The following is a 91240-nucleotide window of genomic DNA, read 5'->3' on the forward strand; positions in this document are numbered from 1 at the left end:
ATGCATCGCCGATGGTAGTGTGGGGCTTCCCCATGTGAGAGTAGGTCATCGTCAAGATTCATTTCGCAAAACCCCTATCTGCGCGAGCAGGTAGGGGTTTTGTCTTTCTGGTCCTCGAAAGAATCGCGCCTCCTCCTGTAGGAGCGGCCTTGTGCCGCGAAGCGGGCGCGCAGCGGCCGTAAGCCCAGGCGACGCGGTGCACCAGGGTTATCGGGGTGGCAGGGTTGGTGGCCGCTGCGCGGCACAAGGCCTCTTCTAGAAGACGCATCGAAAAAAATCATCTTCATCCCTATGGCTCCCGGATTGCCGCCTTTTCCTATGCAAGCCCCCTGACGCGTCGCTATCATGCCAGCCTTATTCCTGGTCGAGACTGGCATGCTGAAGTTGTTGAATCTCCTCAAGGATGGCCGGTTCCATTCGGGCCAGGCCTTGGGGGAAGCACTGGGGGTGAGTCGCAGCGCCGTGTGGAAACAGCTGCAACACCTGGAAAGCGAATTAAACCTTGTTATTCACAAGGTGCGCGGTCGTGGCTATCAGTTGGCTGCACCGCTTACCCTGCTCAACTCGCAATCGATCGCCGAATATGCGCACGGAGAAGCTTGGCCGCTCGCGATCCATGACACCATCGATTCGACCAACGCTGAAGCCTTGCGCTTGATCGGCGAAGGACGATCTGCGCCGTTCGTGGTGTTGGCCGAGCGTCAGAGCGCTGGCCGGGGGAGGCGAGGTCGCCAGTGGATAAGTCCGTTCGCTGAAAATCTCTATTACAGCCTGGTGCTGCGAGTGGATGGCGGCATGCGTCAGCTCGAAGGCCTGAGTTTGGTTGTTGGCCTGGCTGTCATGCGCACCCTCCAGGGGTTTGGCTTGGTAGGGGTCGGGTTGAAGTGGCCCAATGACCTATTGGTTGGTCAGCAAAAGATCGCGGGTATCCTCTTGGAGCTCGTCGGAGATCCTGCAGATGTCTGCCACGTCGTGCTGGGTATAGGCATCAACGTGAATATGCAGGTCAATGACCAGGTTGATCAGCAATGGACGTCAATGAGGCGTGAGGCCGGGATGATGGTCGATCGTAATCGTCTCGTCGCACAGCTCAACCAGCAACTGCAGCATGAGCTGGCTCGCCATCGTCGCTACGGTTTCGCGGCATTCCAGGAAGAATGGGAGCAGGCGAACCTTTGGCAGGGGCGAGCGGTATCGCTTGTTGCGGGTAACAACCGTATCGATGGTGTGGTGCTTGGGGTTGACGGGCAGGGCGCCCTGCGCCTTGAGGTCGATGGCGTGGAAAAGAGCTTCAGTGCAGGAGAGCTCAGTTTGAGGTTGCGTGATGATTCTTGAGCTCGATTGCGGTAACAGCTTTATCAAGTGGCGGGTGATCCACGCCAGCGATGCAACCATCGTCGGCGGTGGCATTGTCGACTCAGACCAGGCATTGTTGGTCCAGGTCGCTGGACTGCCCGGCCAGCGGCTGATTGGCTGCCGCATGGTGAGCGTGCGCAGCGAAGATGAAACCGATGTGCTTTGCGCGCTACTGGAGCAGCGTTTCGGTGTGCGGGTGCAGGTTGCTCATCCCGCCCAGGAAATGGCTGGCGTGCGTAACGGGTATGACGACTACCAGCGCCTGGGCATGGATCGTTGGCTTGCCGCATTGGGTGCTTACCACCTGGCGAAAGGCGCCTGCCTTGTGATCGATCTGGGAACGGCGGCCAAGGCGGACTTCGTGGCTGCTGACGGTCAGCACCTCGGTGGGTACATCTGCCCAGGCATGCCGCTGATGCGCAGCCAACTGCGTACGCATACCCGCAGGATCCGTTACGACGATGCGTCAGCGGAACGCGCCTTGAGCAGCCTGGCTCCTGGGCATTCGACTGTTGAGGCGGTCGAGCGAGGTTGCGTATTGATGTTACAAGGCTTTGCTCGTACGCAGATCGAGCAGGCGCGTGCGTTGTGGGGGGATGCGTTCTCCGTATTCCTTACCGGCGGTGATGCGCCCCTGGTGCAGGAGTCGGTCCCGCAGGCTCGGGTGATACCCGACCTGGTCTTCGTCGGCCTGGCCATGGCCTGTCCATTGGATTGAGGTGCCTATGCGTTGGTTGTTTCTGCTGTTGGTGGTGCTCAATGTCGTCTATTACGTCTGGCATCAGCAGGAAGCGCCGCTGAAGGCCAAGGAAGTGGCCCCTCTTTCTCTCTATAAAGGTAACCAGCAGGAGATTCGTCTGTTGCGTGAGACCGGAGCCTCTGCGCCGGCCAGGCGTCGTGAGGAGTGCCTGGTGGTAGGTGGGCTGGCGACCCAGGAACAGCTTGGAGCTCTGCGTCAGCGCCTGGTGAGCCTGGATATCGCTACAGTGCCGGTGGCGGGGCAGCTGCCCGGGGCAGAGGGGCGCTGGTTGAAGGTGGCCGCTGAAAGCGAGCGTTTGCTGGACTCTGCAGTCCTTTCCAGTCTTTCCAAGGATTTCAAAGACTTAAAACACAAAATTATTTTGTGCGAGGGTATTGCAACTGCCGAATAGCTTGATAGAATGGCGCCCGCTTCGCAGGGAACACCACTGAGGTGGTAGAACCGGAAGCTGTTGTCAAAGTAGCTAACCTCAAGATTTTAATGAGAAAAAGCTTGACAGCAGGACGGCAAGAGTTGAAAATGCCGCCCACACTTAGGAGGGGTTCCCGAGTGGCCAAAGGGATCAGACTGTAAATCTGACGTCTACGACTTCGAAGGTTCGAATCCTTCCCCCTCCACCAGTTTAGCGAGAGCCGCAAGCTCCGCGGGTATAGTTTAGTGGTAGAACCTCAGCCTTCCAAGCTGATGATGCGGGTTCGATTCCCGCTACCCGCTCCAAGTTTGCTGTTATTGCAAAAAGCGTTTCGCTCTTGTAGCTCAGTTGGTAGAGCACACCCTTGGTAAGGGTGAGGTCAGCGGTTCAAGTCCGCTCAAGAGCTCCATATAAACAAGGCAGATATGAAAATATCTGCCTTTGTTTTATCAGTAGCAATGACTATTTCTTCTGCGGAGGACTGTATCGATGGCTAAGGAAAAGTTTGATCGTTCCCTTCCCCACGTTAACGTCGGCACCATCGGCCACGTTGACCACGGTAAGACCACTCTGACCGCAGCTCTGACTCGCGTCTGCTCCGAAGTTTTCGGTTCGGCAGTCGTTGAGTTCGACAAGATCGACTCGGCTCCGGAAGAAAAAGCGCGCGGTATCACCATCAACACCGCTCACGTCGAGTACAACTCGAACATTCGTCACTACGCTCACGTTGACTGCCCAGGTCACGCTGACTACGTGAAGAACATGATCACCGGTGCTGCCCAGATGGACGGCGCGATCCTGGTTTGCTCGGCCGCCGATGGTCCGATGCCACAAACCCGTGAGCACATCCTGCTGTCCCGTCAGGTAGGCGTTCCTTACATCGTGGTCTTCCTGAACAAGGCTGACCTGGTAGACGACGCTGAGCTGCTGGAACTGGTCGAGATGGAAGTTCGCGACCTGCTGTCCACCTACGACTTCCCAGGCGACGACACCCCGATCATCATCGGTTCGGCTCGTATGGCGCTGGAAGGCAAAGACGACAACGAAATGGGTACCAGCGCTGTCAAGAAGCTGGTTGAAACTCTGGATGCCTACATCCCTGAGCCAGTTCGTGCCGTTGACCAGCCGTTCCTGATGCCGATCGAAGACGTGTTCTCGATCTCGGGTCGTGGTACCGTAGTTACCGGTCGTATCGAGCGTGGTATCGTCCGCGTTCAGGATCCGCTGGAAATCGTTGGTCTGCGTCCGACCACCACCACCACCTGCACCGGCGTTGAGATGTTCCGCAAGCTGCTGGACGAAGGTCGTGCTGGCGAGAACTGCGGCGTGCTGCTGCGCGGCACCAAGCGTGACGAAGTCGAGCGTGGTCAGGTTCTGGTCAAGCCGGGTTCGGTCAAGCCGCACACCAAGTTCACCGCAGAAGTCTACGTTCTGTCGAAGGAAGAAGGCGGCCGTCACACTCCGTTCTTCAAAGGCTACCGTCCTCAGTTCTACTTCCGTACCACTGACGTGACCGGTAACTGCGAACTGCCGGAAGGCGTTGAAATGGTAATGCCAGGTGACAACATCCAGATGACTGTCACCCTGATCAAGACCATCGCAATGGAAGACGGTCTGCGCTTCGCTATCCGTGAAGGCGGTCGTACCGTCGGCGCCGGCGTCGTAGCAAAAATTATTGAATAAGTAGTTGATTTCTCATGATCAGGCCGGCATAATGGCCGGCCTGATACAGCGTTAAAGGTCAGTAGCTCAATTGGCAGAGCGACGGTCTCCAAAACCGTAGGTTGGGGGTTCGATTCCCTCCTGACCTGCCATTCACCTCGGTGTGATGGCTTTCTTCTCACAGGATCCTCCTCGATGACTCCCAAAACTGAAGCCCAAGAATCGCGTTTTGATCTGTTCAAGTGGCTGGCTGTTGTAGTATTGGTGGTCGTTGGTGTTGTGGGTAATCAGTATTATTCCGCAGCTCCAATCCTGTATCGCGTCCTTGCACTTCTCGCCCTGGCTGCCGTTGCAGGCTTCGTTGCCTTGCAGACTGCGAAGGGTAAGTCGTTCTTTGCGTTGGCGAAGGAAGCTCGTGCCGAGATCCGTAAAGTCGTGTGGCCGACCCGCCAGGAAACCACTCAGACCACGCTTATCGTAGTGGTTGTTGTGCTGGTTATGGCGCTGCTGCTGTGGGGTCTTGATTCCCTGCTCGGCTGGGCGGTCTCCTTGATTGTTGGCTAAGGGTGTCCCGTGGCTAAGCGTTGGTACGTCGTGCATGCTTACTCGGGTTACGAGAAGCATGTCATGCGCTCTCTGATCGAGCGCGTCAAGCTGGCTGGCATGGAAGATGAATTCGGCGAGATCCTGGTCCCGACCGAAGAAGTCGTCGAAATGCGTAACGGCCAGAAGCGCAAGAGCGAGCGCAAGTTCTTCCCTGGCTATGTATTGGTCCAGATGGAGATGAACGAAGGGACTTGGCACCTTGTCAAGGACACCCCTCGTGTCATGGGTTTCATTGGTGGTACCGCAGACAAGCCTGCGCCGATCACCGATAAAGAAGCTGAAGCTATCCTGCGTCGCGTCGCTGACGGCAGTGACAAGCCGAAGCCGAAGACGCTGTTTGAGCCGGGTGAAGTGGTTCGCGTCATTGACGGTCCCTTCGCTGATTTCAACGGCAGTGTCGAAGAAGTTAACTACGAAAAGAGCCGGCTGCAGGTTGCAGTGCTCATTTTCGGTCGCTCTACTCCGGTAGAGCTCGAGTTCAGCCAGGTCGAGAAGGTCTAGGCGAACGACGCATCCCATACCCCGCAGCCCTATGTGCTGCGGGGTTTTGTCGTCACTGGGATAAAACGCAAGTCATACGGGGAGCCATCTGGCGTTCGTACCCGATTTTGGAGTAGCTCATGGCTAAGAAGATTCAGGCTTACATCAAGCTGCAAGTTAAGGCCGGCCAGGCCAACCCAAGCCCACCCGTCGGTCCAGCACTGGGTCAGCACGGCGTGAACATCATGGAATTCTGCAAGGCCTTCAACGCCCGTACTCAGGGTCAAGAGCCAGGTCTGCCGACTCCCGTGATCATCACTGTCTACAGTGACCGTAGCTTCACCTTCGAAACCAAGAGCACCCCTGCCTCGGTTCTGCTGAAGAAAGCTGCTGGCCTGGCTAGCGGTTCGGCTCGTCCGAACACCGTCAAGGTCGGTACCGTTACCCGTGCTCAGCTGGAAGAGATCGCCAAGACCAAGCAGACTGATCTGACTGCCGCTGACCTGGATGCAGCTGTGCGCACCATCGCCGGCTCTGCCCGCAGCATGGGCCTGAACGTGGAGGGTGTGTAATGGCTAAGCTGACTAAGCGCCAAAAGGCTATCGCCGAGAAAATCGAAGCAGGCAAGGCCTACAACTTCGAAGAGGCCGCAAACCTGCTGGCTTCGCTGCCGGCTGCCAAGTTTGTCGAGTCTTACGACATCGCCGTCAACCTCGGTGTTGACCCGCGTAAATCCGACCAGGTCGTTCGCAGCGCTACCGTGCTGCCGCACGGCACCGGCAAGACCGTTCGCGTTGCCGTCTTCACCCAGGGCCCAGCTGCTGAAGCTGCTCTGGCTGCCGGCGCTGATCGCGTAGGTATGGACGATCTGGCTGCCGAAATGAAAGGCGGCGACCTGAACTATGACGTCGTCATCGCATCGCCTGATGCCATGCGCGTTGTGGGTCAACTGGGCCAGGTCCTGGGTCCTCGTGGCCTGATGCCAAACCCGAAAGTAGGTACTGTAACTCCAGACGTAGCCGGCGCCGTCAAGAACGCCAAGGCTGGTCAGGTTCGCTACCGTACCGACAAGAACGGTATCATCCACACCTCCGTTGGCAAGGTCGGCTTCGAAGCTGGCAAGCTGAAGGAAAACGTTGAAGCCCTGATCGCCGATCTGAAGCGTATCAAGCCGGCTTCCTCGAAAGGTATCTACGTCAAGCGCGTAACCCTGAGCACCACCATGGGCCCAGGTCTGATCATCGATCAGAGCTCGCTGAACGTGTAATGCTCGGCCGGTGTGGCCCTGTCCGCACCGGCTGCTGAAAATTGGGGTCCCTGCCTGGCGGGGGCTGTCCAAGACCGTAGGCGGCGCAAGCCTTAAACCACAAGCCTACGCAGATGGTGCTCCCGATTCGTTACCGAATCAGACACCAAAACGACATCCGGCCTCGGCTGGATGAAACGGTAAAAACCAGGAGTAAACCCGTGGCAATTAAACTCGAAGACAAGAAGGCCATCGTCGCTGAAGTCAACGAGGCTGCCAAAGTCGCTCTGTCCGCTGTCGTGGCCGATGCCCGTGGTGTGACTGTAGGCGCAATGACCGGACTCCGTAAAGAGGCCCGCGAAGCTGGCGTTTACGTACGTGTCGTACGTAACACCCTGCTCAAGCGCGCTGTTGAAGGCACCGAGTACTCGGTCCTCAACGACGCGTTCAAAGGCCCGACCCTGATCGCTTTCTCCAATGAACACCCGGGCGCTGCTGCTCGTCTGTTCAAAGAGTTTGCCAAGGGTCAGGACAAGTTCGAGATCAAGGCAGCTGCGTTCGACGGCAAGTTCCTTGCCGCTAACCAGATCGACGTGCTGGCAACTCTGCCAACTCGCGACGAGGCTATCGCACAGCTGATGAGCGTGATCCAAGGTGCAACCAGCAAGCTGGCTCGTACCCTGGCTGCTCTGCGCGACCAGAAAGAAGCCGCTGCAGCCTAAGGCTGCGTAGTCTCTTTCGAAATCAAACGTTTAATTTGATGGCCGCGTAGGCTGTCACCCCAATACAGGAATTCATAGTCATGTCTCTGACTAACGAGCAAATCATCGAAGCGATCGGCCAGAAAACCGTTCTGGAAATTGTTGAACTGATCAAAGCGATGGAAGAAACCTTCGGCGTTACCGCTGCTGCCGCCGTTGCTGCTGCCCCTGCTGGTGGCGCTGCTGCCGCTGCTGAAGAGCAGACCGAGTTCAACGTCGTTCTGGCCGAAGCTGGCGACAAGAAGGTCAACGTGATCAAGGCCGTTCGTGAACTGACCGGTCTGGGCCTGAAAGAAGCCAAAGAGAAAGTTGACGGCGCTCCTGCTGTGATCGCTGAAGGCGTTTCGAAAGAAGCTGCTGAAGACGCCAAGAAGAAGCTGGAAGAAGCAGGCGCTAAAGTCGAGCTGAAGTAATTTCGACTTTGCGACTCCAGCCCAAGCGTTGAGCGAAAGGCTGACGGCTGGTGGCTTATGCCACCGGCCTTTTTCCGTTATTGGTGGCCGATCAGGTCGGCCCCGATAACGTGCTGCAAGAACACCCAAGAGGGTGTGCAAACCATGGGGTTTGCAGATTTTCTGGCTGCTCCCGCTCGGGGGGAGCCAAACAAGCAGGTGACCAAGCTGGGGAACGCTGATGGCTTACTCATACACTGAGAAAAAACGTATCCGCAAGGACTTTAGCAAGTTGCCGGACGTCATGGATGTGCCTTACCTCCTGGCCATCCAGCTGGATTCGTATCGCGAATTCCTGCAGGCGGGAGCATCCAAGGATCAGTTCCGCGACGTCGGCCTGCACGCGGCCTTCAAATCGGTATTCCCGATCATCAGCTACTCCGGCAATGCTGCCCTGGAGTACGTCGGCTATCGCCTGGGCGAGCCGGCCTTCGATGTGAAGGAATGTGTCCTGCGTGGCGTGACGTTCGCTGTCCCGCTGCGTGTGAAGGTGCGCCTGATCATCTTCGACAAGGAATCGTCGAACAAAGCGATCAAGGACATCAAAGAGCAAGAAGTCTACATGGGTGAAATCCCCCTGATGACTGAAAACGGTACCTTCGTTATCAACGGTACCGAGCGTGTTATCGTTTCCCAGCTGCACCGCTCGCCAGGTGTGTTCTTCGACCACGACCGTGGCAAGACCCACAGCTCCGGCAAGCTGCTGTACTCCGCCCGTATCATTCCTTACCGCGGTTCCTGGCTGGACTTCGAGTTCGACCCGAAGGACTGCGTGTTCGTGCGTATCGACCGTCGCCGCAAGCTGCCGGCTTCGGTGCTGCTGCGTGCCCTGGGCTACAGCACCGAGGAAATCCTCAACACCTTCTACACCACCAACGTGTTCCACGTTTCCGGCGAAAAACTGAGCCTGGAGCTGGTTCCTCAGCGTCTGCGTGGTGAAGTCGCGGTCATGGACATCCATGACGGCAGCGGCAAGGTCATCGTCGAGCAGGGTCGCCGTATTACCGCGCGCCACATCAACCAGCTCGAGAAGGCCGGCGTCAAGCAGCTGGACGTTCCAATGGAATACGTCCTGGGCCGTACCACCGCCAAGGCCATCGTGCATCCAGCCACCGGCGAGATCCTGGCCGAGTGCAACACCGAGCTGACCACCGAGCTGCTGATCAAGGTCGCCAAGGCTCAGGTCGTGCGCATCGAGACCCTGTACACCAACGACATCGACTGCGGTCCGTTCATCTCCGATACCCTGAAGATCGACACCACCAGCAACCAGCTGGAGGCCCTGGTCGAAATCTACCGCATGATGCGCCCAGGCGAGCCGCCAACCAAGGATGCCGCCGAGACCCTGTTCAACAACCTGTTCTTCAGCGCCGAGCGTTACGACCTGTCCGCCGTGGGCCGCATGAAGTTCAACCGTCGTATCGGTCGTACCGAGATCGAAGGTTCGGGCGTGCTGAGCAAGGAAGACATCGTCGACGTATTGAAGACCTTGGTCGACATCCGTAACGGCAAGGGCATCGTCGATGACATCGACCACCTGGGTAACCGTCGCGTCCGTTGTGTCGGCGAGATGGCCGAGAACCAGTTCCGCGTTGGCCTGGTGCGCGTAGAGCGTGCGGTCAAGGAACGCCTCTCGATGGCTGAAAGCGAAGGCCTGATGCCGCAGGACCTGATCAACGCCAAGCCGGTTGCGGCGGCGGTGAAGGAGTTCTTCGGTTCCAGCCAGCTCTCGCAGTTCATGGACCAGAACAACCCGCTCTCCGAGATCACCCACAAGCGTCGTGTCTCCGCACTCGGCCCAGGCGGTCTGACCCGTGAGCGTGCTGGCTTCGAGGTTCGTGACGTACACCCGACCCACTATGGCCGCGTGTGCCCGATCGAAACCCCTGAAGGTCCGAACATCGGTCTGATCAACTCCCTGGCGGCCTACGCCCGCACCAACCAGTACGGCTTCCTGGAAAGCCCGTACCGCGTGGTGAAAGAAGGTGTGGTCACCGACGAGATCGTCTTCCTGTCCGCCATCGAAGAAGCCGATCACGTGATCGCCCAGGCCTCGGCCGCGATGAACGAGAAGAAGCAGCTTGTCGATGAGCTGGTAGCGGTCCGTCACCTGAACGAATTCACCGTCAAGGCGCCGGAAGACGTCACCCTGATGGACGTTTCGCCGAAGCAGGTTGTCTCCGTCGCTGCCTCGCTGATCCCGTTCCTCGAGCACGACGACGCCAACCGTGCCTTGATGGGTTCGAACATGCAGCGTCAGGCCGTTCCGACCCTGCGCGCCGACAAGCCGCTGGTAGGTACCGGCATGGAGCGCAACGTCGCCCGTGACTCCGGCGTCTGCGTCGTGGCCCGTCGTGGCGGCGTGATCGACTCGGTCGACGCCAGCCGTATCGTGGTTCGCGTGGCCGACGATGAAGTCGAGACCGGCGAAGCAGGTGTGGATATCTACAACCTGACCAAGTACACCCGTTCGAACCAGAACACCTGCATCAACCAGCGTCCGCTGGTGAGCAAGGGTGATGTGGTCGCGCGTGGCGACATCATGGCCGACGGCCCGTCCACCGACATGGGTGAACTGGCGCTGGGTCAGAACATGCGCATCGCGTTCATGGCGTGGAACGGCTTCAACTTCGAAGACTCCATCTGCCTGTCCGAGCGTGTGGTCCAGGAAGATCGCTTCACCACTATCCACATCCAGGAACTGACCTGTGTGGCGCGTGACACCAAGCTTGGCCCAGAGGAAATCACCGCGGACATCCCGAACGTGGGTGAGGCTGCGCTGAACAAGCTGGACGAAGCCGGTATCGTCTACGTAGGTGCCGAAGTCGGCGCTGGCGACATCCTGGTCGGCAAGGTCACTCCGAAAGGCGAGACCCAGTTGACGCCGGAAGAAAAACTGCTGCGCGCCATCTTCGGTGAGAAGGCCAGCGACGTTAAGGACACCTCCCTGCGCGTGCCGACCGGCACCAAGGGCACCGTCATCGACGTCCAGGTCTTCACCCGTGACGGCGTCGAGCGCGACAGCCGCGCCCTGGCCATCGAGAAGATGCAGCTGGACGAGATCCGCAAGGACCTCAACGAAGAGTTCCGCATCGTCGAGGGCGCGACCTTCGAACGTCTGCGTGCAGCCCTGAACGGCCAGGTTGTCGACGGTGGTGCGGGCCTGAAGAAAGGCACCGTTATCACTGACGAAGTCCTGAACGGTCTGGAGCACGGCCAGTGGTTCAAGCTGCGCATGGCTGAAGATGCACTGAACGAGCAGTTGGAAAAGGCTCAGCAGTACATCGTCGATCGCCGTCGCCTGCTGGACGACAAGTTCGAAGACAAGAAGCGCAAGCTGCAGCAAGGCGATGACCTGGCTCCAGGCGTACTGAAGATCGTCAAGGTCTACCTGGCTATCCGCCGTCGCATCCAGCCGGGTGACAAGATGGCCGGTCGTCACGGTAACAAGGGTGTGGTCTCGGTGATCATGCCGGTTGAAGACATGCCGCACGATGCCAACGGTACTCCGGTCGACGTCGTTCTGAACCCGCTGGGCGTACCTTCGCGTATGAACGTCGGTCAGATCCTTGAAACCCACCTCGGCCTCGCGGCCAAGGGCCTGGGCGAGAAGATCGACCGCATGATCGAAGAGCAGCGCAAGGCCGCTGAGCTGCGCAGCTTCCTGACCGAGGTCTACAACGAGATCGGCGGTCGCCAGGAAAACCTGGACGAGTTCTCGGACGAAGAGATCCTCGCCCTGGCCAACAACCTGAAGAAAGGCGTGCCGATGGCTACCCCGGTCTTCGATGGTGCCAAGGAGCGCGAGATCAAGGCCATGCTGAAGCTGGCCGATATGCCTGAGAGCGGCCAGATGGTCCTGTTCGACGGCCGTACCGGCAACAAGTTCGAGCGTCCTGTAACCGTGGGTTACATGTACATGCTCAAGCTGAACCACTTGGTGGACGACAAGATGCACGCGCGTTCCACTGGTTCGTACAGCCTGGTTACCCAGCAGCCGCTGGGTGGTAAGGCGCAGTTCGGTGGTCAGCGTTTCGGGGAGATGGAAGTGTGGGCGCTGGAAGCATACGGCGCGGCATACACCCTGCAAGAAATGCTCACAGTGAAGTCGGACGACGTGAACGGCCGTACCAAGATGTACAAGAACATCGTGGATGGCGATCACCGTATGGAGCCGGGCATGCCCGAGTCCTTCAACGTGTTGATCAAAGAGATCCGTTCGCTCGGTATCGATATCGATCTGGAAACCGAATAACACGTGACGCGAAGGGGAGCGGGGCAGGTAATGCCCGCTTCCTGCTCCGCCAGGAGGAAAGGCCTTGAAAGACCTACTGAATTTGCTGAAAAACCAGGGTCAAGTCGAAGAGTTCGACGCTATCCGCATCGGTCTGGCGTCGCCTGAGATGATCCGTTCGTGGTCGTTCGGTGAAGTTAAGAAGCCGGAAACCATCAACTACCGTACGTTCAAACCTGAGCGTGACGGCCTGTTCTGCGCCAAGATCTTTGGCCCAGTCAAGGATTACGAGTGCCTGTGCGGTAAGTACAAGCGCCTCAAGCACCGCGGTGTGATCTGTGAGAAGTGCGGCGTTGAAGTCGCCCTGGCCAAGGTTCGTCGTGAGCGCATGGCGCACATCGAGCTGGCTTCGCCGGTTGCCCACATCTGGTTCCTGAAGTCGCTGCCGTCCCGTATCGGCCTGCTGATGGACATGACCCTGCGTGACATCGAGCGCGTGCTCTACTTCGAGAGCTATGTCGTTATCGATCCGGGCATGACTACCCTGGAAAAGGGCCAGCTGCTGAACGACGAGCAGTATTTCGAAGCGCTGGAAGAGTTCGGTGACGACTTCGACGCCCGCATGGGTGCCGAGGCTGTCCGCGAGCTGCTGCATGCTATCGACTTGGAGCACGAGATTGGCCGCCTGCGCGAAGAGATTCCGCAGACCAACTCGGAAACCAAGATCAAGAAGCTGTCCAAGCGCCTGAAGCTGATGGAAGCTTTCCAGGGCTCGGGCAACCTGCCTGAGTGGATGGTCCTGACCGTTCTGCCGGTTCTGCCGCCAGACCTGCGTCCGCTGGTTCCGCTGGATGGTGGTCGCTTCGCGACTTCCGACCTGAACGACCTGTACCGCCGGGTGATCAACCGTAACAACCGTCTGAAGCGCCTGCTGGACCTGTCGGCGCCGGACATCATCGTGCGCAACGAAAAGCGCATGCTGCAGGAAGCGGTCGACGCCCTGCTGGACAACGGCCGACGCGGTCGCGCCATCACCGGCTCGAACAAGCGTCCGCTGAAGTCCCTGGCCGACATGATCAAAGGTAAGCAGGGTCGCTTCCGTCAGAACCTGCTCGGTAAGCGCGTGGACTACTCCGGTCGTTCGGTTATTACCGTAGGCCCGACCCTGCGCCTGCACCAGTGCGGTCTGCCGAAGAAGATGGCCCTGGAGCTGTTCAAGCCGTTCATTTTCGGCAAGCTGGAAATGCGTGGTCTGGCGACCACCATCAAGGCCGCCAAGAAGATGGTCGAGCGCGAGCTGCCTGAGGTCTGGGACGTCCTGGCCGAGGTGATCCGCGAACACCCCGTACTGCTCAACCGTGCGCCGACCCTCCACCGTCTGGGTATCCAGGCGTTCGAGCCGGTGTTGATCGAAGGCAAGGCAATCCAGCTGCACCCATTGGTGTGTGCTGCGTACAACGCCGACTTCGACGGTGACCAGATGGCCGTTCACGTGCCGCTGACGCTGGAAGCCCAGCTCGAAGCGCGCGCGTTGATGATGTCGACCAACAACATCCTGTCGCCTGCCAACGGCGAGCCGATCATCGTTCCTTCGCAGGACGTGGTTCTGGGTCTGTACTACATGACCCGTGAAGCCATCAACGCCAAGGGCGAAGGTCGTGTGTTCGCTGACCTGCAGGAAGTCGACCGCGTATTCCGCGCCGGCGAGGCTGCCCTGCACGCGAAGATCAAGGTCCGTATCAACGAGACCGTGAAGGAGCGTGACGGCAGCATCACCAAGAACACCCGTATCGTCGACACCACCGTCGGCCGTGCGCTGCTGTTCCAGGTCGTGCCTGCTGGCCTGCCGTTCGACGTCGTCAACCAGTCGATGAAGAAAAAGGCGATCTCCAAACTGATCAACCAGTGCTATCGCGTGGTGGGTCTGAAGGAAACCGTCATCTTCGCCGACCAGCTGATGTACACCGGCTTTGCCTATTCGACCATTTCCGGCGTATCGATCGGTGTTAACGACTTCGTTATCCCGGACGAGAAGGCCCGCATCATCGGTACCGCTACCGACGAAGTGAAGGAAATCGAGAGCCAGTACGCCTCCGGCCTGGTAACCCAGGGCGAGAAGTACAACAAGGTCATCGACTTGTGGTCCAAGGCGAACGACGAAGTGTCCAAGGCGATGATGGCCAACCTCTCGAAAGAGAAGGTCATCGACCGCGAAGGCAATGAAGTCGAGCAGGAATCCTTCAACTCGATGTACATGATGGCTGACTCCGGTGCGCGGGGTTCCGCGGCCCAGATCCGTCAGCTGGCCGGTATGCGTGGCCTGATGGCCAAGCCGGACGGCTCCATCATCGAGACGCCGATCACTGCGAACTTCCGTGAAGGCTTGAGCGTTCTGCAGTACTTCATCTCGACCCACGGTGCTCGTAAAGGTCTGGCGGATACCGCACTGAAGACCGCGAACTCCGGTTACCTGACCCGTCGTCTGGTCGACGTGGCCCAGGATCTGGTGGTGACCGAGATCGACTGCGGCACCGACCAGGGTCTGGTCATGACCCCGCACATCGAAGGCGGCGACGTTGTCGAGCCGCTGGGTGAGCGCGTATTGGGTCGTGTCATCGCCCGTGACGTGTTCAAGCCGGGTACCGAAGACGTCATCGTTCCGGCCGGTACCCTGGTCGACGAGAAGTGGGTCGAGTTCATCGAACTGAACAGCATCGACGAAGTGGTCGTGCGTTCGCCGATCAGCTGCGAAACCCGCTACGGCATCTGCGCCAAGTGCTACGGTCGTGACCTGGCTCGCGGTCACCAGGTGAACATCGGTGAGGCTGTCGGCGTTATCGCTGCCCAGTCGATCGGTGAGCCGGGTACCCAGCTGACCATGCGTACCTTCCACATCGGTGGTGCTGCAAGCCGTACCTCGGCTGCCGACAGCGTCCAGGTGAAGAACGGCGGCATGGTGCGTCTGCACAACCTCAAGCAGGTCGAGCGCGCCGATGGCAACCTGGTTGCCGTATCGCGTTCTGGCGAGCTGGCCATTGCCGACGAGTTCGGCCGTGAGCGTGAGCGCTACAAGCTGCCGTACGGTGCGGTCATTTCGGTCAAGGAAGGTGAGAAGGTCGAAGCTGGCGCCATCGTCGCCAAGTGGGATCCGCACACCCACCCGATCGTGACCGAGCTGAAAGGTACCGTGACCTTCGTGGGCATGGAAGAAGGCATCACCATCAAGCGTCAGACCGACGAGTTGACCGGCCTGACCAACATCGAAGTGATGGACGTCAAGGATCGCCCTGCCGCAGGCAAGGAAATCCGTCCGGCGATCAAGATGGTCGACGCCGCTGGCAAGGACCTGTACCTGCCAGGTACCGACGTACCTGCCCAGTACTTCCTGCCGGCCAACGCCCTCGTCGGTGTGGCTGACGGTGCACAAATCGGCGTGGGTGACGTTATCGCGCGTATTCCGCAGGAAACGTCCAAGACCCGTGACATCACCGGTGGTCTGCCGCGCGTTGCCGACCTGTTCGAAGCGCGTCGTCCGAAGGAAGCGTCGATCCTGGCTGAAGTCAGCGGCACCATTGCCTTCGGTAAAGAGACCAAGGGCAAGCGTCGCCTGGTCATCACCCCGACCGATGGCAGCGACCCGTATGAAGAGCTGATTCCGAAGTGGCGCCACCTGAACGTCTTCGAAGGCGAACAGGTAAACCGCGGCGAAGTCATCTCCGACGGCCCGAGCGATCCGCACGACATCCTGCGCCTGCTGGGTGTGAGCGCGCTGGCCAAGTACATCGTCAACGAGATCCAGGACGTTTACCGCCTGCAGGGCGTGAAGATCAACGACAAGCACATCGAGACCATCCTGCGTCAGATGCTGCGTAAGGTTGAGATCACCGAGTCCGGCGATTCCAGCTTCATCAAGGGCGACCAGATGGAGCTGACCCAGGTGCTGGTCGAGAACGAGCGTCTCGCCGCCGAGGACAAGTTCGTTGCGAAGTTCTCGCGCGTGCTGCTGGGTATCACCAAGGCCTCGCTGTCGACCGAGTCGTTCATCTCCGCGGCTTCCTTCCAGGAAACCACCCGCGTACTGACCGAAGCGGCGGTCACCGGCAAGCGCGACTACCTGCGCGGCCTGAAGGAAAACGTGGTCGTGGGTCGTCTGATCCCGGCCGGTACCGGTCTGGCCTACCACAGCGAGCGTAAGCGTCGCCGTGATGCCGACAAGCCGCTGCGTGTGAGCGCCAGTGAGGTGGAAGCCGCACTGACCGAAGCGCTGAACTCCAGCGGTAACTAAGAACAGGGCAGGGCCCCGGTTCATCCTGCAGGGCATCGGTGACATGAATTGTTGCCGATGACCGGGCGAGGAGGGCCGGGGCCTCGTCTTGACTGGGTGCAAGATCCTCTTTAGACTTTTGTACCCTTAAATTTGGTGAGGCTCCGTCTCGCCAATTTTTGGCTTTCTTGCAAGACAATAGCGTCGCAAGACAATCAGTGGAGCTAGTAGATGGCAACTATCAACCAGCTGGTACGTCAGCCGCGTAAGCGTACCGTCGAGAAATCCGACGTACCTGCGCTGCAGAACTGCCCGCAGCGTCGTGGCGTGTGCACCCGCGTGTACACCACCACGCCGAAAAAACCTAACTCGGCACTGCGTAAAGTATGCCGTGTGCGTCTGACCAACGGTTTCGAGGTTTCCTCGTACATCGGTGGTGAAGGCCACAACCTGCAAGAGCACAGCGTCGTCCTGATCCGTGGCGGCCGTGTAAAAGACTTGCCAGGTGTTCGTTACCACACCGTTCGCGGTTCTCTGGATACTTCGGGCGTCAAAGGCCGTAACCAGGGTCGTTCCAAGTACGGTACCAAGCGTCCGAAGTAATCGGCCGTTTGCAGACATCCAATTTTTTGAGTCGATAAGAGTAAGGTCGGGCAGGGGTCGAAGACCCGCGTCCCGGGCTAACCTGAAGACCGTTTGAGGGCTTATCATGCCAAGACGTCGTGTAGCAGCAAAACGTGAGATCCTGGACGATCCGAAATACGGATCCCAGATCCTCGCCAAGTTCATGAACCACGTGATGGAAAGCGGCAAGAAGGCCGTAGCCGAGCGCATCGTTTACGGTGCCCTGGATACCGTCAAAGCACGCAAGAACAGCGACCCCCTGGAAATCTTCGAGAAAGCTCTCGACGCCATCGCTCCGCTGGTCGAAGTAAAGTCCCGCCGTGTCGGCGGTGCCACTTACCAGGTTCCGGTTGAAGTTCGTCCGTCCCGTCGTAACGCTCTGGCAATGCGCTGGCTCGTAGACTACGCCCGCAAGCGCGGCGAGAAGTCCATGGCCCTGCGCCTGGCTGGTGAACTGCTGGATGCTGCTGAAGGCAAGGGTGCTGCAGTCAAGAAGCGTGAAGACGTGCACCGTATGGCCGAAGCCAACAAGGCGTTCTCGCACTACCGCTTCTAATTCAAGCATCAATTTTTTTGCGAGGGCTTTATGGCTCGTACTACAGCTATTAACCGCTACCGTAACATCGGTATCTGCGCGCACGTCGATGCGGGCAAGACTACCACTACCGAGCGGATCCTGTTCTACACAGGTCTGAGCCACAAGATGGGCGAGGTGCATGATGGCGCCGCGACCACCGACTGGATGGTGCAGGAGCAGGAGCGCGGTATCACCATTACCTCCGCTGCCGTTACCACCTTCTGGAAAGGCTCCCGTGGTCAGTACGACAACTACCGCGTAAACGTCATCGATACCCCCGGCCACGTTGACTTCACCATTGAAGTAGAGCGTTCGCTGCGTGTACTCGACGGCGCGGTCGTCGTATTCTGCGGTACCTCCGGCGTTGAGCCGCAGTCCGAAACCGTATGGCGTCAGGCCAACAAGTACGGCGTTCCACGTGTTGTCTACGTGAACAAGATGGACCGTGCCGGTGCCAACTTCCTGCGCGTTGTCGGCCAGATCAAGAACCGCCTGGGTCACACCCCGGTTCCAATCCAGCTGGCTATCGGCGCCGAGGACAACTTCCAGGGTCAGGTCGACCTGATCAAGATGAAAGCCATCTACTGGAACGAAGACGACAAAGGCACCACCTATCGTGAGGAAGAAATTCCTGCCGATATGCTGGAGCTGGCTGAAGAGTGGCGCGCCAACATGGTCGAGTCCGCTGCCGAAGCCAACGAAGAGCTGATGAACAAGTACCTTGAAGAAGGTGACCTGTCCGTCGAAGAGATCAAGGCCGGTCTGCGCGCCCGTACCCTGGCGAGCGAGATCGTTCCTGCCGTCTGCGGCTCCTCGTTCAAGAACAAGGGTGTTCCCCTGGTTCTCGACGCCGTCATCGACTTCCTGCCTGCGCCGACCGAAATTCCTGCTATCCAGGGTATCAACCCGGATGACAAGGATCTGGCCAAGGACGATCCTGCCGTTCGTCACGACGAGCGTCATGCCGACGACAACGAGCCGTTCTCGGCCCTGGCGTTCAAGATCGCTACCGACCCGTTCGTAGGTACCCTGACCTTCGTTCGCGTGTACTCGGGCGTTCTGAGCTCCGGTGACTCGGTCATCAACTCGGTCAAAGGCAAGAAAGAGCGCGTTGGTCGTATGGTGCAGATGCACGCCAACCAGCGTGAAGAGATCAAGGAAGTGCGCGCTGGCGACATCGCGGCCCTGATCGGCATGAAGGACGTCACCACCGGTGAAACCCTGTGCGACGCCGACAAGCCAATCATCCTCGAGCGTATGGATTTCCCAGAGCCAGTGATCTCGCTGTCTGTCGAGCCGAAGACCAAGCAAGACCAGGAAAAGATGGGTATCGCGCTGGGCAAGCTGGCCCAGGAAGACCCGTCGTTCCGCGTCAAGACCGACGAAGAAACCGGCCAGACCATCATCTCCGGTATGGGTGAGCTGCACCTGGACATCATCGTTGACCGCATGAAGCGCGAATTCAACGTTGAGGCCAACATCGGCAAGCCGCAGGTTTCGTACCGCGAGAAGATCACCAAGTCCAACGTCGAGATCGAAGGCAAGTTCGTTCGTCAGTCGGGTGGTCGTGGTCAGTTCGGTCACTGCTGGATCCGCTTCTCCGAGCCGGACCAGGATGACAAGGGCAACATCACCGAAGGCCTGGTCTTCACCAACGAAGTCGTTGGCGGTGTGGTTCCGAAGGAATACATCCCGGCGATCCAGAAGGGTATCGAAGAGCAGATGAAGAACGGCGTTGTTGCCGGCTATCCTCTGATCGGCCTGAAGGCTACCGTGTTCGACGGTTCGTACCACGACGTCGACTCCAACGAGATGGCGTTCAAGATCGCGGCCTCCATGGCGACCAAGCAGCTGGCTCAGAAGGGCGGCGGTGTTGTGCTTGAACCGATCATGAAGGTTGAGGTAGTAACCCCTGAGGATTACATGGGTGACGTGATGGGTGACCTGAACCGTCGTCGTGGTCTGATCCAGGGTATGGATGACTCGGTCTCCGGCAAGGTTATCCGTGCAGAAGTCCCGCTGGGAGAAATGTTCGGTTATGCGACCGACGTCCGTTCCATGTCTCAGGGTCGCGCAAGCTACTCCATGGAATTCTCCAAGTACTCCGAAGCTCCGTCGAACATCGTCGAAGCACTCGTTAAAAAACAAGGCTAATCCAGCCCTTTAGGCAAGAGGTTCACTGTCGTGGCTAAAGAAAAATTTGATCGTTCCCTTCCCCACGTTAACGTCGGCACCATCGGCCACGTTGACCACGGTAAGACCACTCTGACCGCAGCTCTGACTCGCGTCTGCTCCGAAGTTTTCGGTTCGGCAGTCGTTGAGTTCGACAAGATCGACTCGGCTCCGGAAGAAAAAGCGCGCGGTATCACCATCAACACCGCTCACGTCGAGTACAACTCGAACATTCGTCACTACGCTCACGTTGACTGCCCAGGTCACGCTGACTACGTGAAGAACATGATCACCGGTGCTGCCCAGATGGACGGCGCGATCCTGGTTTGCTCGGCCGCCGATGGTCCGATGCCACAAACCCGTGAGCACATCCTGCTGTCCCGTCAGGTTGGCGTTCCTTACATCGTGGTCTTCCTGAACAAGGCTGACCTGGTAGACGACGCTGAACTGCTGGAACTGGTCGAGATGGAAGTTCGCGACCTGCTGTCCACCTACGACTTCCCAGGCGACGACACTCCGATCATCATCGGTTCGGCTCGTATGGCCCTGGAAGGCAAAGACGACAACGAAATGGGTACTACCGCTGTCAAGAAGCTGGTAGAAACTCTGGATGCCTACATCCCTGAGCCAGTTCGTGCCGTTGACCAGCCGTTCCTGATGCCGATCGAAGACGTCTTCTCGATCTCGGGTCGTGGTACCGTTGTTACCGGTCGTATCGAGCGTGGTATCGTCCGCGTTCAGGATCCGCTGGAAATCGTTGGTCTGCGTGAAACCTCCACCACCACCTGCACCGGTGTTGAGATGTTCCGCAAGCTGCTGGACGAAGGTCGTGCTGGCGAGAACTGCGGCGTTCTGCTGCGTGGTACCAAGCGTGACGACGTTGAGCGTGGCCAAGTTCTGGTCAAGCCGGGTTCGGTCAAGCCGCACACCAAGTTCACCGCAGAAGTCTACGTTCTGTCGAAGGAAGAAGGCGGCCGTCACACTCCGTTCTTCAAAGGCTACCGTCCTCAGTTCTACTTCCGTACCACTGACGTGACCGGTAACTGCGAACTGCCGGAAGGCGTTGAAATGGTAATGCCAGGTGACAACATCCAGATGACTGTCACCCTGATCAAGACCATCGCAATGGAAGACGGTCTGCGCTTCGCTATCCGTGAAGGCGGTCGTACCGTCGGCGCCGGCGTCGTAGCCAAAATCATCGAGTAATCACTCGGTCGATTGAAAAAGCCCCCGCTCAGCGGGGGCTTTTTTTATTGGGTTGACACTAAATGGGGGCGTCTATAGAATCACGCCTCCTTTTAACGGGCGTAGTGCGCCCGATGGGAACAGCCTGGAGTCTGAAATCCAATGCAAAATCAGCAAATCCGTATCAGGTTGAAGGCTTTTGACCATCGCCTGATCGACCAATCCACCCAGGAAATCGTGGAAACCGCGAAACGTACTGGTGCACAAGTGCGTGGTCCAATTCCACTGCCAACCCGCAAAGAGCGTTTCACCGTTCTGGTTTCCCCGCACGTCAACAAAGACGCGCGTGACCAGTACGAGATTCGCACTCATAAGCGTGTTCTGGACATCGTCCAGCCGACGGATAAAACCGTTGACGCGCTGATGAAGCTTGATCTCGCGGCAGGCGTGGAAGTACAGATCAGCCTCGGCTAAGACTTCGGTCTGGTCGTGTAACGCTCTGAAATGGGCGGCCATAGCGGGTGAAAGCCCCGTACACTCATGAGGTTTACAACATGACTATTGGTGTAGTCGGTCGTAAGTGCGGCATGACCCGCATTTTCACCGAAGAAGGTGTCTCCATTCCGGTCACGGTCATCGAGATCGAGCCGAATCGCGTCACCCAGTTCAAAACTGAAGAAACCGATGGCTACCGTGCAGTGCAAGTCACTGTCGGCGAGCGTCGTGCTTCGCGCGTGACTGCCGCTCAGGCAGGTCACTTCGCCAAGGCTAACGTTGCCGCTGGTCGCGGTGTTTGGGAGTTCCGTCTTGAAGAAGGCGATTTCCAGGCTGGCGATCTGATCAAAGCTGAACTCTTCACTGCAGGCCAGCTGGTAGACGTAACCGGTCAGTCCAAAGGTAAAGGCTTCGCCGGTACCATCAAGCGTTGGAACTTCCGTGGTCAGGACAACACCCACGGTAACTCCGTATCGCACCGTGTCCCTGGCTCCATCGGCCAGTGCCAGACTCCTGGTCGTGTATTCAAGGGCAAGAAGATGTCCGGTCACATGGGCGCCGAGCGCGTGACTGTTCAGTCCCTGGAAGTAGTACGCGTAGACGCAGAACGCAACCTGCTGCTGGTCAAGGGTGCCGTTCCAGGCGCTACTGGCGGCGACGTGGTTGTGCGTCCAGCTGTCAAGGCTCGCGGTTAAGGGGAAACTGACATGCAACTCAATGTAAATGACGCTCAGGCGATCGAAGTTTCCGAACTGACTTTCGGTGGCGAATTCAACGAGACGCTGGTACACCAAGCAGTCGTGGCCTACATGGCCGGCGGCCGTCAGGGCACCAAGCAGCAGAAGACCCGTTCCGACGTGGCTGGTGGCGGTAAGCGCCCATGGCGTCAGAAGGGCACCGGCCGTGCTCGTGCCGGTACCACTCGTGGCCCGATCTGGCGCGGCGGTGGTGTCACCTTCGCAGCTCGTCCTCAGGATCACTCGCAGAAGCTCAACAAGAAGATGTACCGCGCAGCTCTGCGCTCCATCCTCTCCGAGCTGGTACGTAGCGAGCGCCTGGTCGTAGTTCAGGACTTCGCAGTCGAAGCCCCGAAGACCAAGGACCTGCTGAACAAGCTGAACGGCATGGGTCTGAACGACGTACTGATCGTTTCCGACGCCGTTGATCAGAACCTGTACCTGGCTGCTCGTAACCTGCCGCACGTCGACGTACGTGACGTTCAGGGTTCCGATCCGGTCAGTCTGATCGCATACGAGAAAGTGTTGATCACTGTCTCGGCCGTGAAGAAATTCGAGGAGCTGCTGGGATGAACCAGGAACGCGTATTTAAAGTCCTCCTTGGCCCGCACGTTTCCGAGAAGGCTACCGTTCTGGCTGAGAAGAAAGGCCAGTTCGTATTCAAGGTTGCTACCGATGCAACCAAGCTGGAAATCAAGAAAGCTGTCGAAGGCCTGTTCAACGTAAAAGTTGAAAACGTGTCGACCGTCAACGTCCTGGGTAAAACCAAGCGTACCGCACGTGGTCTGGGCAAGCGTAATGACTGGAAGAAGGCGATCGTCTCCCTTCAGCCAGGCCAAGATCTCGATTTCAGCAGCAGTGCTGAGTAAGGAAGGGGTGCATCATGGCAATCGTTAAATGCAAACCGACTTCCCCTGGCCGCCGTTTCGTGGTCAAGGTGGTCAACAAGGAGCTGCACAAAGGCGCTCCTCACGCACCGCTGATCGAGAAGAAATCGAAGTCTGGTGGTCGTAACAACAATGGCCGCATCACCACTCGTCACGTTGGTGGTGGTCATAAGCAGCATTACCGTCTGGTCGACTTCCGTCGCAACGACAAAGATGGCATCCCTGCCACTGTCGAGCGTATCGAATACGACCCGAACCGTACTGCTCACATCGCCCTGCTGTGCTACGCAGACGGCGAGCGTCGTTACATCATCGCCCCTAAAGGCGTTGTTGCCGGCGACCAGCTGATCGCAGGTGCCCTGGCCCCAATCAAGGCCGGTAACACCCTGCAACTGCGCAACATCCCAGTAGGTAGCACCATTCACGGCATCGAACTGAAGCCGGGCAAGGGTGCACAGATCGCTCGTTCCGCTGGCGCCTCGGCTCAGCTGATCGCTCGTGAAGGCGCTTACGTGACCCTGCGTCTGCGCTCTGGTGAAATGCGTAAAGTACTGGCTGAGTGCCGTGCGACGCTGGGCGAAGTCTCGAACTCCGAGCACAGCCTGCGTTCGCTGGGTAAAGCAGGTGCTAAACGCTGGCGCGGCGTTCGCCCAACCGTTCGTGGTGTTGCCATGAACCCGGTTGACCACCCACATGGTGGTGGTGAAGGTCGTACCTCCGGTGGTCGTCATCCGGTATCGCCATGGGGCTTCCCGACCAAGGGTGCGAAGACCCGTGGTAATAAGCGTACCGACAACATGATCGTCCGTCGTCGCAAGTAACTAGAGGGATACGACAGTGCCACGTTCTCTGAAAAAAGGTCCTTTTATCGATCTTCACCTTCTGAAGAAGATCGAAGTGGCGGTGGAGAAGAACGATCGCAAGCCAGTTAAAACCTGGTCGCGCCGTTCGATGATCCTGCCACAAATGGTCGGTCTGACCATCGCGGTACACAACGGTCGCCAGCATGTCCCCGTTCTCGTGAACGAAGACATGGTCGGCCACAAACTGGGCGAGTTCGCCGGTACCCGCACCTATCGCGGGCACGTGGCTGACAAGAAAGCCAAGCGTTAAGGGGTAAGGAAATGGAAGTAGCCGCTAAGTTGTCGGGCGCTCGAATCTCCGCCCAGAAAGCCCGCTTGGTCGCCGACCAGATCCGCGGGAAGAAGGTGGGCGAAGCGCTCAACCTGTTGGCCTTCAGCAGCAAAAAAGCCGCTGAAATCATGAAGAAAGTCCTCGAGTCGGCCGTTGCCAACGCCGAACACAACGAAGGCGCAGACGTTGATGACCTGAAGGTCTCCACCGTCTTCGTCAACGAAGGGCGTTCGCTGAAGCGCATCATGCCGCGTGCCAAAGGCCGCGCTGATCGCATCGTCAAGCGGTCTTGCCATATCACTGTCAAGGTTGCGGACAAGTAACGGAGTCGATCAGATGGGTCAGAAAGTACATCCCACTGGCATTCGCCTGGGAATCGTCAAGGAGCACACCTCCGTCTGGTATGCAGACGGCGCTACTTACGCAGATTACCTGTTGAAGGATCTGAAAACGCGTGAGTACCTCCAGGACAAACTAAAAAGCGCGTCCGTAAGCCGTATCGATATTCATCGTCCGGCTCAAACTGCACGCATCACCATCCACACCGCTCGTCCCGGTATCGTTATCGGTAAGAAAGGTGAGGACGTTGAGAAGCTGCGTCAGGACCTGACCAAGCAGATGGGTGTGCCTGTGCACATCAACATCGAAGAGATCCGCAAGCCGGAACTCGACGCTATGCTGGTTGCCCAGAGCGTAGCCCAGCAGCTGGAGCGCCGCGTAATGTTCCGTCGCGCCATGAAGCGCGCCGTACAGAACGCCATGCGTATTGGTGCCAAAGGCATCAAGATCCAGGTGAGCGGTCGTCTCGGCGGTGCCGAGATCGCACGTACCGAGTGGTATCGCGAAGGTCGTGTGCCCCTGCACACCCTGCGTGCCGATATCGACTACAACACCTACGAAGCTCACACCACCTACGGTGTGATCGGTGTGAAGGTTTGGATCTTCAAAGGCGAAGTGATTGGTGGTCGCCAGGAAGAGCTGAAGCCGCAAGCACCAGCGCCTCGTAAAAAAGCTGCTAAGTAAGGGGTACGCCAAATGTTGCAACCAAAGCGTACAAAATTCCGCAAGCAGATGACCGGCCACAACCGTGGTCTGGCACTGCGCGGTAGCAAGGTCAGCTTCGGCGAATTCGCCCTGAAGGCTGTTGCTCGCGGTCGTCTCACCGCCCGTCAGATCGAGTCGGCACGTCGTGCCCTGACCCGTCACGTAAAACGTGGCGGCAAGATCTGGATCCGTGTATTCCCGGACAAGCCGGTTACCAAGAAGCCTCTCGAGGTTCGTATGGGTAAAGGTAAGGGTTCCGTTGAGTACTGGGTTGCCCAGATCCAGCCAGGCAAGGTCCTGTACGAGATCGAGGGTGTTTCTGAAGAGCTGGCGCGCGAGGCCTTCGCCCTGGCTGCTGCAAAGCTGCCACTCGCCACCTCCTTTGTTAAGCGGACGGTGATGTGATGAAAGCGAATGAACTTCGTGAAAAATCGGCACAGCAGCTGAACGAGCAACTGCTCGGCTTGCTGCGCGACCAGTTCAATCTGCGTATGCAGAAGGCAACTGGCCAGTTGGGGCAGTCGCACCTGCTCTCGCAAGTTAAGCGTGACATCGCTCGCGTGAAAACTGTGCTCAACCAGCAGGCAGGTAAGTGATCATGGCTGAAGCTGAAAAAACCGTCCGTACGCTGACTGGCCGTGTCGTCAGCGACAAAATGGACAAGACCATCACCGTTCTGATCGAGCGTCGCGTCAAGCACCCGATCTACGGTAAATACGTTAAGCGTTCGACTAAGCTGCACGCGCACGACGAGACCAACCAGTGCAAGATCGGCGACAAGGTTTCCATTCGCGAAACCCGTCCGCTGGCCAAGACCAAGTCCTGGGCACTGGTTGAAGTCCTCGAACGCGCTGTTGAAGTCTAAGGGCGAAGGGTCGGAGAAATTTTATGATTCAGACTCAATCCATGCTCGATGTGGCCGATAACAGCGGCGCTCGTCGCGTCATGTGCATCAAGGTGCTCGGCGGTTCCCACCGCCGTTACGCCGGTATCGGTGACATCATCAAAGTTACCGTCAAGGAAGCCATTCCTCGCGGTAAGGTCAAAAAAGGCCAGGTGATGACTGCTGTTGTCGTCCGTACCCGTCACGGTGTACGTCGCGCTGACGGTTCCATCATTCGTTTCGACGGCAACGCTGCTGTTCTGCTGAACACCAAGCAAGAGCCGATCGGCACTCGCATCTTCGGGCCAGTGACCCGTGAACTTCGTACCGAGAAGTTCATGAAGATCGTCTCGCTCGCCCCTGAAGTGCTCTAAGGAGATCCGACATGCAAAAGATTCGTCGTGACGACGAGATCATCGTGATCGCCGGCAAGGACAAAGGTAAGCGCGGTAAGGTGCTGAAGGTGCTCGCTGACAACCGTCTGGTTGTTGGCGGTGTCAACCTGGTCAAGCGTCATACCAAGCCTAACCCGATGGCGGGCGTCCAGGGCGGTATCGTCGAAAAAGAAGCGCCTCTGCACGCTTCCAACGTTGCCATTTTCAATGGTGAAACCAACAAGGCTGACCGCGTTGGCTTCAAGGTTGAAGACGGCAAGAAAATTCGTGTCTTCAAGTCGACCCAGAAAGCGGTTGATGCTTGAACACTGCTAGGTAGAAGACAATGGCACGACTGAAAGAGATTTACCGGAACGAAATCGCTCCCAAGCTTAAGGAAGAACTTAAGCTCGCGAACGTGATGGAAGTTCCTCGCGTAACCAAGATCACCCTGAACATGGGTCTGGGCGAAGCGGTCGGTGACAAGAAGGTCATCGAGAACGCCGTTGCCGACCTGGAAAAGATCACCGGTCAAAAGCCGGTCGTGACTTTCGCTCGCAAGTCGATTGCGGGTTTCAAGGTTCGTGAAGGTTGGCCGATCGGCGTCAAGGTAACCCTGCGCCGCGATCGTATGTACGAATTCCTGGACCGCCTGCTGGCGATCTCCCTGCCTCGGGTTCGCGACTTCCGCGGCCTGAATGCCAAGTCCTTCGATGGTCGTGGCAACTACAGCATGGGCGTGAAAGAGCAGATCATCTTCCCGGAAATCGACTACGACAAGATCGATGCTCTGCGCGGTCTGGACATCACCCTGACCACCACTGCTCGTACGGATGACGAAGGCCGCGCTCTGCTGCGTGCTTTCAAATTCCCGTTCCGCAACTGATTGGAGTAGGAAAATGGCCAAGAAGAGCATGAAAAACCGCGAGCTGAAGCGTCAGCTCACGGTAGCCAAGTACGCTAAGAAGCGCGCTGAGCTGAAGGCGACCATCGTCAACCTGAACGCTTCTCCTGAAGAGCGTTTCGCTGCCGTAGTCGCTCTGCAGAAGCAGCCACGTGACGCTAGCGCCTCGCGCCTGCGTAACCGTTGCCGCCTGACCGGCCGTCCTCACGGTGTATACCGTAAGTTCGGCCTGGGCCGTAACATGCTGCGTCAAGCTGCAATGCGCGGTGACGTACCAGGTCTGGTCAAGGCCTCCTGGTAATCGCAGGTGTAGTCCCGACGGAAGGGGAGCAATCTTCCGACCGTCGGTGACCTCGCCAACAAACAAGCCCCTTATGGGGCTTGTTTCGTTTCTGTCTTGTGTCTAGAATGACCGGCTCACCTGAGCCCGGGTTTTTTACCCTGCCCGCTCGGGTGGTTGTGATAGCCGCAAGGCTAATAATTCTTGTATCAGGAGCATCTAGCCCATGAGTATGCAGGACCCGTTAGCGGACATGCTAACTCGCATCCGTAATGCCCAGATGGCTGAAAAGTCCGTCGTAAGCATGCCTTCCTCCACCCTGAAGGTCGCGGTTGCCAAAGTTCTGAAGGACGAAGGTTACATCGCTGGCTACCAGGTCGGTGGCGAAGCCAAACCCTCCCTGTCGATCGAACTGAAGTACTTCGAAGGCCGTCCGGTCATCGAGGAACTGAAGCGCTCCAGCCGTCCAGGCCTGCGCCAGTACAAGTCCGTCGCAGACCTGCCGAAAGTACGTGGCGGCCTGGGCGTGTCTATTGTCTCCACCAATAAAGGTGTGATGACTGATCGCGCTGCGCGCGCTGCCGGTGTTGGCGGCGAAGTTCTGTGCACAGTGTTCTAAGGGGAGATAGGCATGTCTCGCGTCGCTAAGAACCCCGTTAAGCTGCCTTCCGGCGTCGAAGTCAAATTCGCCGGCCAGCAGCTTTCGGTGAAGGGTGCCAAGGGCACTCTCGAACTGAACGTTCACTCGTCTGTTGAAATCACTCAGGAAGCTGGTGAGCTGCGTTTCGCCGCTCGCAACGGTGACCAGCAAGCTCGCGCCATGGCCGGTACTACCCGTGCCCTGGTGAACAACATGGTCCAGGGCGTAAGCCAAGGCTTCGAGCGCAAGCTCCAGCTGGTCGGTGTTGGTTACAAGGCACAGGCCAAGGGCAGCGTCCTGAACCTGGCTCTGGGCTTCTCGCACCCAGTGGACTACGAACTGCCGGCCGGCATCACCGCTGAAACTCCCAGTCAGACCGACATCCTGATCAAGGGTATCGACAAGCAGCTGGTTGGTCAGGTGGCCGCTGAAATCCGCGACTTCCGTCCGCCAGAGCCTTACAAAGGCAAGGGTGTGCGTTACGCGGACGAAGTAGTCCGTCGTAAAGAAGCCAAGAAGAAGTAGGGCCTAGCAAATGACCGACAAAAAAGTTACTCGACTGCGTCGCGCTCGCAAAGCACGCCTGAAAATGCACGAACTCGAAGTCGTGCGTCTGTGCGTGTTCCGCTCCTCGCAGCACATCTACGCCCAGGTCATTTCGGCCGACGGCAGCAAGGTTCTGGCAAGCGCCTCGACCTTGGACAAAGAACTGCGTGATGGCGCCACCGGCAACATCGACGCGGCCACTAAGGTTGGCAAGCTGGTAGCTGAGCGTGCGAAAGCCGCCGGTGTATCTCAAGTTGCCTTTGACCGTTCCGGCTTCAAGTACCACGGCCGCGTCAAGGCGCTGGCTGATGCTGCTCGTGAAGGCGGGCTGGAGTTCTAAGTTATGGCAAATAACGATCAAAAGCGCGACGAAGGCTACATCGAGAAGCTGGTTCAAGTTAACCGCGTAGCTAAAACCGTTAAAGGCGGCCGTATCTTCACCTTCACCGCGCTGACCGTGGTAGGTGACGGCAAGGGCCGTGTTGGTTTCGGCCGTGGCAAATCGCGCGAAGTACCTGCCGCGATCCAGAAAGCCATGGAAGCTGCCCGTCGCAACATGATTCAAGTCGACCTGAAGGGCACCACCCTGCAGTACGCCACCAAGGCCGCCCACGGCGCCTCGAAGGTCTACATGCAGCCTGCCTCGGAAGGTACCGGTATCATTGCCGGCGGCGCAATGCGTGCTGTCCTGGAAGTTGCTGGTGTCCAGAACGTTCTGGCCAAGTGCTACGGTTCGACCAACCCAGTGAACGTGGTTTACGCCACCTTCAAGGGTCTGAAAGCCATGCAATCTCCTGAGTCCATTGCTGCCAAGCGCGGCAAGAGCGTTGAGGAGATCATCTGATCATGGCAACTGTAAAAGTAACGCTGATCAAAAGCACCGCCGGCCGTCTGCCTAACCACAAACTGTGCGTTAAAGGCCTGGGTCTGCGTCGCATCGGTCACACTGTAGAAGTCCAGGATACTCCCGAAAACCGCGGGATGATCAACAAGGCTTACTACATGCTGAAGGTCGAGGGTTAATCGATGAAACTCAATGATCTGAGTCCAGCGCCGGGTTCCCGTCGCGAGAAGCATCGTCCGGGTCGTGGTATCGGTAGCGGTTTGGGCAAGACCGGTGGTCGCGGCCACAAAGGTCAGACCTCCCGTTCCGGTGGTTCGATCGCTCCGGGCTTCGAAGGCGGTCAACAGCCGCTGCACCGTCGTCTGCCGAAGTTCGGCTTCGTTTCCCTGAAAGCCATGGACCGCGCCGAAGTGCGTCTGTCCGAGCTGGCCAAGGTGGAAGGCGACGTGATCTCCGTGCAATCCCTGAAGGATGCCAACGTGATCGGCCAGCACGTACAGCGCGTGAAAATCATGCTGTCGGGCGAAGTCACTCGCGCAGTCACCATCAAGGGTATCGCAGCCACCAAGGGTGCGCGTGCGGCTATCGAAGCAGCTGGCGGCAAGTTCGAGGAATAAATGGCTAAGCAAGGTGCTCTCTCTTCGCTCGGAAAGGGCGGGATGTCGGAACTCTGGGCTCGTCTGCGCTTTCTGTTCATGGCGATCATCGTCTATCGGATCGGCGCGCATATCCCGGTGCCTGGCATCAACCCGGACCGTCTGGCGGATCTGTTTCGGCAGAATGAGGGGACCATTCTTAGCTTGTTCAACATGTTTTCCGGTGGCGCGCTGGAGCGCATGAGCATTTTTGCGCTGGGGATCATGCCGTACATTTCGGCGTCGATCATCATGCAGCTCATGACCGCGGTCAGCCCGCAACTGGAGCAGTTGAAGAAGGAAGGTGAAGCTGGCCGTCGCAAGATCAGCCAGTACACCCGCTACGGCACCGTTATCCTGGCACTGGTTCAAGCCATTGGCATGTCCATTGGCCTGGCCAACCAGGGCGTGGCGTTTTCTGTTGGCCTGGGCTTCCATGTTGTCGCCGTTGCCACTTTCGTGGCCGGCGCGATGTTCATGATGTGGCTGGGCGAGCAGATCACCGAGCGCGGTGTGGGCAACGGTATCTCGATGTTGATCTTCGCAGGTATCGTTGCCGGTCTTCCGAGAGCAATCGGGCAGTCTTTCGAGTCTGCACGTACAGGCGATATCAACATTTTCGCCCTGGTCGCTATCGGTTTGCTTGCAGTAGCGATTATCGGCTTCGTGGTGTTCATCGAGCGTGGTCAGCGTCGTATCGCCGTTCACTACGCCAAGCGTCAGCAGGGCCGCAAGGTCTTTGCCGCGCAGACCAGCCACTTGCCGCTCAAGGTGAACATGGCAGGGGTTATCCCGGCCATTTTCGCCAGCAGCATTCTGCTGTTCCCGGCTTCGCTGGGTGCCTGGTTCGGTCAGTCCGAGGGTATGGGCTGGCTGCAGGACATCTCGCAGTCGATCGCTCCTGGTCAGCCGTTGAACATTTTGCTGTTTAGTGCAGGGATCATTTTCTTCTGCTTCTTCTATACAGCGCTGATGTTCAACCCGAAAGACGTAGCGGAAAACCTGAAGAAGTCCGGTGCCTTTATTCCGGGTATCCGTCCTGGTGAGCAGTCGGCACGCTATATTGATGGCGTTCTGACCCGTCTGACCATGTTCGGTGCTCTTTACATGATGGCCGTCTGCCTTCTGCCCCAGTTCCTGGTGGTGGCAGCAAACGTGCCGTTCTACCTTGGCGGGACCTCGTTGCTGATTGTGGTAGTGGTTGTGATGGACTTCATGTCCCAAGTACAATCGCACCTCGTTTCGCACCAGTACGAATCCCTGATGAAGAAAGCCAACCTGAAAGGCTACGGTGGCAGCGGCCTGCTGCGCTGATAGACCCCCTAAGGTTCGAGGAGTCGGTAATGAAAGTTCGTGCATCGGTGAAAAAGCTGTGCCGCAACTGCAAGATCATTCGTCGCGAAGGTATCGTTCGCGTGATCTGCAGCGCGGAACCGCGTCACAAGCAGCGCCAAGGCTGAGTGTGATCCGCGCTTCAAACCCAGCAGCTAGTGTGCTGCTGGGTTGATTATTCGTTTCTACAGCGATATTATCTCGCGCCCTATTTCTTGGCTTCCGGGGCGTAGGTAGCTGTCAATTGGAGTCCCACTGAATGGCCCGTATTGCAGGCGTCAACATTCCAGATAACAAGCACACTGTTATCTCGCTGACCTACATCTATGGTGTCGGTCGCACTACTGCACAGAAGATCTGTGCAGACGCTGGTGTAAACCCAGCCGCTAAGATCAAGGATCTGAGCGACGAGCAAATCGAAACCCTGCGTGGCGAAGTCGCGAAGATCACCACCGAAGGTGATCTGCGTCGTGACATCAACATGAAGATCAAACGCTTGATGGACCTGGGTTGCTATCGCGGCCTGCGTCATCGTAAAGGTCTGCCGGTTCGCGGTCAGCGCACCAAGACCAACGCACGCACCCGTAAGGGCCCGCGTAAGCCGATCCGCAAGTAATCGCCCAGGAATATAGACATGGCAAAACCTGCTGCTCGTCCTCGTAAAAAAGTCAAAAAGACAGTGGTTGATGGCATCGCCCACATCCATGCGTCTTTCAACAACACCATCGTGACCATCACCGACCGTCAGGGCAACGCTTTGTCCTGGGCGACCTCCGGTGGTTCGGGTTTCCGTGGTTCGCGCAAATCCACCCCGTTCGCAGCCCAGATCGCTGCTGAGCGTGCTGGTCAAGCTGCGCTGGAATATGGCCTGAAGAACCTCGACGTCAACGTCAAGGGCCCAGGTCCAGGTCGTGAGTCCGCCGTTCGTGCACTGAACAGCTGCGGCTACAAGATCGCCAGCATCACCGACGTGACGCCAATCCCGCACAACGGGTGCCGTCCGCCGAAGAAGCGTCGCGTGTAATCAGGAGACAGATAAATGGCACGTTACATTGGTCCAAAATGCAAACTGTCTCGTCGTGAAGGCACCGATCTGTTCCTGAAGAGCGGCGTTCGCGCTCTGGAATCGAAGTGCAACATCGAAGCAGCCCCAGGTATCCACGGCCAGCGCCGTGGCCGTCAGTCCGACTACGGTACCCAGCTGCGCGAGAAGCAAAAAGTTCGTCGTATCTACGGTGTCCTGGAGCGTCAGTTCCGCGGTTACTACCAGCTGGCAGCCTCGAAGAAGGGTGCTACCGGTGAAAACCTGCTGCAACTGCTCGAGTGCCGTCTGGACAACGTCGTCTACCGTATGGGCTTCGGTTCCACTCGTTCGGAATCGCGCCAGCTGGTTTCGCACAAGGCAATCAGCGTCAACGGCAAGACCGTAAACATTCCATCCTACCAAGTTCGTCCGGGTGACGTGGTCGCGGTTCGCGAGAAGTCGCAGAACCAGCTGCGCATTGTTCAAGCCCTTGAACTGTGCGCCCAGCGTGGCCGCGTTGAGTGGGTTGACGTGGATGCTGCCAAGAAGTCGGGCGTTTTCAAGAACGTTCCTGCTCGCAGCGACCTGTCCGCCGACATCAACGAAAACCTGATTGTCGAGCTCTACTCCAAGTAAGGGCTAGAAAATAGGTGCATCCATGCAGATTTCGGTAAATGAGTTCCTGACACCCCGCCACATTGATGTGCAGGTTGTCAGTCCGACCCGCGCCAAGATCACGCTCGAGCCTCTCGAGCGTGGCTTCGGCCATACCCTGGGCAACGCGCTGCGTCGCATCCTGTTGTCCTCCATGCCTGGCTGTGCAGTAGTCGAGGCCGAGATCGACGGCGTACTCCATGAGTACTCCGCGATCGAAGGTGTACAGGAAGACGTCATTGAAATCCTGTTGAACCTCAAAGGCCTGGCCATCAAGCTGCACGGTCGTGACGAAGTTACGCTGACCTTGTCGAAAAAGGGTTCGGGGGTGGTTACCGCTGCCGATATTCAGCTGGATCACGATGTCGAGATCGTCAATCCCGATCACGTAATCGCGAACCTGGCGTCCAACGGCGCCCTGAACATGAAGCTCACCGTAGCTCGTGGTCGCGGTTACGAGCCGGCCGACTCCCGTCAAACCGACGAAGACGAAAGCCGCAGCATCGGCCGTCTGCAGTTGGACGCTTCGTTCAGCCCGGTGCGTCGTATCGCCTACGTGGTCGAGAACGCCCGTGTTGAACAGCGTACCAACCTGGACAAGCTGGTCATCGACCTGGAAACCAACGGTACCCTGGACCCTGAAGAGGCCATCCGTCGTGCCGCGACCATCCTGCAGCAGCAGCTGGCCGCGTTCGTCGACCTCAAAGGTGACAGCGAGCCTGTTGTCGTCGAGCAGGAAGACGAGATCGATCCGATCCTGCTGCGTCCGGTTGACGATCTGGAACTGACCGTACGTTCGGCCAACTGCCTCAAGGCGGAGAACATCTACTACATCGGCGACCTGATTCAGCGTACCGAAGTAGAGCTGTTGAAGACTCCGAACCTGGGCAAGAAGTCCCTGACTGAAATCAAGGACGTCCTGGCCTCCCGTGGTCTGTCTCTCGGCATGCGCCTCGACAACTGGCCGCCTGCAAGTCTTAAGAAAGACGACAAGGCGACCGCCTGATCGTCGTAATCACCGAACGTAGTGTTTGGTAAGGAATGAATCATGCGTCATCGTAAAAGTGGACGTCACCTGAGCCGTACCAGCTCTCACCGCAAGGCTATGTTCCAGAACATGGCTGTGTCGCTGATCGAGCACGAGCTGATCAAAACCACCCTGCCGAAAGCCAAGGAACTGCGCCGCGTTGCCGAGCCGCTGATCACCCTGGCCAAGGAAGACAGCGTCGCCAACCGTCGCCTGGCTTTCGACCGTACCCGTTCGAAAGCTGCCGTCGGCAAGCTGTTCAACGACCTGGGCAAGCGCTACGCCACCCGTCAGGGCGGCTACCTGCGTATCCTGAAGTGCGGTTTCCGCGCTGGCGACAACGCGCCTATGGCGTACGTCGAGCTGGTTGATCGTCCGGTCGGTGGTGCTGTAGAAGCTGCCGAGTAAGACGTCTGTCTGCTACAAGAAACCGGGCCTCGTGCCCGGTTTTTTGTGCTTATGTGAATTGCTATTTTCTATCGATTCTACTAATTCAATGAATTAGTTGTTGTAACCAGGCTCGACCATACTTGTCAGCACGCCGATACAGCGGCAGCCCTAGACTGATAAGGAGAGCCCATGAGCAAGATTCTCACCACCGCCAGCGGTGCCCCAGTAGCCGACAACCAGAACTCCCGTTCGGCAGGCCCACGTGGCCCGCTGCTGCTCGACGACTTCCATCTGATCGAGAAGCTCGCCCATTTCAACCGTGAGAACATTCCTGAGCGTCGCGTGCATGCCAAGGGTTCGGGCGCCTATGGCACCTTCACCGTTACCCACGACATCACCCAGTACACCAGCGCCAAGCTGTTCGACACCGTCGGCAAGCAAACCGAGACCTTCCTGCGTTTCTCCACGGTCGGTGGTGAGCGCGGTTCGGCCGATACCGAGCGTGACCCGCGCGGTTTCGCAGTCAAGTTCTACACCGAGGAAGGCAACTGGGACATCGTGGGCAACAATACGCCGGTGTTCTTCATCCGCGATCCGCTCAAGTTTCCTGACTTCATCCATACCCAGAAACGCCACCCGCAGTCCAACCTGAAGAACGCCCAGATGATGTGGGATTTCTGGTCCCATTCCCCTGAGGCACTGCACCAGGTCACGATTCTGTTCTCCGACCGTGGCATCCCGGATGGCTATCGGCATATGCACGGCTTTGGCAGCCACACCTACAGCCTGATCAACGCCAAGGGCGAGCGCACCTGGGTCAAATGGCACTTCAAGACCCAGCAGGGCATCAAGAACCTCGCACCCGCTGAAGCGGCCCGTCTGGCAGGTACCGACCCGGACTACGCCCAGCGCGATCTGTTCGAGGCCATCGAGCGTGGCGACTACCCGCGTTGGACCGTGTGCATCCAGGTGATGAGCGAGGCCGAAGCCGCTGGCCGTGCGGAGAACCCCTTCGACGTGACCAAGACCTGGTCGCAGAAGGAGTACCCGCTGATTGAGGTCGGTGTGTTGGAGCTCAACCGCAACCCGCTCAACTACTTCGCCGAAGTCGAGCAGGCGGCCTTCGGCCCGAGCAACATGGTACCGGGTGTTGGCCTGTCGCCGGACCGGATGCTGCAAGGTCGAGTATTCGCCTACGCTGACGCCCACCGCTACCGTGTCGGCACCAATCACCAGCAGTTGCCGGTGAATGCCCCACGCTGCCCGGTGCACAGCTATCAGCGCGATGGCGCGATGGCGTCCGGCACCTATGGCAGCGCCCCGAACTACGAGCCAAACAGCTACAGCGACGCGCCCAAGCAGTCGCCGCGCCATGCCGAGCCAGCCCTCGCCCTGCAAGGTGCTGCCGATCGCTACGATCATCGCGAGGACAATGACTACTTCAGCCACGCCGGTGCGTTGTTCCGGCTGATGAACGCCGAGCAGCAGGCCTTGCTCATCAGCAATATCGCCGCCGCGATGGCTGGGGTCAGCATGGATGTGATGCAACGCCAGCTGCAGTACTTTTTCAAGGCTGACCCGGCCTATGGCGAAGGTGTCGCCAAGGCGCTGGGCGTGAAGCTTGCCTAAGTCGAAGTGATAAGAAGAACCGCCCTCATTTGGGCGGTTTTTCAATGAATATCACTACTGTTTAACCGATTTTTTGCTTCTAATTGCGCCTTTCTCCGTGACCGCGAGGCAAAGCTGGTTCACACTATTGGCATTGACGTATTCACAGGGAGAAGCAGGGCGATGCAAGGTCACCCGGACGTAATCAACTACCTCGTCACGTTGCTGAAGGGCGAACTGGCAGCACGCGATCAATACTTCATCCATTCGCGCATGTACGAAGACTGGGGCCTGTCCAAGCTCTACGAACGTATCAATCACGAGATGGAAGAAGAGACCCAGCACGCCGACGCCCTGATGCGCCGCATCCTAATGCTCGAAGGCACGCCGGACATGCGCGCCGATGATCTGGAAGTGGGCAGCACCGTGCCCGAGATGATCGAGGCCGACCTCAAGCTCGAGTACAAGGTGCGTGCGGCATTGTGCAAAGGCATCGAGTTATGCGAATTGCACAAGGACTACGTCAGCCGCGATATCCTGCGTGCGCAGTTGGCCGATACTGAGGAAGACCACACCTACTGGCTGGAGAAGCAGCAGGGGTTGATCAAGGCGATCGGCCTGGAGAACTACCTGCAATCGCAGATGTAAAAGCCGGGGCTGCTCTGCAGCCCTTTCGCGGCACAAGGCCGCTCCTGCAGGACAGCGCAATGTGCGATCTTGCAGGAGCGGCCTCTTGCTGTGAAAGGGGCGCAAAGCGCCCCGGTGCCTCAGGCCCGATCCCGCTCCAGCAACGGCTTGAGGTAATGTCCGGTATAGGACTGCTTCATCTCGGCCAATTCCTCCGGGGTGCCACAGGCAATGATCTGGCCGCCTTTGGAACCACCTTCCGGCCCCAGGTCCACCAGCCAGTCGGCCGTCTTGATCACGTCCAGGTTATGCTCGATCACCACCACGGTATTGCCGTGGTCGCGCAGGCGATGCAGTACATCCAGCAGTTGCTGGATATCGGCGAAATGCAGGCCGGTAGTCGGCTCATCGAGGATATACAGCGTCTTGCCGGTATCGCGCTTGGACAGTTCGCGAGACAACTTGACCCGCTGCGCCTCGCCGCCTGACAGTGTCGTGGCCGACTGCCCCAGCTTGATATAGGACAGGCCCACGTCCATCAGCGTCTGCAGCTTGCGCGCCAGGGCTGGTACCGCGTCGAAGAATGCCCGGGCATCCTCGATGGTCATTTCCAGCACTTCATGGATGTTCTTGCCCTTGTACTTGATCTCCAGGGTCTCGCGATTGTAGCGCTTGCTCTTGCACACATCGCACGGCACATAGATATCCGGCAGGAAGTGCATCTCCACCTTGATCAGGCCATCGCCCTGGCATGCCTCGCAGCGCCCACCCTTGACGTTGAAGGAGAAACGCCCCGGGCCGTAGCCCCGTGCGCGCGACTCCGGCACGCCGGCGAACAGTTCGCGGATCGGGGTGAAGATGCCGGTGTAGGTTGCCGGGTTGGAGCGCGGTGTGCGGCCGATCGGGCTCTGGTCGATGTCGACGACCTTATCCAGGTGCTGCAGGCCATCCAGGCTGTTGTGCGGCGCGGCCTCCAGGCTGCTGGCCCCATTGAGCGCGGTGGCGGCCAGGGGGAACAGGGTATTGTTGATCAGGGTCGATTTGCCCGAGCCGGAAACACCCGTGACGCACGTAAGCAGGCCAATCGGCACTTCCAGGTCAACGTTCTGCAGGTTGTTGCCACGGGCGCCCTTGAGCTTGAGCGCGAGCTTCTTGTTACGTGGGGTTCGCTTGGCCGGCACGACGATCTTCTTGCGCCCGGAGAGGTACTTGCCGGTCAGCGAGTCGGGGTGGGCCATCACCTCTTCCGGCGATCCCTCGGCGACGATCTGGCCGCCGTGCACACCTGCCCCCGGGCCAATGTCGACCACGTAGTCGGCCAGGCGAATGGCGTCCTCGTCGTGTTCCACCACGATCACCGTGTTGCCCAGGTCGCGCAGGTGGTTCAGGGTCGCCAGCAAGCGGTCGTTGTCCCGCTGGTGCAGGCCAATGGACGGTTCGTCGAGAATGTACATGACGCCCACCAGGCCGGCGCCAATCTGGCTGGCCAGGCGGATGCGCTGGGCTTCGCCGCCGGACAAGGTCTCGGCGCTGCGGTCCAGCGTCAGGTAGTCCAGGCCGACATTGACCAGGAATTGCAGGCGCTCGCAGATCTCCTTGAGGATTTTCGCCGCGATCTCGCCGCGTCGGCCGGTCAGGGTCAGGTCGCTGAAATAATCGCTGGCTTCGCCGATCGGCAGGTTGGTGACCGCCGGCAGGGTTTTCTCGCCTACCCAGACGTGACGCGCTTCGCGACGCAGGCGGGTGCCGCGGCAGTCCGGGCAGGGCTGGGTACCGAGGTACTTGGCCAGCTCCTCGCGCACAGTGGCGGATTCGGTCTCGCGGTAGCGTCGCTCCAGATTGGGCACGATGCCCTCGAAGGGGTGCGAACGCTTGACGATGTCGCCACGGTCGTTGAGGTACTTGAAATCGACGCTCTGTTTGCCGCTGCCGTGCAGGATCACCTTCTGGTGTTCGGCCGACAGCTCGCCGAACGGCAGCTCCAGGCTGAAGCCATAGTGCGAGGCCAGGGAGCCGAGCATCTGGAAGTAATAGACGTTGCGCCGGTCCCAACCGCGTATGGCGCCCTCGGCCAGGGTCAGCTCGTTGTTGACCAGGCGCTTGGTGTCGAAGAACTGCTTCACGCCCAGGCCGTCGCAGGTCGGGCAGGCACCGGCCGGGTTGTTGAAGGAGAACAGCTTAGGCTCGAGTTCGCTGATGGCATGGCCGCACACCGGGCAGGCGAAACGGGCGGAGAAGATCATCTCTTCACCGGCCTCGTCGTCCATCGGCGCTACCAAGGCGATGCCATCGGCCAATTTCAGCGCGGTCTCGAAGGACTCGGCCAATCGCTGCTGCAAGTCTTCGCGGACCTTGAAGCGGTCCACCACCACATCGATGCTGTGCTTCTTCTGCTTGTCCAGCTTGGGCAGTTCGTCGAGCTCGTACAACTTGCCGTTGACCCGGGCGCGTACGAAGCCCTGGGCGCGCAGTTCGTCGAACACCGCCAGGTGCTCGCCCTTGCGTTCACGTACTACCGGCGCTAGCAACATCAGCTTGCTGCCTTCGGGCTGGGCAAGCACCAGATCGACCATCTGGCTGATCGTTTGCGCCTCCAGCGGGATGTCGTGGTCCGGGCAGCGTGGCGTGCCGACGCGGGCGTAGAGCAGGCGCAGGTAGTCGTAGATTTCGGTGATGGTGCCGACGGTGGAGCGGGGGTTGTGCGAGGTGGATTTCTGCTCGATGGAGATGGCCGGCGACAGGCCTTCGATGGTGTCGACGTCGGGCTTTTCCATCATGGACAGGAACTGCCGGGCATAGGCCGACAAGGACTCCACGTAGCGGCGCTGTCCCTCGGCGTACAGGGTGTCGAACGCCAGGGACGACTTGCCGGAACCGGACAGGCCGGTGATCACGATCAGTTTGTCCCGGGGCAGGGTCAGGTCGATGTTCTTCAGGTTGTGGGTGCGTGCCCCACGAATCAGGATCTTGTCCACTGCGGCCTCGCTCGGCGGGCATAAACAAGGGAGTATAAGGCGCGCTGCCAGTACGCGGCAAAGCGTCGCGTGGATGCTGTTACGCTGTCGGACTGATAGAATCGCCGCCGGTTCACACGAGGTTATTCCATGCACGACACCCACAACGAGCGCATGAGTGGCAGCGAAACCCGCGCCGCAAGCGGCCTGGCCCTGGTCTTTGCCTTTCGTATGCTGGGCATGTTCATGGTCCTGCCGGTGCTGGCGACCTATGGCATGGACCTGGCCGGCGCGACCCCTGCGCTGATCGGCCTGGCCATCGGTGCCTACGGCCTGACCCAGGCCGTGCTGCAGATTCCGTTCGGGGTGATTTCCGACCGCATCGGGCGCCGCCCGGTGATCTACCTGGGCCTGGTGGTGTTCGCCCTCGGCAGCCTGCTGGCGGCCCAGGCCGACTCGATCTGGGGTGTGATCGCCGGGCGCATCCTGCAAGGTGCAGGGGCCATTTCGGCGGCCGTCATGGCATTGCTTTCCGACCTGACCCGCGAGCAGCACCGCACCAAGGCCATGGCCATGATCGGCATGAGCATCGGCCTGTCGTTCGCCGTGGCCATGGTTATTGGCCCATTGGTGACCCGTGCCTTTGGCTTGTCAGGATTGTTCCTCGCCACTGCAGGACTTGCCCTCGTCGGCATCGCCCTCATTGCCTTTGTCGTGCCCAGCGGCCACAAGGCCCTGCAGCACCGCGAGTCCGGTGTGGCGCGCCAGGCCCTGGGCCCGACCCTGCGTCATCCGGACCTTCTGCGCCTGGACGTGGGCATTTTCGTCCTGCATGCCATCCTCATGGCCAGCTTCGTTGCGTTGCCCCTGGCCTTCGTCGAGCGCGGCGGCCTGCCGAAGGAACAGCACTGGTGGGTATACCTGACCGCCTTGCTCGTCTCATTTTTTGCAATGATCCCGTTCATCATCTATGGCGAAAAGAAGCGCAAGATGAAGCGCGTGCTGATCGGCGCTGTCGGCGTGCTGATGGTGGTCGAGCTGTTCTTCTGGCAATGGGCTGACAACTTGCGCGGACTGGTGACCGGCACCGTGGTATTCTTTACGGCATTCAACCTGCTGGAGGCATCGCTGCCTTCGCTGGTGAGCAAAGTGTCGCCCGCAGGCGGCAAGGGGACGGCCATGGGGGTCTATTCCACCAGCCAGTTCCTGGGTGCCGCCCTGGGAGGAATCATCGGTGGCTGGTTGTTCCAGCACGGTGGCCTGGGCATGGTGTTCCTCGGTTGCGCAGGGCTGTGTGCCGTGTGGCTGGTGACTGCCTTGAGCATGAACGAGCCGCCGTACGTGACCAGCCTGCGCATGCCGCTGACGCCGGAAGGTCTCCGGGAAGCCGGCTTGACCGAGCGACTGTTGGCCGTGCCGGGTGTGACCGACGCCGTGGTGGTGGCAGAAGAAGCCGCCATCTATATCAAACTGGATACGAAAATTTTGGACCGTGCGACCCTCGAGCGTCTGGTGAACCCAGCCTCTTCGGCGTGCGAAGCCTAGGAGAACGTTATGGCCCGTGGGGTTAACAAAGTCATTCTGGTCGGCACCTGCGGTCAGGATCCCGAAGTCCGCTACCTGCCCAACGGTAACGCCGTGACCAACCTGAGCCTGGCCACCAGCGAGCAATGGACGGACAAGCAGTCCGGCCAGAAGGTCGAGCGTACCGAATGGCACCGCGTGGCCTTGTTCGGCAAGGTCGCCGAGATCGCCGGCGAGTACCTGCGCAAAGGTTCGCAGTGCTACATCGAAGGCAAGCTGCAGACCCGCGAGTGGGAAAAAGACGGCATCAAGCGCTACACCACCGAAATCATCGTCGACATCAACGGCACCATGCAGTTGCTCGGCGGCCGTCCGCAGAACCAGCAGGGCGGTGATCCGTACAACCAGGGTGGCGGCAATTACAACCAGGGCGGCCAGCAGCAATACAACCAGGCACCACGCCAGCAGGCCCCGCGTCCGCAGCAAGCCCCGCAACGCCCCGCGCCGCAGCAGCCAGCACCGCAGCCAGCGGCCGACTTCGACAGCTTTGATGACGATATTCCGTTCTGACCAGCGCCAGGGCCTCGAACTACGCCGGTCCTGAGCTATCTGCAGTAATGGTTGGGGCTGTTACACAGCCCATCGCGGGGCAAGCCCGCGCCTACAAGGGGTTGCTTGTAGGCGCGGGTTTGCCCCGCGATTGCTTCATGCCTGACCCATGTCATCGCACATTCCTGATTCTTGACTAGAGTTACAGGTTGGTGGCCATCCCGATGGCCGCTACCGTGAGTCCTAGAGGCGCCGGCACGTTCCAGGCGCCCAGAACCTGATCAGGAGTGCACGATGGACCTCAACCGTCGGCAGTTCTTCAAGGTCGCCGCTGTCGGCCTTGGAGGCTCGAGCCTTGCGGCGTTGGGCATGGCCCCTACGCCTGCGTTCGCCGAGCAGGTGCGCCACTTCAAGCTGGCGCACACCAAAGAGACCCGCAACACCTGCCCCTACTGCTCGGTCGGCTGCGGCCTGATCATGTACAGCCAGGGCGACGCGGGGAAGAACGTCAAGCAGAACATCATCCACATCGAGGGCGATGCGGATCACCCGGTCAACCGTGGCACCCTGTGCCCTAAGGGCGCCGGCCTGTTGGACTTCATCCACAGCCCCAACCGCCTGCAGTACCCCGAGGTGCGCAAGCCAGGCAGCAAGGAGTGGACCCGGGTCAGCTGGGACGAGGCGCTCGATCGCATCGCCGACCTGATGAAGAAGGACCGCGACGCCAATTTCATCGAGAAGAACGATCAGGGCCAGACGGTCAACCGTTGGCTTACCGTGGGCTTCCTCGCCGCGTCGGCTGCCTCCAGCGAGGCCGGCTATCTGACGCACAAGGTGGTCCGTTCGCTGGGTGTACTGGGGTTCGATAACCAAGCGCGTGTCTGACACGGCCCGACGGTGGCAAGTCTTGCCCCGACGTATGGCCGTGGCGCCATGACCAATCACTGGTCTGATATCGCCAACGCGAACCTGGTCCTGGTGATGGGTGGCAACGCAGCAGAGGCGCACCCGTGCGGCTTCAAGTGGGTGACCGAAGCCAAGGCGCACAACAAGGCGCGGCTGATCGTGGTCGACCCGCGGTTCACGCGTACCGCCTCGGTGGCGGACTACTATGCGCCGATCCGTACCGGTACCGACATCGCCTTCATGGGCGGGCTGATCAATTACCTGCTGAGCAACGACAAGATCCAGCACGAGTACGTGCGCAACTACACTGACGTGTCGTTCATCGTCAACGAAGGCTATGGCTTCGAAGATGGGCTGTTCAGCGGCTACGATGCGGACAAGCGTATCTATGCCGACAAGTCCGGCTGGGGCTATGAGCTCGGTGAAGACGGCTTCGCCAAGGTCGACCCGACCCTGCAGCACCCGCGCTGCGTCTTCCAACTGATGAAGCAGCACTACAGCCGCTACACCCCGGAAGTGGCGAGCATGACCTGTGGCATGCCCCAGGACGCCATGATGAAGATCTGGGAAGAGATCGCCACCTGCTCGCAACCGGGCAAGACCATGACGATCCTTTATGCGCTCGGCTGGACGCAGCACTCGATCGGTGCGCAGATCATCCGCAGTGCGGCCATGGTCCAGTTGCTGCTGGGCAACGTCGGCATGCCGGGCGGCGGGGTCAACGCGCTGCGCGGCCACTCCAACATCCAGGGCCTGACCGACCTGGGGCTGCTGTCCAACTCGTTGCCTGGCTACCTGACCCTGCCCGGCGATGCCGAGCAGGACTACGCCACGTACATCGACAAACGCGCATCCAAACCGCTGCGCCCAGGGCAGCTGTCCTACTGGCAGAACTACGGCAAATTCCACGTCAGCCTGATGAAGGCCTGGTATGGCGCCAACGCCACCGCAGAGAACGACTGGGGCTATGAGTGGCTGCCCAAGCTGGATGTCGGCTCCTACGACGTACTGCGCATGTTCGAGATGATGGGGCAGGGCAAGGTCAACGGCTATATGTGCCAGGGCTTCAACCCCATCGCTGCGTTGCCGGACAAGAACCGTGTCACCGCCGCGCTGGCCAAGCTCAAGTGGCTGGTGATCATGGACCCGCTGGCCACCGAAACCTCTGAGTTCTGGCGCAACGCCGGCCCGTTCAACGACGTCGACACGGCCAATATCCAGACCGAGGTGTTCCGCCTGCCCACCACCTGCTTCGCCGAAGAGGATGGCTCGCTGGTCAACAGCAGCCGCTGGTTGCAATGGCACTGGAAGGGCGCCGACGGCCCGGGCGAGACCCGCACCGACGTACAGATCATGAGCGAGCTGTTCCTGCGCCTGCGCCATCGCTACAAGGCCGAGGGCGGTGCCTACCCCGACCCGATGCTCAATATCAGCTGGCCGTACAAGATTCCTGAAGAGCCTTCCCCGGAGGAGCTGGCCAAGGAAATGAACGGCTGGGCGATCACCGACCAGGTCGATGCTGCCGGTACCACCCTCAAGGCAGGCCAGCAGCTCTCCGGCTTCGGCCAGCTTAAAGACGATGGCAGCACCGCGTCCGGTTGCTGGATCTTCTCGGGTTGCTGGACCGAGCAGGGCAACCAGATGGCCCGGCGCGACAACAGCGACCCTTACGGCATGCATCAGGTGCAGAACTGGGCTTGGGCGTGGCCTGCCAACCGGCGCATCCTCTACAACCGTGCCTCCAGCGACCCGCAGGGCAAACCCTGGGAGCCGGAGAAGAAGCGCCTGGTGTGGTGGAACGGCAAGGCCTGGACCGGTACCGACGTGCCGGACTTCAAGGTCGACTCGCCGCCGGAAGCCGGGATGAACCCGTTCATCATGAACCCCGAAGGTGTGGCGCGGTTCTTCGCCATCGACAAGATGGCCGAGGGGCCGTTCCCCGAACACTACGAGCCGTTCGAGACGCCCATCGGCATCAACCCGCTGAACCCGCAGAACAAGAAGGCCACCAGCAACCCGGCCGGGCGGGTCTTCGACTCGGTGTGGGATACCCTCGGCAAGGCCGACGAGTTCCCCTATGCGGCAACCACCTACCGGCTGACCGAGCACTTCCACTTCTGGAGCAAGCATTGCCGTCTCAACGCCATTGCCCAACCTGAGCAGTTCGTCGAGATCGGTGAGGTGCTGGCGAATGAGAAGGGCATCAAGGCGGGCGATCGGGTGCGGGTGAGCTCCAAGCGAGGGCATATCGAGGCGGTGGCGGTGGTGACCAAGCGGATCCGTCCGCTGAAGGTCAACAACCAGACCGTGCACCACGTGGGTATCCCGTTGCACTGGGGCTTTACCGGCATCACCCGGCATGGCTACCTGACCAACACCCTGGTGCCGTTCCTGGGCGATGGCAACACCCAGACGCCGGAGTCCAAGTCGTTCCTCGTCAACGTGGAGAAAATCTAAATGGCCCAGCAAGACATCATCGCCCGCTCGGCCACCACGACCGTACCGCCTTCGGTACGCCAACAGCAAGAAGTGGCCAAGCTGATCGACACCACCAAGTGCATCGGTTGCAAGGCCTGCCAGGTGGCGTGTTCGGAGTGGAACGAACTGCGTGACGAGGTCGGCCACAACCATGGCACCTACGACAATCCCCAGGACCTGACTGCCGACACCTGGACCCTGATGCGCTTCACCGAGCACGAGCGCGACGATGGCAACCTGGAGTGGCTGATCCGCAAGGATGGCTGCATGCATTGCGCCGAACCTGGTTGCCTGAAGGCGTGCCCGAGCCCGGGGGCGATCATCAAGCACGCCAATGGCATCGTCGACTTCAACCAGGACCATTGCATCGGCTGCGGCTATTGCATCACCGGTTGCCCGTTCAACATCCCGCGCATCTCGCAGAAGGACCACAAAGCCTACAAGTGCAGCCTGTGTTCCGACCGCGTGGCCGTGGGCCTGGAGCCGGCCTGTGTGAAGACTTGCCCGACCGGGGCGATCGTCTTCGGCAGCAAGGACGAAATGAAGGTGCATGCCGCCGAGCGCATCGTCGACCTCAAGTCCCGTGGCTACGACAACGCCGGGTTGTACGACCCGGACGGCGTCGGCGGCACCCACGTGATGTACGTGTTGCACCATGCCGATACGCCCAAGTTGTACGCCGGCTTGCCAGACCAGCCGGTAATCAGCCCCCTGGTGGGGTTGTGGAAGGGCATCAGCAAGCCATTGGCGCTGCTGGCCATGGGCGCGGCGGTGCTGGCCGGGTTCTTCCACTATGTGCGGGTCGGCCCACAGCGGGTCGAGGAGCAGGAACATCCGACCACGGGCGAAGACGGCGTGCACCAAGTGGACCCGTCGGTCCATGTCTATGACCCGACCAAGCCCGGTGGGCAAGGGGAGCCACGGCCATGAGCGACCACAAACCTATCGTGCGCTACAACGCCAACGAGCGAAGCAACCACTGGATCGTCGCGATCCTGTTCGTGATGGCCGGGTTGTCGGGGCTGGCGCTGTTCCATCCGGCACTGTTCTGGCTCAGCCACCTGTTTGGCGGCGGGCCGTGGACACGCATCCTGCATCCGTTCCTCGGGGTGGCGATGTTCGTGTTCTTCCTCGGCCTGGTGCTGCGCTTCTGGCGCGCCAACTACATCTCGGCCAACGACCGCCTGTGGCTACGCCGTATCGACCGGGTGATGCTGAACAAGGAAGAGGGCGTGCCACCGATCGGCAAGTACAACGCCGGGCAGAAGCTGCTGTTCTGGACCCTGCTGTTGTGCATGCTCGTGTTGCTGGTCAGTGGCGTGGTGATCTGGCGAGCCTGGTTCAGCCAGTACTTCGACATCGGCGCCATTCGCCTGGCCACCTTGCTGCACGCCCTGGCGGCATTCGTGCTGATCCTCAGCATCATCGTGCACATCTACGCCGGTATCTGGATCAAGGGCTCGGTGGGTGCGATGCTGCATGGCACGGTGAGCCGCGCCTGGGCGCGCAAGCATCATGAACTGTGGTACCGGGACGTGACGGGCGACAAGGCCCCGCCAAGCCCGGGTAGAAAAGAAGGATGACCGCTTGAGCACGATTCTCGAACCTGGGCAGATCGAGGCGGCGGCGACTGCGCCGCCGTTTCTGCATCTTCCATCCTCCGAGCTGTTCCAGTTGCGGGCCGAACGGCTCGAACACCTGGCCGAGGGGCACGCCTTGAGCGATTACCTTCGGCTGGCCGCCCGGCTGTGTCGTGTCCAGCAGGGCTTGCTGGCGCAGCCGCCAACCCCCCTGCCGGTGGCTGAGGAGCGTCGGCGCCTATGCCTGAGCCATGGCCTGCCGCCGCTGGCCGCCGACAGCCTGGTGCGCGAGGGGCCCTGGCTGCCTTGGTTGGACGCATTGCTCGAGCACTTCCAGGATGAGCCGAGCAACGCGCTGGCCGATGCCGTGCGTACCTTGGGCAACAGTGATCAAGCGCAGCGCAAGGGCTGGGCCATCGCCTTGCTCGGCGGCCAGTATGATGCTGTGCCAGCTGCCGTGGTGCCCTTCATTGGTGCTGCATTGCAGGCGGCGTGGAGCCATTGGTTGCTGAGCCTGCCGGAGCCTGAACTCAAACCTGGTGGCAGCCTTTCGCAGTGCCCAGCCTGTGGCTCGCCGGCCATGGCCGGGGTAGTGCGTAACCGTGGCAAACACAATGGCCTGCGTTACCTGGCCTGTTCACTGTGTGCCTGCGAGTGGCATGTGGTGCGGGTCAAGTGCGTGTACTGCGACTCGAGCAAGGACCTGCGCTACACCAACCTCGAGGATGACCGCCATGCGCCGGGCAAGGCGCCGCTGCGCGCCGAGTGCTGCCCCGGCTGCAACAGCTACCTCAAGCAGTGCTATCTGGAGAACGACAGCGCCGCCGAGCCCTTGGCCGACGACCTGGCCAGCCTGGCATTGGACATGCGCCTGGATGAAGAGGGCTTCCATCGGTTGGCACCGAACCTGATGCTCGCACCTGGGTAATGGAGAGTGTCTACACTGTAAGACCGAGTCGCCTTCTTCGCGGGTAAACCCGCTCCCACAGGTACCGGGCAAGCCTCAAAAACTGCTCGGACCCTGTGGGAGCGGTTTTACCCCGCGAAGAGGCCAGTACAGACAACGGATCAGTCCAAGGTAGTACCGCATGTCCTCCAGCGTAGCCAGCGACACCCCACGCCTGCCCTCCATCGACACTCTTCTGCGCCACCCAGCCTGCCTCCCGCTGATCGACCGCCACGGCCGCGACGCGGTACTGGCCACCCTACGGCAACTGCTCGACGACCTGCGTGCCCCCGCCCGCACCGGCCAGCTCAGCGCCGCCGAACTGGCTGCTGAAGTCCTGCTGGGCCGCGCCGGCGAGCGCCTGGCCATACAGCAGCGCAGCCAGGTCCGCCGAGTCTTCAATCTCACCGGCACCGTGCTGCACACCAACCTCGGCCGCGCTCTGCTGCCGGAAGAAGCCGTCGAGGCCATGCAGACCGCCGCCCGCTACCCGCTCAACCTGGAGTTTGACCTGGCAACCGGCAAGCGTGGCGACCGCGACGACTTGATCGAAGGTTTGATCCGCGAGCTCACCGGCGCCGAAGCGGTCACCGTGGTCAACAACAATGCCGCTGCCGTGTTGCTGGCGCTCAACAGCTTGGGCGCGCGTAAGGAGGGCATCATCTCCCGGGGCGAGCTGATCGAGATCGGCGGTGCCTTCCGTATCCCGGACATCATGGCCCGCGCCGGTGTGCGCCTGCACGAGGTGGGCACCACCAATCGCACCCATGCCCGTGACTACCAAGGGGCGATCAACCCGCGCACAGGTCTGCTGATGCGCGTGCACTGCAGCAACTACAGCATCCAGGGCTTCACCAACCAGGTGCCCACGGCCGAGCTGGCCATCATCGCCCACGCCCACGGGCTGCCCCTGCTCGAAGACCTGGGCAGTGGCAGCCTGCTCGACCTCACGCGCTGGGGGCTGCCGGCCGAACCTACGGTACGCCAGGCCCTGGCCGATGGCGCCGACATCGTCACCTTCAGTGGCGACAAACTGCTCGGCGGTCCCCAGGCCGGCATTATCGTGGGGCGCGAGGAGCTGATCGCCAAGATCAAGAAGAACCCGCTCAAGCGTGCCCTGCGCGTCGACAAGATCACCCTGGCTGCCCTGGAGGCGGTGCTGGCGCTGTACCGCAACCCTGATCGCCTGGCCGAGCGCCTGCCCAGCCTGCGCTTGCTGACGCGCCCGCAAGGCGAGATCGCTGCCCAGGCCGAGCGCCTGGCGCCCGTATTGGCCAACTGCCTGGGGCCGCAATGGGTCGTCAGCGTGGAGCCCGCGCTGGGCATGATAGGTAGCGGCAGCCAGCCGGTGGCACGTCTTCCCAGTGCGGCGTTGTGCCTGCGTCCACAGGTGTCGAAGAAGCTGCGCGGGCGTAGCCTGCACGTACTGGAACGTGCCTTGCGCGCCTTGCCGGTGCCGGTGCTGGGGCGCATCGACGACGATGCCCTGTGGCTCGACCTGCGCCAGTTGGATGACGAAGCCCAGTGGCTGGCGCAGCTCCCTGAGCTGCAGTTGGGGCCGGTCCAATGATCGTCGGCACTGCCGGCCATATCGACCATGGCAAGACCGCGCTGCTCCAGGCCCTGACCGGCCAGGCGGGTGACCATCGCCAGGAGGAGCGCGCACGGGGCATGACCATCGACCTCGGCTATCGCTACGCCGCCCTGGCCGAAGGGGGACCGCTGACCGGTTTCATCGATGTGCCGGGCCACGAGCGCTTCATCCATAACATGCTGGCCGGTGCCCATGGCATCGACTTGGTACTGCTGGTGGTGGCCGCCGACGACGGCGTGATGCCGCAGACCCGCGAGCACCTGGCGATCATCGAGCTGCTGGGCGTTCCCCAGGCCTTGGTCGCGATCAGCAAGTGCGACCGCGCCGACCCGGTGCGCGTGGCCCAGGTGCAGGCCGAAGTGAGCGACCTGCTGGCGCCCGGCCCTTATGCCGATGCGGCCCAGTTTCCGTTGTCCAGCGTCACAGGTGAAGGCATTGAGGCGTTGCGCCAGGCCTTGCTGGCGGCCGAGGCGCGCGTGGGCCAGCGCAGCGCCCGGGGCGGCTTCCGGCTGGCGGTGGACCGGGCGTTCGCCGTGCCCGGTGCGGGTATCGTGGTCACCGGTACGGCGCTGGCCGGGCGGGTCAGTGCCGGGGACAACCTGTTGCTGGGCAAGGCGGGCAAAGCGGTACGGGTCCGCGGCCTGCATGCGCAGAACCAGGCCGCGCTGGTGGCCGACGCCGGCCAGCGAGTGGCCTTGAACATCAATGCCGAGCGCCTGGCCCTGGAGCAGATCCATCGCGGCGACTGGTTGGTGCCCGACTGGCTGCATGCGCCAAGCACGCGGGTGGACATTGAGCTCACGCTGCTGCCGGGCGAAACACGCACCTTCGAGCATTTCAGCGCCGTGCATGTGCATTTGGGCACGCAGGATGTCACGGCGCGGGTAGCGCTGCTCGAAGGTGAGACACTGAAGGCTGGTCAGCGGATGTTCGCCCAACTGCTGCTCAACGCGCCCTTGCAGGCGGTGCACGGTGACCGCCTGGTGCTGCGTGACCAGCGTGCCCAGCGCACGCTGGGTGGTGGTCGGGTACTCGACCCCTTCGCCCCCAGCCGCCAGCGGCGTAGCGAAGCGCGCCTGCGCCAGTTGCAGGTGTTGCGCGATACCTCGGAGTTGGAGCAGGCCTTGCCTGCCATGCTGGACGTAGCACCGGGAGGGTTGGACCCGCAGCGCCTGGAACGTCAGTTCAATCGGTTGCGTGAAAGCTGGCAGTTGCCCGAGGGTGTGCAAACCATCACCACGAAACAGGGCCCGCTGTTGTTTGCCCGGCATCATTGGCAGGCACTCAAGCAGCAGGTAATCGCACAGCTTGCGTACTTCCATGAACAGGAACCGGACCAGCTCGGCCCGGACCGCGACCGGCTGCGCCGTTTCGTTGCCTTGCCCGTAGATCGCCCGGCATTTGTCACTTTGCTGGAGGAGCTGCTGGCGTCGGGCGATATCGTCAGCAGCGGCCCCTGGCTGCACCTGCCGGATCACAAGGTGCAGTTGAGCGAAGCCGACGCTGCCTTATGGGCGCGGCTGCAGCCGGTATTGCTGGAAGGGTTGTATGACCCGCCGTGGGTCCGTACCCTGGCTTCGGCGGAAAAACGCGACGAGAGCGAAGTACGCCTGCTGCTGCGCAAGTTGGCCCGGCTGGGGTTGGTGCACCAGGTGGTGCGCGATCTGTTCTACCCCGAGGTGACGATCCGGCACATGGCCGACATGCTATTGCAGCATTCGGCCAGTACACCGATAGTGCAGGTCGCGGCGTTTCGCGATATGTTGGGCATCGGTCGCAAGCGAAGCGTACAGATTCTCGAATACTTCGACCGTCTCGGCCTGACCCGGAGGGTCGCCGACCAGCGTTACATCCGCGCCGACAGCGCCTTGGCCCAGCAACCGGCCAGGCACTGACTACAAGGAAGGCAATCGCGCCCGGTGGCGCGGCCGGGCTTCAAACCCGGTTGGGGACGGCAGCCGTTCCCGGGCAGGTTCGACTCCCGCTGCCTTCCGCCATTAACCCCAACACGTGCATTCTCTGTAGGAGCGGCCTTGCGCCGCGAAAAGGGTGCGCAGCAGCCCCAAAACAGCCATGCCATACCGTCAGGCCTATCCCGTCCGCTCATCCACCTAGCACTATATCCAATTATCATACCCATAAATATGTCAAGAAAGTTCGGCCAGTAATGCCTGCAAAGAGACTATTCCTACAGCTAGCGAAATAAACTTCCTACTTTTCGAAATTCCTAATAAAAAATTATCCAGCCAAAACGCCTTCGCGTTTATTGACTGAAGCTCCTTGCTCTTTTTTACTCTTCTGCACGCCACTTACCCACTTACTGCAGGATGCAGGCATGAATAATTCATGCACAGTAAGGAATGCAGACCATGTACTACATACCCCCGCTTTGCACACGCACCAATCCCTGGGGCGAAAACCCCCGCGGCCTACTCGGCAGCACTCAAGTTCCAGGTGCCGGTGATGAAGGGGGCGGCCTATTACAACATCAGGTCGTTGCGGGTGGGGAACAATATCCATATGCCGGTTCACCATGCTCAACGATTGCTGAACAGTCGCGTAGGGCTTGATCCACGAACCTATGGCGCGCAGGGATTCGCGAAGATTATTTCAAGCAATGCAGTGGGAGGCCTATTGTCATTCGGCCCACAAGCACTTATCGATGCCAGGGACTCCAATTCTCTGGGTGAGTTCTTCGAGCGATCTGCATACAGCCAACCCGCAAATGTTGTTGGCTTTGCGACAAGCGTATTGACCGCTGCGGCTATTGGATCAGCGCCATTAGTACTTGTAATAGGCATATCTTTCCTACTCGGCACAATAGCCCAGAAAGCATTCGTCGAATATGGAGGCGACAAAAAGCTAGGAGACGGACTCACCAAGGGACAATGGTAAAATGCCATCCTCAAGAATCTATGAAGTTTTCAAGCTAACCCGCTACGGCATGCTATTTGAAGTTGCCTGCCTGTTTCTTGCTCATCTAATATGCGACTGGCCATTGGCACTCGTCATAATATTGTCGTTTCTTATTTTTTGGACGCGAAGTCAGTGCGCCTACATCAGTAATAGTTGCAGCGCCTTTTGCACATATTCTTTGTTCCAGATATTTTTTCTGATCCTTTTCATTCCAGGGTCGTACATACTTTCACCTGCCCCCCAAAAAGAGGGGTGGCCTACAGGAACCTTACTTATCGGCGTACTATTGGCGATTACTGCGATTAGTTATCTCCTGATATCCCGACTGAACATCACGCCAGTGCCCTACGAGATCCGAGATGGCAGGGTGCATGTTGCGCCACGCAGGGAGGCCTACGTTCCTCCAGTTTGGGCCGCCATGGGCACTCTCGGCGGCGGTGCTGTCGTCTCGCTCATGGATGAATATCCCACCGTAACGCTCATGGTCTGTATGGCATTGCCCACAATTGTAATGATCGGCATCTGGCGCACTGTAGCCGGCCTCGCCCACCTCCGCGCAGAAGAACGCCGCAAGGGCGTGCGCTACACTTTCTCCAACCTCGAAGAAATCCAAGCGATACGCGCCCGCTCTTGGGCCGCACGCCTGTTTATCGCCTTGAACAACGCTATTGGAATACGTCTTCGCTGACGAGACGCTGCGGCGCAGCGTCCCCGGCGGTCCAGCGTGGGGAACTGAAATCCCTGGACTGTTATGCGCCCCTTTAGCGGCACAAGGCCGCTCTTACGCGCGCTCGCCGCACAGGTCCAGGGCAAACCAGTGTTCTGCCGCCTGGACATCGAGCCCGGCGCCCAGCAGGGCGAACAGCTTGCCCAGCGCCGCCTCGCGGGTCATTCCGCCGCCGCTGACCAGCCCTGTGTCACGCAACCGGCTTCCTGCGGCATAGGTATCGAACACCACCGAGCCCTCCGGGCATTGGCTGATCGCGACGATCATCACACCGCCCTGGCGGGCATCGTGCAAGGCATCGAGCAGGGCCTGGTCGTCGGACGGGCCGGTGCCGCTGCCATAGCATTCGAGCACCAGGCCCTGGATGCCGGTGGCGAGCAACGCTTGGACGAAGCCGGCCTGCAGCCCAGGCACTACCGGCAAAACCGCAAGCTTCACCGGTTCGCGGCGCTGCCGGTAATCGAGTGCCGGGGGAATTGCCGCAGCCCGTTCGCCCTCGCGATGACGGGGCAGGGCCGCGAAGGCATCGAATGCCTCGCTACGTAGCTTCGAGGCACGGCAGCCGTGCAGCAGCTGGCCGTGGAAATACAGCTGTACGCCACTTTCCAGGCCTCGCTCCAGCAGCCGCAGGGCACCGAGCAGGTTGCCCCAGGCATCGCTGTCGGGTGCGCCGGCCGGCAGCATGGAGCCGGTCAGCACTACCGGTACTGGCAGGCCCAGCAGCAGGAACGACAACGCAGCCGCGCTGTAGGCCAGGGTGTCGGTGCCGTGCAGTACCAGTACCCCGTCATGGCCATCGCGCTCCACCGCCTCAACGATGGTGTCGCGCATGGCCAGCCAGTTGGCCTGCTGCATGTTGGCGCTGTCGATCAGCGGGTCGAGCTCACGCAGCGACCAGGCCAGGCCTGGCGCGTCGGCCTGCGAGGCCAGGTATTCGCGCATCCGCGCCTCGAAGCCGCTGGCCGGGGCCAGGCCTTCAGGGGTTTGCAGCATGCCGATGGTGCCACCGGTGTAGAGGACGAGAAGATTCTTGACTGCACGCATGGAAAGCTTCCGTAGCGATGAGCGGAGAAGAGAGCCGCCCCGGACGGGGCGGCTGGGCAGGAGAGGATATCAGCGCTGCGGCTGAGCCTGGGCGGCGGCTTTGTCAGCGGCTGTGTCAGCCTGTGGATTGGCTGGCCAGGCGTTGCGGTCCAGGTCCAGGTCGGCGAACTTGCTGGAATCGAACACCGGTTGCTCGATGCCTGCACGGCGTTGGTCGTCGTAGTCGCGCATCACCCGCAGGCCGGTCTTGAACAGCAGGGCCAGGGCGATCAGGTTGACGAACGCCAGGCAGGTCATGGTGATGTCGGCGAACGCGAACACGGTGGACAGGTTCTGTACCGAACCCCAGATCACCAATGCCAGCACCAGGCCACGGAAGACCATCAGCACGACGCGGTTGCGGCTGAGGAACTGCAGGCTGTTCTCGCCCAGGTAGTAGTTGTAGAGGATGCAGGTGAAGACGAACAGCGACAGCGCGACGCTGACGAACAGGCGGCCCCAGTCACCGACCACGGCGGCCAGCGAGTTCTGGGTCAGGACGATGCCGTCACCTTCGAAGCCAGGCGTGTAGAAGCCCGACAGCAGGATCAGCAGCGCGGTGCAGGTGCAGATCACGAAGGTGTCGAGGAATACGCTGAAGGCTTGCACCACGCCCTGGGCACCCGGGTGCTTCACGGCGGCCACGGCGGCGACGTTCGGCGCGCTGCCCAAGCCTGCTTCGTTGGCGAACACGCCACGCTTCACGCCCATGACGATGGCGCTGCCGAGCAGGCCGCCGAATGCCGGGTCGAGGCCGAAGGCGCTCTTGAAGATGGTTTCCAGCATGGCTGGCACGTGTTCGATCTGGGTGCCGATCACGTACAGGGTCACACCGATGTAGGCCAGGGTCTTTACCGGGACCAGCAGGTCGGACACCGCCGCGATGCGCTTGATGCCGCCGATGAAAGTGATGGCCAGCAGTACGGCGAGGACGATACCGGTGGTGCCCGGTTCGAAGCCGAAGGCATTCTGCAGCGAGTGGGTCATGGTGTACGACTGCACGCCGATGAAGGCGAAGCCGTAGGTGACCAGCAGCAGGATGGAGAACAGGATGGCCATGCTTTTCAGCTTCAGGCCGTGCAGGATGTAGTAGGCCGGGCCGCCGCGGTACAGGCCGTCGCCGTCGGCGCGCTTGTAGACCTGGGCCAGGGTGCATTCGAAGAAGCTGCTGGCCATGCCCACCAGTGCGGTGACCCACATCCAGAACACGGCACCTGGGCCACCGAGGGTCACGGCGATGCCGACCCCGGCAATGTTACCGGCACCGACACGGCCGGCCAGGCTCAGCATCAGGGCCTGGAACGAGCTCAGTTGGCCGGCCTGGCCGCGAAGGGATTCCTTGAACACACCGAACATGTGGCCGAAATGACGGAACTGGACGAACCGAGAGCGGATGGTGAAGTAACCGCCGAGTCCGACGATCAGCACGATGAGAAGTTTCCCCGACAGGAAATCGTTGAGTGCTTCGAGCATTGGAAAATGACCTCGATTCTTATTGTTCGCGTGGAAAGAGCAGCGGGCGGCAGGGACGCACCGCTTTCATTGGCGCGCATGGTTGGCCATGACAACTGTGGTTACAATTTCGCGGGTTGCTCTCACTTGATGCGACTTGATGCTAGAATTGCATCACTCGCATCACCTGGACCTTCTCATGGGCGATCATTTCGCTATCAACCTGAAATTGGCCTGCAGCCATTACCGCTCTATTTCAGAGGTTTGCCGACAGCTGTCGATCAACCGCGCGCAATTCAACAAGTACTTGAGCGGCCAGAGCCGTCCGACGGCCTACAACCTCAAGCGCATTGGCGACTTCTTCGGCGTGGAGGACTATGAGCTGGGCCTGCCCCCGGAACAGTTCGCCCGCTTGATCGGCGTGCGCAACCTGTCGGCCCAGGCCGAACAGCACAACGACCCGATCAGTGAGCTGTTCAAGCCACTGCATGCCCAGGCGGGCAACCTGTCGCGTTATTGCGGCTACTACTTCGAATACTCCAACTGCATGTCGGTGCCAGGTTCGATCCTCGTGTCGCTGGTGCACCTGTGGGAAGAGCGTGGCAGCTTCCTGTTCGAGCGCCTGGAGCGCCAGGAACGCTCCAGTGCCACCGACCAGCATGCCGAAGTGCGGTGCCGCTACCTGGGCGCGGCGTTCCAGCTGCAGGACCGCATGTTTCTCATCGACTACGAGTCGCTGACCTTCAACGAGATGAGCCAGACCATCCTCATCCCCAGCTTCAAGAGCCGCATTACCCGCCTCAACGGCCTGAAGAACGGCGTTTCCAGCGGCGACCGCCGTAACCCCGCCTGCACCCGCGTGGTCTGGGAGTACCTGGGCGAGGAGGTCAACCGCATCAACGCCTATCGCCAGGTCAAGCTGTATCGCCCGGACGACCCGCGTATCGATGACGACGTACGAGAGCGACTGAGTGTCGGGCCGCTCAAGAACGGACTGTTCGAAATCGAGTGACCCGCTATTGCGACGATCGAGCGATAACAGCTATTCAGTAAGGCTGTGGTTGGACTTCCCCGAGAGGAACCCGCAAAATGTCCGCTTCTTTCCCTCAACCTGTTCGGATCTGCTGACTCTATGCGTATGCGCCTGATGCTGTTGGGTGGTGGCAATGCCCTCGGGCAAGCGCTGATTCGTCTCGGAGCCGAAGAGGACATCGGGTTCCTGGCGCCACGCCCGCCGGAGAACGGCTGGACGCCGGCCAGCCTCACGCAGTTGCTCGATGACCATCGCCCCGACGTGGTGGTCAACCTGGCTTATTACTTCGACTGGTTCCAGGCTGAGTCGGTCAGCGAGCAGCGCCTGGCGTTGCAGGAACGGGCCGTGGAGCGCTTGGCCGAGTTGTGCCAGCACCACCAGATCATCCTCGTGCAGCCCTCCAGCTATCGCGTGTTCGACGGTTCGCGGGCCACGGCCTACAGCGAGAAGGACGAGCCGGTGCCGCTGGGGCTGCGTGGCCAGGCTCTGTGGCGTATCGAGCAAAGTGTGCGGGCAGCATGCCCACAGCATGTACTGCTGCGCTTCGGCTGGGTGCTGGACGAAAGCATCGACGGCGCGCTCGGGCGCTTCCTCACCCGCGCCGAACAACCCCAGGAGCTGCTGCTGGCGGACGATCGGCGTGGCAACCCCACACCGGTGGACGATGCCGCCCGGGTGATCCTCTCGGTGCTCAAGCAGCTCGATTGCGACGCGCCGCTGTGGGGCACCTACCACTACGCCGGCAACGAAGCGACCACGCCGCTGGCCTTGGGCCAGGCAATCCTCACCGAGGCGGCGCAATGGCAGAAGCTGGCCGTGCAGGCGCCCACGCCCCAGGCCCATGCCGCGCGTCCGGATGCCGCCGAGGAGCCGCAGAACGCCGTGTTGGCCTGCAAGAAAATTCTTCATACCTTCGGTATCAAGCCCCGTGCCTGGCGCGCCGGCTTGCCGCCCCTACTGGACCGATTCTACCGAAATGGCTGATGCTCCCATCCTGATCACCGGCGGTGCCGGCTTCATTGGCTCCCACCTGTGCGATGCGTTGTTGGCCAAAGGCTATGCCGTGCGGGTACTGGACGACCTGTCTACCGGCAAGCGCACCAACCTGCAGCTCGAGCATCCCGCCCTGGAGTTGATCGAAGGCGACGTCGCTGATGCCGCCTTGGTCAACCGTGCCGTCGAGGGTTGCCGGGCCGTGGTGCACCTGGCTGCGGTCGCGTCGGTGCAAGCCTCGGTCGAAGACCCGGTGCGTACCCATCAAAGCAACTTTATCGGCACCCTCAATGTGTGCGAGGCCATGCGCCTCAATGGCGTGCGCCGCGTGCTGTTCGCCTCCAGCGCGGCGGTGTACGGCAACAATGGCGAAGGCCAGGCGATCGCCGAGGACACCCCCAAGGCGCCGCTGACCCCCTACGCCGTGGACAAGTTGGCCAGTGAGCAATATCTGGACTTCTACCGTCGCCAGCATGGGCTGGAGCCGGTGGTGTTCCGCTTCTTCAATATCTTCGGGCCACGACAGGACCCGTCCTCGCCCTATTCGGGTGTGATCAGCATCTTCTGCGAGCGTGCCACCCAAGGCCAGCCGATCACGGTGTTTGGTGATGGCGAGCAGACTCGCGATTTCCTCTATGTGGGCGATCTGGTCCAGGTGATGGTCCAGGCGCTGGAACTGCGGCAGGTGGAAGAGGGGGCGGTGAATGTGGGCTTGAACCAGGCCACTTCGCTGAACCAGCTGCTGACGGCCCTGGAGAACGTCATTGGTGGGTTGCCACCGATCAGCCATGGCCCGGCGCGTTCGGGCGATATCCGCCATTCCCGGGCGGACAATACGCGCCTGCTGGCGCGTTTCCGGTTCCCGCAACCCACCTCGATGGTCGAAGGCCTGGCGAGGTTGTTGGGCAAGGCCTGAGTCCCATGAAAAAGAAGCGGCGGGCCGGGATGCCGGACCGCCGCTTCTTTCAGCTCAGTTGTTGGCCATAACTCAGAACTTGTAGCCCAGGCCCACCATGTAGACCCACGGGTCCACGTCCACGTCGACCTTGGTCTTGCTGTAGCCCAGCGCGGTCGGGCCGTCGACGGTGGCCTTGGTGTCGATGTCGATGTACCAGACCGAGGCGTTGACCAGCAGGTTGTCGGTCAGCATGTAGTCCATGCCCAGTTGCGCGGCCAGGCCGACCGAGTCTTGCAGCTTCAGGTTGCTGAAGCCCTGCTGCTTGCGTGCGCCGCTGAGGTCTTCGTCGAAGAAGGTGGTGTAGTTGATGCCGACACCCGCGTAGGGCTGGAACTTCGACGAAGGTGCCATGGGGTAGTACTGCAGCGACAGGGTCGGCGGCAGTTGCTTGATGTCGGCCAGCTTGCCGTCCAGGCCGCCGCCCAGGCCCTTGACGGCCACGGTATGGTTGAACGGCGTGGCGGCCAGCAGTTCGACGCCGATGTGGTCGGTGAGCATGTAGGCGAAGGTCAGGCCCAGCTGGGTGTCGCTGTCCAGGGTCGCCTTGGTGCCCGACACCTTGGTGCCGTCGAACTTCAGGTCGCTGCTGTCTTCGTTCGGCGCAACGGTGATGGCGCCGGCGCGCATGATGATGTCACCGGCCTGGTGGGCGTGGGCAACAGGGGCTGCGAGCGCCAAGGCAATAAGCGAGGCGCCGAGCAAGGACTTGTTCATGGAAGCTCCCAAAAGGACATAGGTAATCGAGTAGTCCAATGGTAAGGAGCCAACCGAACGCAACTTTTGATTCAGCTCAACGAAGCCGTGTCACAAAGCGGAAACAGTTCTCACTGCAGCTCATAAGCGTAGATTTTCTCCGCTTCCATCTGGTAACCGGCCTCGGCCAGTTCGCTGCGGGTGGCTTTGACCTGCATGCGGCCTTCGATCCAGTAGGGCTGGTAGAGGTCTTCGATGCGCACGCCCATCTCGCTGACGATGTGCACGATCTGGTTCGACGGCGGTGGTGGTACGTGGATGCAGGCGCCGTAGTAGGGCACCAGCAGGAACTCGGTGGTGCGGCCTTCCTCGCTGACCTCCAGCGGCACGATGTAGCCGGGCAGTTTGACCTGTTGGCCATCCAGCGCTTTGACTACCGGTGCGTCGGGCGCCTGCTGGCGCGCGGCGGGGGCGGCTTCGGCCAGTGCGCTGCCCAGTTGCGAGAGGTCGTGCAGCGGTGCCTGTTGCACCGGCACCACCGGTGCACCTTCGGGAATCAGGGCGGGCCAGTCCAGGGAGCGGGGTTCGGCGGCCAGCAGAGGCAAGGCCGGCGAAAGCAGCAACAGGAGCAGCAGGGCCGGTAGAGCCCCCATTCTGTTTGGCCTCGCTGTACCTGTGGGAGCCGGCTTGCCGACGATGGCGGTAACGGGGGACATGAATAGGAACATGCAGGTTGCTCAAAGGTGAATGGACAAACCATCGGCCAGCGACTGCCGATAGGCACGCCAGGCCGGCACGCTGCCCATGAGCAGCGCGGCGCCGAGAATGATGGCCAGCAGCGTCCACTCATGGGCGCTGGGCCAGGCCAGTGGCAGGTAGAGGCCATAGTTGGCCTGGACGAAACCCTGGACCAGGGCGATACCCGCGTACAGCAAGCCTAGCCCGGCGGCGATACCGGCCACGGCCAGCGCCAGCGCCTCCAGTACCAATAACCCGGCGATATGCCAGGGTCGCGCGCCCACCGAGCGCAGGATAGCCATCTCCCTGCGACGTTCGTTGAGGCTGGTGAGGATCGCCGTGAGCATGCCGATCAGCCCGGTCAGGACCACGAACAGCGACACCACGAACAACGCTTGTTCGGCGGTCCCCATCAGGCTCCAGAGCTCCTGCAGGGCGACGCCGGGCAGGATCGCCAGCAACGGTTCGCTGCGGAACTCATTGATTTCCCGTTGCAGGCTGAAGGTGGCGATCTTGCTGTTCAACCCGAGCATGAAGGCGGTGATGGCGGCCGGCTGCAGGTCCATCGCCCGCGCCTGTTCAGCACTGATACGCCCGGCGCCACGGGCCGGCACACCGTTGTGCCAGTCGACATGGATCGCTTCCATGCCTGCCAGGCTGATATGCAGGGTGCGGTCCACCGGCGTACCGGTGCGGGCGAGGATCCCAACCACAGTGAACGGTTTGTCGTCGTGCTTGACCAGGCTGATGGCGGCGACGCCGTGGGCCAGCACCAACTTGTCGCCCAGCTTGTAGTGCAGCGCGTCGGCCACCTCGGCGCCGAGCACCACCTCGAACGGGTCGTCGGCGAATGCACGGCCTTGGTTGAGGGCCAGGTGCTGCCGGCGGCCGAACTGGTAGTGGCTGAAATATTCGCCGGTGGTGCCCATCACCCGGTAGCCACGATGGGAGTCGCCCAGCGAAACCGGGATGGCCCATTTCACCCGAGGGTCCTTGGCATAGTGCTCGAAGCTGTCCCAGCGGATGTTGTTGGTGGCATTGCCGATGCGGAACACCGAATACAAGAGCAGGTTCACCGAGCCTGAGCGGGCGCCGACGATCAGGTCGGTGCCGCTGATGGTGCTGGCGAAGCTGGCACGGGCCTCGGTGCGCACGCGTTCCACGGCCAGCAACAGGCACACGGACAGGGCGATGGCGAAGGCGGTCAGGAACGCAGTGAAGCGACGGTTGGCCAGGCTGGCCAGGGCAAGGCGGAACAGGTACATCAGGCCTCCCGGGGCTTGGCCGCGCGATTGAGCTCGGCCAGGGACAGGTGACGGTCGAACAGCGGGGCCAGGCTCTGGTCGTGGCTGACGAACAACAGGCTGGCGCCGGCTGCCCGGCATTCGTCGAACAGCAGGCCGATGAACGCTTCGCGGGTATCGGCGTCGAGCGCGGAGGTCGGCTCGTCAGCGATCACCAGCTCTGGTTGGCCGATCAAGGCCCGGGCCGCCGCAACACGTTGCTGCTGGCCGATCGACAGGCTGTCGGCGCGGCGGGCGAGCAGGGCTGGTTCATCCAGGCCCAGGTGGGCGAGCAGTCGGGCGGCCGCCTGATCGACGCTGCCATGACGCTGCTGGGCGCGTTCGGCGCGGCTACGTGAAAAGCGGCAGGGTAGCTCGACGTTCTCCCGCACCGAGAGAAACGGCAGCAGGTTGAATTGTTGGAAGATATAGCCGGTGTGATCGACCCGGAAGCGGTCCCGGGCGCCTTGCCCTAGAGCGGCGAGGTCTTGGCCGAGCAGGCGGATGCTACCTTGCCCGGGCTTGTTCACCCCGCCCAGCAGGCCCAGCAGAGTGGTCTTGCCACTGCCGCTGGGGCCCTTGAGGAACAATGCTTCGCCAGCCTCCAGGCGAAACGCGGGGATATCCAGCAATGGTGGCTGGCCGGGCCAGGCGAATACCAGCCCCTGCAAGTCGATCAACGGCAGGCTCATTCAGAAGGCGACCAATGGCTTGCCAGGCGTGGCTTGCAGGCCTTTCTGGCCATTCGGGCCGATGACCTGCACGGTGATTTTCTGAGTAGCCGGGAAGGCTTTGAACAGCGGCGTCAGGTCGACCTGGGTGAGTTTGGCCGGTGTGACGCAGGTCAGCTGGTAGTGGGCGTTGATGTCGGCGTGACCGTGCTCGTGGTCGTGTTCATCGTTATGCGCATCGTCGTGCCCGGCCTCGCCGAACAGCGGGCTGTCGAGCTCCTGGGCGTCTTCCTTGCAACCGGCAGCCTGGGCCAGGCCGAACAATTGCAGGGGTTGCTCCAGCTGCTGGCGTGTGGCGGCGACCTTGGCCTTGTCGGCATCGCTGCCGGGGGCGTGTTCGAAACCGACCAGGTTCATCGCAGGGCTGTCCAGCGCCAGTTCCAGGGCGTTGCCGTCGAGCACGACATCGAGCTTAGCCGCGCCGTGTTCGTGGGCGGCGAGGGTGCCATGGGCGTGGTCATGGTCGTGATCGTCATGGGGCTGGGCCTGGGCCATGGCCAAAGGCAGCAGGGCGAAGGGCAGGGCGAGGAACAGGCGGCGCATGGAACACTCCTGGGCGGATGGATACGAAGTTCGTAATGTTATAACAACTTTTCTTGCGCTCGCCAGCTGCCGGGTGCAGGTTTCATGCAGGCGTGTTGGCCGGGGGGCTCGCTTGCGGGGCAAGCCCGTTCCTACAGGAGATTATGAGAGCATAGCGGCCAGTGATTTCGGACTTGAGGGTGACAACGTGAGAATTCGCGGACAGATCGGTGACTGGCCGGTGGACCTGACCATCGAGTTGGAACCTGCCGAGTGGGTGCAGTTGGGGCGTCAATTGGACGTGCCCGCGGTAGCTGAGGCAGTCGCGGCGACAGCTGGCGCCACGCCGCGCGAGGACGACGGGCAATGGCTGGCGGCGCGCGAACTGTTGCGCCAGGCCGGGCAGGTCAGTGGGCCGGAACTGCTGGGGCGGCTGGAAGGTTTGGCCGGAAGCACGGCGGCGGGCAAGCGGCTGCTGGTGCGCTTGCGGCACAGCAGTGAGGTGAAGGTGGAAAGCGGGGCGGATGCGCCGGTGTATCACTGGGTCGGGTGACATCTACCTGGGCCGGCCCAATCGCCGGCAAGCCGGCTCCCACCTGTCCTGCGCTGTTTCAAAGACACCGTCATACCTGTGAGCGCTGGCTTGCCGGCGATAGAGTCGGGGCAAGCAACTCAAGACAGTTGCTCCCACCTGGCCTGCGCTGTTTTAGAGACACCGCCGTACCTGTGGGAGCTGGCTTGCCAGCGATTGGGCCGGCAGGGTTCAGAACATCGCCGCCGACAACTTGCGCCGATACACACTCACCAGCGGGTGTTCGTTGCCCAGCAATTCGAACACTTGCAGCAGTGCCTTCTGCGGCAAGCCGTTCTCGTAGCCGCGGTTACGCTGGAACAGCTTGAGCAGACCTTCCAGCGCCGCCTCGTACTGCTGGCGCGCCAGTTGCTGGATGCACAACTGGTAGGTGGCTTCGTCGTCCTGCGGGTTCTGCGCCAGGCGGCTCTTGAGCTCGGCGGCTTCCGGCAGGCTGGCGGCCTGGCGCAGGAAGGTCAGCTGGGCCTTGGCGCCTGCCAGGGCAGCCTTGTGCTCGTCGGTCTTGACCGCCTCGAGCACCACTTCGGCTTCACCCAGCTCACCCCGTTCTGCCAGGCAGCGTGCGTAGTAGATCAGCGCCTCGGCATTGCTGTTGTCTTCGCCGAGCAGCGCCTGGAGCATGGCCTCGGCTTCTGCGAAGCGGCTCTCGGCGAACAGTGCCTTGGCCTGCTCCAGCGGTGCGGCGGCAGGTGGCGCGGGCATTTGCACGTGGGGCTCGAGCATGGCGCGGATAGCCGACTCGGGCTGGGCACCGGCGAAACCGTCGACCGGTTGGCCGTCCTTGAACAGCACCACCGTGGGCAGGCTGCGGATGCCGAACTGGGCGACGATCTGCTGTTCAACGTCGCAGTTGATCTTGGCCAGCAGCAATTCGCCCTGGTAGCCCTCGGCGATCTTTGCCAGCAGCGGCATCAGCGCCTTGCACGGCGCGCACCATTCGGCCCAGAAGTCGACCAGCACCGGCTTGTGGAAGGAGTTTTCGATGACCAGTTGCTGGAAGTTGGCATCGGTGGCATCGAAGATGTACGGCAGATCTTTACTAGGAGCTTGGCTCATCGCGACTCTCGCAAACCCGTGAATGGCACCACTATAAAGGCTCGCGGCTGGCGTGGTACAGGCTGACCCGGCGGAATTCGTGCGGCTCGGCCAGGTCCGGCAGGGTCAAGGCCTCGAGCACGCCGAGCTGGCGGTAGCGCGGGTGATTGAAGTCGCGTACCCGCGAGTCGGCCACCAAGGCCTGGCGGCCGCGGCCCAGGAACGCGTCGAGCAACGGCAGGTTGGCGCGGTCATAGAGCACATCGGCAACCAGGACCAGGTCGAAACGGTCCTCTTCGGCGAAGAAGTCATTGCTGTAGCCAAGCGTCACGTCGTTGAGCGCGGCGTTGGCCCGGCAGGCATCCAGGGCCAGCGGGTCCAGGTCGCAGGCCACCACTTCCAGTGCGCCTGCGCGCGCCGCGGCTATCCCGGCGATGCCGGAGCCTGCGCCGAAGTCCAGCACGCGCTTGCCCCGAACCCATTCGGGGTGTTCGGCCAAGTAGCGGGCCATCGCCAGGCCGCTGGCCCAGCAGAAACTCCAGTAGGGCGGCTCGTCGAGGATGCGGCGGGTCTCCTCGGGGCTGAATGCGCGGTCCATGTTCTGCGCATCGATCAGCCAGAGCCTGAGTTCGCATGCGGGTAGGTCACTGACGACCAGGCGCGCTTCGCCGATCAGGCCGCTGAGGGCCTGTTGCAGGAGCAGCGGGGGCATCTATGGCGCCTTCTCGAAGCGCAGCGGGCCGGTGGCCTGGTTGGTGGCCTGGGCGATACGCAGCGGCGGCAGGTGCAGGATCAGCTGGCCGGAGCGGCTGGCGCGGCCGCGCAGCTCGACGCGGGCGCCGGCCGGAAAAGCCTCGGGGTTGAAGCGCAGGCGATAGGGCAGGGCCTGGCCGGTACCGGTGAGGTTGCTGCTGGCCAGCAGACGTTGTGGGCGGCCGCGCTCATCGATGACCAGCAGGGCCAGTTCCACTTCGGCACCGGCCGGTACTTCCAGCAAGGTGCCGCTCACCTCGCGCTGGTAGGCGGGCAGCGGGCCAAGCTCCTTTGGCTTCTTGACGGCCTTGGCAGACGGTACTGCAGCGGTTTGCTCGGGCTTCGGTCGGTCGCTGCCGCAGGCGGCGAGCAGGCTGGCGAGGCACAGCACGACGAGCGCTCGGTAGTGCATGGGGTAGTCCTTCACAGGCAGAATTGCATGGATGGTAAACCCTTTGGCTTGTCTTGCCAGTGGGATGCGCTACCATGGCCCTCCCTTTTTTTGTTGCCTGCCACCATGCACTGTCCCTTTTGCGGTGCCAACGACACCAAGGTCATCGACTCGCGCCTGGTCGCCGAGGGTGAACAGGTGCGTCGCCGCCGTGAATGCGTCGCCTGCGGCGAGCGCTTCACCACCTTCGAGACCGCCGAGCTGGTCCTGCCACGGCTGATCAAGCAGGACGGCACGCGCCAGCCGTTCGACGAGGAAAAACTCCGTGCCGGCATGCAGCGAGCGCTGGAAAAGCGTCCGGTCAGCGTCGAGCGCCTGGAAGCGGCGCTGGCGCACATCAAGCACAAGCTGCGCGCCACCGGCGAGCGCGAGGTCAAGTCGCTGGTGGTCGGTGAGCTGGTGATGGCCGAGCTGCGCAAGCTCGACGAAGTCGCCTATATCCGCTTTGCATCGGTCTACCGGCGTTTCCAGGACCTCGACGAGTTCCGCGAGGAAATCGACCGCCTGGCTCGGGAACCTGCCAAGGAATGACCATGCCGAGCCACGCTGCCATCCTCGACGCCCACTACATGGCGCGCGCCCTGGAGCTGGCCCGAAAGGGCCTGTACAGCACCCACCCCAACCCGCGCGTAGGCTGCGTGATCGTGCGCGACGGCGAGGTGGTGGGCGAAGGCTGGCATGTGCGTGCCGGCGAGCCCCATGCCGAAGTCCACGCCCTGCGCCAGGCCGGCGAGCGCGCACGCGGCGCCTGCGCCTACGTGACGCTCGAGCCGTGCAGCCACCATGGCCGCACGCCGCCCTGTGCCGAGGCGTTGGTCAAGGCAGGCGTGGCCCGGGTGGTGGCGGCCATGCAGGATCCTAACCCGCAGGTAGCCGGCCAGGGCCTGCGACGCCTGGCCGAGGCCGGTATCGACGTCAGCAGCGGCGTGCTCGAAGCCGAGGCCCGCGCCCTCAACCCAGGCTTTCTCAAGCGCATGGAACATGGCCTGCCGTTCGTGCGTGCCAAGCTCGCCATGAGCCTGGATGGCCGCACCGCCATGGCCAGTGGCGAGAGCCAGTGGATCACCGGCCCTGCCGCCCGCGCTGCGGTGCAGCGCCTGCGTGCTCGTTCCAGTGTAGTGCTGACCAGCGCCGAAAGCGTGCTGGCCGACAACGCCCGCATGACCGTGCGCGGCGCCGAGCTGGGGCTGGACGCCGAAACCACGGCCCTGGCCTTGGCCCGGCCGCCCCTGCGCGTGCTGGTCGACGGGCGTCTACGCCTGCCGCTGGATGCGCCGTTCTTCCAAGCCGGCCCCGCACTGGTGGTGACCGCCTGCGCAGACGACCCGCGTTACGCCCAGGCCGGCCATGAGCTGCTGTGCCTGCCCGGTGAAGCCGGCCGAGTCGACCTGTCTGGCCTGTTGCAGGCCCTGGCCGCCCGCGGTGTCAACGAGGTCCTGCTGGAAGCCGGCGCAGGCCTGGTCGGCGCCTTCGCGCGCCTGGGCCTGGTCGATGAGTTCCAACTCTTCGTCGCCGGCACATTCCTCGGCAGCACCGCCCGCCCGCTGCTGGACTGGCCGCTGGCGCAGATGAGCGAGGCGCCGCGCCTGAAGATCACCGAGGTGCGCGCAGTCGGCGATGACTGGCGGATCACGGCCATCCCCTTGCCGGCCTCCGGCGTATAATGCCCGGCTTGCCACGCGCAGCCCTGTTCCCGAGGAGGACACCATGTTCACCGGCATCATCGAATCCATCGGCACCATCCGCAGCCTGACCCCCAAGGGCGGTGACGTGCGCGTCTACGTAGAAACCGGCAAGCTCGACCTGGGCGACGTCAAGCTGGGCGACAGCATCGCCGTCAACGGCGTCTGCCTGACTGCCGTGGAGCTGCCCGGTGACGGCTTCTGGGCCGACGTCAGCGTCGAGACCCTCAAGCGCACCGCCATGGTCGACCTCAAGAGCGGTAGCCGGGTCAACCTGGAAAAGGCCCTGACCCCTACCACCCGCCTGGGCGGCCATCTGGTCAGCGGCCACGTCGACGGTGTCGGCGAGATCATTTCGCGCAGCGATAACGCGCGCGCCATCCAGTTCCGCGTGCGTGCGCCCAAGGAGCTGGCCAAGTACATCGCCCACAAAGGGTCGATCACCGTCGATGGCACCAGCCTGACGGTCAATGAGGTCGATGGCGCCGAGTTCGAGCTGACCATCGTCCCGCACACCCTGTCCGAAACCATCATGGCCGACTACCGCGCAGGTCGTCGGGTCAACCTTGAGGTCGACCTGCTGGCCCGTTACCTGGAGCGTCTGCTGCTGGGCGACAAGGCCGCCGAGTCGAGCAAGGGCAGTGGCATCACCGAAAGCTTCCTGGCCGCCAACGGCTACCTGAAATCCTGATTGAGAAGGGGGTGCCGAGTGGCGCTCAACAGCATCGAAGAGCTGGTGGAAGACATCCGCCAGGGCAAAATGGTCATTCTCATGGACGACGAAGACCGTGAGAACGAAGGCGACATCATCATGGCCGCCGAGTGCTGCCAGGCCGAGCACATCAACTTCATGGCCAAGCACGCCCGTGGCCTGATCTGCATGCCGATGACCCGCGAGCGCTGCGAAACGCTCAAGCTGCCGCTGATGGCGCCACGCAACGGCTCGGGCTTCGGCACCAAGTTCACCGTGTCGATCGAGGCCGCCGAGGGCGTCACCACCGGCATTTCCGCCGCCGACCGCGCACGCACCGTGCAGGTGGCTGCTGCCCGTGATGCCAAGGCCGACGACATCGTCAGCCCCGGCCACATCTTCCCGCTGATGGCCCAGGCCGGCGGTACCCTGGCGCGTGCCGGGCACACCGAGGCGGCCTGCGACCTGGCGCGCATGGCCGGTTTCGAGCCCAGCGGCGTGATCTGCGAAGTGATGAACGACGACGGCACCATGGCCCGTCGTCCGGAGCTGGAGGCCTTCGCCGCCGAGCACGGCCTGAAGATCGGCACCATCGCCGACCTGATCCATTACCGGATGATCCACGAGCGCACCGTGCAGCGTATCGCCGAACAGCCACTGGACAGCGAGCTGGGCCAGTTCAACCTGGTCACCTACCGTGACGCGGTGGAAGGCGATGTGCACATGGCCCTGACTCTCGGTGACATCCGCGCCGAAGAGCCGACCCTGGTGCGTGTGCACAACATGGACCCGCTGCGCGACCTGCTGCTGGTCAAGCAGCCAGGACGCTGGAGCCTGCGCGCGGCGATGAGCGCTGTGGCCGAGGCCGGCAGCGGCGTGGTGCTGCTGTTGGGGCACCCGCTCGATGGCGACGTGCTGCTGGCACACATCCGCGAAAGCGCCGGCGATGCGCAGCCCAAGGCGCCGACCACCTACAGCACCGTCGGTGCCGGTTCGCAGATCCTGCGTGACCTGGGCGTGCGCAAGATGCGCCTGATGAGCTCGCCGATGAAGTTCAACGCGATATCCGGATTCGATCTGGAAGTTGTAGAATACGTGCCCTCCGAGTGACACAGGCGTAACTGTCGTCCTGCCGCTCGTGTCCAAACCCTCCCGCAGGCCGCGTGTGCGCGGCCTCGCTCTTTAAGATGAGAACACCGGAATGACCCTGAAGACCATCGAAGGTACCTTCATCGCCCCCAAAGGTCGCTATGCTTTGGTGGTTGGCCGCTTCAACAGCTTCGTCGTCGAAAGCCTGGTGAGCGGTGCCGTTGATGCCCTGGTACGCCATGGCGTCAGCGAAAGCGACATCACCATCATCCGTGCCCCGGGCGCCTTCGAGATCCCGCTGGTTGCACAGAAAGTCGCCCAACAAGGTGAATATGACGCGATCGTCGCCCTGGGTGCGGTGATCCGTGGCGGTACCCCGCACTTCGAATACGTGGCGGGCGAGTGCACCAAGGGCCTGGCCCAGGTGTCCATGGAGTTCGGTGTTCCGGTGGCCTTCGGCGTCCTGACCGTCGACTCCATCGAGCAGGCCATCGAGCGTTCCGGCACCAAGGCCGGCAACAAAGGTGCCGAAGCTGCCCTGTCCGCCCTGGAAATGGTCAGCCTGCTGGCGCAGTTGGAGGCCAAGTGATTAGCGACGAAAGCGATCGTTTCAACCCGCGCGAGCCACGCGCGGCGGATGCAGGCAAGCCCTCCAAGAGCGCCAAGCGCCGTGAAGCCCGCAAGCTCGCGACCCAGGCCCTCTACCAGTGGCACATGGCCCAGCATTCGCTGAACGAGATCGAGGCTCAGTTCCGGGTCGACAACGATTTCTCCGATATCGATGGCGCCTATTTCCGCGAGATCCTGCATGGGGTCCCGGCGATCAAAGGCGAAATCGACAAGGCCCTGGCCCCGTGCCTGGACCTGCCGCTGGATGAGCTCGACCCGGTCGAGCTCGCGGTGCTGCGCCTGTCCACCTGGGAGTTCATCAAGCGTGTCGACGTACCGTACCGCGTGGTGATCAACGAAGGTGTCGAGCTGGCCAAGGTCTTCGGTGCCACCGATGGCCACAAGTTCGTCAACGGTGTGCTGGACAAGCTCGCGCCGACTCTGCGCGACGCGGAAGTCAAGGCGGCCAAGCGCTGATCGTGGCGCCGACCTATCATGGGTGAGTTCGAGCTGATCCGTCATTACTTCGCCGCCGCGGCCTGCGCGCAGGGCGGCGAAGGCGTGGTCCTCGGCATTGGTGACGACTGCGCCCTGCTGCAGTTGCCTGCTGGCGAGCAGCTGGCGGTGTCCACCGACACCCTGGTCGAAGGCGTGCATTTCCCCGCCGCCTGCGATCCCCTGTTGCTCGGACAGCGCTCGTTGGCCGTGGCGGTCAGCGACCTTGCGGCCATGGGCGCCGACCCCATCGGCTTCACCCTCGCCCTGACCCTGCCCCAGGTCGGTGCCGACTGGCTCCGGCGGTATGCCGATGGCCTGAACCGCATGGCTTTGCGTTGCGGTGTCAGCCTGATCGGTGGCGACACCACCCGCGGCCCCCTGGCCATCACCGTGACCGTGTTCGGCAAGGCGCCTGCAGGGCAGGCCCTGCGCCGCAGCGGTGCTCGGCCGGGCGACTTGCTGTGTGTGGGCGGTTGCCTGGGTAACGCGGCCGGGGCCCTGCCACTGGTACTGGGTGAGCGCACGGCGCCGGCCGAAGTTGCCGAACCGCTGTTGGCCCAGTACTGGTCGCCCTTGCCCCAGCTTGCCCTGGGTCAGCTGTTGCGTGGCCGGGCTACGGCGGCACTGGACATATCCGACGGGTTGCTGGCCGACTGCGGGCATATCGCCAAGGCGTCCGGCGTCGCGCTTGAGGTGGATGCCGAGCGGGTTCCGATGTCATCCGCCCTGCAGGCCTTCCTCGGCCATGAGGCGGCCCTGCATGCCGCGCTCACCGGTGGCGACGACTACGTATTGGCATTCACGCTGCCAGAAGCGCAACTTTCATCCCTGCCTGACCCTGGCGTCATCCATGTCATCGGCCGCGTGCTCGAAGGGCAGGGTGTCACGCTGCGCGACGGGCAGGGCCAGGACATCACCCCGGCGCAACGGGGTTATCAACATTTTAGGGAGACACCGTGACCGACCACCCCAACCAGGTGCCTGCGGAGTTCGTTCCGCCTTCGGTCTGGCGCAACCCCTGGCACTTCATCGCCTTCGGCTTCGGCTCCGGTACCTTGCCCAAGGCGCCTGGCACCTGGGGCTCGCTGGTAGCGCTGCCGTTCATCCCGCTTTGGCAGATGCTGCCGGACTGGGGCTACTGGCTGCTGCTCGGCATTACCATGCTGTTCGGCTTCTGGCTGTGCGGCAAGGTCGCCAATGACCTACGTGTGCATGACCACGAGGGCATCGTCTGGGACGAGATGGTCGGCATGTGGATCACCCTGTGGCTGGTGCCGGAGGGTTGGCAGTGGTTGCTGGCAGGGTTCCTGATGTTCCGCTTCTTCGACATCCTCAAGCCTTGGCCGATCCGCTGGATCGACCGCCACGTGCATGGCGGCGTCGGGATCATGCTCGACGATATCCTGGCCGGTGTGTTCGCCTGGCTGGGCATGCAGGTGTTGGTGTGGGTGGTTGCCTGACGTAGGTGGCGGGCCAATCGCGGGACAAGCCCGCTCACACAAGATCAGTGTGGGCGCGTACGTCTGAGGACTGGCGCGGTCCCTGTGGGAGCGGGCTTGCCCCGCGATGAGGCGGGGGCGCTTGAGGCCCAACCATCAAACTTTTCGATCTTAAGCGGCGATATTCAGCCTGCGCATGGGCAGCAACCTGCTGATACAATCGGGCAATTGGAACTGCTTATTTTTTTAGGAGCACAACGTGCCCGTCGTCTTTGTCGCCGCCTCGAAACTCCCGACTCCCTTCGCGATCTTCACCATGCATGGCTTTCTCGACGAAGCCACGGGTCGTGAGCATGTAGTGCTCAGCCTGGGTGATATCGCCGACGGCGAGCCGGTGCTGGGGCGCCTGCATTCCGAATGCCTGACCGGTGATGCGCTGTTCAGCCAGCGCTGTGACTGCGGTTCGCAACTGGAAGCCGCATTGCAGGCCATTGCCCGTGAAGGCCGTGGCGTGCTGCTGTACCTGCGTCAGGAAGGCCGTGGCATCGGTCTTTTGAACAAGATCCGCGCCTACGAGCTGCAGGATGGCGGTGCCGACACCGTCGAGGCCAACGAGCGCCTGGGCTTTGCCGCCGACCAGCGCGACTATGCCATGTGCCAGCCCATGCTCGAGCACCTGGGCGTAGGCTCGCTGCGCCTGATGACCAATAACCCACGCAAGGTCAAGGCATTGACCGACATGGGCATCAAGGTCGCCGAGCGCGTGCCACTGCACACCGGCCACAACCCGCACAACCGTCACTACCTGGCCACCAAGGCCGGCAAGCTTGGCCATATGATGGGCAACGAGCACCAGGGCGAGCCGCAGGCGTGACCCGCAGCCAGGTGAAACGGCGCCTGGCGCTGGCGTGGTGGCAATACCTGGCGGTAGGCCTGGTGCCACTGCCGGTGATGGCCTGGGCCTTTGGTGGCGGCGATGCCCTTATCCCAGTCCTGGCCATGCCGCTGTTCATTGCCGGCGCTGCCTCGATGTTCCTCAGCCTGCCGCGTTTCGGCGCCTACAAACGCGCCCTGATCGCCACGTCGAAAGCCCTTGGCTCGCCCGAGGAGCCCCAGGCGTGGATCGAGCTGGCCGAAGTGCGACGCATGGCCATGTTGTTCGCCTGCTTCCCTGCCTGGGTCGCGGCACTTTCGGTATTGGTCGGCCTGGAGGCGGTGCCGCAGATCCTCCTGGCACTCTCCACCGCGGTGCTGCTCTACCTGTACCGCATTCCCCGCCAGCTGGGCTGATGCGCATTCTTTTCTGCCTGCTGGCCCTGTTGGCCTTCGGCGCCAAGGCCGAGGGTGTTTCGCGGGTGGTCAGCCTGGCCCCTTCGATGACCGAGATCATGCTCGAGCTGCACGCCGACGACCTGCTGGTGGGTGTGCTCGACGGTGGTCAGCGGCCGGCGTCGCTGCAAGGCCTGCCTTCGGTAGGGCGGTACAGCCAGCTCGACATGGAGCGCCTGCTCAGCCTTGCACCCGACCTGCTGCTGTTGTGGCCCGACAGCGTGGCGCCGGCGCAGCGCGACCAGCTCAGGCGCCTGGGCATCCCGACCTTCGTTGGCGAGCCCAAGGATATCGACCAGTTGATCGGGCAGATCGAAGCCATCGGCCAGCGGGTAGGGCGTGCCGAACGAGGCCGGCAATACGCGGCCGCGTTGCGTGAACGGCTGCGGGGGTTGCGCCAGCAGTACCGGCGGCAACAGCCGTTGCGGGTGTTCTACCAGGTGTGGGACCGGCCGCTGTACACCCTTGGCGGGCAGCAGATCGTCAGCGATGCGCTGGGCGTTTGTGGTGCGCGCAATGTCTTCGCCGACCTCACCCAGCCTGCACCTCAGGTGAGCGTGGAATCCGTGCTGTTGCGTGACCCGCAGGTGATCCTCGCTGGCGACAAGGCCCAGCTGGCCAGTTGGAAGGCCTGGCGCACCCTCGATGCGGTGGCCAATGACCGCTTGCTGGTAGTGCCCGACAAGGGGCTGGAGCGCCCCAGTGGCCAGATGATCGAGGCCACGGCGCGCCTGTGCGCGCTGCTGGCGGCTAGAGCGCCGGCGTCCAGGTGACGCTCAGCAGCCAGGTGCGGCCTTCTTCGCGGTAGCCGTAATAATCGCCCTGGTGGCTATAGAGGGCTCGGCTGTAGCCTTTGTCCAGCAGGTTATCCAGCTTCATTTCCAGCTTTAGCTCCGGTGTCGCCACCCAACTTCCTCGCAGGCCAAGCAGCCCGTAGCCACCCATTTTCCTGAAGTTGTCCTCATCGTCGTAGCTGCTGCTGACGGCTTGCCAGCTTGCGCCGAAGCCCAGGCGGTCATACTGACGATCCAGGTCCAGGCTAAGGGTGCGCCGTGCGCGGCGCACGAGTGTATGGCCGGTTTTCCGGTCGCGCGGATCGATCACGGCTACGCCTAGCTGGCTGTGCCAGTTGCCCCAATCCTGGTCGAGCGCCATCTCGAAGCCATTGATACGTGCCGAGTCCACGTTGCGCGGTATCCAGTCGGGGCCGGGGCTGATGGCGTCACGCAAGTCTGTGCGGTATAGCGAGGTTTCCAGGCGGCTGCTGTCACTCAAGCGGCTGCGCCACTGTACTTCGTAGCTTTTCGAGTGCTCCGGCTTCAGGTCTGGGTTGCCCATGTAGGGAAAGTACAGGTCGTTGAAGTTCGGAGCGCGGAAGCCTTCGCTATAGGACAGTAGCAGGTCGTTGGCCGCATTCAGCGGTACGGTAAGGCTGCCGCTCCATGTGGTTTGACCGCCATATTGCTGGTTCTTGTCGTGTCTTACGCCCAGCTCGGTGGAGAATCGCTCCCCATGGAACCGGTGCTGGGCGAATACGGCTCGGTTCCAGCGGCTATCTTCGGTCAGTTCAGAACTGGCATGGACACGGTCCTCATACCAGTCGCCGCCGACGAGCAGCTCGTTGCGTTCATCGAGCGTTAACTCGTTCTGCCAGGTCACCCTGATCACGGTAGGTGTTGAAGACGTAAGTATCGCCGCCGAGCTTGTCGCGGCGCTGATCGCGATTCTCGCTATGGCCCAGCTCCAGACGCGAGTGCCATGTCTGTGTGAGCTGGGCATCGAGGTATGTGCCCAGGCTACTGACCTGGAAGTCGGAATAGCGTTCCTGGGCGAAGAAAGTCGGCTCGTCGTACTCAAGGCGCCCACGGCTATCAAGCACATTCACCCCCGCCTCGAACCGCTCGCCAAACGTATGGCTCAGGCTCAGGTTGAACGACTGGTTGCGGTAGGCATCGTGATCGCTGTCACTGGCGAACGAGGGCCCGGTCGAGTCGATGCCGGCGGTTTCGTCCAGGCTGGCCCCCAGGTTGAAGCGGGTCGAGCCGTTGCCGCCGGAAAGCCCCAGGCTGCGTTGGAACGTCTGGTTGCTGCCCGCTGCCAGACGCAAGCGCGGTTGCAGGCCCGGGCCGTTGCCTCGGCGGGTGAAGATCTGGATGACCCCGCCGATGGCATCGCTGCCGTAGAGAGCCGAGCGTGAGCCACGCAGCACCTCGACCCGCTCGACCTGGTCGATATCGAGAAACTGCAGGCCGCTGTCGCCGGAGGTGGCGTTGGCAATGCGCACGCCGTCGACCAGTACCAGCGTCTGTGCAGCCTTGGTGCCGCGGATGAAGATCCCCGGCAGGCTGCCGCGCCCGCCTGTAGGCGCCACTTGTACGCCGGGTACTCGGCCCAACAGGTCGGTGACGTTGGAAGGCTGCAGGCGGTCGATATCGCTGCGGGTGAAGACGGTATTCGCGGCGCTGGTGGCGCTGCGCGACTCGACCTGGCGGCTGGCGCTGATCAGTACGTCGGGAAGCTTGAGGGCGTCATCGCGGTCCGGTTCGGCCGCCAGCAGCGGGAGGGGGAGGCAGAGCAGGGCAAGGGCAGGGGGTTTCATTGACGGTTCCATGTAGCGAGAGCCCTCGATCGCGGCACAAGGCCGCTCCTACAGGGACCGCACGATCCTGTAGGAGCGGCCTCGTGCCGCGATGGGCCGCAAAGCGGGCCCAGGGATTACAGGCCGAGCTTGGCCATACGGGCTTTCACCGAAGCCTCTATCCCGGCTGCATCCAAGCCACATTCGGCCAGCATCTGCGCAGGCTTGGCGTGCTCGACATAGATGTCCGGCAGCCCCAGGTGCAGCACAGGCTTGAGCACTGCTTCGCGGGCCAGGAACTCGCTGACTGCGGCGCCGGCGCCGCCCATGATGGCATTCTCTTCGAGGGTCACCAGCAGCTCATGGTTGGCTGCCAATTCCAGCACCAGGGCCTCGTCCAGCGGTTTGACGAAACGCATGTCGACCACGGTGGCGTTGATCTGCTCTGCCACTTTCATCGCCTCGGGCAGCTGTACGCCGAATACCAGCAGGGCGACCTTCTCGCCCTTGCGCCGCACCACACCCTTGCCGATCACCAGTGGCTCAAGGTCGCCGCTGATCGGCGCGTTGGGGCCAGTGCCGCGAGGGTAACGCACCGCTGCCGGGCCGTTGTACAGGTGGCCGGTGGTGAGCATCTTGCGCAGCTCGTTCTCGTCGCTGGGGGTCATCACCAGCATGCCTGGAATGCAACGCAGGTACGACAGGTCGAAGCTGCCCGCGTGGGTCGGGCCGTCCTCACCTACCAGGCCTGCACGGTCGATGGCGAACAGCACATCGAGGTTCTGCACCGCCACGTCGTGGATCAGCTGGTCGTAGGCACGCTGAAGGAAGGTCGAGTAGATGGCGACCACCGGCTTGGCGCCCTCGCAGGCCATGCCTGCGGCCAGGGTGACCGCGTGCTGCTCGGCGATGGCCACGTCGAAGTAGCGCTCGGGGTAGCGTTCGCTGAAGGCCACCAGGTCCGAGCCTTCCTTCATCGCCGGGGTGATGCCCACCAGGCGATTGTCGGCGGCGGCCATGTCGCACAGCCACTGGCCGAACACCGCCGAATACTTCGGCCCACTGACCTTCTTCGGCGCGGCGGGCTTGTCGACGGGCTCGAGCTTGGTGATGGCGTGGTAGCCGATCGGGTCCAGCTCGGCGGGGGCGAAGCCCTTGCCCTTCTTGGTGATCACGTGCAGGAACTGCGGGCCCTTGAGGTCGCGCATGTTGCGCAGGGTGGCGATCAGGGTCGGCAGGTCGTGGCCGTCGATAGGGCCGATGTAGTTCCAGCCCAGCTCCTCGAACAGGGTGCCCGGTACCAGCATGCCCTTGGCGTATTCCTCGGTGCGGCGGGCGATTTCCCAGGCACCTGGCAGGCGCGACAGGACCTTCTTGCTGCCTTCGCGCATGCTTGCGTAGGTGCGGCTGGAAAGGATCTTGGCCAGGTAGTTGGACAAGCCACCGACATTGCGCGAGATCGACATGTCGTTGTCGTTGAGGATCACCAGCATGTCGGCATCGACTTCCTGGGCGTGGTTCAGCGCCTCGAAGGCCATGCCGGCGGTCAGGGCACCGTCGCCGATCACCGCGATGGACTTGCGCGGGTCGTTCTGCAGGCGGGCGGCGATGGCCATGCCCAGGGCCGCGCTGATCGAGGTGCTGGAGTGGCCGACGCCGAAGGTGTCGTACTCGCTTTCCACACGACGTGGGAAGGCGGCGATGCCGTCCTTCTGGCGCAGGCTGAGCATGCGGTTGCGCCGGCCGGTGAGGATCTTGTGCGGGTAGGCCTGGTGGCCGACGTCCCACACCAGGCGGTCGTCCGGTGTGTCGAAGACGTAGTGCAGGGCGATCGTCAGCTCGATGACGCCCAGGCCGGCGCCGAAATGCCCACCGGTCTGACCAACGGTATAGAGCAGCTCCTGGCGCAGCTCGTCGGCCAGGGTCTCCAGGTCGGCTTCAGCCAGCCGGCGCAGGCCGGCAGGCGTGTCAGCGCGGTCCAGCAATGGCGTGACCGGGCGTTCGCGGGGGATCTCTTGAAACGTCGTGGGCATCAGGCGAGTCGTTATAGATATGAAGACGCGGCAGTTTACCCCATTGTGGGAAAAGCTGCCCATTCAGACACAGGTTGCAGGCCCTCTGTGGGAGCGGGTGAACCCGCTCCCACAGGGTTCGGCGTCAGGGTTTAATGGCGACGCTCGACGATATAGCGAGCCAGCGCCCGCAAGGGTTCTGCGCTGTCGCCAAAGCCTTCGAGTGCACCCAGGGCCTGGTCGCGCAATTCCAGTGCATAGGCCTTGGCAGCCTCCAGGCCCAGCAGGGCCGGGTAGGTGGGCTTGTCGCGGGCGATATCGGCGCCCTGGCGCTTGCCCAGGGTGGCGGTGTCGCTCTCTACATCGAGGATGTCGTCCTGTACCTGGAATGCCAGGCCGATGGCCTGGGCGTAGGTCTGCAGGGCGTCCAGCTGCGCCTGGCTGGCGCGGGCGCTGGCCAGGGCGCCGAGGCGCACGCTGGCTTCGATCAGGGCGCCGGTCTTGTGCCGGTGCATGTATTCCAGGGCCTGCTGGTCGAGCTTAAGGCCCACCGAGCCCAGGTCGATGGCCTGGCCGCCGACCATACCGGCCGGGCCGGCAGCCTGGGCCAGGGCCTGGACCATCTGCAGGCGAACGGTATCGGCCTGGGGGCTGAGCAGGGGGTCGAGCAGGGCGCTGAAGGCCAGGCTTTGCAGGCCGTCGCCAGCGAGGATGGCGCAGGCTTCGTCGAAGGCCTTGTGGGTGGTCGGCTGGCCACGGCGTAGGTCGTCGTCGTCCATGGCAGGTAGGTCGTCATGCACCAGCGAGTAGGCATGGATCAGCTCGACGGCACAGGCTGCGCCGTTGGCCTGTTCGGCCGGGACACCGAAGGCTTCGCAGGCGGCATAGGCCAGCAATGGCCGCACACGCTTGCCACCGTTCATCACGCTGTAGCGCATGGCCGCATAGAGCCGCTCGAGCTCCTTGGACGGGGCTACGAACAGCGGCTCCAGGGCTGCATCGACGCGTGCCTGGCAGCTTGCCTGGTACTGGCCGATCATGCTTCGGGCTCCGCGTCGAACGGCTGGGCCGCCAGCTCGCCGTCGCGCTCGAGCAGGATCTGCACCTTCTGCTCGGCCTGGGCCAGGGCGCCTTGGCAATCGCGGGTCAGGGCAATGCCTTGTTCGAAGGCGGCCAGCGACTCTTCCAGCGACAATTCGCCGTTCTCCAGGCGCTCGACCAAGGCTTGCAGGTCGGCGAGGGATTGCTCGAAATCGATGGAGGCTTTTTTGCGGGCCATGGCGACTGTCTCAGTGGCGTTCAGAACGGCGCGACACTAGCAGAGCGGGGCAAGGGGAGCAAACTTCCCAGGCCAGCTGGCGCCAATCGTGGGCCGCTGCGCGACCCTTTCGCGGCACAAGGCCGCTCCTACAGGGCAGCGCAAACGATGAGGCTGGCGCTGTTCTGTAGGAGCGGCCTTGTGCCGCGAAAGGGCTGCGAAGCAGCCCCGACGAGCCTTCAGGCGTTCGCTGTTTCCAGCATCATCGCCTGGCGGTACTGCGCCAGTTCCTCGATGGTCAGCACCGGCAAGTTGTATTGCCGCGCATACACCGCCACCTCCTCGCCACGGGCCATGCTGCCGTCCGGGTTCATCAACTCGCACAGCACCGCCGCAGGCCGCAGGCCCGCCAGGCGCGCCAGGTCGACCGCCCCTTCGGTATGGCCTCGGCGGGCCAGCACGCCGCCGTCACGCGCACGCAGCGGGAACACGTGCCCAGGGCTGACGATATGGCGTCGCTCGGCGGTCGAGCGCAGGGCCGCCTCGATGGTGGTGATCCGGTCCTGGGCGGACACGCCGGTGGTGACGCCCTCGGCGGCTTCGATGCTGACGGTAAAGCCGGTGCCATGGCGGGCTTGGTTGTTCTGCACCATGGGAGCCAGCTGCAGGTCATCGACGGTGGCCTCGTCCAGGCACAGGCAGACGATGCCGCTGCAGTCGCGGATCATCATGGCCATGGTCTGCAGCGAGATATTCTCGGCAGCGGCGATGATGTCTGCTTCGTCCTCTCGGTCGTCATCGTCGAGCAGCAGCACGGGGCGCCCGGCCTGGAAGGCGGCGATGGCAGCGGTGACGTTGGGGAATTTGGGGTGGTGCATGGTGGACATGAAACGCTCCTCGTAATTGATCGATGAACGTCTCGGGGCGAACAAAATGCGCGCGCAGGAGCACCGGATGGCTCCCGCCTGACGCCTTCTTTCATCCGGACTATGACCGTCGGCCCTGGAATCTCACCAGGTCTGCTGACCCCCGGCATGGCCGGGGCGCTCGCGGGCTCATCTTTCGATTTACCGCCGGTGGGGACTTTCACCCCGCCCTGAAGACCAAGCAAGCATACAGCACTGTGCCACCCCGCTGGCAAGCGACCGGCCTACGACCTTCGGCGGTATGATGGTCACCAAGGCTTTTTCGGAAAACGACACCATGGATATTCTCGAAGTCGCCGGTGGCAAGCCGGTCAAGTTGTGGACCGACGGCGTACCCGTGGAAGACGATGCCCGCCGGCAGTTGCTGAACACTGCGCGCATGCCATTCATCTTCAAGCACCTGGCGGTGATGCCGGATGTCCACCTGGGCAAGGGGTCGACCATCGGCAGCGTGATCCCCACGGTCGGCGCGATCATCCCGGCGGCCGTGGGCGTGGACATCGGCTGCGGCATGATCGCCGCGCGTACTTCGCTGCATGCCCGCGACCTGCCGGACAACCTGCATGGCCTGCGCAGCGCCATCGAGCAGGCCGTGCCCCACGGCAAGACCTTCGGCCGCCACGACCAGGGTGCCTGGGGCCAGGTGCCGGCTCAGGCAGACCAGGTGTGGGGAGGGCTGGCCGTGCGCTTCAAGGCGATCACCGACAAGTACCCGCGCCTGGAGAAGACCAACAACCGCCATCACCTGGGCACCCTGGGCGGCGGCAACCACTTCATCGAGGTGTGCCTGGATGAAGCCGAGCGTGTGTGGTTCATGTTGCACAGCGGCTCGCGCGGGGTGGGCAATGCCATCGGCAACCTGTTCATCGAGCTGGCCCAGGCGGACATGCGCCAGCACCTGGCCAACCTGCCGGACAAGGACCTGGCCTACTTCGAGGAAGGCAGCCGGCACTTCGCCGACTACGTCGAAGCGGTGGAATGGGCCCAGGATTTCGCCCGGCATAACCGCGAGCTGATGATGCAGGCGGTGGTCGGTGCCGTGCGCCGGGCGCTGGGCAGGCCTTTCGACGCCAGCCTCGAAGCGGTCAACTGCCACCACAACTATGTACAGCGCGAGCGGCACTTCGGTCGCGAGGTGCTGGTGACCCGCAAGGGCGCGGTATCGGCGCAGAAGGGGCAACTGGGCATCATTCCGGGCTCAATGGGTGCCAGGAGCTTCATCGTGCGTGGGCTGGGGAACGAAGAATCGTTCTGTTCGTGCAGCCATGGCGCCGGCAGGGTGATGAGCCGGACCAAGGCCAAGAGCCGCTTCACCCTCGAAGATCAGCGGCGCGCCACCGCCCATGTGGAGTGCCGCAAGGACAAGGACGTGATCGACGAGATCCCCATGGCCTACAAGGACATCGATGCGGTGATGCAGGCCCAGCGTGAGCTGGTGGAAGTGGTGCACACCTTGCGTCAGGTGGTGTGCGTCAAGGGGTGAAGAGGCAGGGCCCTGTAGGAGATCACCCAGCCCGAAGGGGCTGGGCTACCTTCCACGGAATGGACGGGCGTCTTGTCAGATACCTGGCATCGGCACGAAGCCAGGCAATTGCTTGATCCTGTCCATCCAGCGGGTGATATGGGTATAGGGCGACAGGTCGACACCCCCTTCAGGTGCCAATGCGACATAGGGGAATACCGCGCAATCGGCGATGGTCGGCCGCGACAGGGCCAGCCAGTCGTGCGTGGCCAGGTGCGCGTCCAGCAAGGGCAGGATGCGCGCCGCTCTCTTCAGGGTGTCGGCCTTGTCGATGACATAGCCGAACTTGTCCACAAGGCGAGCGGCAGCGGGGCCGTTCTGTATCTCATTGGCCGCGGTGGACAGCCACTGCATGATTTCGGCCTGCAGGTGCGGCTCCACCGGCCACCAGGCTGCGCCACCATAAGTGCCTGCCAAGTACACCAGGATCGCTTGGGAGTCGCGCAGTACCCGCTGCCCATCCACCAGGATCGGTACCTCACCCCAGGGGTTGAGGTCGATCAGCGGGGCGCGCTTGTGTTCGCCACCGAGAAAGTCCACGGGAATGATCTCAAGGTCCAGGTTCGCCAGGTGGGCGAACAGGCGAACCTTGTAGCAGTTGCCGGACAGTTCCAGGTCATAGAGCTTCATGACGTTTCCTTGTTATTGGGCCAATAGCTGGTTGAATTCCAGGACGTTGCCGTCGGGGTCGCGAATGAACAATGCAACGCGTCGCGGCCCGATGCGGTGCGGCCCTTCGGTGATGGTGATGCCTTGTTGGTGCAACCAGCCCTGCAGGGCCTCCAGATCTTCCACGATGAAGGCCGGGTGGGTCATGCCGGGCAGCTTGATTGGTGCATCCAGCAACACGTTACGGGCGTGGGGCTGGCGCGCACCATTGAAGATCAGGTTGATGCGCACGCCGCTGGGCGTGAGCATCTCGTTGGCCTCGAAATCGCTGAAACGCGCGCTTTCGACGAAACCCAGCGCCTCGTAGAACGCCAGGGCACGGCTGCGATCGCTGACGCGGATGCCGATGTGATCATAGGCGAGGATCGGCGAGGGGCTTGTTGCGGCGTTGACGCTCATGATGGAAACCACACACGTTTTCAAAGAGGCCCAGTGTGGCCATTAGCGGGCGTTTCACCAATGCCTGTAAGCTGACAACACTATTGCACTTGTTGCACAGACGAGAGCCGACGATGGACCGATTGAAAGCCATGGCCACCCTGGTGCGTATTGTCGACAGCGGCAGCCTCAGTGCCGCAGCGAATGCCTCGGGCCAATCCACCGCCTCGGTGGTGCGCACCCTGGCAGCGCTGGAAAAACACCTGGGCACGCGGCTGCTCAATCGCAATACCCGGCACCTGGCATTGACCGACGAGGGCGCCGAATTCCTGGCCTGGAGCCGGCGCATACTCGCCGAGTTCGACGAGGTCGAGCACGGCTTCGATGCACGGCGCAAAAGCCCTGGCGGGCTGCTGCGCATCACTGCGCCGGTGGAGTTCGGGCGCCGCTACGTCGCGCCTTTGGTCAACGAATTCCTGGCCCTGCATCCGGCCATCCAGGTGGAGCTGACTTTGCTCGACCGCCTCGTCGACCTGCTCGACGAAGGCGTGGAACTGGCCATCCGCATCGGGCAACTGCCGGACTCCTCGTTGATCGCAACACCCCTGGGCCACACCCGCCTGGTGCGCTGTGCAAGCCCCGAGTATCTGCAGCGTAGCGGCGTGCCCGAGCAGCCGTCGGATTTGCTGGCACATGCCTGCATCGGCTTCGCGCCCCAGGGCAGGCAATGGCAATTCCAGGAGCAGGGCGCTGTCGTGACTCGGTCCGTTTCTGTGCGTATGACGACCAACCAGATCCAGGTGGCCAGCCTCGCCTGCCAGCAAGGTGTCGGTATCGGCCAACTGCTGCACTACCAAGTGGCCAGCGAGCTGGCCGACGGTCGGCTGGTGCGGGTGCTGCAGGCGTACGAACTGGCCGACCTGCCGATCCAGATGGTCTACCCACACGCGCGGCTGCTTTCGGCGCGGGTACGGCAATTCATCGACTGGGCCTCGCCGCGGCTGAGTGCGGTGATTCCCGATCCGGCCGAGTGAGAAATGAGCGGGCATTAAAAAGCCGGCTTGTGGCCGGCTTCTCGGGGACGGTCTTGGCTAATTTTTGGTAAGCCGCAACCGCCTTAAACGGGATGGCCACCAGGGGCCTGATAAAGATGGCGGACGGCTGTGTGAGGCGTCGCCAGGCCCTCTGGAACGCGGCCTGAGCCGGTCGGGGCGAAATGTGCCGCGTAGCATACTAGGGCCGGCGCGGGTTGCCCAGCAAAAAATGGCACAGGGTATGTCAGCCTGGGCGGTGCAGGCTGACGGACGACCAATGGAACACCCAGCCGAGAATCTGCATACCCTGGGCTTGGCGTTGCTTGGGCGTGTAGCGCTCGGCAGGCCCTTGGCCGTGCAGGTAGAGGTTGCCCTGACGATCCTGGGTCAGGCGGTCGACCCGTAGGCGGCCGTTGTGGAGCAGCACGTAGGTCTCGTCCTCGATGACCCAGGTCAGGCTGCGGTCGATGACCAGGATGGTATCCCTGGGGATGGTCGAAGGGGCAGCCAATGGCGGCATGGAAACGCAGGCGGCATGTTCCAGGTTGACGCCCAAGGCTTGCAATGCCTGTTCGGAAAACGGCAAGTACTGGTTCCCGTCGGGCTGGAGTCGTCCGTCCTGTAGTACATGGAAGGGAATGCGCAGCAGGTGCCCTTCGCGGATGGAGGGGCGGGTCACGTCGTCATGTGAAGCGCACTGGCGCGGAAGTGGGTTGGCATGTTTCGGCCCTTCGCCGTTTAACAGCCAGCGCCGCTGTACGCAGAACAGGGCGGCGATTTCGTCCAGGCGGGCCAGGGGAACGCCGCGGTTGAACCAGTTGTTCACATGCTGGGGCGTTACGCCACGATGGGCGGCGAAATCCGAAGGGGTCAGGCGGCACTCCAGGAGGAGGGCTCTCAGGCGGTCACCGGAGGTAGTCATGTGGCCGAGTCTAGCGGGGTGGTTCATGCCTTGGAATGAACGCGTTGTTTATGGGTTTTGTAGGAAAGTGGGTGTAAAGAAGGATCTTTCTTAGGGGGCTGTAAGAGTGGGTAAGGTTGAGCGTGCTATCGCCGGCAAGCCGGCTCCCACCGAGATTGCGCGGAGGAGCCGGCTTGCCTGCGATGGGGCGCCAATGCCCATCGACCAAATTCCAGCCAAAAAAAAAGCCCTGCCGGAGCAGGGCTTTCTTCAGTCCGGTATCAGCCTTTGTAGGCGGCAACCGACTTGGTGATCGCGGCGCGGGCGGCGTCGGCGCCTTCCCAGCCTTCGATCTTGACCCACTTGCCCTTCTCCAGATCCTTGTAGTTCTCGAAGAAGTGTTCGATCTGCTGGATCAGCAGGGCCGGCAGGTCGGTGTATTCCTTCACGTCGACATACAGCTGCGACAGCTTGTCGTGAGGCACAGCGACAACCTTGGCATCGCCGCCGCCGTCGTCGGTCATGTTCAGGATACCGACCGGACGGGCACGGATGACCGAGCCTGGGGCGACCGGGTAAGGGGTCACGACCAGCACGTCCAGTGGGTCACCGTCGTCGGCCAGGGTGTTCGGGATGTAGCCGTAGTTGGCTGGGTAGAACATCGGGGTGGCCATGAAACGGTCGACGAACAGGGCGTCGCTGTCCTTGTCGATCTCGTACTTGATCGGCGCGTGGTTGGCCGGGATCTCGATGGCGACGTAGATGTCGTTCGGCAGGTCCTTGCCCGCCGGAATCTTGCTGTAGCTCATTGGGCAGTGCCCCCGTGTTTGACCAAAAAGTGGCGGCGATTATAGGCACATTCCTACCGGGCATGCCACGCCCGGCCGGATGTGCGGGCCCGTCAGGCGTGGGTTTCGCGGTACAGCGGGTGCTCGGCCTGCAACTGTTCCAGGCGCGCCAGCGGGTCTTGGCGGTAGAACAGCGACAGTTGTCGATAGACCTTGGGATAAGCCTGTTGCAGCAGGTCGGGGGCGCTGAAGAAGTACTCGCTGGTGACGGCGAAGAATTCCGCCGGGTTTTCCGCGGCGTAGGGGTCGATGGCGGTCTCCGCGTCGGGGTTGGCATCCAGTTGCCGGTTCATGTCATCGAAGGCTTGCTGCATGGCGTCGGCCCACTCTTGCACAGGCATGCCTTTGTGTAGCGGCGGTAGGCCGTTGGCGTCGCCGTTGAGCATGTCGAGCTTGTGGGCCAGCTCATGGATCACCAGGTTGTAGGCCTCCCAGCCACCGCTGGCCAGCACGCCGGGCCAGGCCAGGATCACCGGGCCCTGTTGCCAGGCCTCGCCGCTGTGCTCGGCATCCCAGGTGTGCTCCACACCGCTGGCGTCGCGATGGCGCTGGGGGCTGAGGAAGTCGTCGGGGTAGAGGATGATCTCATGAAAGCCCTGGTACCAGTCCAGATCGCCCAGGTGCAGCAGCGGCAGCTGGGCCTGGGCGGCGAGGAACAGGCGCTGCTCGTCGTCCAGCTCGACGCCGTGCAGGGCCGTCAGGTGCTTGTCGTGCAGGAACAATATGCAGGCTTCGCGCAGCCTGCGGTCTTCCTCGTCACTGATGCCGTCGAGCAGCGGCAGGCGCTCGCGCACGGTCTGCCACAGCTGTGGGGCAACCGGGTAGCGGGCCAGGGTGCGCCGGCGTCGCCAGGCGCGCAGCGACCACATGCTGTTTAGTGGGCCTTGGCCGCGCGGCCCAGGCGGCCGCGCAGCAGGCCGAGGATCATCGGCACCAGCGACAGGATGATGATCCCGACCACCATCAACGACAGGTGCTGCTTGATGAACGGCACATTGCCGAAGAAGTAGCCCAGGGTCACCAGGCCGCCCACCCACAAGAGCGAGCCGGCCACGCTGAAGGCCAGGAAGCGCGGGTAGTGCATGTGCGCGATGCCGGCGACGAACGGTGCGAAGGTACGCAGGATCGGCAGGAAGCGCGCCATGGTCACGGTCTTGCCGCCATGGCGTTCGTAGAAGTCGTGGGTACGCTGCAGGTAGTCGCGGCGGAAGATCTTCGAGTTCGGGTTGCGGAACAGGCGCTCGCCGGTGGTGCGGCCGATGACGTAGTTGGTGCTGTCACCCATGATCGCCGCGGCCATCAACAGACCAGCGAGCAGAACCGGGTCCATGCCGCCACCAGCGGCCACCGCGCCGGCAATGAACAACAGCGAATCACCGGGCAGGAAGGGCATGACCACCAGGCCGGTCTCGCAGAAGATCACTGCGAAGAGGATCGCGTAGATCCAGGGGCCGTAGTTGGTGACCAGCAGATCGAGATAGGCATCGAGATGCAGGATAAGGTCCAGCGGGTTGAATTCCATGTACAACACCTGTGTTCTGACCCGCGACTACGGGCGCACGATGACGGACTGTGCCAAGGGCGTAGGTTTGGTTACCTGCGGGTGGGTAAATTTTCACACATGACAGGAGGGGGCATTATACGGCGATGTCAGGAATGTGCCCGGAGAGTTTGTAGCGGCGGGTTTCCGCATGGCACCCCCTGCTCGTGTAGGAGCGGCCTTGTGCCGCGATCGGGCGCAAGGCCGCTCCTACACAGGTGTCAGTCCTGGGTAATCGGCAATATGTAGTTCTCGAACTCGGTGTCCTTGCGAAAACCGATCGACTCGTAGGTCTTGCGTGCCACGTCGTTGTCGCTGCTGGTGGAGACACGCATGCGCACGGCATTGGTGTCCTTGGCCATCTTCTTGGCTTCGCGCATCAGGTGGTCGGCCACCAGCATGCGCCTGGAGTCTTCGGCCACATAGATGTCGTTGAGGATCCACACGCGCTTGAGCGACAGCGAGGAGAAGCTCGGGTAGAGCTGGCAGAAGCCGAGGATGCGGCCGTCATCGTCGTCCGGCAGGGCCAGGTAGATCACCGCCTCATCGCGCTTGAGGCGTTTTTCCAGGAAGCTGCGCGAGCTGTCCGGGTAGGGCAGCTGCCCATAGAACTCGCGGTATTTCACGAACAAAGGGGTCAGCAGATCGAGGTGTTCCAGGGTTGCCTTGATGATGCGCATGTGCGGCCCTCAGAGTCCATTTGGGGAAACAGCGGATTGCCACGGCTTTGACTGCATGCTGCACAAAGCTGGCGTGAAGCGCAATCCGCCTGGTGTTACAGGTTTCTTACCCGTCCCCGAGCAGGAAATTGCCGCGTTTGCCGGGTGCGCCGTCCGTCTCGATGCTGTGCACCTCGGCTTCGTCCTTGAGGTTTACCCCGGAAAGCTGCCGACGGCAGGCCTCACGCATCAGGTACAGCAGGCGGTGGGCGGCCATGCCGTAGCTCAGGCCCTCCAGGCGCACGTTGGAGATGCAGTTGCGGTAGGCGTCGGTCAGGCCGACTTTGGGGCCGTAGGTGAAATACAGGCCCAGGCTGTCGGGCGAACTCAGGCCCGGGCGCTCGCCAATCAACATCACTGTCATGCGCGCGCCGAGCAGTTCGCCCACCTCGTCTCCGACCGCCACGCGGCCTTGCTCCACCAGCACCACCGGTGCGCTGGTCCAGCCGTCGGCAGCGGCCTGCTCTTCGAAGCGGGCCAGGAAGGGCAGGGTGTGGCGGTGCACGGCCAAGGCCGACAGGCCGTCGGCGACCACGATCGCCACATCGACGCCGCCCGGGTTGGCCTGGGCATGCTCGCGCAGGCGCTGGGCCGATGCATCGTCCAGGCGCCGGCCCAAGTCGGGGCGTTGCAGGTACTGGTCACGGTCGTTGGCAGCGCTGTGCAACAACAGGCTTTCGCGGCCACGGTCGGCCAGTTGCTGGCGCAGGCCGGCATGGTCGAACGGCAGGTGCACGGCATCGCGGGCCTGGGCGTGGGCGAACTGGAAGTCCAGCTGTGCGCCGGTCGGCAGGCTGATGCCGGTGCGACCCAGGGCGATGCGTGCCGGTGTCAGGTTGCGCAGGGCCAGCCAGGGGTTTTCAGGCGTGGTGGTCGGTCGGTCCATGGTCATCCCTATGCAAGCTGCGCCAGGGCTTGGCGGAAGGCTGGCGGCAAGTTGTCACCGAAGCGTACCCGGCCATCGGCCTGGGTGAAGATGCCGGTGCGTTCGAGCCAGGCCTCGAATTCCGGCCCAGGCTTGAGGCCTAGGGTCTGGCGCGCATAGAGCGCGTCATGGAACGAGGTGGTCTGGTAGTTGAGCATGATGTCGTCCGAGCCCGGGATGCCCATGATGAAGTTGATCCCGGCCACGCCCAGCAAGGTCAGCAGGGTGTCCATGTCGTCCTGGTCGGCCTCGGCATGGTTGGTGTAGCAGATGTCGCAGCCCATGGGCACGCCCAGTAGCTTGCCGCAGAAGTGATCCTCCAGGCCCGCGCGAATGATCTGCTTGCCGTTGTACAGGTACTCGGGGCCGATGAAACCGACCACAGTGTTGACCAGGAACGGGTTGAAATGCCGGGCCACGGCATAGGCGCGGGTTTCGCAGGTCTGTTGGTCGACGCCGTGGTGGGCGTTGGCCGACAGCGCGCTGCCCTGGCCGGTCTCGAAGTACATGAGGTTCTGGCCGACGGTGCCGCGCTTGAGCGAGAGGCCTGCCTCGTAGCCTTCCTGAAGCACGTTGAGGTTGATGCCGAAGCCGGCATTGGCCGCCTCGGTTCCGGCGATGGACTGGAACACCAGGTCCAGCGGCACGCCGCGGTTGATCGCTTCGATCGAGGTGGTGACGTGGGTGAGCACGCAGGCCTGGGTCGGGATCTGGTAGCGCTGGATGATGGCGTCGAGCATTTCCAGCAGGGCACAGATCGAGGTGATGCTGTCGGTGGCCGGGTTGATGCCGATCATGGCATCGCCATTGCCATAGAGCAGGCCGTCGAGGATGCTGGCGGCGATGCCCGCCGGCTCATCGGTGGGGTGGTTGGGCTGCAGGCGGGTCGACAGGCGCCCGCGCAAGCCCATGGTGCCGCGGAACCGGGTGACCACGCGGATCTTCTGCGCGGCCAGCACCAAGTCCTGGACGCGCATGATCTTCGACACCGCCGCGGCCATTTCCGGCGTCAGGCCCTTGGCCAGGGCGCGCAAGCTGTCTTCGTTGGCCTGTTCGCTCAGCAACCAGTCGCGCAGCCCTCCGACGGTCAGGTGGCTGACCGGGGCGAAGGCCTGGGCGTCGTGGGTGTCGATGATCAGCCGGGTGACTTCATCGCTTTCGTAGGGGATCAGGGCCTCGCTCAGGAAATGCTTGAGCGGAATGTCGGCCAGCGCCATCTGCGCGGCGACCCGTTCACCATCGTTGCTGGCCGCGACACCGGCCAGGAAGTCGCCCGAACGTGCCGGGCTGGCCTTGGCCATGACGTCCTTGAGGCTGTCGAAGCGGTAGACCTGGTTGCCTACCGTGTGTACGAAACTTGCCATACAGAATCTCCAGAGCGCCGCGGGCGTGCCCGCGGCGTAAGTCGGCGATCAGTGCAGGGCCTCTTCGGCCTTCTGGATCGCGGCGAATTCCTCTTCCGGCGTCCCCGCCACCAGGTGATGACGGCTGTAGAAAGCAAAGTAGGCAATTAATACCCCATAGATCACTGCGGCGCCAATCACCACCCGTGGGTCGACCAGGAAGCCGGCGACCACGGCCACGCAGGCCAGCACCAGGGCCAGGCCCGAGGTGAAGATGCCGCCCGGCGTACGGTAGGGGCGCTCCATCTTGGGGCGACGGATGCGCAGGGTGATGTGCGCAGCCATCATCAGCACATAGGAGAGGGTGGCACCGAACACGGCGACCAGGATCAATAGGTCACCCTGGCCGGTCAGCGACAGGGCGAAGCCGATGATCCCAGGGATCACCAGGGCCAGCACCGGGGCTTTGCTCTTGTTGGTCTCCGAGAGCTTGCGCGGCAGATAGCCGGCACGGGACAGCGCGAAGATCTGCCGCGAATAGGCATAGATGATCGAGAAGAAGCTGGCAATCAGGCCGGCCAGGCCCACCAAGTTGACGAAGCTGCCCATCCAGGTGGAGCCGCCGTAGGCCTTGGCCAGCGCCTCGACCAGCGGGTTGCCCGAGGCCTTCAGGGCTTCGGAGCCCGCACCGCCAGGGCCGACCACCAGGATCAGCAGGGCGAAGGCCACCAGCACCAGCATGGCGCCGATCAGGCCGCGCGGCAGGTCGCGGCGCGGGTTCTTGGTTTCCTCGGCGGCCAGGGGCACACCTTCGACGGCCAGGAAGAACCAGATGGCGTAGGGGATCGCCGCCCAGATACCGACATAGCCGAACGGCAGGAAGCTGCTGGCGCCGGCGGCGTCGGTCTGGGCGATGTCGAACAGGTTGGCTGCATCGAAATGGGGCACCATCGCCACCAGGAACACCGCCAGGGCGATCGCGGCGACGGCGGTGATGATGAACATCAGCTTGAGCGCTTCACCGACGCCGAAGATGTGGATGCCGATGAACACGATGTAGAACGCCAGGTAGACCATCCAGCCGCCGATGCCGAACAACGACTGGCAGTAGGCGCCGATGAAGGTGGCGATGGCCGCGGGCGCGATGGCGTACTCGATGAGGATCGCCGTGCCGGTGAGGAACCCTCCCCAGGGCCCGAAGGCGCTGCGGGCGAAGCCGTAGCCACCGCCGGCGGTCGGGATCATCGACGACAGTTCGGCCAGGGAAAAGCACATGCACAGGTACATGGTGGCCATCAGCAGGGTGGCCAGGAACATACCGCCCCAGCCGCCCTGGGCCAGGCCGAAGTTCCAGCCGGCATAGTCACCGGAGATGACGTAGGCCACGCCCAGGCCCACCAGCAGGACCCAGCCGGCGGCGCCTTTCTTCAGTTGTCGGTGTTGGAAATAGTCCGCGTCGACTTTTTCGAAGTCAACGGAGGAGCTTGCCGGCGCGCTGCCGGAATGATCGCTTGGCATGGTGTTCACCTTTTTTCTTCTTGATGACCGGCGGGGCGGTCTGTGGTGATCGGTTTTGCATGAAGTGGGCCAGATGGAGCGGGGCCGCTGCACGGCCCATCGCGGCACAAGGCCGCTCCTACCGGGAACGTGCTGCCACCTGTAGGAACGGGCTTGCCCCGCGACGCCCGTTTAGAAGAAGCCCAACGGGTTGATGTCGTAGCTCACCAGCAGGTTCTTGGTCTGCTGGTAATGGTCGAGCATCATCTTGTGCGTCTCACGCCCCACGCCGGATTTCTTGTAGCCACCGAACGCGGCATGGGCCGGGTACAGGTGGTAGCAGTTGGTCCATACGCGGCCGGCCTTGATGCCGCGACCCATGCGGTAGGCGCGGTTGATGTCACGG

At 61.9% G+C, this 91240-nt stretch carries 98 protein-coding genes, 5 tRNA genes, 1 pseudogene and 1 riboswitch; of the genes and pseudogenes, 77 read left to right on the top strand and 27 right to left on the bottom strand.

Annotated elements, in window-relative coordinates; translation table 11 throughout:
- The first annotated feature begins 375 nt into the window (after positions 1 to 375).
- From birA to bfr, 50 genes are all read left to right on the top strand, one after another.
- Positions 376 to 1335, top strand: a complete 960-nt coding sequence (birA, locus tag ACNFCI_RS17030) for a bifunctional biotin--[acetyl-CoA-carboxylase] ligase/biotin operon repressor BirA (RefSeq protein ID WP_084859033.1) — start codon at positions 376 to 378, stop codon at positions 1333 to 1335.
- The gene (locus ACNFCI_RS17035) at positions 1325 to 2074 is read left to right on the top strand and encodes a pantothenate kinase (RefSeq protein ID WP_084859032.1); all 750 of its coding nucleotides are present in this window, start codon (positions 1325 to 1327) and stop codon (positions 2072 to 2074) included. The genes birA and ACNFCI_RS17035 overlap by 11 nt, the downstream gene beginning before the upstream one ends.
- Before the next feature lie 7 nt (positions 2075 to 2081).
- Positions 2082 to 2507, top strand: a complete 426-nt coding sequence (locus ACNFCI_RS17040; protein ID WP_084859031.1) for a hypothetical protein — start codon at positions 2082 to 2084, stop codon at positions 2505 to 2507.
- 144 nt (positions 2508 to 2651) lie between these two features.
- Positions 2652 to 2736, top strand: a tRNA-Tyr gene (locus ACNFCI_RS17045).
- Between the two features lie 23 nt (positions 2737 to 2759).
- A tRNA-Gly gene (locus tag ACNFCI_RS17050) sits at positions 2760 to 2833 on the top strand.
- 28 nt (positions 2834 to 2861) lie between these two features.
- Positions 2862 to 2937 (top strand) — tRNA-Thr (locus tag ACNFCI_RS17055).
- 80 nt (positions 2938 to 3017) lie between these two features.
- On the top strand, positions 3018 to 4211 hold the full coding sequence (tuf, locus tag ACNFCI_RS17060) for an elongation factor Tu (protein WP_416768081.1): 1194 nt from the start codon (positions 3018 to 3020) through the stop codon (positions 4209 to 4211).
- A 55-nt stretch (positions 4212 to 4266) separates the two neighbouring features.
- Positions 4267 to 4342, top strand: a tRNA-Trp gene (locus ACNFCI_RS17065).
- 43 nt (positions 4343 to 4385) lie between these two features.
- Positions 4386 to 4754: a preprotein translocase subunit SecE gene (gene secE, locus ACNFCI_RS17070; RefSeq protein ID WP_084859382.1), complete on the top strand. Its 369-nt coding sequence runs from the start codon at positions 4386 to 4388 to the stop codon at positions 4752 to 4754.
- A gap of 9 nt (positions 4755 to 4763) precedes the next feature.
- Positions 4764 to 5297, top strand: a complete 534-nt coding sequence (gene nusG, locus ACNFCI_RS17075; RefSeq protein WP_011531880.1) for a transcription termination/antitermination protein NusG — start codon at positions 4764 to 4766, stop codon at positions 5295 to 5297.
- A 119-nt stretch (positions 5298 to 5416) separates the two neighbouring features.
- Positions 5417 to 5848, top strand: a complete 432-nt coding sequence (gene rplK, locus ACNFCI_RS17080) for a 50S ribosomal protein L11 (protein WP_416768082.1) — start codon at positions 5417 to 5419, stop codon at positions 5846 to 5848.
- On the top strand, positions 5848 to 6543 hold the full coding sequence (gene rplA, locus ACNFCI_RS17085) for a 50S ribosomal protein L1 (RefSeq protein ID WP_084859378.1): 696 nt from the start codon (positions 5848 to 5850) through the stop codon (positions 6541 to 6543). Before rplK ends, rplA begins: the two co-directional genes overlap by 1 nt.
- A gap of 200 nt (positions 6544 to 6743) precedes the next feature.
- A complete protein-coding gene (gene rplJ, locus ACNFCI_RS17090; protein ID WP_084859376.1) occupies positions 6744 to 7244 on the top strand; it encodes a 50S ribosomal protein L10 in 501 nt (166 codons plus the stop codon).
- A gap of 80 nt (positions 7245 to 7324) precedes the next feature.
- Entirely contained in the window at positions 7325 to 7696 is a 372-nt protein-coding gene (rplL, locus tag ACNFCI_RS17095; RefSeq protein WP_043215349.1) for a 50S ribosomal protein L7/L12, read from the top strand.
- A 220-nt stretch (positions 7697 to 7916) separates the two neighbouring features.
- On the top strand, positions 7917 to 11990 hold the full coding sequence (gene rpoB / locus ACNFCI_RS17100) for a DNA-directed RNA polymerase subunit beta (RefSeq protein ID WP_084859375.1): 4074 nt from the start codon (positions 7917 to 7919) through the stop codon (positions 11988 to 11990).
- Between the two features lie 64 nt (positions 11991 to 12054).
- Positions 12055 to 16254 (top strand): DNA-directed RNA polymerase subunit beta', encoded by a 4200-nt coding sequence (gene rpoC / locus ACNFCI_RS17105; RefSeq protein ID WP_368829813.1) that lies wholly within the window; start codon positions 12055 to 12057, stop codon positions 16252 to 16254.
- A gap of 210 nt (positions 16255 to 16464) precedes the next feature.
- Positions 16465 to 16836: a 30S ribosomal protein S12 gene (gene rpsL / locus ACNFCI_RS17110; RefSeq protein ID WP_003257088.1), complete on the top strand. Its 372-nt coding sequence runs from the start codon at positions 16465 to 16467 to the stop codon at positions 16834 to 16836.
- A gap of 106 nt (positions 16837 to 16942) precedes the next feature.
- Complete coding sequence (gene rpsG / locus ACNFCI_RS17115; RefSeq protein WP_003246741.1) at positions 16943 to 17413, top strand: 30S ribosomal protein S7; 471 nt, start codon at positions 16943 to 16945, stop codon at positions 17411 to 17413.
- A 30-nt stretch (positions 17414 to 17443) separates the two neighbouring features.
- Positions 17444 to 19588, top strand: coding sequence for an elongation factor G (gene fusA, locus ACNFCI_RS17120; RefSeq protein ID WP_084859371.1), 2145 nt, complete (start codon positions 17444 to 17446; stop codon positions 19586 to 19588).
- A 30-nt stretch (positions 19589 to 19618) separates the two neighbouring features.
- A complete protein-coding gene (gene tuf, locus ACNFCI_RS17125; protein ID WP_023382632.1) occupies positions 19619 to 20812 on the top strand; it encodes an elongation factor Tu in 1194 nt (397 codons plus the stop codon).
- 141 nt (positions 20813 to 20953) lie between these two features.
- Positions 20954 to 21265 (top strand): 30S ribosomal protein S10, encoded by a 312-nt coding sequence (gene rpsJ, locus ACNFCI_RS17130; protein WP_003186070.1) that lies wholly within the window; start codon positions 20954 to 20956, stop codon positions 21263 to 21265.
- An 80-nt stretch (positions 21266 to 21345) separates the two neighbouring features.
- Positions 21346 to 21981: a 50S ribosomal protein L3 gene (gene rplC / locus ACNFCI_RS17135; RefSeq protein ID WP_043210317.1), complete on the top strand. Its 636-nt coding sequence runs from the start codon at positions 21346 to 21348 to the stop codon at positions 21979 to 21981.
- A 12-nt stretch (positions 21982 to 21993) separates the two neighbouring features.
- The gene (gene rplD / locus ACNFCI_RS17140) at positions 21994 to 22596 is read left to right on the top strand and encodes a 50S ribosomal protein L4 (RefSeq protein ID WP_043210315.1); all 603 of its coding nucleotides are present in this window, start codon (positions 21994 to 21996) and stop codon (positions 22594 to 22596) included.
- Entirely contained in the window at positions 22593 to 22892 is a 300-nt protein-coding gene (gene rplW / locus ACNFCI_RS17145) for a 50S ribosomal protein L23 (RefSeq protein ID WP_003255484.1), read from the top strand. The genes rplD and rplW overlap by 4 nt, the downstream gene beginning before the upstream one ends.
- Before the next feature lie 14 nt (positions 22893 to 22906).
- Positions 22907 to 23731, top strand: coding sequence for a 50S ribosomal protein L2 (gene rplB, locus ACNFCI_RS17150; RefSeq protein WP_084857313.1), 825 nt, complete (start codon positions 22907 to 22909; stop codon positions 23729 to 23731).
- A gap of 16 nt (positions 23732 to 23747) precedes the next feature.
- Complete coding sequence (rpsS, locus tag ACNFCI_RS17155; protein ID WP_010486981.1) at positions 23748 to 24023, top strand: 30S ribosomal protein S19; 276 nt, start codon at positions 23748 to 23750, stop codon at positions 24021 to 24023.
- A gap of 11 nt (positions 24024 to 24034) precedes the next feature.
- Entirely contained in the window at positions 24035 to 24367 is a 333-nt protein-coding gene (gene rplV / locus ACNFCI_RS17160; protein WP_003103908.1) for a 50S ribosomal protein L22, read from the top strand.
- A gap of 13 nt (positions 24368 to 24380) precedes the next feature.
- Positions 24381 to 25067 (top strand): 30S ribosomal protein S3, encoded by a 687-nt coding sequence (gene rpsC, locus ACNFCI_RS17165; protein ID WP_003255481.1) that lies wholly within the window; start codon positions 24381 to 24383, stop codon positions 25065 to 25067.
- 12 nt (positions 25068 to 25079) lie between these two features.
- On the top strand, positions 25080 to 25493 hold the full coding sequence (gene rplP / locus ACNFCI_RS17170) for a 50S ribosomal protein L16 (RefSeq protein ID WP_009397508.1): 414 nt from the start codon (positions 25080 to 25082) through the stop codon (positions 25491 to 25493).
- The gene (gene rpmC, locus ACNFCI_RS17175; protein WP_002555481.1) at positions 25493 to 25684 is read left to right on the top strand and encodes a 50S ribosomal protein L29; all 192 of its coding nucleotides are present in this window, start codon (positions 25493 to 25495) and stop codon (positions 25682 to 25684) included. Before rplP ends, rpmC begins: the two co-directional genes overlap by 1 nt.
- 2 nt (positions 25685 to 25686) lie before the next feature.
- Positions 25687 to 25953 (top strand): 30S ribosomal protein S17, encoded by a 267-nt coding sequence (rpsQ, locus tag ACNFCI_RS17180; RefSeq protein WP_084857315.1) that lies wholly within the window; start codon positions 25687 to 25689, stop codon positions 25951 to 25953.
- 23 nt (positions 25954 to 25976) lie between these two features.
- Positions 25977 to 26345 (top strand): 50S ribosomal protein L14, encoded by a 369-nt coding sequence (gene rplN, locus ACNFCI_RS17185; RefSeq protein WP_008089810.1) that lies wholly within the window; start codon positions 25977 to 25979, stop codon positions 26343 to 26345.
- An 11-nt stretch (positions 26346 to 26356) separates the two neighbouring features.
- Complete coding sequence (gene rplX, locus ACNFCI_RS17190) at positions 26357 to 26671, top strand: 50S ribosomal protein L24 (protein ID WP_013970637.1); 315 nt, start codon at positions 26357 to 26359, stop codon at positions 26669 to 26671.
- 20 nt (positions 26672 to 26691) lie between these two features.
- On the top strand, positions 26692 to 27231 hold the full coding sequence (gene rplE / locus ACNFCI_RS17195; RefSeq protein WP_084857317.1) for a 50S ribosomal protein L5: 540 nt from the start codon (positions 26692 to 26694) through the stop codon (positions 27229 to 27231).
- A 13-nt stretch (positions 27232 to 27244) separates the two neighbouring features.
- Positions 27245 to 27550, top strand: coding sequence for a 30S ribosomal protein S14 (gene rpsN, locus ACNFCI_RS17200; protein WP_013970638.1), 306 nt, complete (start codon positions 27245 to 27247; stop codon positions 27548 to 27550).
- Between the two features lie 205 nt (positions 27551 to 27755).
- Positions 27756 to 28148, top strand: coding sequence for a 30S ribosomal protein S8 (gene rpsH, locus ACNFCI_RS17205; RefSeq protein ID WP_416768083.1), 393 nt, complete (start codon positions 27756 to 27758; stop codon positions 28146 to 28148).
- 12 nt (positions 28149 to 28160) lie between these two features.
- Entirely contained in the window at positions 28161 to 28694 is a 534-nt protein-coding gene (gene rplF, locus ACNFCI_RS17210) for a 50S ribosomal protein L6 (RefSeq protein ID WP_084857320.1), read from the top strand.
- 10 nt (positions 28695 to 28704) lie between these two features.
- Positions 28705 to 29055 carry a 50S ribosomal protein L18 gene (gene rplR / locus ACNFCI_RS17215; protein WP_009397496.1) on the top strand — a complete coding sequence of 117 codons (351 nt, stop codon included), beginning with the start codon at positions 28705 to 28707 and terminating at the stop codon, positions 29053 to 29055.
- A 3-nt stretch (positions 29056 to 29058) separates the two neighbouring features.
- On the top strand, positions 29059 to 29559 hold the full coding sequence (gene rpsE / locus ACNFCI_RS17220; protein WP_023382626.1) for a 30S ribosomal protein S5: 501 nt from the start codon (positions 29059 to 29061) through the stop codon (positions 29557 to 29559).
- 2 nt (positions 29560 to 29561) lie between these two features.
- Positions 29562 to 29738: a 50S ribosomal protein L30 gene (gene rpmD, locus ACNFCI_RS17225; protein WP_028690238.1), complete on the top strand. Its 177-nt coding sequence runs from the start codon at positions 29562 to 29564 to the stop codon at positions 29736 to 29738.
- Positions 29739 to 29741: 3 nt separating this feature from the next.
- The gene (gene rplO, locus ACNFCI_RS17230; RefSeq protein WP_084857322.1) at positions 29742 to 30176 is read left to right on the top strand and encodes a 50S ribosomal protein L15; all 435 of its coding nucleotides are present in this window, start codon (positions 29742 to 29744) and stop codon (positions 30174 to 30176) included.
- The gene (gene secY / locus ACNFCI_RS17235; protein ID WP_084857323.1) at positions 30177 to 31508 is read left to right on the top strand and encodes a preprotein translocase subunit SecY; all 1332 of its coding nucleotides are present in this window, start codon (positions 30177 to 30179) and stop codon (positions 31506 to 31508) included.
- A gap of 29 nt (positions 31509 to 31537) precedes the next feature.
- A complete protein-coding gene (gene rpmJ / locus ACNFCI_RS17240; protein ID WP_011531897.1) occupies positions 31538 to 31654 on the top strand; it encodes a 50S ribosomal protein L36 in 117 nt (38 codons plus the stop codon).
- Between the two features lie 131 nt (positions 31655 to 31785).
- Positions 31786 to 32142 carry a 30S ribosomal protein S13 gene (gene rpsM / locus ACNFCI_RS17245; RefSeq protein WP_084857325.1) on the top strand — a complete coding sequence of 119 codons (357 nt, stop codon included), beginning with the start codon at positions 31786 to 31788 and terminating at the stop codon, positions 32140 to 32142.
- An 18-nt stretch (positions 32143 to 32160) separates the two neighbouring features.
- Complete coding sequence (rpsK, locus tag ACNFCI_RS17250) at positions 32161 to 32550, top strand: 30S ribosomal protein S11 (protein ID WP_003255454.1); 390 nt, start codon at positions 32161 to 32163, stop codon at positions 32548 to 32550.
- 15 nt (positions 32551 to 32565) lie between these two features.
- Positions 32566 to 33186, top strand: a complete 621-nt coding sequence (rpsD, locus tag ACNFCI_RS17255; RefSeq protein ID WP_084857327.1) for a 30S ribosomal protein S4 — start codon at positions 32566 to 32568, stop codon at positions 33184 to 33186.
- 22 nt (positions 33187 to 33208) lie between these two features.
- Positions 33209 to 34210 (top strand): DNA-directed RNA polymerase subunit alpha, encoded by a 1002-nt coding sequence (locus tag ACNFCI_RS17260; protein WP_003255452.1) that lies wholly within the window; start codon positions 33209 to 33211, stop codon positions 34208 to 34210.
- A gap of 42 nt (positions 34211 to 34252) precedes the next feature.
- Positions 34253 to 34639, top strand: coding sequence for a 50S ribosomal protein L17 (gene rplQ / locus ACNFCI_RS17265; RefSeq protein WP_043210290.1), 387 nt, complete (start codon positions 34253 to 34255; stop codon positions 34637 to 34639).
- 171 nt (positions 34640 to 34810) lie between these two features.
- Positions 34811 to 36250 (top strand): catalase, encoded by a 1440-nt coding sequence (locus tag ACNFCI_RS17270; RefSeq protein WP_368829814.1) that lies wholly within the window; start codon positions 34811 to 34813, stop codon positions 36248 to 36250.
- Between the two features lie 162 nt (positions 36251 to 36412).
- Positions 36413 to 36877, top strand: coding sequence for a bacterioferritin (gene bfr / locus ACNFCI_RS17275; protein WP_084857331.1), 465 nt, complete (start codon positions 36413 to 36415; stop codon positions 36875 to 36877).
- A gap of 119 nt (positions 36878 to 36996) precedes the next feature.
- On the opposite strand, the gene uvrA is transcribed toward bfr, so the two are convergent.
- Positions 36997 to 39831: an excinuclease ABC subunit UvrA gene (gene uvrA / locus ACNFCI_RS17280; protein ID WP_084857332.1), complete on the bottom strand. Its 2835-nt coding sequence runs from the start codon at positions 39829 to 39831 to the stop codon at positions 36997 to 36999.
- A 129-nt stretch (positions 39832 to 39960) separates the two neighbouring features.
- Between uvrA and ACNFCI_RS17285 the strand changes: the two genes are divergently transcribed.
- The 10 genes from ACNFCI_RS17285 (at position 39961) to ACNFCI_RS17330 (ending at position 52991) form a co-directional block, all read left to right on the top strand.
- Positions 39961 to 41355, top strand: a complete 1395-nt coding sequence (locus ACNFCI_RS17285) for an MFS transporter (RefSeq protein WP_084857334.1) — start codon at positions 39961 to 39963, stop codon at positions 41353 to 41355.
- Between the two features lie 9 nt (positions 41356 to 41364).
- Positions 41365 to 41904, top strand: coding sequence for a single-stranded DNA-binding protein (locus tag ACNFCI_RS17290; RefSeq protein ID WP_196145403.1), 540 nt, complete (start codon positions 41365 to 41367; stop codon positions 41902 to 41904).
- Between the two features lie 273 nt (positions 41905 to 42177).
- Positions 42178 to 45246 (top strand): formate dehydrogenase-N subunit alpha, encoded by a 3069-nt coding sequence (fdnG, locus tag ACNFCI_RS17295; RefSeq protein ID WP_143515215.1) that lies wholly within the window; start codon positions 42178 to 42180, stop codon positions 45244 to 45246.
- Positions 45247 to 46197 (top strand): formate dehydrogenase subunit beta, encoded by a 951-nt coding sequence (fdxH, locus tag ACNFCI_RS17300; protein ID WP_084857342.1) that lies wholly within the window; start codon positions 45247 to 45249, stop codon positions 46195 to 46197.
- Positions 46194 to 46850, top strand: coding sequence for a formate dehydrogenase subunit gamma (locus ACNFCI_RS17305; protein WP_084857344.1), 657 nt, complete (start codon positions 46194 to 46196; stop codon positions 46848 to 46850). The genes fdxH and ACNFCI_RS17305 overlap by 4 nt, the downstream gene beginning before the upstream one ends.
- A gap of 4 nt (positions 46851 to 46854) precedes the next feature.
- Complete coding sequence (fdhE, locus tag ACNFCI_RS17310; protein WP_084857346.1) at positions 46855 to 47775, top strand: formate dehydrogenase accessory protein FdhE; 921 nt, start codon at positions 46855 to 46857, stop codon at positions 47773 to 47775.
- A gap of 160 nt (positions 47776 to 47935) precedes the next feature.
- A complete protein-coding gene (gene selA, locus ACNFCI_RS17315; protein ID WP_368829815.1) occupies positions 47936 to 49363 on the top strand; it encodes an L-seryl-tRNA(Sec) selenium transferase in 1428 nt (475 codons plus the stop codon).
- Positions 49360 to 51282, top strand: coding sequence for a selenocysteine-specific translation elongation factor (gene selB / locus ACNFCI_RS17320; protein ID WP_368829816.1), 1923 nt, complete (start codon positions 49360 to 49362; stop codon positions 51280 to 51282). The genes selA and selB overlap by 4 nt, the downstream gene beginning before the upstream one ends.
- A gap of 6 nt (positions 51283 to 51288) precedes the next feature.
- Positions 51289 to 51384 (top strand) — tRNA-Sec (locus ACNFCI_RS17325).
- Positions 51385 to 52283: 899 nt separating this feature from the next.
- Entirely contained in the window at positions 52284 to 52991 is a 708-nt protein-coding gene (locus ACNFCI_RS17330; protein WP_416768084.1) for a hypothetical protein, read from the top strand.
- A gap of 93 nt (positions 52992 to 53084) precedes the next feature.
- Here the strand turns inward: ACNFCI_RS17330 and ACNFCI_RS17335 are convergent, their stop codons facing one another.
- Together ACNFCI_RS17335 and ACNFCI_RS17340 are read right to left on the bottom strand one after the other, a co-directional pair.
- Positions 53085 to 54074 carry an asparaginase gene (locus tag ACNFCI_RS17335; protein ID WP_084857356.1) on the bottom strand — a complete coding sequence of 330 codons (990 nt, stop codon included), beginning with the start codon at positions 54072 to 54074 and terminating at the stop codon, positions 53085 to 53087.
- A 69-nt stretch (positions 54075 to 54143) separates the two neighbouring features.
- The gene (locus ACNFCI_RS17340) at positions 54144 to 55586 is read right to left on the bottom strand and encodes an alanine/glycine:cation symporter family protein (protein WP_084857358.1); all 1443 of its coding nucleotides are present in this window, start codon (positions 55584 to 55586) and stop codon (positions 54144 to 54146) included.
- Between the two features lie 178 nt (positions 55587 to 55764).
- On the opposite strand from ACNFCI_RS17340, the gene ACNFCI_RS17345 reads away from it, so the two are divergent.
- The 3 genes from ACNFCI_RS17345 (at position 55765) to ACNFCI_RS17355 (ending at position 58507) form a co-directional block, all read left to right on the top strand.
- Positions 55765 to 56577: a helix-turn-helix domain-containing protein gene (locus ACNFCI_RS17345; RefSeq protein ID WP_368829819.1), complete on the top strand. Its 813-nt coding sequence runs from the start codon at positions 55765 to 55767 to the stop codon at positions 56575 to 56577.
- A gap of 120 nt (positions 56578 to 56697) precedes the next feature.
- Positions 56698 to 57582, top strand: a complete 885-nt coding sequence (locus ACNFCI_RS17350; protein WP_084857362.1) for a sugar nucleotide-binding protein — start codon at positions 56698 to 56700, stop codon at positions 57580 to 57582.
- Positions 57575 to 58507 carry an NAD-dependent epimerase/dehydratase family protein gene (locus tag ACNFCI_RS17355; RefSeq protein WP_416768085.1) on the top strand — a complete coding sequence of 311 codons (933 nt, stop codon included), beginning with the start codon at positions 57575 to 57577 and terminating at the stop codon, positions 58505 to 58507. Before ACNFCI_RS17350 ends, ACNFCI_RS17355 begins: the two co-directional genes overlap by 8 nt.
- A 72-nt stretch (positions 58508 to 58579) precedes the next feature.
- Here ACNFCI_RS17355 and ACNFCI_RS17360 read toward each other — a convergent pair whose 3' ends face one another.
- The 5 genes from ACNFCI_RS17360 to ACNFCI_RS17380 form a co-directional block, all read right to left on the bottom strand.
- Complete coding sequence (locus tag ACNFCI_RS17360) at positions 58580 to 59263, bottom strand: OmpW/AlkL family protein (RefSeq protein WP_196145418.1); 684 nt, start codon at positions 59261 to 59263, stop codon at positions 58580 to 58582.
- A gap of 110 nt (positions 59264 to 59373) precedes the next feature.
- Positions 59374 to 59895, bottom strand: a complete 522-nt coding sequence (locus ACNFCI_RS17365; RefSeq protein WP_253249343.1) for a DUF3299 domain-containing protein — start codon at positions 59893 to 59895, stop codon at positions 59374 to 59376.
- 84 nt (positions 59896 to 59979) lie between these two features.
- Positions 59980 to 61245, bottom strand: a complete 1266-nt coding sequence (locus ACNFCI_RS17370) for an ABC transporter permease (protein ID WP_084857371.1) — start codon at positions 61243 to 61245, stop codon at positions 59980 to 59982.
- Positions 61245 to 61955, bottom strand: coding sequence for an ABC transporter ATP-binding protein (locus ACNFCI_RS17375; protein WP_368829821.1), 711 nt, complete (start codon positions 61953 to 61955; stop codon positions 61245 to 61247). Before ACNFCI_RS17375 ends, ACNFCI_RS17370 begins: the two co-directional genes overlap by 1 nt.
- Positions 61956 to 62537, bottom strand: coding sequence for a DUF2796 domain-containing protein (locus ACNFCI_RS17380; protein WP_084857375.1), 582 nt, complete (start codon positions 62535 to 62537; stop codon positions 61956 to 61958).
- 187 nt (positions 62538 to 62724) lie between these two features.
- Between ACNFCI_RS17380 and ACNFCI_RS17385 the strand changes: the two genes are divergently transcribed.
- Complete coding sequence (locus ACNFCI_RS17385) at positions 62725 to 63069, top strand: hypothetical protein (RefSeq protein ID WP_084857428.1); 345 nt, start codon at positions 62725 to 62727, stop codon at positions 63067 to 63069.
- Positions 63070 to 63279: 210 nt separating this feature from the next.
- Here the strand turns inward: ACNFCI_RS17385 and trxA are convergent, their stop codons facing one another.
- Genes trxA through ACNFCI_RS17400 form a run of 3 tightly spaced genes read right to left on the bottom strand, consistent with a single transcriptional unit; the run spans position 63280 to position 65308 of the window.
- Complete coding sequence (gene trxA / locus ACNFCI_RS17390) at positions 63280 to 64164, bottom strand: thioredoxin (RefSeq protein ID WP_084857377.1); 885 nt, start codon at positions 64162 to 64164, stop codon at positions 63280 to 63282.
- A 31-nt stretch (positions 64165 to 64195) separates the two neighbouring features.
- Entirely contained in the window at positions 64196 to 64855 is a 660-nt protein-coding gene (locus ACNFCI_RS17395) for a class I SAM-dependent methyltransferase (protein ID WP_084857379.1), read from the bottom strand.
- Positions 64856 to 65308: a YbaY family lipoprotein gene (locus tag ACNFCI_RS17400; protein ID WP_084857381.1), complete on the bottom strand. Its 453-nt coding sequence runs from the start codon at positions 65306 to 65308 to the stop codon at positions 64856 to 64858. It lies immediately after the preceding gene.
- A gap of 105 nt (positions 65309 to 65413) precedes the next feature.
- On the opposite strand from ACNFCI_RS17400, the gene nrdR reads away from it, so the two are divergent.
- The 11 genes from nrdR (at position 65414) to ACNFCI_RS17455 (ending at position 73457) form a co-directional block, all read left to right on the top strand.
- Positions 65414 to 65878, top strand: a complete 465-nt coding sequence (gene nrdR, locus ACNFCI_RS17405; RefSeq protein ID WP_043210325.1) for a transcriptional regulator NrdR — start codon at positions 65414 to 65416, stop codon at positions 65876 to 65878.
- Between the two features lie 2 nt (positions 65879 to 65880).
- A complete protein-coding gene (ribD, locus tag ACNFCI_RS17410; protein WP_368829822.1) occupies positions 65881 to 67011 on the top strand; it encodes a bifunctional diaminohydroxyphosphoribosylaminopyrimidine deaminase/5-amino-6-(5-phosphoribosylamino)uracil reductase RibD in 1131 nt (376 codons plus the stop codon).
- Positions 67012 to 67054: 43 nt separating this feature from the next.
- Positions 67055 to 67720: a riboflavin synthase gene (locus ACNFCI_RS17415; RefSeq protein ID WP_070093931.1), complete on the top strand. Its 666-nt coding sequence runs from the start codon at positions 67055 to 67057 to the stop codon at positions 67718 to 67720.
- 18 nt (positions 67721 to 67738) lie between these two features.
- A complete protein-coding gene (ribBA, locus tag ACNFCI_RS17420) occupies positions 67739 to 68830 on the top strand; it encodes a bifunctional 3,4-dihydroxy-2-butanone-4-phosphate synthase/GTP cyclohydrolase II (protein WP_084857384.1) in 1092 nt (363 codons plus the stop codon).
- Between the two features lie 91 nt (positions 68831 to 68921).
- Positions 68922 to 69398: a 6,7-dimethyl-8-ribityllumazine synthase gene (gene ribE / locus ACNFCI_RS17425; protein WP_043210219.1), complete on the top strand. Its 477-nt coding sequence runs from the start codon at positions 68922 to 68924 to the stop codon at positions 69396 to 69398.
- Positions 69395 to 69895 carry a transcription antitermination factor NusB gene (gene nusB / locus ACNFCI_RS17430; RefSeq protein WP_084857386.1) on the top strand — a complete coding sequence of 167 codons (501 nt, stop codon included), beginning with the start codon at positions 69395 to 69397 and terminating at the stop codon, positions 69893 to 69895. The genes ribE and nusB overlap by 4 nt, the downstream gene beginning before the upstream one ends.
- 18 nt (positions 69896 to 69913) lie before the next feature.
- Positions 69914 to 70876 carry a thiamine-phosphate kinase gene (gene thiL, locus ACNFCI_RS17435; RefSeq protein WP_368829823.1) on the top strand — a complete coding sequence of 321 codons (963 nt, stop codon included), beginning with the start codon at positions 69914 to 69916 and terminating at the stop codon, positions 70874 to 70876.
- Complete coding sequence (locus ACNFCI_RS17440) at positions 70873 to 71376, top strand: phosphatidylglycerophosphatase A (RefSeq protein ID WP_023382587.1); 504 nt, start codon at positions 70873 to 70875, stop codon at positions 71374 to 71376. The genes thiL and ACNFCI_RS17440 overlap by 4 nt, the downstream gene beginning before the upstream one ends.
- 238 nt (positions 71377 to 71614) lie before the next feature.
- Positions 71615 to 72229, top strand: a complete 615-nt coding sequence (gene ribA, locus ACNFCI_RS17445) for a GTP cyclohydrolase II (protein ID WP_084857392.1) — start codon at positions 71615 to 71617, stop codon at positions 72227 to 72229.
- Entirely contained in the window at positions 72226 to 72645 is a 420-nt protein-coding gene (locus ACNFCI_RS17450; protein WP_084857394.1) for an MFS transporter, read from the top strand. Before ribA ends, ACNFCI_RS17450 begins: the two co-directional genes overlap by 4 nt.
- The gene (locus ACNFCI_RS17455; RefSeq protein WP_324815795.1) at positions 72645 to 73457 is read left to right on the top strand and encodes a cobalamin-binding protein; all 813 of its coding nucleotides are present in this window, start codon (positions 72645 to 72647) and stop codon (positions 73455 to 73457) included. The genes ACNFCI_RS17450 and ACNFCI_RS17455 overlap by 1 nt, the downstream gene beginning before the upstream one ends.
- Here ACNFCI_RS17455 and ACNFCI_RS17460 read toward each other — a convergent pair.
- The 5 genes and pseudogenes from ACNFCI_RS17460 to ribB all read right to left on the bottom strand — a co-directional run bounded on the left by ACNFCI_RS17460 (position 73435) and on the right by ribB (position 79419).
- Positions 73435 to 75283, bottom strand: a pseudogene (locus ACNFCI_RS17460) (TonB-dependent receptor plug domain-containing protein). The gene ACNFCI_RS17455 and the pseudogene ACNFCI_RS17460 overlap by 23 nt on opposite strands.
- 116 nt (positions 75284 to 75399) lie before the next feature.
- On the bottom strand, positions 75400 to 77295 hold the full coding sequence (gene dxs, locus ACNFCI_RS17465; RefSeq protein ID WP_084857399.1) for a 1-deoxy-D-xylulose-5-phosphate synthase: 1896 nt from the start codon (positions 77293 to 77295) through the stop codon (positions 75400 to 75402).
- 131 nt (positions 77296 to 77426) lie between these two features.
- Positions 77427 to 78314, bottom strand: a complete 888-nt coding sequence (ispA, locus tag ACNFCI_RS17470) for a (2E,6E)-farnesyl diphosphate synthase (protein WP_368829824.1) — start codon at positions 78312 to 78314, stop codon at positions 77427 to 77429.
- Positions 78311 to 78553 (bottom strand): exodeoxyribonuclease VII small subunit, encoded by a 243-nt coding sequence (locus tag ACNFCI_RS17475; RefSeq protein ID WP_011531978.1) that lies wholly within the window; start codon positions 78551 to 78553, stop codon positions 78311 to 78313. The genes ispA and ACNFCI_RS17475 overlap by 4 nt, the downstream gene beginning before the upstream one ends.
- A gap of 218 nt (positions 78554 to 78771) precedes the next feature.
- Positions 78772 to 79419 (bottom strand): 3,4-dihydroxy-2-butanone-4-phosphate synthase, encoded by a 648-nt coding sequence (gene ribB, locus ACNFCI_RS17480; protein ID WP_368829825.1) that lies wholly within the window; start codon positions 79417 to 79419, stop codon positions 78772 to 78774.
- 79 nt (positions 79420 to 79498) lie between these two features.
- Positions 79499 to 79640, bottom strand: a riboswitch (FMN riboswitch).
- Positions 79641 to 79735: 95 nt separating this feature from the next.
- Between ribB and ACNFCI_RS17485 the strand changes: the two genes are divergently transcribed.
- The gene (locus ACNFCI_RS17485) at positions 79736 to 80941 is read left to right on the top strand and encodes an RtcB family protein (protein ID WP_368829826.1); all 1206 of its coding nucleotides are present in this window, start codon (positions 79736 to 79738) and stop codon (positions 80939 to 80941) included.
- A gap of 75 nt (positions 80942 to 81016) precedes the next feature.
- Here the strand turns inward: ACNFCI_RS17485 and ACNFCI_RS17490 are convergent, their stop codons facing one another.
- Both ACNFCI_RS17490 and ACNFCI_RS17495 read right to left on the bottom strand, forming a co-directional pair.
- Positions 81017 to 81610 (bottom strand): glutathione S-transferase family protein, encoded by a 594-nt coding sequence (locus ACNFCI_RS17490; RefSeq protein ID WP_368829827.1) that lies wholly within the window; start codon positions 81608 to 81610, stop codon positions 81017 to 81019.
- 12 nt (positions 81611 to 81622) lie between these two features.
- Entirely contained in the window at positions 81623 to 82048 is a 426-nt protein-coding gene (locus ACNFCI_RS17495; protein ID WP_084857408.1) for a VOC family protein, read from the bottom strand.
- 113 nt (positions 82049 to 82161) lie between these two features.
- On the opposite strand from ACNFCI_RS17495, the gene ACNFCI_RS17500 reads away from it, so the two are divergent.
- Positions 82162 to 83061, top strand: a complete 900-nt coding sequence (locus ACNFCI_RS17500) for a LysR family transcriptional regulator (protein WP_084857410.1) — start codon at positions 82162 to 82164, stop codon at positions 83059 to 83061.
- Between the two features lie 244 nt (positions 83062 to 83305).
- Here the strand turns inward: ACNFCI_RS17500 and ACNFCI_RS17505 are convergent, their stop codons facing one another.
- The 9 genes from ACNFCI_RS17505 to ACNFCI_RS17545 all read right to left on the bottom strand — a co-directional run.
- Positions 83306 to 83983 carry an XRE family transcriptional regulator gene (locus tag ACNFCI_RS17505; protein WP_084857412.1) on the bottom strand — a complete coding sequence of 226 codons (678 nt, stop codon included), beginning with the start codon at positions 83981 to 83983 and terminating at the stop codon, positions 83306 to 83308.
- A gap of 260 nt (positions 83984 to 84243) precedes the next feature.
- Complete coding sequence (ppa, locus tag ACNFCI_RS17510) at positions 84244 to 84771, bottom strand: inorganic diphosphatase (protein WP_084857414.1); 528 nt, start codon at positions 84769 to 84771, stop codon at positions 84244 to 84246.
- Positions 84772 to 84863: 92 nt separating this feature from the next.
- Positions 84864 to 85679: a zinc-dependent peptidase gene (locus ACNFCI_RS17515; protein ID WP_368829829.1), complete on the bottom strand. Its 816-nt coding sequence runs from the start codon at positions 85677 to 85679 to the stop codon at positions 84864 to 84866.
- A gap of 5 nt (positions 85680 to 85684) precedes the next feature.
- Positions 85685 to 86332: a DedA family protein gene (locus ACNFCI_RS17520; RefSeq protein WP_084857419.1), complete on the bottom strand. Its 648-nt coding sequence runs from the start codon at positions 86330 to 86332 to the stop codon at positions 85685 to 85687.
- Between the two features lie 239 nt (positions 86333 to 86571).
- Complete coding sequence (locus tag ACNFCI_RS17525) at positions 86572 to 87030, bottom strand: N-acetyltransferase family protein (protein ID WP_368829830.1); 459 nt, start codon at positions 87028 to 87030, stop codon at positions 86572 to 86574.
- A gap of 106 nt (positions 87031 to 87136) precedes the next feature.
- Positions 87137 to 87955, bottom strand: coding sequence for an ethanolamine ammonia-lyase subunit EutC (gene eutC, locus ACNFCI_RS17530; protein WP_084857431.1), 819 nt, complete (start codon positions 87953 to 87955; stop codon positions 87137 to 87139).
- Between the two features lie 8 nt (positions 87956 to 87963).
- Positions 87964 to 89358, bottom strand: a complete 1395-nt coding sequence (locus ACNFCI_RS17535) for an ethanolamine ammonia-lyase subunit EutB (protein ID WP_368829831.1) — start codon at positions 89356 to 89358, stop codon at positions 87964 to 87966.
- A gap of 48 nt (positions 89359 to 89406) precedes the next feature.
- Complete coding sequence (eat, locus tag ACNFCI_RS17540; protein WP_084857425.1) at positions 89407 to 90855, bottom strand: ethanolamine permease; 1449 nt, start codon at positions 90853 to 90855, stop codon at positions 89407 to 89409.
- A gap of 171 nt (positions 90856 to 91026) precedes the next feature.
- A partial coding sequence (locus ACNFCI_RS17545) for an aldehyde dehydrogenase family protein (protein ID WP_043101481.1) occupies positions 91027 to 91240 on the bottom strand: 214 nt, incomplete at its 5' end.

The organism is Pseudomonas sp. NY15356 (assembly GCF_048068175.1).
GTDB lineage: Bacteria > Pseudomonadota > Gammaproteobacteria > Pseudomonadales > Pseudomonadaceae > Aquipseudomonas > Aquipseudomonas putida_K.

Excerpts from the sequence above, each read along its gene's own strand:
- rplL (WP_043215349.1), top strand. The coding sequence starts at position 7,325 with ATGTCTCTGACTAACGAGCAAATCATCGAAGCGATCGGCCAGAAAACC.
- ACNFCI_RS17335 (WP_084857356.1), bottom strand. The coding sequence starts at position 54,074 with ATGCGTGCAGTCAAGAATCTTCTCGTCCTCTACACCGGTGGCACCATC.
- birA (WP_084859033.1), top strand. The coding sequence starts at position 376 with ATGCTGAAGTTGTTGAATCTCCTCAAGGATGGCCGGTTCCATTCGGGC.
- ACNFCI_RS17490 (WP_368829827.1), bottom strand. The coding sequence starts at position 81,610 with ATGAAGCTCTATGACCTGGAACTGTCCGGCAACTGCTACAAGGTTCGC.
- rplN (WP_008089810.1), top strand. The coding sequence starts at position 25,977 with ATGATTCAGACTCAATCCATGCTCGATGTGGCCGATAACAGCGGCGCT.
- ppa (WP_084857414.1), bottom strand. The coding sequence starts at position 84,771 with ATGAGCTACAGCAAGATTCCGGCGGGCAAGGACCTGCCGAACGACATC.
- ACNFCI_RS17290 (WP_196145403.1), top strand. The coding sequence starts at position 41,365 with ATGGCCCGTGGGGTTAACAAAGTCATTCTGGTCGGCACCTGCGGTCAG.
- rplD (WP_043210315.1), top strand. The coding sequence starts at position 21,994 with ATGCAACTCAATGTAAATGACGCTCAGGCGATCGAAGTTTCCGAACTG.
- ACNFCI_RS17455 (WP_324815795.1), top strand. The coding sequence starts at position 72,645 with ATGCGCATTCTTTTCTGCCTGCTGGCCCTGTTGGCCTTCGGCGCCAAG.
- ACNFCI_RS17415 (WP_070093931.1), top strand. The coding sequence starts at position 67,055 with ATGTTCACCGGCATCATCGAATCCATCGGCACCATCCGCAGCCTGACC.
- rpsL (WP_003257088.1), top strand. The coding sequence starts at position 16,465 with ATGGCAACTATCAACCAGCTGGTACGTCAGCCGCGTAAGCGTACCGTC.
- ACNFCI_RS17360 (WP_196145418.1), bottom strand. The coding sequence starts at position 59,263 with ATGAACAAGTCCTTGCTCGGCGCCTCGCTTATTGCCTTGGCGCTCGCA.
- ACNFCI_RS17270 (WP_368829814.1), top strand. The coding sequence starts at position 34,811 with ATGAGCAAGATTCTCACCACCGCCAGCGGTGCCCCAGTAGCCGACAAC.
- ACNFCI_RS17350 (WP_084857362.1), top strand. The coding sequence starts at position 56,698 with ATGCGTATGCGCCTGATGCTGTTGGGTGGTGGCAATGCCCTCGGGCAA.
- rplC (WP_043210317.1), top strand. The coding sequence starts at position 21,346 with ATGACTATTGGTGTAGTCGGTCGTAAGTGCGGCATGACCCGCATTTTC.
- ispA (WP_368829824.1), bottom strand. The coding sequence starts at position 78,314 with ATGATCGGCCAGTACCAGGCAAGCTGCCAGGCACGCGTCGATGCAGCC.
- ACNFCI_RS17475 (WP_011531978.1), bottom strand. The coding sequence starts at position 78,553 with ATGGCCCGCAAAAAAGCCTCCATCGATTTCGAGCAATCCCTCGCCGAC.
- ACNFCI_RS17380 (WP_084857375.1), bottom strand. The coding sequence starts at position 62,537 with ATGCGCCGCCTGTTCCTCGCCCTGCCCTTCGCCCTGCTGCCTTTGGCC.
- thiL (WP_368829823.1), top strand. The coding sequence starts at position 69,914 with ATGGGTGAGTTCGAGCTGATCCGTCATTACTTCGCCGCCGCGGCCTGC.
- ACNFCI_RS17330 (WP_416768084.1), top strand. The coding sequence starts at position 52,284 with ATGCCATCCTCAAGAATCTATGAAGTTTTCAAGCTAACCCGCTACGGC.
- rplV (WP_003103908.1), top strand. The coding sequence starts at position 24,035 with ATGGAAGTAGCCGCTAAGTTGTCGGGCGCTCGAATCTCCGCCCAGAAA.
- trxA (WP_084857377.1), bottom strand. The coding sequence starts at position 64,164 with ATGAGCCAAGCTCCTAGTAAAGATCTGCCGTACATCTTCGATGCCACC.
- rplP (WP_009397508.1), top strand. The coding sequence starts at position 25,080 with ATGTTGCAACCAAAGCGTACAAAATTCCGCAAGCAGATGACCGGCCAC.
- rplE (WP_084857317.1), top strand. The coding sequence starts at position 26,692 with ATGGCACGACTGAAAGAGATTTACCGGAACGAAATCGCTCCCAAGCTT.
- ACNFCI_RS17495 (WP_084857408.1), bottom strand. The coding sequence starts at position 82,048 with ATGAGCGTCAACGCCGCAACAAGCCCCTCGCCGATCCTCGCCTATGAT.
- rplO (WP_084857322.1), top strand. The coding sequence starts at position 29,742 with ATGAAACTCAATGATCTGAGTCCAGCGCCGGGTTCCCGTCGCGAGAAG.
- dxs (WP_084857399.1), bottom strand. The coding sequence starts at position 77,295 with ATGCCCACGACGTTTCAAGAGATCCCCCGCGAACGCCCGGTCACGCCA.
- ribE (WP_043210219.1), top strand. The coding sequence starts at position 68,922 with ATGACCCTGAAGACCATCGAAGGTACCTTCATCGCCCCCAAAGGTCGC.
- eat (WP_084857425.1), bottom strand. The coding sequence starts at position 90,855 with ATGCCAAGCGATCATTCCGGCAGCGCGCCGGCAAGCTCCTCCGTTGAC.
- ACNFCI_RS17395 (WP_084857379.1), bottom strand. The coding sequence starts at position 64,855 with ATGCCCCCGCTGCTCCTGCAACAGGCCCTCAGCGGCCTGATCGGCGAA.
- bfr (WP_084857331.1), top strand. The coding sequence starts at position 36,413 with ATGCAAGGTCACCCGGACGTAATCAACTACCTCGTCACGTTGCTGAAG.
- ACNFCI_RS17370 (WP_084857371.1), bottom strand. The coding sequence starts at position 61,245 with ATGTACCTGTTCCGCCTTGCCCTGGCCAGCCTGGCCAACCGTCGCTTC.
- rplX (WP_013970637.1), top strand. The coding sequence starts at position 26,357 with ATGCAAAAGATTCGTCGTGACGACGAGATCATCGTGATCGCCGGCAAG.
- ACNFCI_RS17500 (WP_084857410.1), top strand. The coding sequence starts at position 82,162 with ATGGACCGATTGAAAGCCATGGCCACCCTGGTGCGTATTGTCGACAGC.
- secE (WP_084859382.1), top strand. The coding sequence starts at position 4,386 with ATGACTCCCAAAACTGAAGCCCAAGAATCGCGTTTTGATCTGTTCAAG.
- rpmC (WP_002555481.1), top strand. The coding sequence starts at position 25,493 with ATGAAAGCGAATGAACTTCGTGAAAAATCGGCACAGCAGCTGAACGAG.
- rplF (WP_084857320.1), top strand. The coding sequence starts at position 28,161 with ATGTCTCGCGTCGCTAAGAACCCCGTTAAGCTGCCTTCCGGCGTCGAA.
- rpmD (WP_028690238.1), top strand. The coding sequence starts at position 29,562 with ATGGCAACTGTAAAAGTAACGCTGATCAAAAGCACCGCCGGCCGTCTG.
- ACNFCI_RS17285 (WP_084857334.1), top strand. The coding sequence starts at position 39,961 with ATGCACGACACCCACAACGAGCGCATGAGTGGCAGCGAAACCCGCGCC.
- ACNFCI_RS17340 (WP_084857358.1), bottom strand. The coding sequence starts at position 55,586 with ATGCTCGAAGCACTCAACGATTTCCTGTCGGGGAAACTTCTCATCGTG.
- ACNFCI_RS17525 (WP_368829830.1), bottom strand. The coding sequence starts at position 87,030 with ATGCGCATCATCAAGGCAACCCTGGAACACCTCGATCTGCTGACCCCT.
- rplQ (WP_043210290.1), top strand. The coding sequence starts at position 34,253 with ATGCGTCATCGTAAAAGTGGACGTCACCTGAGCCGTACCAGCTCTCAC.
- ACNFCI_RS17040 (WP_084859031.1), top strand. The coding sequence starts at position 2,082 with ATGCGTTGGTTGTTTCTGCTGTTGGTGGTGCTCAATGTCGTCTATTAC.
- secY (WP_084857323.1), top strand. The coding sequence starts at position 30,177 with ATGGCTAAGCAAGGTGCTCTCTCTTCGCTCGGAAAGGGCGGGATGTCG.
- rpsC (WP_003255481.1), top strand. The coding sequence starts at position 24,381 with ATGGGTCAGAAAGTACATCCCACTGGCATTCGCCTGGGAATCGTCAAG.
- rpsE (WP_023382626.1), top strand. The coding sequence starts at position 29,059 with ATGGCAAATAACGATCAAAAGCGCGACGAAGGCTACATCGAGAAGCTG.
- ACNFCI_RS17305 (WP_084857344.1), top strand. The coding sequence starts at position 46,194 with ATGAGCGACCACAAACCTATCGTGCGCTACAACGCCAACGAGCGAAGC.
- ACNFCI_RS17355 (WP_416768085.1), top strand. The coding sequence starts at position 57,575 with ATGGCTGATGCTCCCATCCTGATCACCGGCGGTGCCGGCTTCATTGGC.
- eutC (WP_084857431.1), bottom strand. The coding sequence starts at position 87,955 with ATGGACCGACCGACCACCACGCCTGAAAACCCCTGGCTGGCCCTGCGC.
- ACNFCI_RS17375 (WP_368829821.1), bottom strand. The coding sequence starts at position 61,955 with ATGAGCCTGCCGTTGATCGACTTGCAGGGGCTGGTATTCGCCTGGCCC.
- rplR (WP_009397496.1), top strand. The coding sequence starts at position 28,705 with ATGACCGACAAAAAAGTTACTCGACTGCGTCGCGCTCGCAAAGCACGC.
- ACNFCI_RS17365 (WP_253249343.1), bottom strand. The coding sequence starts at position 59,895 with ATGGGGGCTCTACCGGCCCTGCTGCTCCTGTTGCTGCTTTCGCCGGCC.
- rpsM (WP_084857325.1), top strand. The coding sequence starts at position 31,786 with ATGGCCCGTATTGCAGGCGTCAACATTCCAGATAACAAGCACACTGTT.
- fdxH (WP_084857342.1), top strand. The coding sequence starts at position 45,247 with ATGGCCCAGCAAGACATCATCGCCCGCTCGGCCACCACGACCGTACCG.
- rplK (WP_416768082.1), top strand. The coding sequence starts at position 5,417 with ATGGCTAAGAAGATTCAGGCTTACATCAAGCTGCAAGTTAAGGCCGGC.
- ACNFCI_RS17485 (WP_368829826.1), top strand. The coding sequence starts at position 79,736 with ATGGATATTCTCGAAGTCGCCGGTGGCAAGCCGGTCAAGTTGTGGACC.
- rpsK (WP_003255454.1), top strand. The coding sequence starts at position 32,161 with ATGGCAAAACCTGCTGCTCGTCCTCGTAAAAAAGTCAAAAAGACAGTG.
- ACNFCI_RS17400 (WP_084857381.1), bottom strand. The coding sequence starts at position 65,308 with ATGCACTACCGAGCGCTCGTCGTGCTGTGCCTCGCCAGCCTGCTCGCC.
- rpsH (WP_416768083.1), top strand. The coding sequence starts at position 27,756 with ATGAGTATGCAGGACCCGTTAGCGGACATGCTAACTCGCATCCGTAAT.
- ACNFCI_RS17260 (WP_003255452.1), top strand. The coding sequence starts at position 33,209 with ATGCAGATTTCGGTAAATGAGTTCCTGACACCCCGCCACATTGATGTG.
- rpsD (WP_084857327.1), top strand. The coding sequence starts at position 32,566 with ATGGCACGTTACATTGGTCCAAAATGCAAACTGTCTCGTCGTGAAGGC.
- ACNFCI_RS17345 (WP_368829819.1), top strand. The coding sequence starts at position 55,765 with ATGGGCGATCATTTCGCTATCAACCTGAAATTGGCCTGCAGCCATTAC.
- ACNFCI_RS17515 (WP_368829829.1), bottom strand. The coding sequence starts at position 85,679 with ATGTGGTCGCTGCGCGCCTGGCGACGCCGGCGCACCCTGGCCCGCTAC.
- fusA (WP_084859371.1), top strand. The coding sequence starts at position 17,444 with ATGGCTCGTACTACAGCTATTAACCGCTACCGTAACATCGGTATCTGC.
- selA (WP_368829815.1), top strand. The coding sequence starts at position 47,936 with ATGTCCTCCAGCGTAGCCAGCGACACCCCACGCCTGCCCTCCATCGAC.
- rpsJ (WP_003186070.1), top strand. The coding sequence starts at position 20,954 with ATGCAAAATCAGCAAATCCGTATCAGGTTGAAGGCTTTTGACCATCGC.
- rpoB (WP_084859375.1), top strand. The coding sequence starts at position 7,917 with ATGGCTTACTCATACACTGAGAAAAAACGTATCCGCAAGGACTTTAGC.
- tuf (WP_416768081.1), top strand. The coding sequence starts at position 3,018 with ATGGCTAAGGAAAAGTTTGATCGTTCCCTTCCCCACGTTAACGTCGGC.
- rplB (WP_084857313.1), top strand. The coding sequence starts at position 22,907 with ATGGCAATCGTTAAATGCAAACCGACTTCCCCTGGCCGCCGTTTCGTG.
- ACNFCI_RS17505 (WP_084857412.1), bottom strand. The coding sequence starts at position 83,983 with ATGACTACCTCCGGTGACCGCCTGAGAGCCCTCCTCCTGGAGTGCCGC.
- ribB (WP_368829825.1), bottom strand. The coding sequence starts at position 79,419 with ATGTCCACCATGCACCACCCCAAATTCCCCAACGTCACCGCTGCCATC.
- rplA (WP_084859378.1), top strand. The coding sequence starts at position 5,848 with ATGGCTAAGCTGACTAAGCGCCAAAAGGCTATCGCCGAGAAAATCGAA.
- ACNFCI_RS17535 (WP_368829831.1), bottom strand. The coding sequence starts at position 89,358 with ATGGCAAGTTTCGTACACACGGTAGGCAACCAGGTCTACCGCTTCGAC.
- rpsG (WP_003246741.1), top strand. The coding sequence starts at position 16,943 with ATGCCAAGACGTCGTGTAGCAGCAAAACGTGAGATCCTGGACGATCCG.
- rplW (WP_003255484.1), top strand. The coding sequence starts at position 22,593 with ATGAACCAGGAACGCGTATTTAAAGTCCTCCTTGGCCCGCACGTTTCC.
- ribD (WP_368829822.1), top strand. The coding sequence starts at position 65,881 with ATGCCGAGCCACGCTGCCATCCTCGACGCCCACTACATGGCGCGCGCC.
- rpsN (WP_013970638.1), top strand. The coding sequence starts at position 27,245 with ATGGCCAAGAAGAGCATGAAAAACCGCGAGCTGAAGCGTCAGCTCACG.
- ACNFCI_RS17035 (WP_084859032.1), top strand. The coding sequence starts at position 1,325 with ATGATTCTTGAGCTCGATTGCGGTAACAGCTTTATCAAGTGGCGGGTG.
- rpsQ (WP_084857315.1), top strand. The coding sequence starts at position 25,687 with ATGGCTGAAGCTGAAAAAACCGTCCGTACGCTGACTGGCCGTGTCGTC.
- selB (WP_368829816.1), top strand. The coding sequence starts at position 49,360 with ATGATCGTCGGCACTGCCGGCCATATCGACCATGGCAAGACCGCGCTG.
- nrdR (WP_043210325.1), top strand. The coding sequence starts at position 65,414 with ATGCACTGTCCCTTTTGCGGTGCCAACGACACCAAGGTCATCGACTCG.
- ACNFCI_RS17520 (WP_084857419.1), bottom strand. The coding sequence starts at position 86,332 with ATGGAATTCAACCCGCTGGACCTTATCCTGCATCTCGATGCCTATCTC.
- rpmJ (WP_011531897.1), top strand. The coding sequence starts at position 31,538 with ATGAAAGTTCGTGCATCGGTGAAAAAGCTGTGCCGCAACTGCAAGATC.